Origin of the sequence: Microcystis sp. MC19 (assembly GCF_003019735.1) — a bacterium.
Taxonomy (GTDB): domain Bacteria; phylum Cyanobacteriota; class Cyanobacteriia; order Cyanobacteriales; family Microcystaceae; genus Microcystis.
Window position 1 is genome coordinate 1,604,823 of the sequence record NZ_CP020664.1, and the last position, 115,343, is coordinate 1,720,165.

The window sequence follows — 115,343 nt, forward strand, 5'->3', positions numbered from 1 at the left end:
CGGCAGACCCGCTGCGGCGTACCCCTTGGGTCAGATGGGTCAGATAACAGAATTCGGCATAATTATTATCGGGGGTTTGACAGCGATCATAGGCAAAGCCCGTCACCAGTAAACTTTTTTCTAGTTCACTCGTCCGGGAGACATGGATGGCACGACGGTTCAGGGTGGCCCCCAAACCCCTGGCAGCCCGAAATAGTTCCTTTCTAAAGGGATTATAGATGACTCCCACTGCTGCTTTCCCTGCGATCAGTAGTCCGATGGAGACGACGGCTACGGGATAACCATGGGCATAGTTGGTGGTTCCATCGAGAGGATCGATCGCCCAGAGATACTCGCTATCGGTCCTTTGCAGTTTTCCCGATTCTTCCGCTAAAATCCCATGTTCGGGAAAGTGACGGCCAATAATTTTGAGAATTTCTGTTTCTGCTCGACGATCTATTTCCGTCACTAAATCGCCCGATCGCCCTTTCTCTTCTATTTTCTCGATTTTACCCCAATTATCCTCGATAATTGTTCCTGCCGCTAGGGCGGCTTCACTGGCAATGTCTAGGTATTTTTCTAATTGGCTGCTAGTATCTGGCACGATTAATCCCGAATCTATTCTTCATCTAAGGGTAAACCAAAACGCACTTTCCCACGGGCAAAAAAGCGACCGAATTGCAATTCATAGACTTCATCTTCGTCTTGGGTGGCTACTTCCATATCGCTACGGGCATAACTGACACAAAGTAAAGCATAACCTCTGGCTTTTAATTCCGGCGATAGTCCAATCGCTTCTGGTTGATCGATATCTCCCGATAATACCCTGACCGCGCAGCTGGTACAAGCTCCATTGCGACAGGAAAAGGGTAATTGATGACCCTGTTTTTCCAGACTGTGCAGTATATATTTATCCTCTGGAACGGTGGTGACAAATTTTTCGCCCGTCTGACGATTGTGAACGGTGATTTGATAATATTTAGTCATAGTTTAGTTAGTCGTAAATTATAGATGCAATTCTAGGTAGTTCTGGCTCTTCGTTACTTGCTATGGTTCGATAGGGGGGCATAAATCGACTCAATCCTTATCTGGCAAGAGATTTAATTGATTAGTTCGCTCTAGAGCGAAAACAGTTGACAAAAATAGCAGCAATGTCTGTCTCTATAAGGGTTTCATTCCTTATAATCCCGTCCATTGCATAACAAAAACCGAAGAGCCGTAGTTCTGAATCTAGGGCTATTTTAGTCTGCTATCTTGATTATATCATCAATAATTGCTCAAATAGTCATCATTTTGACAAATGCTTCTTGATAACTGTTAACTTTTTTGTGGTCACTTGCCAATTTTTATGGCTCTTGAAAATTGATCTCTTTTAATCTAACTGCACCGTTGATAATTGAGATTTCCTGAGAGCCAATTTGCACGATCGCATCTAATCCCTTACCGATAATTTTAACTGCTGGGGGGCGACTTTTCTGCACGGTCATCACCAGAAAAAATTCCTCACTACCCGTGGCTAAAATGCGCTCACCTGTATTAGTTTTCTCAACTTTTAAAGTCACGGGAGTGATAAAAGTTCCCTGCATAGTTGCCCGATTTTGAGTGATAGTAAAACTATTTTTTCCGAGAGTTACATTTCCCTGGGTATTCATCACCCAAGTTTTATTAATAAATTCTGGTTGCTCGACTTCACCTAATAATTTATCCATCAAGACGAATAATCCGGGGGAACCAGAGGATAGACTGTAATCGACGGCGAAAGAACGAACTAGAGCCACTTCTGCCGGTTTATTAGCTCCCTTAACCCTAATTTTATCAGTTTTTAACGTAATTATTCCCGAACCATCGGGACTAGATTGAAAAGATATCGGTTTTGCCTGTCGCCAAGGCGGTGTTTTCGGGAAAGTAACTGTATTTTCCGAGTTCCAGTCGCCTTCTGACCCCTCAAAACTCGCCCAATGTCCTCCTAATCCCCAAATTCTCACACTAGCGACATCGGGAAAAGACCATCCCCTCACAAAAGGTTGCTGTTTAAGATAGATACTAGCGACAAAATCCTCTTCATTTTGCCAGCGATTACGAAAAGCATAAAATCCCTTTTGTTGATCAACTAAAACCCTGGAAAGTTGGCGTTCGGGATTTTCTGGAGTAAGATTAGATGGATAAGCAGCGAGAAGAAAAGGGGCAATATGGGGATAATGGGGGTGAAAAAGTTGTTTTTCTTGACCTTGTAATCGCCATTTTATTGCTGGTAGCCATGATTTATCGGTAATTCCCAATCCGATAGTTAATAAAGATACTCCTACAAACATCTGATGTCTGCCATAAGCAGGAATCAATAATTGACCATTTTTAGGGACAATTCTGGTTAAATAATGGGGGATTAATTGGGCTGCCGAGGAACCAGTTACTAAGTCTAATCCGAGACTATTTCGATACCCTTGCAGAAAAGGAAAAACAGCGAGAACCATGGGTTCGGTGGTGTATAAATCTCCCTCCGTGCCAAATCCTCGATCGCCGATAGCTGTGGTAAAATAGCGTTCGATGTGACGTTTGGCCATTTCCACCTGTGCAGGGGGATAATAGAGAGGATCGGGCGGTAAATCTTCCTTGAGAATCGCTAAACTGGCTAATCCTGCCGCACCTCTGGCCCGCGCATTCCAGTTACTAACTGTGTCTCCATTCCAGTCATTTTTGGGTGAATCGCCTTTGAGAAGTTTTTTACTTTCACTGAATAACCAGCCAGTAATTTCCTGTTGGCGCTTTTCTCCCCAAAAATCATAACAAAGATCGTAGGCGAGAGCGACTCCGGCGACAATCGGAGATTGTTCTAAGATTCTCCTGCCCCGATTTTTACGGGTTTTTTCGAGAATTTCCCAGGCGGTTTCTGCTGATTTTCTATCTTGATTTAAAATTGCTAAAAAACAATGGCCTGTGGCATGATAACCCCCATTAGGAACATAACCATCGTAATAAATTTTTTCTTGTAAACTGTTGTTTAATTGGGCGATAATAGTCTGACCGATGGGAGTTTTCGCTTTTTCTCTGAGATTAGTTAATTCTGACTTGCGAAAGATTAAACGGGGATGTTCTCGCGCTTGTAGGGGGTGGTAATTAGGGACGGGATTAGGCCATAAAGGCGAAATTGTGCCATTAACTTGGCTATGTCGTCTTCTTCCCCCTAAAGTGCCTTGATAACTGCCGATAAGTTGGTCTTGGTAGGGGACAATTTCGATATTATAAATAGCTTCCCTGACTTCCGCTTGCCAAGGGTGACTTTGAATCATCATTTTCACCTGTAATCGCCAAGCATTGTCTAATTTAATCGTTTTTACTGTACCTTGGTGATCCACTTCTTGATTGAATTTCGGTGCGTATCCCCACACCGATGGCTGACAAACAGCGCGATCGCAGCTTAGATCTAGGGTAAGATCTTGATAAACGGGTTGATCTTGCCACAGTTTCCAAACGCCATGTTTCAGGGTTAAACGAAGGTTGCCGGTTAATAATTGCGGATCGATGGTTTCTTGACTAGGTGCGCTTGTACCACCTAGCAAAAGTAAGGGAATCGCCGCTAAAAAAGGAGATATTTTCATAGTAAACAAGCAAGGGGAAATATCAGGTATTCTAGGAAGAATAATTTCCAAATAAATTGGTAAAATTGGCTGATTTCGCTTTTATCTTCTAAATTCACTCCGCGACTACGCCACCAAAGAAGAACAAGTAGGAGCAGATGGGCGACAATGGCCAGAGGAGAATTAATTCCCCTTATCCCCAAGAGTCCGACGGCAATCATACCCGCATAACAAAGGGAAATTGTCAAGAGGGAAATTATTAAGATTTTTTGAGGACCAAGCAGCAGGGTAAAAGTGGTAATTTGGTAAATGCGATCGCCTTCTAGGTCGGGAACATCCTTAAAAATAGCGATCGCAACGGTGAAAACGAGAACAAAAGCTGTTAAAACCCAGATCGAGGGATAGATAGACTGATTTTGATTAATAACTGTGTTGTAGTGGCGAAAAAGACCTAAATTGACGATGACACCCCGGACGGTAAAAATACAGAAGGCGGACCAGAGGGGAAAGCGTTTCAAACGCACTGGAGGCAAGGAATAGGCAGTACCGATGATTAAACTAATCCCCACGGTGATTAACAGCCAAAAACCACCGATAAAAGCCAGTATAATCGCTAAAATACCGCTAAAACCCACGATTAACCCGCCTGTCAACCGAGAAAATTCGCCCTTGGCGAGGGGAAGATGAGGTTTATTGATTTTATCGATGTCGATGTCTTCCAACTGATTTAAACCGACGATATAGACATTACCTGCGAGACAAGCGACCCAAGTGAGCAATAAAACCGACCAATGGCTAAAAAAATCGCTAATATTGCCTAAAGCAATTAAATACAGACTTAAAACACTCAAAGAAGTGCCGATAATCGTATGGGGACGAGAAAATTTCCAGAGACTCCCTAACCGGTGGAGAAAGTTAGGCTGGGGATGGTTAACTGGAAGAAAAGGAGCTTGATTCATCGGACCTCTGGTAAAAATCAAAAATTGTCGTGGTGGCTGAGGATTCGGTCGTCGGTCGTCAGGAGGATTAGGAATGAACAATAATCGATTAAATGGTCTATTTAGCTATTTTATGCCACTTAATCCTGATTTTTGAGGGTTTAAAAACCTCAAAAATCAATTATGCCAGAGGTCGATTAAAAAAAATCAATCCTAGGGCAAGTAATCTGTTAAAATGATAATCCAGACTGAAAACCTGTGGAGAGGTGGCAGAGTGGTTGAATGCGGCAGACTCGAAATCTGCTTTAGGGTCATACCTAACGTGGGTTCAAATCCCACCCTCTCCGTGGAACTGATAATTTATAGCCTTGCCGTGGCTGGTTTTGGCCCGGTGACTAAATTTAGACAAGAAAAATCCACCCTAATTGTTAAGAGCAAAAGCTTTTCTAATCTCCCTTAACTTCTTCACTTTTTCATGGCTAGGGTCAAACCATCACCAATAGGAATAATACTGATATTAACCCGTTCATCCTGCTGAATTTTGGCATTAAGTGAACGGATAATTTTGGTGCGATTATCGGTGCTATCGGCCGCCGCTACCCGTCCCGACCAAAAAACATTATCGATAGCGATAATTCCGCCGCTTCTAACCAATTGTAACGCCCGTTCGTAGTAGGGATCATAATTACTTTTATCGGCATCGATAAAGACAAAATCAAAACTATTACTTTCTCCTGCGGCGATTAATTGATCTAAAGTATCCAGGGCCGGGGCAATTCTTAAATCGATTTTAGCGGCGACACCGGCCTGCTGCCAATAACGGCGGGCTATACTGGTATATTCTGCGCTCAGATCACAAGCGATGAGCTTGCCTTCTGGGGGTAAAGCTAAGGCCACCACTAAAGCACTATAACCGGTAAAAACCCCGATTTCTAGGGTTTTTTTCGCCCCGATCGCCTGTACCAAAAAAGCCATAAATTGACCTTGTTCGGGGGCAATCTGCATGACTGCCAGGGGTTGAGAGGCAGTTTCTTGACGTAATTGAGCTAGAATAGGAGACTCTCGCAGACAGATAGATTGATAGTAGGCATAAAATTGTTGATCGAGTCCAAGAGTTTGATTAGCCATAAAAAAATTGCTAGTGGATAGAGTTATCGAGTAAAATTTTCGGTAATCTGAAGCTAGAGAGAGCGTATTGGTTGACCAAAAAGGAAGACTTGGCAGGGAGCAAATCATGATCAAACCCGACTCAGACCATCTCTTTAACGAGGATCTCGAACAGCTGTTAGAGAGTTTAGAAGACAAAGACAGCGACGGTGACGAGGCTCTAGAGGAACTCAGCTTTTTATGGGAGCAGAGTTCCCCTCCAGCGTCCGGGGCCTCTCTTCGGCAAACCCTGTCTTCCTGGACCTGGGAACAGGAATTAGAAGAACTTTTTGGCGGTAGTATCAATGGGGAAGAAGCCCCCAGTAATGATCTTTATTCTACCCGCGGGGCTGCTCCCAAGTTAGAACCGGAAGATGGGGATGATCTAGCATCTCTGCTGCTGGAAAATGTGGCGGTTCAGGAATCAGAAGCAGTTATAACCATCGGCCACCCCAATTTTTACGACAGCCTCGAAGACTTAGAAGCTTTTCTGGAAAAACCGACTCTACCGGCCCAATCACCACTGCCAGACATCTTTGAATCTTTAGAAGTCCTCCTCTGGGAATCCACAGAAGGGGACCATCCACAAGGGTTAGAATCCCTGGAAATTGCCCCAGAAAGCCTCCTAGAGGATGAATTCAGGGATTTAGAAAAACTCCTCGCAGAAACTGATCAGGTGATGGCAGCAAATCCGGCCGCCAGTTTCGGTTCACCGGTCGGGTCAAATAACCTGCGTCCCCTTGTCAGTAAAGCTTTTGAACAGACGATGCGGGTGCCGATCAAACAGTTGGATAACCTCAGCAATCTGATCGGGGAACTGGTGGTTAAACGCAATCGCCTGGAAGAGGAACAGGATCGCCTGCGTCTCTTTTTAGATAATTTGCTCAACCAAGTCCAAAATCTCAGCGATGTGGGCAGTCGGATGCAGGATCTCTATGAAAGAACCCTCCTAGAAGGGGCTTTACTGGCCAGTCGCAATGCTGGCGATACCATCGGTTACGGTAGAGTTAAGGGAGAAAATCAGGGCAGTTCGGCTATGACAGGCCAACTAGATGCCCTAGAGATCGACCGCTTTACCGATTTCCATTTATTATCCCAAGAGATGATCGAATTGATCGTGCGAGTGCGAGAATCGGCCTCTGATATTCAATTTGTCGTCGATGAAACCGATCAGGTGACGCGCAGTCTGCGACAGGCCACCACCCAACTACAGGAAGGGATGACCAAATCGCGCATGGTTCCCTTTAGTCAAACCGCCGATCGCCTACCCCGGGCAATTCGCGATATTTCCCTGAAACTGGATAAACAAGCCAAATTAAAAGTGGAGGGGGGTGATGTGCTCATCGATAAGATGATCCTCGAACATCTCAATAGTCCCATGACCCATCTGGTCAACAATGCGATCACCCACGGCATTGAATCACCCCAAGAACGCATGGCCAAAGGGAAACCGGCCCTCGGTACCATCTCCGTCCGGGCATTCCTACAGGGCAATCAAACCGTGATCACCGTTAGTGATGATGGGGCCGGTATTGATGCTAATCTGGTTAAACTTAAGGCGATCGAAAAAGGCCTGATCAGCGATCCGGAAGCTCAAAACCTCAGTCCCCAAGAAGTCTATGAACTGCTCTTTCACCCCGGTTTTAGTACCAAAGATCAGGCCGATGATTTTGCCGGTCGTGGGGTGGGTTTAGATGTGGTGCGGACAAGTTTAATCGATGTGCGCGGGACTGTTACTATTGACTCGCTACTGGACAAAGGAACCACTTTTACCATCCGTTTACCCCTCACCCTGAGTATCTGTAAGGCCCTGTGTTGTGTTAGTAATCATGCGCGCATCGGTTTCTCCATGGACGGAGTGGAGGATATGAAGGATTTCCGGGCCAGGGAGATACAAATCGATCGGGAGGGACGTCGCTGCGTTTTCTGGCAAAATACTTTACTACCCTTCCAACCCTTAAGCGAATTGCTTTCCTACAATCGGCAACTAAGTCGCGGTAGTTTTTACACTGGCAAACAGGAGGAAGACTCTTTTTCGATCGTGATCCTGCGCGGTGGTAATAATCTCCTCGCGGTACAGGTGGATCAAGTGATCGGTGAACTGGAAATCGTCATCAAACAGATCGAAGGACCGATTCCGAAAACGGCTGGGATTGCTGGGGCGACGGTTTTGGGCGATGGTACGGTGATGCCGATCGGCGATGTGTTGGAGTTAATCGACATCGCCAGGGGTCGTCTGCGTACCGATAACGGTGGTCCTTGGCGCCAACCTCTCCCCCCCGTAGCGGTGAAAACTAGGCAAAAATCGGGGGCTATGGTTCTGATTGTCGATGATTCGATTACTGTCCGGGAATTGCTCTCTTTAAGCTTTAGTAAAGCTGGTTATCGTGTGGAACAGGCCCGGGATGGTCAAGAAGCTTGGGAAAAATTACGCGGCGGTTTGCCCTGTGATATCGTTTTCTGCGATATCGAGATGCCCCGCATGAATGGCCTAGAATTACTCTATAATTTGCAAAAAGACCCCCAATTAGCCTCGATTCCCGTCGCTTTATTGACTTCCCGAGGAGCGGAACGTCATCGTCAGGTGGCGGCGACATTAGGGGCTAGTGGTTATTTTACCAAGCCCTACACGGAAAGAGATTTACTCTCGGCAGCTGAAAGAATGATTGCGGGGGAAGTGTTACTAGCTAATAGTATTAAAGCGACTCCTAACCCGTCTTGATCCCCCGATACAACGATTATTGACAGTTTCTCTGCGATATCGAAATGCCTCGCCTGAATGGGTTAGAATTGCTCTCTCGTCTGCAAGAGGATGAACAACTTCAGGGAATACCGGTGGCGATGATTACCTCGTGCGGGGCGCAAAAAATGCAGCATCTCGCCGCCGCTCAAGGGGCAAAAGGTTATTTTGTCAAGCCCTATATTGAGGATGTTTTACTGTCGGCAGCCCAACGTTTAATCGCTGGTGAGGTGTTAATCCAAAAACAAAGTCCCGCGGATTAAGTTCAGTTGGAGTTAAGTTTTATCGAGGAGAATTTCCACTAAGGTTTTTACCGTTGTCTCTAACTGTTCGACGCGCTGCTCTAAACTAAGAGAAAGACCGGGAGGTTTTAAACCATGAATCGCTTGCAAAAATGCCTCCCATCCCTTTGAGCATTTAATATTGTAGGCTTCTTTATAGGCTTTATAGGCATTATTATAGTTACCGTAAAGGGAGATAATATCATCTTTAGTTAAATTTCCTTCAGGCAAAGACTTATGGGCAATATTCAAATTTTGCTCGCTTAAACTATTTAAAACTTCTTGCAAGCGGACAGTCAAAGTGGCCGTAATTCCGTAAACTTGGGCGGCATTTTTTAGATCCTGCTGGTGCAAATCTTCTAGGTTAGCAATTAATTTACTGATTCTAGACATGATTGATTTTACTCCTTAACTGATTTATTTATCTAGCAAAGATTTGTTGATATTTGACTGACCACTCCCCATTTGTGGCCGGTCAGGATCGGAGGGCAAGTTATTATCTATCGAACCAAAATCTTCCCAGTTATCATCGAGAAATAGAGATTTCACTAAAGTCCATAAAATAGTTAGCTTTCCATATACAGACTTGGTACTACGGACATTATGGGCCGCCACTTTTACTTCCATTTCAATCTGCTTTAATTCAGCAATAACTTTCTCTCGCTCCGCCGTAATTTTGGCTTTTTCTTCAGTTAAATTCCGCATTTCTGAAATTAAAGAATCTAATTCTTTTTGCAGGTCAACATTAGTGGCAGATATTTCAACAATTTGGTCTTTTAAATGACTGTTATCATCTCTATATTGCTGATTCCATCGTTTATATTGTCCTTGAGAGCTTCGCAGGGACTTAATTACAGCAACAGCTTCTTGTAACTCCCGATTATCTGGATAATTTCTGGCTAGTTTATAGAGAGAATCTACTCGATCGTCGATATCCATTTTTATCTACCTCTTTGCCTAGATAATCTTATGATACCCAAGCTTACCGATAAAATTAACCCGAAGAACCAGCCTTTTGGAAAATCATTAAATGTTGTTGGGGCAAAGTCTCGATAATTTCTGCTGGCACTAAACCGACAGCAGCCATTTCTTTTTCTACCTGTCTGCGGGTCATTTTATGAAGGGCTTTGATGGGAATCAGGGGATTTTCACGACGGTATTCTACTAATACCACCCTACCATCGGGTTTTAAGGATTTGAGCAGATTCTCCATCATCTCGCGGGGAGAGGAAAACTCGTGATAAGCATCGACCATTAAAGCTAAATCGATCGCATTTATAGGCAATTGGGGATCGGTTTCTGTGGCGAGAATTGTGGTGATATTCTTCACTTGATTTTCCTCGGCTAAAAAATCAATTGCCCCTAACATTTCCGGTTGCACATCAACGGCGAAAACTTGTTCTACTAAATTCGCCAGAGGAAAACTAAAATAACCTGTCCCTGCGCCGATATCTGCTACTAGATCTGTGGGTTTTAGATGTAGTGCAGTGATCAGATCATCGGGTTTTTCTGTGAAACGGCGACTAGGACGTTCTAACCATAACATTTCTTGGTGTCCCATAACCTTAGCGATTTCCCGTCCTAGATAAAATTTACCGATACCATCGCGACTATGAAGCGATCGAATCTGATAATATTGCTGCGGCGCTAAAACTGAAGCATCGTAGGTAAGATTTAATAATCCGAAACCACAAAAAACCACTATTAGAAACGAGACAATTAAGAAAAATTTTTGCTTAAACAGCATCGGGATTAAAAACGGTGGGCTAGAAAAAATAAATTCCCCGTCTGGGACAGGGAAAAAATCTATCTTGGTCAACAAAACAATTAGTCTAAAAATCCCATTAAAGTTTCGGGATCATCGATTTCATTGGAAGCAACGGGACGATTACCCATGACTGTATAAGTTTCGCTAATGTGCAGATGACTGAGAGCAATCGGACGATTGCCAGAAATCGCTAGAGTGCTGCTAACTTCCATACCACTAGAGCCGACAGGACGCAATCCACCGACGGAAGAATAGGTACTAACCACTTTCAGATGGCTAACTTCCACGGGACGGCCTCCGGGTAACATTTCATCTTCCGTGAAGTGAAGATGGCTAGTACCAACAGGACGATTTTCGGGTAAGCGATGTTCAGGTTGATAGAATTTTAAGGCTTTGGAAGCCGATTCAGCGTTGTTTTTCACCGAAAGGGCGACCACTTCTTTATCTTTGGCGGTTTTAGCCGTAGTAGCTTTACCGCGTGAGCTGCTGGTCTTTTCTTCTGTGGTTGCTGGGGTTTGAGTCCCGTTCGTTTCTAGATTTTCCACCGTCATAACCTGATACTCCTTTCCGTTAATAGCTTCGGGGAAACGATAAGATTTAAGTTTAGGGTATTCTCGAAGACTTTTAATCTTTTTTTAAAATCCTCTCTAATATTAAGATACATCTTTCTTTCCCAAAACCCTATAAGTGTTGGTAATTTGATTGATAATTTATTTTGCCTGTTCTCTACACCTAGCCGCTAATGTCCGCTTTTCAACTACAAGCACCCTTTCAACCCACCGGGGATCAACCGGCAGCGATCGAACAATTGGTAGATTTCCTGCAAAACCGGCAGCGTTTCCAAACCCTCTTGGGGGCAACTGGCACCGGCAAAACCTTCACCATTGCCGCTGTGATCGAGAAAATCGGCAGGCCTACCCTTGTCCTCGCCCATAATAAGACCCTGGCCGCCCAATTATGTAACGAATTGCGGCAATTTTTCCCTAATAACGCCGTGGAGTACTTTATCAGCTATTACGACTACTATCAACCGGAGGCTTATATTCCCGTCAGCGATACCTACATCGAAAAGAGTTCTTCGATTAATGATGAGATCGATATGCTGCGCCATTCGGCCACGCGATCGCTGTTTGAACGCAGGGATGTGATCGTCGTCGCTTCCATTAGTTGTATTTATGGTTTGGGAATGCCGGCGGAATACCTAAAAGCGGCGATTTCCTTAACAGTTGGTCAAGAGTTCGACCAAAGGCAATTATTACGGGCCTTGGTGTCAGTGCAGTACAATCGCAATGATTTGGAGTTAACTCGCGGTCGTTTTCGTCTGAAGGGCGATATTTTGGAAATTGTCCCCGCTTACGAGGATCGGGTGATTAAAATTGATTTTTTTGGCGATGAGATTGAAAGTATTCGTTATCTCGATCCCCTGACGGGGGAAGTTTTGCAAAAATTAGAGCGAATTAGTATTTATCCGGCCCGTCACTTTGTTACCCCGGAGGAGCGTTTAGAGGTGGCCTGTCGGGATATTAAAACCGAGTTAGATAACCGTTTATTGGAGTTAGAAAAAGCGGGCAAATTACTGGAAGCGCAACGGTTGGATCAGCGGACTCGTTATGATTTAGAAATGTTGCAGGAAGTGGGTTATTGTAATGGCGTGGAAAATTATTCGCGGCATTTAGCGGGTAGATTAGCGGGGGAACCGCCGGAATGTTTGGTGGATTATTTTCCTCAAGATTGGTTATTAGTTGTGGATGAATCCCATGTCAGTGTGCCGCAGATTCGCGGGATGTATAATGGCGATCAATCACGAAAAAAAGTTTTGATCGATCACGGGTTTCGTTTACCGAGTGCGGCGGATAATCGTCCTTTGAAGTCGGAAGAATTCTGGCAGAAAGTTAATCAATGTATTTTTGTTTCGGCCACCCCGGGAGATTGGGAATTAGCACAGTCAGAAAATCGCATTGTTGAACAAATTATCCGACCGACGGGAGTTTTAGACCCAGAGATTTTTGTGCGACCAACCGAGGGACAAGTGGATGATTTATTAGGGGAAATTAAGGAGCGAGTGCGTTTAAATGAACGGGTTTTGATTACCACTTTAACTAAACGCATGGCGGAAGATTTAACCGAATACTTGCAAGAAAGGGGAATTAAAGTTAGATATCTACATTCGGAAATTCAATCAATTCAACGGATTGAAATTATCCAAGACCTGCGAGAAGGGGTCTTTGACGTGCTGATCGGGGTGAATTTGCTTCGCGAGGGGTTAGACCTGCCGGAAGTGTCTTTAGTGGCGATTTTAGACGCAGATAAGGAAGGATTTTTAAGGGCTACCCGCTCTTTAATTCAAACTATTGGCCGGGCTGCTCGTCATATTCGGGGTCAGGCAATTCTTTACGGAGATAATCTCACCGATAGTATGATTAATGCGATCGAAGAAACCAAGAGACGGCGCACTATTCAACAGGAACATAACCAAAAACATGGGATTATTCCGCAACCGATTGTTAAAAGGTCGAGTAATTCAATTTTGGCTTTTCTGGATATTTCCCGTCGCCTAAATTCCCAACAATTAGAGGAGGTTTGTGAGAATATAGAAGAAATTTCTTTAGAACAAATTCCTGAATTAATTCAACAACTAGAAGCGCAAATGAAAGAAGCGGCGAAAAATCTAGAATTCGAGTCAGCAGCTAAATATCGTGATCGGATTAAGCAATTACGAGATAAGTTATTAAATCATGTTAGTTGACAATCCCGTTGCCTAAAGGTGTGGGGATTCTTCTCTCTTTCTGGCGAAATAGTTCCCATACATGGGCAAAGTCTCAGTGGTTCTTACGACCGTAATCAAGGAATTAAAGCTTTGCATTTAGTGACGGCTTGGGCGGGGGGCTCTCCCAGCTTTGGTGGGTAAAATGTATTCTAAGATACATTTCTCAAGAGCGAGGGGGTGGAACGAACCACAAAGACACAAAGGACACAAAGATCGATCGATCCTATGTCAATTAAACTTATCACACAGACCCTAGAAGAGCCGGCGGGGGATCAGAAATTAGTTTTAGTGAGACTTAGACGTTTTCGTTCAGCAAAAAAGGCTCAAACTATTACGGGACAAGGGGTTAATATATCTGGGTTTCAGCGATTTGGCTTCTCGAAGTAAATCCCAAGCAGGGATTCGGGTTAAGGCTTTTCTCGATTTGTTTTTTGTCTAAGTCCCACTATGGCGGCAGCGAGGAGAAAATGCCTACTTGGTTAGGTGAGGATTATTGCTATCATTCTCAAGGGGGAAAAGACTTAACAGATTTGTATGAATAGGTGATTGCAGGGAGTCAATGAGAACAAGTTTGTTACAGTATGCTAAAACTAATAATTAGGGTTTGCGGCAAAAAGTTTGTTGGTGGGGTTAGGAGTCAGAAGTCAGGAGTCAGGAGTCAGGAGTCGGGAGTTTCAGGCTTTGTTGCCCTCTCTTTTTTGTACCAACTTATGTACTATTATAAGGATAAGGCAAGGTTTTTGAAGGTCCCAATCCGATTTTCGCAGCATGAACATCGGATTTTAACAGGTCAAAAGCCTTATTTTAAAAGGGTTTTACCATTATTCAGCAAACCCTACTTAATATCATCTTCGCAATCACTCGTGGACTGGAGACAACAACTAATTATTTTTACCCGTTATCCGGAATTGGGGAAAGTAAAAACCCGTATGATTCCAGCTTTGGCAGCCAAGGGAGCCGAAGAATTACACCGCAAACTGGCCGAATATACTCTCAGTAAATTAGCGGGTTTGAGGAATTTTCTCTCTCTGATCATTTACTACCATGGCGGCAGCGAGGAAAAAATGCGTACTTGGTTAGGTGTGCATTATTCCTATCATTCTCAACGGGGAAAAGACTTAGGAGAAAAGATGCAAAACGCTTTTGCCGATGGTTTTGCTCAAGGGATGACAGCGATCGCTATGATTGGCACAGATTGCCCAGAAATCGGGGAAAAAGAGATTTTAGCAGCCTTTGAGGCCCTAAAAACCCACGATATGGTTTTAGGGCCGGCGTTAGATGGAGGATACTACCTAATTGCTTTAAAACAGGTCTTTCCAGAGCTTTTTGACGGTATTCCCTGGGGGACGGGGGAAGTCTTGGCAAAAACCCAGACAATCGCCGCTAAACTAGCTTTAAAGACCGCTTATCTGCCTAAATTAGCCGATATTGATCGCCCGGAAGACCTGCCTATCTTAAAAAAGTACCTGCCAGAATTAAGGTTGAACGATGACGGGGGTTCCCATGCGGACTAAATCAAACAACACTTTCACATCCTGATTCCGCATCCGCACACAACCATGGGAAGCGGCGCGACCGAGGGAATTTTCCGCGGGGGTGCCGTGAAAACCGATGGAATTTTTGCCGTCACTCCAAAAACCGATCCATCTTTCCCCTAGGGGACTATTGGGACCGGGGGTGCTGACTTTTCCCGTCCAGGGACTTTTCCAGACGGGATTGCGAACTAATTCCCGCACTTCAAATTTACCTGTGGGGGTTTCCCAGCCTTTTTTGCCGACGGCGACGGTAAATTGGGCTAAAACTTTACTATCTTGATAAACGTAAACTTTTCTCTCTTTCAGTTTTAGGATCAGATGGGTAGCGAGAGTTTGATTGGCTGCGGTATTCGGGGTGACGGTGCTGATTTGGTTAGCTTGGGCCGGATATACGGGTAAACAAGTTAATCCTAATCCGATGATTAAGAGGGTCAAATTTCGTTTGAACGCCATTATTCCCACACTCCTCAATTGCGATAGCGATAATTTTTAAGGATAGCAAATAGGGAACTTTTTGGAAGCTCAAGCCGCTTACACTGTGCCAGTTTTAGCTTCGTACTGCCGACAACCTTCACAGGGACCTGGGGGATTAACCGCACAACGCAAGTGGGGGGAATACGCATTAAAACGACAACTAAGATCACCTATAAATGCCGGTTTATTTTCTGTCCCTAGAGGGATTGACAAAAAACCACTGGCCCTCACCGTGCTGTATTCGTGACGATGGCGAATCCCTCTCAAACGGTTACTTAATCTCTGTTGGAATCGGTTAATTAACCAGAGACTAACCAGAGAGGGAAAGAGGGCGAGGATAAAAACAAAGGTTATCCTGATCACGATTTCAGTTTAGGCGATCGCCAGTGATGCTAACTTATTATTAAGGCCGGCCCTAAAAATTAGGCCATAACCAAGGAAGACTTCAGGGGTTCTTCCTTTTTGCTTTCATAAACTGCCCCAGTACCGGGGAATCCTCTGGTTAGTTCCCGGACTTTAATCTCACCTGCTTGCAGGGATTTGGTCAAAATTTCCATGGCAACCACGGGTTTACCGGCACCACAGAAGAATAAATCGGCGGCGAAATAGCCGTGTTCAGGCCAGGTGTGGATCGCGATATGAGATTCAGCTAAAGTCGCCGTCGCGGTAACTCCGTGGGGACTGAACTGGTGGACACACAAATCGATCAGCGTTGCTTCTCCTGCCGTAATTCCATCGAGGATAGCGCGACGAATGCGCTCGGGATCGTTGAGGAGGTCAGCAGGTACTTGCCAAGCATCGACAATCAAATGGGTTCCCAGTTTGGTCATTTTTTTTTCAATACTCCCTATCGAAAAACCTTCACAGAATTACCAGTGTAACACAATTTTTCTAACTTGTGCAAAAAAGATCCAGTTTTTCTCGGTTACTTTTTCTAAAAAACTGAGACAGTGTGGGGTGTGGGGTGTGGGGTGTTGGGAAAAGCGCAAGGGCCTAATTTTATCTGGGAGGGGGGACAGGATTAGTGGGGACGGTGGGACTGGGAGAAGCGGCAGGAATGGGGGGATTTTCGGGTTTACGGACTTGGGGGACGGGTAACAGATAGAAAAGTAGGGCGCAAGCGACAAGACTGCCTAATCCTGCCAAAAAAGGCACTGTTCGACTGGCCACCGATTCATTCACCTTATGGTAGCGACGGGAAACTGGCTGTAATTTTAGGGTTAGGTCAGGTAAAGTGCGAGTATCGGCAAAAAATTGGTCAATCGCTTCTATTAAATCGAATAACTGCACGGTACTGATTTCTATCTTGACCGGACTTTCTGGGATGTTCAAGTCCGTTGATGGATACCAGACCAGACGATGGAGATTCTGGTCAATCTTTTCTAAGTACACATGATCTGGTTCCTGGACGGGGTCTTGGGGATGACGAACACCACTTAAAAATTCTTGGGCATACTGACTGACCGCTTGGACTAAATTTTCCAAGAAAACCCGACCACCTTGCAGGACTTTATTAGCCCCGATTAACCGACATTCTACGTTAGTCAAAATTGAGAGTAAAGGTCGGCTATCCCCGGGTTTAGCTGGGGCGAAATCATCGCCGAAACCATCGAGAATCAGGGTACAATTGGGCAGGCTATACTGTCTTCTCATCTTTACACGATCTCCCCATCAAATAAACTAATCCAAAGCCGCTGCATTCCCGTCGTACCAGTACAAAATAATAACCGATCGAGGAGGGATAAAGCCAGTTCATTTAAAGCATTTTCATCCGCTAGATAAACCGATACTTTGGCCCGACGGGGGTTCATGCGACTGCGAAAATTGGAGCGAAATCGTTCTAGGTATTCTGATAAAAGAAAATTATTATCCACGGGTAAACCCTTTGATTCCATCTGTTGCCGCGCTAACAGTAATTGTCGGATGGATATAGCCAGGGGTTTGGCCCGATAACTGGCAATGATAACTAAAGCTTTTGCTTGGTCAAGGGTGAGACGGTCGAGAGTGTAAGAAATTCGCCACGGATTGGTACAGCGCAGGCGCCAGAAAATAATCCGGTTTTTAACAATTTTATCGAGTCCTAGTTCTTTACAGAGGGCTAACAGGGCCTCCCCGGCGCCGACTTCTAAGGATTCCAACGCTAATAGCATTAAATCGATATGCTGTTGGATATGTAGGGCGCATTGCTGACTGGCAATCGGAAAATCTGGTAAAACGCTTAAAATAACTGGTTTTTCTGGGGCTGATGCTGTAGATTCGGGCGTTAGGCTAGTAGGGGTCATGATATAGGATAACTAGAACACAAGGGCGATCGAGTCAGGATATTGTAAATTGTATAGATAGCTGTCCCCCATTTTACGAGACACGGAAACCGAATGGATCTGAAATCACTGATTCGCGATATTCCCGACTTTCCCAAACCGGGTATTGTCTTCCGCGATATTACTACCCTACTCAATCATCCCCAAGGATTACGTTACACCATCGATACCCTAACGGCAAAGTGTCGCGATTACGGTTTATCCCCCGATTACATTGTCGGTATGGAATCGCGGGGTTTTCTCTTTGGTGTTCCTTTAGCATACCAATTAGAAGCGGGATTTATTCCTGTCCGGAAACCGGGTAAATTACCCGCCGCCGTCCATAGTATCGAGTATGATTTGGAATACGGAAGCGATAGCCTGGAAATTCATCAGGACGCGGTGGCGGCCCATCACAAAGTCTTAATTGTCGATGATTTAATCGCGACGGGAGGGACGGCGAAAGCGACGGCCGATTTATTAGAAAAAATTGGTTGTGAGGTGTTAGGATTTGCCTTTATCATCGAGTTAATCGACCTCGGTGGTCGGGAAAAATTACCCGATTTACCGATTATTACCCTCATCGATTATTAGGTTTTTTCTAAGTACCCAAGCAGAATTAATTACACATTTTGCTAACACTCTGGCAAGAGTGCCTATCTCAAAAATGGCAATTAATTCTGCACCACTATTTATCTCCTGTCTCCTGAATTGGAGTCCCCACTAGGAAATTAACTTGGCACGATTACTTATGACGGCGACTGATGATAATTATAAGGATGCAACCGCTCGATCGAGTGCTAATGGGTTACAATCTCTCCTAACTAGCGAAACTTTTTTATATATTGTCAAGCGTGTTCTCCAGGGTTTATTAACTCTGTTGTTGGCCTCGGCGTTGAGTTTCGCTATTATCCAATTAACCCCCGGTGGTTTTCTAGCTTTGCTTGACCTTAATCCCAAGATTAGTCAGGAAACTAAAGAACAATATATTGCCCTTTTTGGTTTAAAAGACCCGCCGATTGTCCAGTATTTTAAGTGGTTGTGGCAAGTGATAACTCAGTTTAATTTTGGTCTGAGTTTTACCTATTTTCGTCCCGTGTCTTCCCTATTATTAGAGAGAATTCCAGCGACGTTGTTAATGTCTTTGACTTCCATCATTTTAACCTGGGCGATTGCGATTCCCTTGGGCATTGTCAGCGCCGTCAAACAAAACCAATTTATCGATAAATTTTTCCGAGTTATCAGTTATCTTGGTCAAGGTTTCCCCAGTTTTATCACTGCCCTTTTACTGCTAATTCTCGCCCAAAATGTCTCGCCGCTTTTACCAGTGGGTGATATGACCAGTATTAACTATTCGGAATATTCCCCTATCGGTAAAGTTTTGGATATTGGTTGGCACATGATTTTACCAACTATTGCCCTAACAGTTACCAGTTTTGCTGGATTACAAAGATTGATGCGGGGACAATTATTAGATGTTCTGCGACAGGATTATATTCAAACTGCGAGGGCGAAAGGTTTACCGGAAAATAAAGTTATCTATGTCCACGCTTTACGCAATGCTATTAATCCCCTGATAACTCTTTTGGGCTTTGAATTTTCTAGTTTGCTAAGTGGGGCATTTATCGCCGAATTTTTCTTTAACTGGCCCGGATTAGGTCGTTTAATTCTGCAAGCTGTGACGGCTAAAGATTTATATTTAGTTATGGGCAGTTTAATGATGGGGGCTACTATGTTGATTATCGGTAATCTCCTGGCTGATTTACTTCTCAAAGCTGTAGATCCTAGGATTAAATTGGAGGATTTAAAGTAGGGTGATAGGGAAATTTTATCAGTTATCAGTAATCAGTTATCAGTTATCAGTGGGGAGATGGGGAGACCACTGCGTGCGCGTTGCGGGGGGAGACCACTTCGTGCGCGTTGCGGGGGGAGATGGGGTAAATTTCAACTAAAACCCTAAAACACCAAAACCCAACCCCTAACCCCCAACCCCTTTTTTCCTTTTCACTTTTTACTCAAGTAGGGAGGCACAATTATTTGTAGGATGGGTTAGCGGTAGCGTAACCCATGCAGGCGTTGGGTTTCATGCTTCAACCCAACCTACGTTCATCTTATATTTAATTCCACCCACCCACTTAACCAACTATGTTAGCAACTACACATTATTTACTCAGGTCAAAACAAGACGGACAATACCTAGTAGCGCGTCTGAGAAAAGGTGAAAGCGAAACTCCAGCTAGTTATCTGCTTCTGTTTAAAGAATCCTATGATGCTTTAAGTTATATCAATACCCATGCTCAGGATTTAGCCAATAATTTTTCTGTGGAAACTCTCTCAGGAACACAATTAAAGGGACTAATGCAGCGATGGGGATTTGCAGGAATTGGTTTAGTTAGTGAACCTTTGGAACCGCAAGTGCAGTTTTTAGCCTACGAAAAAGGATTTAATCTCTAAACTATGAAAACGCTGTTAATCACTGGAGTTAGTGGGTTTTTAGGTTGGCATATTTACCAAAAAACTCGCTCATCTTGGGCAAGTTTTGGTACATATTTTAATCACAATGTCAATAGTAATGACCCGAATTTAATTAGGGTTTGCTGAATAATGGTAAAAACCTTACAGGAAAGGGCTTTTAGCTTGATTGAGAGCTTCCCAAATGCACTTAAATCTGCTAGAATCTCTTAAAACCCTTGCATCACCCTTGCATCACCCTTGCATCTTCTCTAATTAGTGCTAATGTACCGTAAAAGCGAGTTACCCTCAACCCCACCAGAAAACTTCGAGCTGCCCTTTGAGGGGAAATTATCCCAAGACAATCGTTGGGTAATTATGGCCAACCTCATTCCCTGGTCAGAATTTGAAGCGGAATACGCATCACTTTTTTCAGAAGAAATGGGCACACCCGCCAAAACATTCAGGACAGCACTCGGAGCATTAATTATTAAAGAAAAATTAGGAACAAGCGATAGAGAAACGGTAGAACAAATCAAAGAAAATCCTTATTTACAATACTTCTTGGGGTTTTCATCCTACAGCAATGAACCCCGGTTTGAAGCGTCAATGTTGGTTCACTTTCGAGAAAGAATCACTCTGGAACTAATTAATAAAGTGAATCGCTTTATGGTCAAAAATTCGAGAGAAATAAAAGAAGAAGAAAACACCGAAAAAAAGTTAGAGAGCGAAACCCAAAGTCAACCAGAAAATCGAGGTAAATTAATTTTAGATGCCAGTTGTGCGCCCGCAGATATTAGTTATCCTACGGATTTAAACCTGTTAAATCAAGGAAGAAAACAAACCGAAAAAATTATTGATATTCTCTATGAAACTTTAAAAGGAAAACTTGTTCAAAAACCGAGAACCTATCGTCTCCTAGCCAGAAAAAGTTATTTAGAAGTAGCAAAAAAAAGAAAACCTACCGTCAAACAAAGACGAAAAGCTCTGAAAAGACAACTGCAATATCTAAAAAGAAATCTCGACCATATTGAACAACTTTTAGCAGAAGGAGCCTCGCTACAAAGCTTGAAAAAAAGAGACTATAAACTGTTATTAGTAGTCACAGAAGTTTATCGCCAACAACTCTGGATGTACCAAAATAACAAACAGAGTATTGAAGACAGAATTGTCAGCTTAACTCAACCCCATATCCGTCCGATAGTCAGAGGAAAAGCTGGAAAACCCGTAGAATTTGGGGCTAAATTCTCAGCAAGCTGTATAGATGGTTACATATTTTTAGACCGGATTAGTTGGGATAACTTTAATGAATCGGGAGATTTAAAAGCACAAATAGAAGCTTATTATGACTATACAGGATACTATCCAGAATCAGTTCATGTGGACAAAATTTATCGAACCAGAGAAAACCGAGCTTGGTGTAAAGAAAGGGGAATCAGAATCAGTGGTCCCCCATTAGGAAGACCAGCCAAAAATGTTAGTAAAGAACAAAAGAAACAAGCTACCGATGATGAGAGGATTCGGAATTGTATAGAGGGCAAATTTGGACAGGGGAAAAGAAGATTTAGCTTAGGTAAAGTGATGGCTAAACTTCCTCATACTTCCTTTTCAGCGATTGCTATTACTTTTTTAGTCATGAATCTTTCTAACCTGTTGAGGCAGGTTTTTTGGGCTTTTTTATGTCTGAAATGGAAAAACAGCACTTTTTCTCGGTCAATGATTAGGATAAGTTATAACTTAAAAATTAATCAACAACTAAAGCTTATGCTTGTAGCTAAGTGAAATCATTGATTAAGAGACCTGTACTTTTCAATGACTTTTTCAGCAGACCCTAATTAAAGTTAACTTAACAGACTTAGCCGCAGTTAAAGAAATTTTTCAACGGATTAAACCCGACGCAGTAATTCATGGGGCTGCCCAATCAAAACCGAATCTCTGTCAAGAATTTCCCCAAGCATCCGAGGCAATTAATCTGACAGCTTCTCTAGAAATTGCCCGATTGTGTAGTCAATATCACATACCGCTAGTTTTTACCTCTACCGATTTAGTTTTTGATGGTAAAAATGCCCCCTATTCCGAACATGGTCCCGTTTCTCCCGTCAGTGTCTATGGTGAGCAAAAAGTAGCGGCGGAAAAGGGTATTTTAGCAATATATCCTCGGGCAGCCATTTGTCGAATGCCTTTGATGTTTGGTTCCCCTTCTCCCAGCGCTAATAGTTTTTTGCAACCCTTTTTAAAAACCCTGCAAGAGGGAAAAGAATTATCTCTATTTACCGATGAATATCGTACAGCTGTTGGGGTTAATAGTGCGGTGGATGGGTTACTTTTAGCCCTAGAAAAAGTGCAAGGGATTATTCATCTGGGAGGTAAAGAAAGAGTTTCTCGTTATCAATTTGGTTTACTAATGGCGGCAGTTTTTAATATTCCCAGAGAACAAATAAAACCCTGTTTACAGTCCGATGTTCCCATGAGTGCGCCCCGTCCCCAGGATGTTTCTCTTGATAGTTCTCTTGCTTTTTCTTTAGGTTATCAACCATTAAGTATTAAAACCGAATTAGAGGCAATTAGAGATGAAATTATCTGAACAAAAGCGGACTATATTAATTATCTTGCTCCTTTTTTTTACCGCTATTCTCATGGCCAATTATTTTGAGGTAGGAATGACAGGAGTGTTAGCTTTTTTCGTTGCCTATCTTTCTAAAGGATTGCGAAAAGTTAAGTAAAAAAATTAATTGTTTCAATCAACAATCTCGAATTCTATTGACTGCTCTTGGTCAAAATTATAGGTAAAATGATCGACAATATTAGTATCGCTCAATTCAAGATTATAAAAATTGATCGCTGGTTGATCAAAAAGTGGGCCAGCGTGCCAAGTTCCCACCTCTAATTTAATAAAACAGTCCCCGGGGATGCGAAAAACCTTTAATTTTTCCAAATCCGGTTGAGGATGAGGACTAGGGGGGGCCACTCCTAAAAACCACTCTTGTCCCCCCAAAGAACCAAGACATTGGGTACATTGACTATGGCGAGTAATTCGATTAAATTTACGTCCGCGAGTCTGTAAACGCATAATATAAAAGCGTGGCACACCGTTTTTTAAATGTAGTTGTGCATCGCTTTCATCAAACAGTTTCCCGTCATGGCTAGGGGTTATTAATTGACCGTAGGGACGGAAACTTTCGGCGGTAATTAGTTGCGCTGACAGGGGACGAACGGTAATCGAATTACTCATAAAAATTACTGCTGACTAACAGTTATAGCTGTACCATCTCGGAGAGAAAGAATATTATTAATAGCAATTCTTTCCCCGGCATTTACTCCAGAGATAACCTGATAAGCTTGCCCTTGAATCGTTCCGACTTGAATGGGTTTTTGTCTAACCACTAAACGCTCCTTGGCATTTTCTTGACCTTCTTTAGCCTTTTCTTTCTCGGCCACAAAAACAAAATTTTGCGCTCCGATGCTAGTCACTGCCGTGGTGGGAACTAATACCCCCGGTTTTTGATCCCAAATTAACCGCGTCCGCACATATTGGTTATTGCGAAGACTGCCATCATTAGTAAAGGCAAATTTGACTAAAACCGATTGGGTAGCTTGGGAAACGGTGGGGGAAATAAAAGTTACTTGACCGCGAACCCCCGGGCTGCCATCGGGATTAATAATTTCCACGGGCAAACCGACGCGCAGACGCGGTTGTAATTCCACGGGAATCTGCACATTTAGTTCCAAAGTTTTATTATTAGTCAACGAGGTTAATTCTTCACCCAGGGAGATAATATCGCCGACTTTTCTTTGATTAAAATCGCCGACAAAACCATCAATCGGGGCGGTAATGGTGTTAAAAACTAAATTCTGACGCGTCGCCCCTAATTGCCCCTCAGCGCTGGCTACTGCCGCTTGACGACTGTTCACTGTTGCCGCCGCCGCCGCCACCTGTTGCCGTGAGGCTAATTCGTTTTGAATGGCGATATTTAATGCTTCTTGGTTTGCCTGTAGGGTAGCCCTAGCCGCCGTCACCTGTTGACGGGCCGCATCACGATTTTTAGACCGGGCCTCTACTTCCGCCCTGGCGGCCTGAATGTCGCGGCGGCGATCATCTAAGTCCTGTTGGGGCTGTGCGCCTTGTTTAACCAGAAATTCGGCTCTTGTTAGGTTTTTTTCCGCTAAATCTAAATTAGCTCTCGCTCTCTGCAAATCGGCTTCGGCGGCGCTCAAGGTGGCGATCTGACTTTTAACATTAGCTTCCGCATTGGCCACATTTGCCCGATTCTGGGCAATTTGGGCTTTATTTGCCCTCGCTTGCGCTTGTCTTTGCCTTAAATCTGCTTCAGACCCGTTGAGGTTCGCTTTGGCCGAATTTACCTGGCCGATACTGGCGTTTACCTGTTGCTGTTGTTGTTCGGGATCCAATTCGGCGATTTTTTGTCCCTGAGTTACCTGATCGCCAGATTTAACGAAAATAGTCCGAATCCGACCGGTAATCTGAGGGGAGACGCTAACACGCTCTTGGGCGATCAAAGTACCCACAAATTCGCTACTTTGCACTAATTTGTCGGTGCCGAGGGTTTGCAGTTTGACGGGAACAGCCGCCGGTCCAGTGGCCTGGGGGGTTTGGGGGGCGCAACCAGCGACAATTAGGGAAACGGCGATCGACGAACCGATCGCTCTCGATACGTTAACGGATCGTTTAATCATTGTTAAATTTACGGGTTTTTAGCGGAAAAAGTGCTAGGAAATCGGAAAAGGAAGAGGAAGATGAGGAGAGAAGCTTTTCCTTAAATTTTACTCTACAGAATTGATCGCCGTGATTATTAAACCTCTGGCATAATTAATTTTTGAGGGTTCAAAAACGGCAAAAATAAGGATTAAATTGCCTAAAATCCTTAAATAGACTATTTAATTGATTATTGTTCATTCTTAATTCTCCTGGCTACTGACTACTGACTACTGACTCCTAACCCTAACAACAATTGTTGATTTTTACCAGAGGTCTATTGTTTGCTTTGCCCTAAGCTAACAATATTACAGGTGACTAATCTTTGGGCGAGGGTGGAGTATTCTAGGCGACCACCGGCGATCTGATATTCGTCCCGGGGCGCCGGTAGATGACCAACGGGAGCATTGAGGGTATAGTTAAGATTTTCTTTAAAGATAATCCAATCACCACCTTTACGCCAACCGATGCGATCGCCAAAAGTTTGAAAATTTTCGATCGCCACTAAGCGCCCCGGTCGATTACCCGTCTCGATAAAAATGCGAAATTGGGTACTGAAACTAAAACGACCCCCGGAAGCTTCTTTCCAGAGTTGATCCATCTTTTGCAGATCCCAACAGGCCAATTTTTGCAGGTCTTCCATGGTAAACCAGCCCTGTAATTCCCGTCCAGTTGCTTTCAGCATTAAATTACGGGTTTCATCGTTAGCTTGTCGCCAATTTTGTTGAGCGAGGAAATTTTTCAGCCGAGTGTAATTAATGCCCGTGGTCGGTGATACCATTTCCCCAGAGGTGGTAGTCTGGGCAACGATCGCCGGCAAGGGATTGAGAAATAAAGCGATCGCAAGAGTGATCTGACAGAAGGAAAAATTAATTCTCATAAACCCTATTTATTAACCTGATGCAAAGAAATCCTAGAATAGCATAGACGAAATTTGCCGTTTTTACCGCCTCCTTAACTCCTATGGCTTTCACTTGGACTCGACACCACATTTTGGGATTGCAAGACTGGCAACCGGAAGAATACCAAACCCTGCTACAAACGGCCTCTAGTTTTCGTGAAGTTCTTTCCCGACGCACCAAGAAAGTGCCGGCCCTACAGGGACAAGTGGTGACAAATCTTTTTTTTGAACCCTCCACCCGCACCCGTAGTAGTTTTGAACTAGCGGCGAAACGTCTCTCGGCCGATGTTCTTAATTTTGCCCCGGGTAGTTCCAGTTTGACTAAGGGGGAAACGATTCTCGATACCGCTTTAACCTATGTGGCCATGGGTACGGATATCTTTGTCATCCGACATCAACAGTCGGGAGTTCCCGATTTAATTGCCGCAGAAATGGATCGTTTGCAGTCGGGGGTCAGTATTCTTAATGCTGGGGACGGTCAACACGAACACCCCTCTCAGGGACTTTTAGACCTGTTTACGATCTGTTGTCTGTTAGATGAAGAAAATCCCCGTTTAGAATTGTTAGAGGGCAAAAAAATCGCTATTGTCGGGGATATACTCCATTCTCGTGTGGCGCGTTCCAATATCTGGAGTTTAACCACGGCAGGGGCGGAAGTACATTTGTCCGCACCCCCCACCCTACTGCCGAAATATTTTGGGGAACTGTGCGATCGCCTATTTCTCCACTGGGATTTAGAACCAGCTTTAGAAAAGGCCGATTTTGTCATGACCCTGCGACTGCAAAAAGAACGCATGACTGCCAATCTTTTGCCCAGTTTACGGGAATATCATCAAAGTTTTGGCATTACTCGTCCTCGTTTGCAATCCTGTCAACCGGGGGTGAAGGTGCTTCATCCGGGGCCTGTGAATCGGGGAGTGGAAATTAGTTCCGATTTAATGGACGATCCCGATTTTAGTCTGATTTCCCAACAAGTTACCAGTGGTGTCGCTGTCAGAATGGCTTTGTTATACCTCATTGGTAATCTTCGCGGCGACCGGTAAAAGCTTCTCAGGGATTTGCTCTTTTAGTCTGGTTTCATTGAAACAATCCTAAAGTTTCTATCAAGGTAAATATCATACTTTCTTCCTCCCTCACACACAGCATCTTCTGCTTCAAATAGGTTAGTCTCAACATCAAATTTCATCGCTTTAGGATTCCTACAACCCTGTTTTAGCAGAGCATCGGTCAACCGTGATTTCTCTTCCGGGGTCAAAGCTCGATAATCACTACTATTAGCTTGACCTGCATAGATTGACATTCCTATAATGCTAAGGGATAGTAAGCTTATGATCGATTTGGTCTTCATTTTTTCAACTTCCTGAATACAATAAAAACATCATTCCAAGGGTTTTAAACCCAAATTTTCGGTAATTAGTTCGGCACGATTACCAGTCAACTTTATTTTAGGAAAAGCATACCTATTTTGCAATAAGTATAAATACTCAAGCTATCCCTAGGGCTTTTCTAGGAACTGCGACCGATACCGGATTCCGTTCTTTTTAAACTATCCCTTTTTTGCCTCTTCCAGGTCATGATAATGCTGATAAGCGCCGATTTCGGGGTTAAAAGGGGCGATTTCTTCATTTACAGTTAATCCCAAACCTTCTAACATTGCTTGTAGGACAGAATCGGGGACCAGACGGAGATAATCGGGATTAATTTCTAAGGCTACATGACGATTACCGAGATGATAGGCAGCTTTGAGGAGTAAATCGGTTGAAGGAGCGGTAATAGTGATAACTGGTTCTGGTTTAGCAATAATTTGAATAATTTCGCCGTTTTCCCCCCGCAGGAAATCGCGATCCTGTAGAATGGTACCCCGGGGTAAACGAAAACAGAGGGAAAAACCTTCGGGACTGTCGAGACGATAACGGCTGCGGGTGCGTTCTTCGGCCGTGAGTAGAAGGCTAAAAAGTACCGTTTCTGGGGGAGGTGGACTAGCGGTATGACGGGGGGGTAAGCGCTCGGTAAAAGTTAACATGGTAGTGGTCAATGGAAAAAAACATTCTTAATTGTAGCCCCGACTCCAGCTTGACCCGAAAAACTGAGGAACTTTTTCTATTTATTTTCCCGTTGCAGACGAATCATCTCATTTTGCACCCGTCGTCTCAAGTTATCATCACTACTAATCCGGTTAGTGATTGCGTTAAATTGAGCGGCAGTTAGACCGCTATCTTGGACAATCTTTTTTGAGTTATTACAATAATCTACGGCAATTCTTTGGGCATTAGCTGGAAGATTATTAAAGCTTTCCCGTTGGTTACAGGTAATTGCCGGGGGACTTTTCCCTAAAATTCGCGAAATTTCCTGATAAGCTTGTTTTCTTTGGATTTCGATCAACAAAACTGCGGTCGCATAACGTTTGATTTGGTCAGCCGTAAAATCTTGAGTATAAGCGGAGGACTGGAAACTAACCACCTCCGTCGTCCAAGAAAATTCGGGAATCAGACCGCCAAGAATGGCGATTACTGCCAAAAAAGTCACGATAAAAGAACGTCTTAAGCTTTGACCTAGATCGGCTAGGGGATAGCAGTAAATCACCATGCGAGTTTGTCGCTGAATAGATAATGATAGCAAACTTTCCAGTTAAATCCTGCTTTTTTGAATATTTTTAACGATCATAAGTTCCAATTCTAGCGAATATCTCCTGGGCCTGAACCTTAATTTTTGGTCAGAAATTGCTTTGGTAAACTTTTTTAACGTTTCTAGGGGCAAAATTAGTCAAAAATCTTTGAGAGAACCGATGAACGATTTTTGGGAAGTTAGGATGCCTATCGCTTTTAGAGAATATTTATCGGCAATTTAGCCAGCTAATCTCTTTTTATTAGCTTATATCGCTGTAAATCTCTCGCTTATTCCCTTTTGTCACTCGCCTTGGCGGGGAATCGGGAGGAAATCTAGATAAATTAAAGGTTTCAGCGATTCCGATCGAGACAATTCCCGCTTAGAATAATGCAGTGGAATATATAGCCAATGGGGATTTGAGGCATTATTTATTGCTCTCGATTCTGGCGAGTCCTCAACAGGAGAACCATAAACTACTGACAACCACCCTAAACTCAGAAAAACCGCAAAACAAGGAGTTAGCGCATGAATAAAGGTGAATTAATCGATCAAATCGCTCTCAAAGCCTCTGTCACCAAAAAACAAGCAGATGCTGTTCTCACTGCCGCCATCGAAACCATTATCGAAGCGGTTTCTGAGGGGGACAAAGTAACCCTAGTAGGATTCGGTTCCTTCGAGGCCCGGGAGCGTCAGGCCAGGGAAGGACGCAACCCAAAAACCGGCGATAAGATGGAGATTCCGGCCACTCGCGTCCCGGCTTTCTCGGCGGGTAAACTGTTTAAAGACAGAGTGGCCCCGGATAAGGAATAATTACTGTTAAGCTTGGATCGCTGTAAGTCTTTTGCCTAGACCTAAACATGGTGGTAATCTTGACTGGGCGGCCGCCATTGCCGGCTGTCCGGTTTCCTCTATTCTCGATTTTTCTGCCAGTATCAACCCCCTCGGTCCGCCGGAAAGCACCCTAACCGCTATTAAAAGCCATTTAACCAGTCTGACTCGTTATCCTGACCCCGAGTATTGGCAGTTGCGTTCCGCCCTCGGTCAATGGCACAATATCGGGCCAGATTGGATTCTCCCTGGCAATGGTGCGGCCGAGTTATTAACTTGGGCCGGTCGGGAATTAGCCTCATTTGATAGTGTTTATGTACTAACACCTGCTTTTAACGATTACGAACGGGCCTTAAAAAGTTTTGGCGGGAAAATCTGCCAACATTCCCTCGATTTAACCAGTTTAAAGCCGGTTAATCCCGAAAAACAAGGCTTATTACTCAATAATCCCCACAATCCTACGGGGAAACTCTGGACGGTGGCGGCCATTCGTCCCTATCTATCGCAATTTGGTTTGGTGGTAGTGGATGAAGCTTTTATGGATTTTTTACCCCCCCAACAACAGGAGAGTTTAATATCTCTGTTGCCGGAATATCCCAATCTCGTGATTTTGCGTTCCCTAACTAAATTTTACAGTCTCCCCGGTTTACGTCTAGGATACGTCCTCGCCCATCCCGATCGCCTGTTACAATGGCAAAAATGGCGCGATCCTTGGTCGGTGAATAATTTGGCTGTGGTTGCCGCTATTGCGGCAATTGAAGATAGGGATTTTCAACAACAAACCTGGGATTGGTTAACGGCAGCCCGCCAGGATTTATGGCAGGGATTAGCTAATTTTTCGCAATTACAGCCCCAAACCAGTGCCGCTAACTTCCTCTTAGTACAATCTCAATCTTCCTGTTTACCCCTACAGGAAGCTTTATTAAAATATCATCGAATTTTTATCCGCGATTGTCTCAGTTTCCCCGAATTGGGCAGCAATTATTTTCGGGTTGCTGTCCGTTTACCGGCAGAAAATCAACGATTATTATCGGCTTTAGAAAGTGTTTTAAGTAGGTAGGCGTTAAAAGTTATCAGATCCCCCCACCTATCGGCACCCCCCTTATCAAGCTATCCCTTATAGGGATCTTTCTTAACAATTTTTTCAGTAAGCACTCCAACCCTTATCCTGACTTGATTTCAGTTTTTTCCTTGTCAGTAAGGGTGTCAACAAGGAATATTACAGATTGTTAACCGAGTCTTGAAAGCCTTGTGCTACAAAGGTTTGAAATGTTAAGAAAGATGTGACTAAAGGACAGCAAGGGGGGCAGGGGGCTCTCCCAGCTTTGATGGGTAAAATGTATTCTAAGATACATTTCTCAAGAGCGAGGGGGTGGAACGAACCACAAAGACACAAAGGACACAAAGATCGATCGATCCTATGTCAATTAAACTTATCACACAGAACCTAGAAGAGCCGGCAGGGGGGATCGAACCTAAAATTCATTTTTAATTTAATTATAACCAGCTACTTAAATAGAACTCTTGCAAATTAATTATATGTTATAATAATGGGTTAACTAATTTTCCCCAAAAAATTAGTTAATCAGTACATTCGTCCTGAATGAAAACTTGAAGTTTAACTTTTAACTCAAAACTCTTTAGAGCTGCTTTAATTTGGTTATCAAAACCTCTTTATTTAAGCAGCACAAACTATCTCAATTTTTATAATTGAGAATAAATTCTCCTTGACTTGATTAATCTTTAGGCAACTTTTAAGAAGCTGCTATACCTATCCCTAACTCACAGTTATAAATAGCCGCCAACAAGTTAACTCTTAAACTATATCTTCGACGACGATTCCGATATTTACAGGATAAGATTTTAAAGGTTTTGAGTTTCCTATTTATATGTTCAATGATAATCCTTTCTTTGGCTAAAGCCTTGTTATACTCTTTTTCTAACTCTGTTAATTTTCTATTTTTCGGTTTCTTTTTCGGTGTATAACTATTACTATGGTATGCAGCTATTCCCTGATAACCACTGTCTTCTATGCTGGTAGTTAAAGGATGAAAACGAACTCGACTTTTTTTAAATAAACTAAAATCATGACCTCTGCCTTTCCCACAAAAGACACAGATAATTTCCTCGGTATTTTGATCAGCTACTAATTGGGATTTTAAAGTATGATAACCTCTTTTACCCGAAAAAAAATCTTTCTGTTTCTTTTGGGGGCGTTCAATGGGAGTTTCCGTTACATCCATTACCGTTATGACCGGTATCTCTGCTTGATTGAGTAAAGCTTTTTTTCCTTTTAAACGGAAGTTTCCCGATTGTAAAAGCATTTTTTCCGTCTTATTTACAATCCGACATATAGTTGATTCTGATAGTTCCCAGCTTGTACCAATGTGAAAATATGTTCTATATTCTCGCCAATATTCTAACGTTACTAAAACTTGTTCTTCTATAGATAGTTTAGGTTTCGGTCCCCTTTTAGATGGTGAATTAGAGTCGGCTTCAACACTTTTTACTGATTCTACCATCTTTCTATATGTTTGTTTATACACACCGAAACGGCGTTTGAATTGTTCATCTGATAAGTTTTGATAATCCATAATTTTGCTAATAAACATAGCAAAATTATAGATGATTTCCTGACCTAAGATCACATTTTATTCTTTTTTCCACTTCAATCTAAGAATTGAGAAAAAAGCAAAACCTTATATTGTACCATAAAAAAATTATGCAAGAGGTCTAAAGTTTATCTCAAGTGGAGGAGGCATTTCGCTGTTATAAGTCAATTGATTTAAAGGTACGTCCTATCTATCATTATAAGGATGATAGAGTCAAAGCTCATATCTTTTTATGTATGTTGGCTTATTATGTGGAATGGCATTTAAAACAGTCTTTGGCTCCTTTGTTATTTGAGGATGAAGAAATTGATGATAGTTCTCTGAATGTGATTAAGGCGAGTCGCAGTGAATCGGTGCAATCTAAGGAGAGAAAAAAACGGAATCAAGAGAACTTTCCTGTGCATAGTTTTCGGACTTTGTTGGAAGACCTGGGGACAATTTGCTTGAATACAGTGGAATGTACGATTAGAGAGGGAAGTTATCGTTTTTCTAAGATAACTCGACCGACCCAACTGCAACAAAAAGCGTTAGATTTATTGGGAGTTTCCCTGATTTGTACCCAGTAACGGGGCGCTGTAAATTCTCTTAATCCCTTCTACAGCACAGCTTATGGCTTTTTGTCAACGGGGAAGTCCAGTAATAAAAATAATCTTCAGAATTCAGAGTTTAGAATTGAGAATACTGACGACATCGGCAATAATTAGACAAAAGGATTGATTTCAGGGATATCATTGATCGAGGGTAAGTCTATTGGGTCCGATCGCTCTTGTCTAAGATAATAGGGACAATGAAGCTGACAATCGGGACGATGGGGAAAATCAACTAAATCATTTTGGTATGCTGATAGATAGCGATCGAGAGCCTTCAATAAACGGCGTAAATCCCGCCCTGTCCGTTGGTGTAGTTTGCGATTATAGTTAAAAGTAATTTGTTCGGGGCTGCGGGGTAACTGCACAAACCAATAGGTCATCGATAAACTATCAAGAGGATAAGCAGAAGTTTCTGCCAACACATACAGATAAAGTCTCGTCTGCCAATTTTTGGCTAGTTTGTCGGCATCGATCGGCTTTAAGTAGGTTTTCCAGTCAAAAATTACCGCTCGATCACTCTCTAATAAAATTAAATCATAGATAACCGTTAATAAATAATTACCCACAGTTAAACTGCGACAATGTTCCGCTTCTCGATTGTCTTCTCCCGGATTTTGGGCAATGGCCGGGGCAGCCTTTAATAGGGCTGTTAAACAATGTTCTAACTGTTCATTTTCCCCTAATAAAGACGCAATCGGCAGCCCTAATTCCCGCTGCTGTAATAATAGGTGAAACTGACTGCCCCATTCTTGCCCCTGTAATTGTCCGGGGTCAGCCGGTGTGTTAAGTTGCTCTAGATAGACTTTTTGAAATCTGGGTGGACAAGTTTCCAATAGGTTTAAATGACCTTGGGCAAAACGGTAGATCTTAGGCATAATAGGGTTATCGTGAATAAAACAGCAGTTAGCCGATGATTTTGATCTGACAGACGGTAAACCGTATTATATAGTTTTCCCGATCAATGTTAATTTCTGTTATGGAAGTCTTGAAAGATTGGGGATTGTTTGCACAAAATAGTCGCAGCCATCCTTTGCGGTGAATGTCATGAATTCTTCACTTTTGTCGATTCTTCCTGCTGTTGACGGTGTTTTGTTTAATTTTGCTGAATCTGATCTATTTTGGGAAAATTTGGCAGTGGCTTTTGGCAAAAGCAGTGGCAAAGTCGAGATTTTAGTCAACGTCCTGAGATTGAGGTATTTAGAGTGTAGGCTGCGTGTTTGCGGCTATCAATTCCGTCAAAAAAACAAAATTAACCATCTGCCCTAAAGCACCACCTCTATTATTAAATCGGTGCGTTACGCTATCGCGCTTCACAGCCTAGTGGACTGTTTCAGCTAAAATAGGGCAATAGCTCGAACAAGCAGAGGACATCAATCATGGGAAGAGGTCGGTGAGATAAAGTCAATCTAACAGGGGAACAAAGAGAAAACCTCGAACAAATCAGTCGTAATGGCTATGCACCGGCTAAAAAAATTCTCTGCGCTCGGATTTTGCTGATGTGTGACGAGGGAGAACAGGCGAAAAGAAAATGGACAGATGAAGAAATAGCCGAAGCTTTAGAGGTCCATAGAAATACAGTGGGACGTATTCGTCAAAGATTTCTTCAAAAAGGCGAAAAACCAGCATTAGAACGGAAATTGAGAAAAACTCCCCCCACTCCGGCAAAAGTTGATGGAGCCGCCGCCGCCCAAATCATTGCCCTGTGCTGTTCGGAGCCACCATCTGGCCGAGCCGAGTGGACAATCCGACTATTAACCTCGGAACTCAAACAAAGACAAATTATCACCGAGATTTCCAGTCCAACGGTGTGGCGTACTCTAAAAAAAACCAATTACGCCCTTGGAAAACCCAAAGATACTGTATTCCGGAACAGGATTTAGCCCGATTTGTTGCCCAGATGGAAGTTGTCCTTGACCTGTATGGCACTCAGCCATCGGAAGAAGAACCGTTAATCGCGATGGATGAGGCATCAAAGCAACTACTTGGAGAAGTTTACCCCCCGATACCCATGCAACCTGGACAAGATAAAAAAGAAGACTATCACTATAGTCGTGAAGGGGTTCAAGCCTTGTTCATGTTTTTTGACCCCCATCGAGGATGGAGACGGGTGAGTAACCGAGATAGTCGAACCCGAATAGATTGGGCAGAAGAAATTCGTCAATTATTGGGTGGTGATTCGGTAGTAGTGATGGCGGCTTAATCCTTTGCTTTGCTGTGCATTGTAGTCATGGATAAAATACCAAAGGGTTCCCCAACGTGATTCTCCATTTTTTTAGAGAAAGATAGACTCTCTCTCACCAGCTGAGAAATCCTTTGTCGAAAGGTATTATTTAATCTTTCAATATGATTAGTTTGACCAGTTTCTTTTCCGACGGGTCGATGACGTTTACTAGGAATTACTGTCTTATAGGACTCCCAAAAGTCTGTGTAAGCAACCGCGCATTGTCGGTAAACACCTGGTAAACTGGCCTCAAAGTTTTTTAGCTGATTGACGACTCCTATCTCCGCGCATAGCAACCAATAATTTCCCTTGTTTTTCTATCAATTGCCAGCCAAATATAAAACTTTATCGTCTTAGAAAAAACCAAAGACCACATCTCATCACATTCTCTAACCAATTTACCTTTTGGTTTGTCCGAAACCTTTATTTGACGGGGGACAGCCGCCAGTTTATTCTTGACATAGTTTTGTAACCATGACCAACTTACCCCTGTTACTCTAGCAATTCCTCGCAAGGAAATTCGTTCGAGCAAGAGTTTATGGTTCTTCGTTACTTCGTATGGTTCGATCAGGGGGCAGAAATCGGCTAAATCCTTATCTGGCAAGGGACTTAATTGATTAGCTCGTTCTAGATTGAAAACAATTGGCAAAAATCGCAGCCATGTCTTTCTATATAAGGGTTTCACCCCTTATAACTCCCGTCCATTGCATAACACAAACCGAAGAACCGAGTTTATCAATTAATTGTTTGGTTTCGTCAGAGACGGTTTTATTAGTGGGATTGATCACAAACTGACGACCACACTCTTTACATTGACGTTTGGGTTTTCCATTATGAATAGAACCATTCTTAATCCTATGGTGAGAACCACAATTAGGGTTTGCTGAATAAGTACGGGCGAAGCATTCGGATAGAAAATCTACCTTTTCACCGATAGGTTATTGTCCGAATGCTTCGCCCCTACAGGACGCGGGCCGATGAAGACGCAAGGTTTTGAAGCACGATTCTCTCAAAATCTTGCACCTGTGGGAGCGAGAAAAGCCACAAAACCCTTACCTTGCCTACATTTGACCTTTATTCAGCAAGCCCTAACTGCTGAAAAGCCTTAGTGTTGAGATTATCCAGTCTTGGCATTTCTGCATTTATTGTCCGAGTAGGCTTCTTAGTCTCAAAAATGACCCCCACTGGACTTTTAACATCCTGGTTATTATGAATCACCAGATCAATGCGCTCTTTTGTATTGATAAAATAGCGATCGGTATAATAGGTATTTTTTTTTAAATCTATCAGCAAATTTTTATTAAACTCTTCGGACTTTTTGCTGTCACATTGCTCCAACAAGCGCGTCAAATTAGCTTGAAAAACCTGAATTGTTTCAGCCTCAGGCTTGATTTTCAAGTACACCCGATTTAAGGCTTGTTTGAGTTCTCGCTTATTGACAATCATAAAAGTTTACCTCTAGGGAAACTACCGATTAATTTTAATTATAGCATTGCCAAATGATCGGTTAAAATAGAAGGATAAAAGTTGCAATCGAGGTCAATCTGTAGAAGCCAAGAATTTCTAACAGCAATGGGGAAAAAATCCCCCGTCACAGCCTAGCTTGACGGGGGGAGTATGTCACTGTTGTAATGCTTTTAAGAAGCGTCCCATAGTGGCAAATAAACCGGACTTTTTGGCTTTATTAACAGGATTAGAACTATCATTAGGATTATTACTAGAAGCTTTCAGAATCAGATTTTCTAAAGCTTCGCCCATGGGTTTAGTGGATTGTTCGGAAATTAACTCGTAACCGTCTTCTTTTTCCAGCCAAACTTGCCACAAGGAAGGATAGGAACGATACACGATCGCTGATTCCAAGGGACGAAAATAATAACAACTTTCTAGGGTACTTAAAAATCTTTCTCGCAATTGTCGGGCTGCGTAACCGATACCCACCACCGATACATCTTCCAATTGGGGAATTAGAAGAACTACGGGGCGATCTTCGGCCAAGTTACAGAGTTTTTCTACGGAATTAATCTCCACCGAGGAGGGACAAACAACTAAAAAAGCTTCATCTTCGGGCTTAATTTTGTTTTCGATGGGAATAAAACGACTACCTAAATCTCCCAGTTGAAAAACTGTTTCTCCCCAATCCCGTCGAGCTAACATGGCGGCCCCGGTATCGGGAAAAATTACCCTTAAACCAGAACCATAACTGTCAAAAATAGAGGTAAAATCAAGGGCTAAAGCTTGCGCTTGCAGGGCAATTTCTGGGATAACTAATTCCACTTGTACGCATCTAGCTCCCGATTCTAGAGCCAGTTGGGTGGCGGCTTTCGCTTGCAGGATCGTTTCTTCTAGGGAATTGGGTAGGGTCATTTCAGTTATCAGTGAGCAGTGAGCAGTTATCAGTGAGCAGTGAGCAGTTATCAGTGACTACCTCTGCGTCGGTGGCTTAAAATCAGAAAGATTTTAATTTTTATAAAAGGCAGGGTTGATTCATGAATGAACCCTACGTCCTGTAGGGGCGAAGCATTCGGGCAATAACCTATCGGTGAAACCGTAGATTTTCTATCCGAATGCTTCGCCCGTACTTTTTGCCGCAAACCCTACTTAAGTTTATATGAAGTGTGAGGAGATTTGGCATCATCCCCAGCATTAAGATAAATCCTATAAGATATTTTTAGTTTTTAAGAAGAAAGTCGGTAATCGGGGAAAAGGTGAGGAGAGAAAGCTTAGGAAAGCTGATAGGGGCCGTGACGTTGGGCATAATAATCGAGAATTGCCGCAACCAGAGTGCGATCGCTTTCCTGAAAAGTCTCAGTATAGTTAATTTCGAGACTACCGATCTGACTTTGATGATAATCGAATTGTTGGAACTGCTGGGCAGTTAGATGGGTTTCCACACCCTGAACCTGTTGTAAATGGCTGGCTAACTCCCGATAGATAGCCAAGGGCATTTGGGGATAAATAATGGTTTGTTTTTGTTGAATAGCAATCGATCGCACGGGTTTTATTCTCCTGATTCGGAAACATTATAGCTGATCGAGGCTTGCGGTGCGGTGGCTGGTTCGGGGACACCATCCCCTAAACGACGGGTAATAGTTTGACCGTATTGTTCTAAGACAATATAGGGATTGTCGGGATTAGTATTGATCGCTTTAACTAAAATTAAACCATTAGAGAGGCTAGAACCGGGGATAACTCGACGTTCCGTGGCTTCTCCGGGGGCTTTCACGATCGCCATGGCAGTGGTAGGTAACTGGACGATGCCCGATACTTGCACTGCTTCCGCTTCTGTCGGTTGCGGTGGTGGTGGCGGCCCTTTAACTATCGGTGGTTCGGGGTTGGGAGGATTGCCCCTGGGTGCGGCTGCGGGGGTGGAACGATTGCCCGTGGCTGCGGCTGCGGGGGTGGAACGATTGCCCATTGCTGCGGGTGCGGTGGCCGCCGGAGTCCCAGCTGGGGGTTTTTCCGCCACTGTAATTGTAATATTTGGTTGTAGGGGAAAGGGGGCAAAGGGATCGCTGCGACCGCGATTAATTTCTGCCCGTTTTTGGTCGGGATCGGTAGCGGGAATCAATCCCGCTGCTACCCTTGGGGGGGTTGGTTTGGTGGCTGGTTTCATGGCACCCCTAAAGGTGGCAGGTGGGGCAGCTGGGGGACTAGGAGGGGGGGTGGGGGTTTCTTGGCTGGGTGGTGGGGATTGATTAGCTTGGTTGGAAGCTGGACATCCCACCAACAATAAGGCAACACTCCCCACCGATAGGAGTAGCGGCAATTTTTTCATGGGGAAACAAAGACAAAATGGCCCGGTCGGGCAACCTTGGATACTAACATAACATTTGTTCCCCAGAAATCTAGGCCGATGATAGGGGGAAAGTCAGGAACTTGACCCCCCCAGTCCAGTTTTAATACTGACTACCGGATTTGCGATGACCGATGGCGGTGACACCGTTACCATCCAAAACTTGACCCCGCTCGACGGTGGCATAGACTAACCAGCGATCGCCACAGAGTTGTCGCTCTTTGACCGTACACTCTAGATAGGCGAGACTTTCGCTTAAAATCAGACAGCCATTTTCCCCGACTTGGGTTTCTAATCCCATAAAGACATCGCCGCCGGATTTGATGCAATTGGAAAAATGGCGGCGTAAATTGCGCCCTTCCTTAAGAATATTCAAGGTAAAAGTGGTTCCGGAGTTAATTAGGCGATCGGCGGCTTGTTCGTCAGCAACGGCGATAATTAGCCCCGGGGGGTTAAAACTGGCTTGGGATACCCAAGAGGTCAAGAAACCAGCATGAGCCTCGCCCTGACGACTGGTGAGAACACAGAGGGAACCGACGATCCGACCAACGGCCTGGGCAGTGCGATCAATCTGTGTTTCGGTCATTCCCTGTTGGGGAACCCGAAATTTTTTGGTTTTTTTCAAGGTGTGGGCGAAGGTTTCTCCGGCTAAATAACCTGCCTGTAAACTGCTTTCTGTGGGGTTAAAACGCACGCGCAAGGATTCAAAACCGAGGCGATAATTGGCATCTTTGAGTTTAGTTTCAATTAAATCTACCGCTTCCCCACTCCAACCATAGGAACCAAAAACCCCAGCTAATTTAGTTTTTGCTGCCGTGGAAAGAACGATTCCTAAAGCGGTTTGGATCTGGGTGGGAGCGTGACCGGCTAAGGTGGGAGAACCGATAATAAATCCGTCACAATTTTCGATCGCTTGACTAATTTCGGCGGGGGTGGCAAACTCACAATTTATTGATTCTACGGCCAGATCATTTTCTAGTAATCCTCGTTCGATCGAGCGGGCCAGGGTGGCAGTATTTCCGTAGGCAGAAGCATATAATAAAGCCACTTGTAGGGGTCGAGTTTTTTGTTCTTGACACCAATAACGATAATCGTGGGCAAGACGACTAAGACTATAACGAATTATCGGACCATGGGCAGGTGCATAATATTGGGCAGGAAATTCTTTAATTTTGTCGAGGGCCGTTTCTACTGGTTTTGATTGCACGGCATGGAGACAATCAAAATAATAACGACGATCTGCGTCTAATTCTTTCCAATTTTTATCCCAAAGCTCATCACTGCACAGATGCACACTAAAGAATTTATCGCTGTATAAAATTTGGGTTTTTTGGTCAAAAGTGCAGATTCCATCAGACCAGCGTGGGGTAGGGACATTAATAAAACTGAGTTGATGACCCTGCCCTAAATCAAGGATTTCATCGGTTCGTATGCCCACAATTTGGGCATCAGGCAAGGCATTTTTCAGGGTATTGACGGCAGCTTTAGAACAGAGGATGGTGATTTGATGGGTTGCGGCTAATAATGCCTTTAAAGTGACGATACGGTTGGGATTAACGTGACTGAGAATTAGATAATCGAGACGATGTAAGGGGACATATTGACGAATTTCTTCTAAATAAATTTCGGTGAAGGATTCTCCGGGAGGATCGATTAATGCGGTTTTATCGCCAGAGATAAGATAGGAATTAGCGGTGGTTCCCCGTTGACGACCATATTCTATTTCAAATTTTAATCTGTCCCAAGTACGAGAGCGAAAAACCCAAGTTTGATCGGCAATTTCTGCGGTTTGAACATCGCGGGAGCGATTATTGATAGCAGGATTGGGAATTAAGGTAGTAGTGGTCATAGTTGTTAATTTGGTTATTAGTTGTACTGATAACTGATAACTGATAACTGATAACTGATAACTGATAACTGATAACTGATAACTGATAACTGATAACTGATAACTGATAACTGATAACTGATAACTGATAACTGATAAAAAAAAAAAAAAAAAAAAAAAAAAAAAAAAAAAAAAAATAACTGATAACTGATAACTGATAACTGATAACTGATAACTGATAACTGATAACTGATAACTGATAACTGATAACTGATAACTGATAACTGATAACTGATAACTGATAACTGATAACTGATAACTGATAACTGATAACTGATAACTGATAACTGATAACTGATAACTGATAACTGATAACTGATAACTGATAACTGATAACTGATAACTGATAACTGATAACTGATAACTGATAACTGATAACTGATAAATGATAACTGATAACTGATAACTGATAACTGATAACTGATAACTGATAACTGATAACTGATAACTGATAACTGATAACTGATAACTGATAACTGATAACTGATAACTGATAACTGATAACTGATAACTGATAACTGATAACTGATAACTGATAACTGATAACTGATAACTGATTAAGTTTTGCTGTTTATTTCAGTTAAGTCTTTAACTAAATGTTGACGATAACGTTCCGAAACTTTTTGTTCGGGATCGATACCTTCAAAGGTGGGAGGAAGCCAAACTCTTAATACCATTAATGTGCCGAGAACTATTAGAAAAGCACAGGCAGCTAATACTTGTGTCCAATTAGTTTCTAGGACTCCTCTGACAATTAATTCTCGCAAAACCGAGACGATAGAAACTTCCACAGCAACACCGATAGAAACTCGTTTTTCTTGCAAATAAATAATTAACAGTCGGAACAATTCTACTAGAATTAAGAGGAATAAAATATCGGCGGTAATAATCCGAAATTGAATCGGTGGCAGTAGAGACATAAACATTTCTCTGACTTCTAACACCATGAAGCTAAATAAACCGATACAGAGAGAAATGACAATTAAATCTTGAATCATTTCTAAGACTTGCACTACTCGCACCATCATTGGGGACGGGGTTTTAATTGGTTCGTACATTTTATTGCTCCTAAGATTGATAGAATTTGGTGTTAGGAAAGTGGGGAAGTAGGGTGATGGGAAGAATAAATAAAAATAATCTCCTGCCTCCTGATAACTGATAACTGATAACTGATAACTGATAACTGATAACTGATAACTGATAACTGATAACTGATAACTGATAACTGATAACTGATAACTGATAACTGATAACTGATAACTGATAACTGATAACTGATAACTGATAACTGATAACTGATAACTGATAACTGATAACTGATAACTGATAACTGATAACTGATAACTGATAACTGATAACTGATAACTGTTAATAATGATTGCCAACTTTGCGATGATGGACAGCAGTTAAGACATCTAAACGAGCAACTCGTCCGCTATTAACGGTACAATAAACTACCCAATGATCACCGCAATCTAAACGACTGGCGACTTGACATTCTATGTAAGCCAAGGCATCGGCTAAAATTGGTGATCCGTTAATTGGTGATCCGTTATTAGCAGTATAGGTTTTAATGCCTTCAAAACGATTGGCACCGGGAGAGAAACGCTTGAGGAAATGTTACATTAATTTCTGATAATTATCCTCAGCCAAAACATTTAAAACAAAGGTATCGCTAGGCTGTAAAAAGGATACCATTGCCCGATCTTTGGCCACTGCAATCGCCACACCTAAAGGATTTAAACTTGCTTGTGTCACCCAAGAGGCAATCATGGCACTAGATAAATCGGCTTTTTGGGAAGTAATTAGGTATAATCCGGTGCTAATACGACCTAGAGCCTTTTCTAAGTCGTTGTTAATCGACTTAATTTGTTTAATCGTTTTTTCTCGGCTTAACCATTGGCCGAGGTCGGTTCCTGCTTCATCGGCAATCAAATCGAGGGATTGATTGGAATTGTCTTTAACTAAAAGAGGAGGAAAAGCTTCGATCGCCCCGATTTCCTGTAATTTATTTCTTAAGGGAAAAATTGGTTCATCTTCCCCACCTCCTGACTCAAATAATCCCACTGCTTGTTTGCCATTAATTGAAGCAATAATCGTGCTTAAAATCGTCTGGTTAATCGGGGAAGATTGGGGAGGCATTCCGATGATAACTCCCTTAGATTGATTGATCAATTCTCTGACTTCGTGGGGATCAGCATTATTCATATCGACTAATTCTGTCACCACATCATTTTTATTCAAACCCTGACTAATCATAGTAGCTAAATGTTCACTTTGTCCGTAATCTTGGGTAAAAAATACAGCTACTAAAGTATCAGCAGAAGTTTGTTCTTGACTCCAAGTTTGATAGCGTCCCACCCAATCAGAAATATGGTGTTTTAATAGGGGGCCGTGACCAGTGGCAATGAGATTAATTTCAAATTTCTCGATTCTTTTAATTGCCCCTAAAACCGAACGAGCATTCGGTCGCATCAGACAGTCATAATAGGTGTGAAAATCGGCTTCTAGCAGCTCTTTTTCTTGATCGTAGGTTTGATCATCACAAAAGTGCATTCCGAAGGCATCACAGGTAAAAAGGGTGGCAGTTTTAGCATCAAAAGTGAAGATAGTATCAGGCCAATGAAGATTAGGGGCCGCAACAAATTCTAAAACATGGCCATTACCTAAATCTAAAGTATCACCACTTTTAACTATTAACTGTTTAAAGGGTCTGTGTACCATGTTTTCGAGGAATTGCATAGCAACTTTTGCCCCCACCACGGTAACTTCTGGGACTAATTCTAAAACTTCTTTGACTAAACCACTGTGGTCGGGTTCGGTGTGACTGATAATTAAATAATCAAGATGATTGATGTGGATTAGTTTAGTTAATTCCTCCAGATAAAGGCGATCGAATTTGCGGTGAGATGTATCAATGAGAGCGGTTTTTTCCCCTTGAATAACAAAAGAGTTATAAGTGGTACCGTTTTCTAAACCAAATTCGATATCAAAACGATCGCGGTCCCAATCCAAACAGCGCAAGGTAAAAGTATTTTCGGCAATTTCTTGGATTTGTGTGGTTAAACGGCTGGTTTTAGCAGGTTTTGGGGTGATTAAAGCAACCATAATTTCTATCTCCCACAGGATTTGATTCGGAACTGCATTTGCTTAATTCCTATGGTGACTTGCTTTCAGGGATTTGTAAAATACCAATTACTCAAGTCAATGATTAGCTAGATTTATATAACCTTTTCTCTATGGTTGCGGATATTAATTTGAGTGCCGGCCCTGCCGAATCAAGCTCTGAATACTGATTGTGCATTGTATCCACCGGTTGGCTTAGTCCTCGGTTTCACTTACTGCACTTTTGCCTATTTGTCAAGCTTTTTACACAATTCTTAATATTTCCCTCGTTTTTGCTCTCTCGCTCTCTTGGGGTGTTTTGTTTTCGATGTCAGTCTATGAGTGAACCTGTAACCCTTAACACAAGTCCAGAAAACGGGTTTCTTCAAGAAACCCGTTTTGGCTCTTCGTTACTTGTTATGGTTCGATAGGGGGGCATAAATCGACTAAGTCCTTATCTGGCAAAAGATTTAACTGATTAGCTCGCTCTAGATCAAAAACAATTGACAAAAATCGTCCAATGTCTTTCTCTATAAGGGTTCCATCTCTTATAACCCCCGTCCATTACATAACACAAACCGAAGAACCCCCGTTTTCTCTGTGTGGCTAGGTCAATTTATCAGTGTGAAATCAGCCGCTATCAGGGTAGGAACAGTCAACAAATTGGCAAATTCAGAGCCACTTCCTAAGCCAGCAGCACTACCATTTTGATTGTAGTAAATACTGCCACTACTGGTAAGTAGTCGTGCAAAATTAATTTCCTAGTGAAGATAGGCAAGAGGCAAAAGGCAATAGGCAAGAGCGGGGTTAGATATGTGTAATTAATTTTGCTTAGGTACTTACTGTAAACGATAAAGGCGCTGCTAATAGCGACTAAATCATCATCATCGACGCTGGCAAATTCTGCTGGTTGACTGAAGCCATTGCCAATGACACTTTGTAAGGCGGTAAATATGGCTTTACTTAATACTATTTTATCACTACTTGGGGTGAAATCGCTGATGGCATCGATTCCTAAATTACTACTGTTGAAGATAAAGTTATCGCTACCATTACCACCAGTGAGTAAATCATCGCCAGAACCACCAATTAAACTATCGTTTCCGTCTTGACCGGTTAATTGATCGTTGCCACCACCACCAGTTAGAGTATTATTAAGGCTATTCCCAGTTAGTCGGTCATTACCGCTATCGCTAATAATATTTTCGATGGTGTTATTGGCCGAAAAAGTCAATTTTAGATTATTGGTGACGACGGTTTGGACAGTAGTAATCCCTAAGTTAACTCTTACTGCGGTATTTGTCCCAGTAAAGTCGAGGGTATCGATACCACCGGTGGTAGTTTCTTGGATGGTATCGCTTCCTAATGGGGTTGAAGCATTGAAACAGTAAATATCGTTACCATTAGCACCAGCGAGGATATTGTTACCGCTATTTCCAGTGATTTTATTGTCACCAGCGTTACCCGTACCGTTAATATTATTAGTGCCAATTAGTCTGAGGTTTTCGACATTATTGGGTAGGGTGCGAGTGAGACTGCTTTGCCAAGTATCAGTAATGATAACTTCTCCTATTCCTCCTTCGGGATTAATGGTAGCATTAACCGCATTTGACAGGGTTACTGTAAAGGCTTCATCGGCTTCGTTGAGGTTATCATTGAGGATGGGAATGCTAATAGTAGCGGTGGCAGTATTCGCCGCAATGGTGAGGGTTCCTGTCTGGCTAGTGTAATCTACATTAGCGGTAGCATCAATGGGTGCAGTGGTATAGTTGACGCTAATTGGTTGAGAATTGGGGTTATCAACTGTGACGGTGAGGATGGCATTACTATTTTGACCTTCCACCACGGTGATGTCGTTGATGGAGAGTTGCGAGGTGAAAGTGCTATCGTCATTGGTAATCGTCCCCGTGGCTGCGGTGGTAGTCCCTACTGTATAACCTGTCCCAGAAGCAAGAGTTAAAGCAACAGTTTCATCACTTTCTACTGTTGTATCAGCAGTGGGGTCAACGGTTACAGTCGCAGTGGATGAACCAGCAGCAAAGGTGACACTGGTGGGAATAGAAGCGTAATCGGTTCCATTAGTAGCTGTCCCCCCAACTGTATAGTTAGCGGTTAAGGCGCTGGTAGTAGAACCGTTACGGGTGAAGGTATAGACTAAGTTAGTTGTCCCATCTTCAGTAACACTACTGGGAGAGACAGCAAGAGTGATGGTGGGAAGGGTGGTGGAGGGTTGACCGATGATTCCATCACCGTTAAAGTCTTGTTGGAAGTTGGTTTCTTGGCTGAAAGCTTGGGTTGAGTTTAATCCCCACCCTCCAGTGGAAGATTGCCAATTCCAATTGCTATCTAAATTCCATATATATAGAAGGTTTTGTGATGTATTCCTCAGGAGGACTTGGTTAATTCCATTAACGGTTTCTGCGGCTAATATTTGCCAACCAGGGTAGGTATTTGTGGCAATATGAGTGGCACCATTTTTGATGGCGATGGGGTTATTATTGCCAATTTGTGCGTAAAGTTTATTAGTCGCGTCTTGGACTAATTTGGTGTTACCGAAAGCTTCGATTGGGGTGACACTGGTAGCGGGGACATTAGTAATTGTCCCCGTCACTGCGGTGGTAGTCCCTACTGTATAACCTGTCCCAGAAGCAAGAGTTAAAATAACAGTTTCATCACTTTCTACTGTTGTATCAGCAGTGGGGTCAACTGTTACAGTCGCAGTGGATGAACCAGCAAGGAAATTCACTGTCCCGGTTGTACTGGTAAAACTGGCTGCACCGGTTTGAGTGTAATCTGTGCTAAATGTCGCTGTTCCCCCAACTGTATAGTTAGCGGTTAAGGCGCTGGTAGTAGAACCGGTACGAGTGAAGGTATAAATCAGATTTGTTGTCCCATCTTCAGTAACACTACTGGGAGAAACTGCAAGAGTAATACTGGGAAGAGTCGGACTAGAAACATAGCTAAAATAACTAGCAGTTAGACTTAATGCTGTTTGATCAGTGATATAAGCAATCAGTTCATCTGGTTCGGTTCCGGGTTTGTTGATGTAGAGATTAGTAATGGAACTAGAAACTGTTAAGAGATAGTCACTGCTTGAACCCCGTAGCTGAATTGTGTCATCAGTGGGGTTAAAGTCATAGATTATCGCGTAGTCGCTAGTACCTTGAGTAGTTGAAAAACCGTCATCATAGAAGACCCTTGTCGTATCTCCAAGGATAAAGAGATCGTTTTCTGTTCCCCCTCTTAGCGCATCCGATTCTCCTATACCGCTATTTGTTCCTTGTAGGGTGTCATTCCCATTACCCCCTCTCAGATCATCATAACCAGCACCCCCATTGAGGACATCATTCCCATCATCTCCATAAATTTCGTCATTACCAGCATTACCTGAAATAGTATCATTGCCCCTTCCACCAGAGAGTCTATCTCCTTCTATCCCGCCAAAGATAACATCATTATACTCAGTTCCCTTAAATGGAGAAGTCTGGCCAAAACTCTCAATCGAAGTAAAGGTATCAGTTTCCGTGCCGACAGTAATCGTCCCACTCGCGGTAGCGGTGTCGTAGGTCATGGTTAAACCACTACTAGCATAGCTGTAGTCAGCCTCATATATATCACTACCAGCACCACCATTGATCGTGTCATTACCTGCATCATTGGTAAATTTATCATTCCCTAAATCACCATTGAGGACATCATTCCCATTACCACCAAAAAGGCTATCCTTCCCATCCCCACCATTGAGGACATCATTCCCGTCCTCTCCATAAATTTGGTCATCACCAGCATTACCTGAAATAGTATCGTTACCACTTCCACCTTTGAGTTGACCATAACCAAAACCATTAAATAACTGTTCACTTTCCGTACCGCCAAAAATGACATCATTATACTCAGTTCCCTTAAACCCACCAAAACTCTCAATCGAAGTAAAGGTATCAGTTTCCGTACCGACAGTAATCGTCCCACTCCCGGTAGCGGTATTGTAGGTCATGGTTAAACCACTACTAGCACTACTGTAGTCAGCCTCATAGTGATCAATCCCACTACCACCATTTATCGTGTCATTACCGTCCTCATTGGTAAAGTCATCATTCCCTAAATCACCATTGAGGCTATCATTCCCACTACCACCATAAAGTTGATCATTATCAGCACCACCATTGAGGACATCATTTCCATCCTCCCCATAAATGTAGTCACTACCAGCATTACCTGAAATAGTATCGTTACCACCTCCACCTGCGAGTCCACCATAATCATATTCACTTGCTGTACCGCCAAAAATGACATCATTATACTCAGTGCCATTAAACCCACCAAAACTCTCAATCGAAGTAAAGGTATCAGTTTCCGTACCGACAGTAATCGTCCCACTCCCGGTAGTGGTATTGTAGGTCATGGTTAAACCACTACTAGCACTACTGTAGTCAACCTCATAGCGATCAGTCCCACTACCACCATTTATCGTGTCATTACCTGCATCGTTGGTGAAGTAATCATATCCATCCCCACCGTCAAGAGAGTCATTACCATTACCCCCATAAATCTTATCGTCTCCCCCCAAACCACTTAAAGTATCATTGCCATCTAACCCATAAATCCTATCATCCCCAGATGTTCCCGTAATATTATCATTCCCTGGCGTTCCTGTAAAATCTGCCTGTTCTACTTGAATACTTTCCCCATTTACTATAATTGTTGTCTGGTCATTCTCTGCTCGTAAAGCGTCCAAGATTGCCACATCCAGACTGTTACCTTGAACCAACTCCGCAAAAATTGCCCCCTCATCTCCGGCGCTATCCACCTGATTAATTTGAGCATCCACATAATGCCCAATCTCTTCTAAAATTACGTTAATTATCGTTGCTGACGAAGCTGTATTTAAAAAAGATGCTGATAGATAAATCTTATTCTTACTACTGGAATATGCACCATTCGCCGTTCCTAAAACCTCATCACTAAGTACCTCAATTGGGGGAATTTGACTAAAATTTCGGCTTTGCCACTGTTGTCGTAATTGCGTCGCCTTAACCACATCATAACTTGTGCCAAAAGCGATGGCCAAATTCGCCCAAAAACCATCAGATTGAGCGAAATTAAACAAAACATCGTAAACAGCAGGAAGAATCGGCAAAAGAGAAGAAGTCATGACATTAACTGTAAAGGTTTATTGCTAACAGTTTTAGCTCAACAATCCCCAATCTTTCAAGACCCCTGTAACAGAAATTAACATTTATTACAAGAAAACGGGTTTCTCAAAGAAACCCGTTTTCTAAATAGGTTCTCAAAGAAACCCGGTTTCTAAATACCAAAGAAACCCGTTTTCTCATGGTTTCTCGCAGAAACCCGTTTTCTAGATATTGATTTTTGCCAAAGACTGCTTAAATTCTGCGAGAGAATTAGCGGTAGCTGCTAATTTTAGTAGCTCTTCTAAGATAGTAGGGTTAGTCATTTTGCCGATTATCTCTTCAATTTCTGAAGAAATCTGTCCAAAACGCACAGTTAAAACTGTTTTTATGGCATCACGGCTTTTTTGTAATGCTCCAATTTCCTTACCAATTTCCTTACCAATTTCCTTACCGATTTCCTTACCGCGTTCTATCCCTCGTAACTCCATATTACTCATTAAAGGCATGGTTCTTTCCTCCTCAAATTGTTTGATTTTACTCTCTAAGCTTGACTGTAATTCAGGGGATAAAGTCATCATATTGTCGATGATTTCAAACAGTTTAATTATCTGTTCTCTCTCGAACTCCTTTTCATATAATCCCCTGATTAACTTCCACTTCCACTGTTCCCGTTGTGGCAGCTTTCCAGTAGTCGCTTTTGTTTTCAGGTGTGCCATGACGATTATAGCAAAGGGATTGCTACTTGTTTCCAATTAGTCACTGATAACTGATAACTCGTAACTGATAACTGATAACTGATAACTGATAACTGATAACTGATAACTGATAAGTTGGTGAACTTCGGGAAAAAAGAAGTATAAAAACGCTTCAAAATACTCGCTTAATGCTTCTTTCCAGTGTTCATCATAATTGGCGGTTGGTTGTTTCATGGCAAGTCGCTACCAATTGGAAAGTTAGGCACTCATCTAAATCTATTATTCCCCATAAATATCATCAATGCCACTTGTCGTCACAAAACTTCCCATGAGAGCAACCTACATCTACATCTTTGTTTTAACATTTATTGCTAAAACTATATAATGCCGTCAGATAAAGGGGGTCGGAACCAACGGAACCGGGGAAGATATCCTTAACTAAAAAAGGAGTTGACATGATTTTTTCCTGAATTAAAGAGTAAAAATTAAACAATTAAGTGGGTGGGTGGAATTAAATATAAGATGAACGTAGGTTGGGTTGAAGCATGAAACCCAACGCCTGCATGGGTTACGCTACCGCTAACCCATCCTACAAATAATTGTGCCTCCCTACTTAAGTCGCCAAAGAAGGCACCATCCAGACGGATTGAGAGCCATCGAGGTCGGTGTCTGGTCCAATTAGCGCCGGGTTGCGGTAGCCCGGCAGGACAGAGACGGCAAAAACCTCCTCCACGCCGCTATTGAACCAAAAAGTTGCCACCAGTTGACAGGTAGCTAGGTTGACAATAGCCAACCCGCACCGCAATTGATTACGCCGCTCATCCAGGGGTAAACCGCCAAAAATCGCCGTTTCCCGCACTTGGGACAACCCGACAAAGGCGTGACCTTCCCAACAGTCTAAACCCCGGGTAAAACCGGGCAACTCGGCGATGATTTCCGTGCTGCCAGTTTGGGGATGCCAACAGTTCAAGGTTCCATAACCGGAATTGAGGAAATAGAGATTACCCTGATAAAGGCGGGGAGAATGGGGCATAGCTAAACCCCGCAGAATCACCTCTCCCCTAGCCACATCAATTAAGCATCCGCCCTGGGCCTTATTCTCTCGCCAGAGGCTTTCCTCGTTGGTTTCCCCCAATGCCGTCACATAAGTGGGAGTGCCGCTATTTTCAGCCATAGCCAAGCCATTGAGGTGGCAGCGGTCTCCGGGGACTAACTCGGTAATAAAGAGCGGTTTCCACTGGGGGAGAAAACTCCAATTTCCTTCGATGGTTGCCAGACAGTTAAATAGGGTATTGACCACCCAAAGGCGATTACTGCCAAAGGCCAAATCATGACCCATAATCGGGCCGGTGAGGTGGGAGGAACGAGCTAAAAAGGCGATATCCTGTTCCCCTTCGGGTTTAATCTGGGGGGCAATCTCTCGATTAGCGGGTAAATGCCAAATTGCCTGACGAGCGCCCACAGCAATTCCGGTAGCGGTTCGGGTTAAACCCATTGCTTGGTCAAAATGGGCGAAACTCACCCGTATTTGTCCTTGATAAGTGCCAATGCTGACCACTCGTCCCGCTTGGTAGGTGGAAATCAACACTGAGAGGTCAAGCTGGTTGAGTAATTCCGGCAGATTGAGGCTGTACTCATAATTTACCGGCACTGCTTGGCGCTGAGATGGACTCGCTGCCGGCGCTTGGGTATCTGAAAACTGGTTAGTCTTGGGCGGCAAGCTGTCCATAGAGTTTTTTTGCATAGATTAACATCGATTGTGATAATTGATTATTGTCTATGGTTTATTCTGGTTTCAGTTGGTATTAATGGGGTCTATTATAAACAAATTAATCAATATTATTTATAAACTTTTCTTAACTTTTTTTGTATCAAATTTACTTGAACGGGAGCATTAAATATTTATGATTGAGTTTGTGTAAAACACTTTTGCAATTATGGAATTGACCAGAGCTAGCTAAGAATTTAGCTTAAGCCTATTCTTTTGGATATAAACTTGATTCTAGAAAAACTATTGGTAATCAGAAAATGCTGACTTCATCGCCTCCCAATCTCTCGCAACTTGCCCTTTTATTTCTCAAAATCGGCCTTATCGGTTTTGGTGGTCCGGCTGCCCATATCGCTTTAATGGAGGAAGAAGTGGTTAAGCGTCGCGGTTGGATGACTAAGGAGCGATTTCTCGATTTGGTGGGGGCCACTAATCTGATTCCTGGTCCTAATTCCACGGAAATGGCCATCCATATCGGTTATATTTTTGGGGGTTTAGCGGGTTTAATAATCACGGGGGTTTGTTTTATTACTCCTGCGGTGTTAATTACGGGTTTTCTAGCTTGGATTTATACTACCTACGGGACTTTACCGGATGTGGCTCCGATTTTTGCGGGGATTAAACCGGTAGTAATTGCGGTGATTTTTCAGGCCCTCTGGCGCTTAGGCAAAAAGGCACTGAAAACCCGTCAATTACTCTTCATCGGATTGGGAGTTATCGGATTATTAATCTTAGGTTTAAATGAAATTATCGCTTTACTGTTAGGGGGAATTATCGGGATGTTTATCCTCAAAAAATTCGCTACTTTCCCCCTGATTGTGGCAGGAATAGGCGGTGCGACGGCGGTTGCTACTCCTAGCAATATCCCACCGACATTAACAGGATTAGGGCTATTTTTTCTCAAGGTGGGTAGTGTTTTATTTGGTAGTGGTTATGTGTTAGTTGCCTTTTTAGAAGGGGATTTAGTGCAGGGGAGAGGATGGTTAACCCAGCAACAATTATTAGATGCTATTGCTGTGGGTCAATTTACCCCAGGTCCGGTATTATCCACAGCCACTTTTATCGGTTATCAAATATTAGGAGTATCGGGGGCAATTGTGGCGACTCTAGCGATTTTCTTTCCTTCTTTTATCTTTGTTTTATTACTTAATCCTCTTATTCCTAAGCTGAGAGAATCGGTTTGGGCGGGTGCTTTTTTAGATGCAATTAATGCTAGTGCCGTGGCTTTAATGGTAGCGGTAATTTTTAATTTAGCTCTAGCTACTTGGTTACAACCCTACGGGAATTTACCTTTTAATTTATTGGCTATCATTCTATCTCTTATTTCTGCTATTCTTTTACTACGTTTTCAGGTTAATTCTACTTGGTTAATTCTTGCTGGTGCGCTTATTGGTTTGCTCTTAAAACAATTAGGTTAGGGGGAAATAAGTAAATGGTTCTAATTAAATATTAAGATATATTTTGCCTTTGATTCCCCCTTGATCCCCCCTTAATAAGGGTTGATCCCCCCTTGATCCCCCCTTAATAAGCTATCCCTTATAGGGATCTTTCTTAACAATTTTTTCAGTAAGCACTCCAACCCTTATCCTGACTTGATTTCAGTTTTTTCCTTGTCAGTAAGGGTGTCAACAAGGAATATTACAGATTGTTAACCGAGTCTTGAAAGCCTTGTGCTACAAAGGTTTGAAATGTTAAGAAAGATGTGACTAAAGGACAGCTTAATAAGGGGGGCGGTGATTCGTTAAACTTTTGCCATTGATGTAGTTGGTTCTCTGAGCTTTTCTACCCAGTTATAAATCTGATCGCGATTTAGTCGATAGCTGAGGGGATGAGCGATTAATCGAGCGCTACTAGCAAATAATTCGGCAATTTCTACTAAACCATTTTCCCGTAAAGTTCGACCGGTGGAAACTAGGTCAACTATCGCTTCTGACATCCCCGTAATCGGGCCTAATTCTACGGAACCATAGAGAGGTATAATCTCGACGGGAATATCTAAACGACGAAAATAATCCTTAGCACAATTGACAAATTTTGAGGCAACTTTACCGTGATGGGGAATATCTAAGGGACTTTGATAGGGACTATCAGCAGGGACAGCTACCGACATCCGACAGTAACCAAATTTTAGGTCAATTAAATTAGCCACATCGGGAGATTTTTCCAATAAAACATCATAACCGGCGATGCCTAATTGTGCCTGACCGTATTCTACATAAACTGGTACATCTGTTGCTCTGACTAATAACGCTTTCGCTTGGTTAGTGGGTTCAGTAATCTGTAATTGGCGATTTTTTGAGTCAAGAAAGGCACTAAAATCTAAGCCAATTTTCTGAAATATTTGGATACTTTCGTTTAGTAAAGCACCCTTCGGTAAGGCAATTGTTAGCATAGAGGGAATTATGAATTGGGAAGTGGGGAGGTGGGGGGAAGTGGAAATTATGAATTATGAATTATGAATTATGAATTATGAAGTGGGGAGTGGGGAATGGGGAGAAGGGAGCAGGGAAAACAAATAAAAATAGTCTCCTGACTCCTATCTCCTATCTCCTGACTCCTGACTCCTGAATTCTGACTCCTGACTCCTGACTCCTAACAGCTAAAATCATAACTGATAACCGAGATGGCAGTAAGTTCTCTAATGACCATATCAGCTAATTGTAAATCTGGATGGGTTTCCGGTTGCCAACTAATTGCGATCGCAGCTGCTGATTTTGCCTGTTTAGCCATTTCCCAATCGGCCCTAGTGTCCCCCACCATCAGGGTTTTGTCCACTGCGGTCCCCAAAGCTTGACAGGTTTCTTGCAATAATAAGGGATCGGGTTTACTTAAACCTCGATCGCAGCCCCGGGCAATTTTAATATAATTTAATAGGCCATTTTCCTTGACAAATTGCTCCACTCGTGCTGTGGTATCGGAGGAAAGAATCGCCAATTGTAAACCGGCCGCGTGCAGATAACGAATTACTTCTAAACATTGGGGATAGAGGGGATTGAAGCGGGGGGGAACCTTTTCATCGGCCGCTTGAAAGGCTACTTTTGCGATCGCCATAGCCGTTAACCAATCCCGGCCGGTGGAAGCAATACAACCGGCAGCGACGATATGATTATCTCTGCGGCTGCCCACTGCCATTAAACCAGCAGGATTGAGACTATTTGCCCCAATACCGAAAGTTTTAGTTAATAAAGACTCTAAACCAGGGATTTGCGATTCAATGGCTTGTATCCGGGCTATAGCTCGATCGTACCAGAAAGCTCGCGAATCCTCTAGCGTACCGTCCTTATCAAAAACAATCCCTTGAATATCTCTAAATTCTCGATTACCACAGCGAATTATCGGCAAATAAACCCCCTTATTTTTATCTATATTGTCAGTCATCATTTTAGCTCTCAGGAGACAGGATTAAGGAGACAGGAGATTATTTCTATTTATTCTCCCCACACCCCAATTCATAATTCATAATTCATAATTTCCACCTCCCCCCACACCCCACACCCCACACCCCAATTCATAATTCATAATTCATAATTCATAATTTCCACCTCCCCCCACTACCCCACACCCCACACCCCACACCCCACACCCCACACCCCAATTCATAATTCATAATTCATAATTCATAATTTCCACCTCCCCCCACTACCCCACTACCCCACACCCCACACCCCAATTCATAATTCATAATTCATAATTCATAATTTCCCCCTCCCCCCACTACCCCACTACCCTACACCCCACTACCCCACACCCCACACCCCACTTTCCTATATTTTTAAAACAGGATTTAGTATTACTCCTCAAAGGCGGCTTTTTGCTGACGGACTAAATCGACACCACGGGAAGTTCCCAGACGGGTGGCCCCGGCCCGGATAAGAGCGATCGCTTGTTCTAGGGTGCGAATTCCGCCGGATGCTTTAATTCCTACCCGGCCTTTGCTAATTTCCTTGAGAAACTTGACATCGCTAACCGTTGCACCCCCAAACCAGCCGGTACTGGTTTTTAGATAACTGACTCCTGCATCCATGCAAATCTCCGCCGCTAAACGTTTCTCGGTGTCCGTCAGTTGCGAGGTTTCCAGAATCGCTTTTATCGTCTGGCCAGTTTCCTGACAAATACTAGCAATTTCTTGGAATAATTCCTCGGATTTCCCATCTTTTAGCCAACCGAGATTAATAACCACATCTAACTCCTTAGCGCCATTATCTACAGCTTCTAAAGCCTCATAACGTTTAACTGCGGAGGTAGTGGCCCCTGCGGGAAAACCAATCACGGTAGAAACTAAAGTTTTTTTGCCGTGGAGTAACTGCACAGCTTGCTTAACGGCGGCGGGATAAACGCAGACGGTGGGAAAACGATATTGATCAGCCTGTTGACAGTAAGCCTCTAATTGTTCACTGGTGGCGGTGGGGATGAGGAGAGAATGGTCGATATATTGTGCTAAATCTAGATCAGAATCGGTGATAGCCATTATCTAAGCCTCAATATAGTCAATCGATCGCTATTTTCTCATTTTATGGAATTCACACAATAAAGTCATCTCTCGCTAACCTAGAAATTCCGAGACTAGCAAAGATCCAGTAACCTAGGAAGAAACCGTCACAAGTGAAGACTAGGAGAAAATAGACCTATGTTAGAAGCGTATCACCGCCACGTTGCCGACCGAGCGAAATTAGGTATCCCTCCCCTTCCCCTCAATGCTCAACAAACGGCGGAATTATGCGAAATGCTCAAAAATCCGTCCGAAGAACTCAAGGGAGAATTGCTGACCCTGCTGCGTGACCGTGTTCCCCCCGGAGTTGATGAAGCGGCCTACGTTAAAGCGGGATTTTTAACAGGAATTGCCAAAGGTGAAATAAAATCTAGCGTTATCTCCCCCCAGGGTGCGGTTAGCTTACTGGGAACCATGGTCGGTGGTTATAACGTTCATTCTCTGATTGAAATACTGAAATCCAGAGATATTAATATCGCCGCCGCCGCTGCCAGTGCTTTAAGTAAAACCCTGCTGGTATTCGACGCATTTAACGAGGTTTTGGAATTATCCGACACCAATCCCTATGCTAAACAGGTTATCGATGCTTGGGCCAATGGCGCTTGGTTTATCGCTAAACCGAAACTTGCTAAAGAAATTACCGTCACCGTCTTCAAAGTCCCGGGAGAAACCAATACAGATGACCTATCTCCCGCTCCCCACGCCACCACCCGGCCCGATATTCCCCTTCATGCTTTGGTAATGTTAGAAACCCGTCAACCGGGGTCTTTAGAAACCATTGCCGAATTGAAAAAATTAGGCCATCCGGTCGCCTATGTGGGGGATGTGGTTGGGACTGGTTCCAGCCGAAAATCGGCAATTAACTCGGTTCTCTGGCATATTGGCGATGATATTTCCTTTGTACCTAATAAACGTGCTGGTGGCTATATTTTAGGCAGTAAAATCGCCCCTATCTTCTTTAATACTGCTGAAGATTCCGGTGCTTTACCGCTTGAATGCGATGTTAGCCAAATGAACACGGGGGATGTGATTAAAATTTATCCCTACGAAGGCAAAATCACCAACGAAGCGGGCGCAACTATTAGCACTTTTAGCCTCAAACCTGAGACAATTCTGGATGAAGTGCGGGCCGGCGGTCGTATTCCCCTCTTAATCGGTCGCAGTCTCACCGATAAAACCCGTCACGCCTTGGGACTTGAGGCTAGTACCCTATTTACCCGTCCCACTATGCCTAATGACACGGGTAAAGGTTACACCCTAGCGCAAAAAATGGTCGGCAAAGCTTGCGGTTTACCCGGGGTGCGGCCGGGTACTTCCTGTGACCCAATTATGACTACGGTAGGGTCTCAGGATACCACCGGCCCGATGACCAGAGACGAGTTAAAAGAGTTAGCCTGTTTAGGTTTTAGCGCCGATTTAGTCATGCAGAGTTTCTGTCACACGGCAGCCTATCCCAAACCGGTTGATATTCAAACTCATCACCAATTACCGGACTTTTTCTCTACCCGGGGTGGGGTGGCTTTACGTCCGGGAGATGGCATTATTCACTCCTGGTTAAATCGGATGTTATTGCCGGATACGGTGGGGACTGGAGGCGATTCTCATACTCGTTTTCCCCTGGGAATTTCCTTTCCTGCGGGGTCGGGTTTAGTGGCATTTGCCGCCGCTTTGGGAGTAATGCCTTTGGATATGCCGGAATCGGTTTTAGTGCGTTTTACGGGGGAATTACAACCAGGTGTAACTCTGCGCGATATTGTTAATGCTATTCCCTACGTCGCCATCCAAGAAGGCAAATTAACCGTGGAAAAACAGAACAAAAAAAATGTTTTTAACGGTCGCATTATGGAGATGGAAGGGCTGCCGGATTTGAAATTAGAACAGGCTTTTGAGTTAACCGATGCCACGGCGGAACGTTCCTGTGCTGGTTGTACGATTAAGTTAAGTACCGAGACAGTGGCGGAATATTTACGCTCTAATGTGGCCCTGTTAAAAAATATGGCGGCCCGGGGTTATAGTGATGCCAAAACTATCCTACGTCGGGTAGCAAAAATGGAACAATGGTTAGCTAATCCTGTTCTGATGGAGGCGGATAAGGATGCCGAATATGCGGATATTATCACCGTCAACTTAAACGAGATTAAAGAACCAATTGTTGCTGCACCCAATGACCCCGATAATATCAAGTTAATGTCGGAATGCGCTGGGGATACAATTGATGAGGTGTTCATCGGTTCTTGTATGACTAATATTGGTCATTATCGCGCCGCCGCTAAGATATTAGAAGGTGCAGGAGTTGCTAAGGCTAAACTGTGGATTTGTCCCCCCACCCGCATGGATGAAAAACAATTGCGCGAGGAGGGAATGTATGGCATTTTTGCCGCTTCTGGGGCCCGTACCGAGATGCCTGGATGTTCCCTTTGTATGGGTAATCAAGCGCGGGTTGAAGACAGAGCGACGGTATTTTCTACCTCGACTCGTAACTTCAATAATCGCATGGGAAAAGATGCGCGAGTCTATCTCGGTTCCGCCGAATTAGCGGCAGTTTGTGCGCTGCTAGGACGCATTCCCACCGTTGAGGAATACCTCGCAATTGTCACCGAGAAAATTAATCCTTTTGCCAGCAATTTATACCGCTATTTGAACTTTAATGAAATCGCTGGTTTTGAGGATGAAGGCCGGGTAATTCCCCTAGAAGATTTACCTAAGATTGAGGATATCTTAGGGATTCCTTCTGGTGTTTTGAGTTAGTATGAAGTTGAGGGTGAGCTATGAAAAGCTCACCTTTTGTTCAGAAAATAAAGAGGTAAAATTTATGGGGATGCCCTGTGAAGTGAATAGTATTTTAAAGTTAAAACCATCTCAAGGTTATCCAGAAAGTTTGGAATTATCTAAACAGTATCAAGGGAGCAAAGAAGATTATAGAATTATTCCTGTTGATGTTCCCATTCCTTTGGTAAATGAACATTGGGTCGCCTACGCAGATGTTATCATTGAAAAATTAGTTTGGGAAAATCGTCAAACAACAGTTTTATTTAGAATTGATAGGATTTATCCAGTCCCTTTTATTGTCAAAGAAACTTGAAATTAGATGAAGGATCAACAACGAATAATTATTGCAAGAATTATTAAGTAGGTAGGCACAATTATTTGTAGGATGGGTTAGCGGTAGCGTAACCCATGCGGGCGTTGGGTTTCATGCTTCAACCCAACCTACGTTCATTTTATATTTAATTCCACCCACCTACTTAAGTATGAATTTGATTATTTTCTCAGAAAATTCAAGCCTTGGGAAAAGCTCATATTTTTGTTATACTTAATAGTAGCGATTGTGACAGGTTTAGGGGATGCAAGTTCATTTTTTACAGGAGAGAATAGTCCTATACCTAGGGAATGGAAATTATTAAAAAGTCCTCAAATAGTTACGATTATATCTATTATTATCTTAGGAATTCCTGTTCTACTCTCTCAAACACAGACTGGACAAGATACTGTTGAACTTTTAGAAACAATTCGCTTAAACATTGTGCCAGCAATCAGTAGTTCTTTAGAAGAATTATCTGTTAATATAAAACAAAAATTTAATCTAAAAGGCAATATCAGAGTATCCTTGTGGATACCAGTGAGACAAAAGTTATTTACTTGGAATCTCCAAATGGTATGTAAAACTAGCAATGTATCTGATAGGGAACTAGAGGCACTTGATAACAGTAGGGTTAAGACCTAAACCACAGAGGAAACTATTATGTCTGAGTCACTAAAACAACAGAGACAAGCACCTAGTTTAAAGTTAATTGAAATATTAGAAGATGGTAGTGCCAAAACTTTTATCTACGAAGATCCCGAAAAAAAGAGCAAATCCAGCTTTATTGCTCGAATAAAGGCTAAAATACAACAAAAATTCCGACCATCAGCTAATTAGTTCTTATGTATTTGCCAGATCATTTGTACACAAGGGGGTTATCTACCCCCTGATTTGTTTTTATAGTCATGACCGATTAGTTTGATACATTCTAGATACATGAAGCTCTTATCCTGTCTAGTATTAATATTCTCAATCTTAATTGAAATCGCTGGTTTTGAGGATGAAGGCCGGGTAATTCCCCTAGAAGATTTACCTAAGATTGAGGATATCTTAGGGATTCCTTCTGGTGTTTTGAGTTAGTTGACCGGTTATGGGTCATTTCGATCGAGGCGAAAGATTTCTTTTGATTTCGATCAAGATGACCCCTCTAACGATCGAATTTTCGACAATTATAGGATTTTTTTCGATATACGGAATGACAACTCGATAAAATAAAAATATGAAATTCGAGTGGGATCGACAAAAGAACCGAGCGAATATCATCAAGCACGATCTAGACTTCGCGGACGCGCAGCGGATATTTGAACATCCCATTCGAGTTTCCCTTGACGAACGAGAAAATTATGGCGAAGATCGATTGATAGGAATCGGTACGCTCGATGGCCGAGTGGTAGTTGTCGTTTTTACAGAACCGAGTAGAGATACAATTCGTATTATTTCACTTCGTAAAGCTTTACCCTATGAACGAAAACGATATGAACAATACCTCCGAGACGAATTGGGAGAAAGTTGACGCTCTTACGGAAGAGGAAATCGACACATCCGATATTCCGCCCTTAACCGAGGAGTTTTTTAGTAAATCGCGGTGGTGGAAACCTGTAGAGAAAGTAAATGTTCTTGTTCAAGTAGATACCGAAACCCTAGCTTGGTTTCAATCACAGGGCGAGGATTGTGAACAAAAAATGTCCGCCGCTTTACGGATTTATGCGGAGGCTCACAAAGTATAGTCAAGTTTAGTTCGGGTACAAGCCACACAATAAAAAAGTTCGCTATCATTTTGAGCGGGATGAAAAGCCACACAATCTCATTTACCAATAAATCGCCTTAAATGAAATGATAAAAGTGAGTACGAAAAATTATGATTATAGATGTACCGACTGGAGATGATTTTAAATCCGCTGGCATTGATTTTTTAAATCTGGCTTGGGATACGCTGATAAGTTTATCTACAAAACTTAAGGATGCGGAATATTTTTATAATGTGTATTATAGCGATGAGAATGAAGAAGTAATCGATCAATTGTCATCTGAGCAATATTGGAAACAAGCACAACGTCCATTGAGTACAGCCCTTTCCCTTATTCAACAAGGAACCGAATTTCTCTTAAAAGGTCATATTGCTACAGTTAGCCCGTATTTACTAATTTCAGGAGATCCGAGTAATTATCCCAGTAAATCTCATGAGCGCAATATCCGTTTTAGTGAATTTAAAACAATTGATGCACAGGATTTAGTCAAAGTTTATAATACCGTATCGACTGATCGATTACCAGATAACTTTCGACAAAGATTTGAAGATTTGAGAAGCAAGCGAAATATAATTATGCACACTGTAGATCCTGAATTATATATAAAAACTAAAGATCTGTTTGTTGAAATTCTAGAAATTTGTCATTATTTGATAGAGCCAAACTCGTGGATAAAAATTCGAGGACAATTCATTCAAAATGAACCTGAATCTGTTCTATATAGCCCTGAAACCAGAGAATTATATAATTTGCTGCCTTTAGAAATAAACCTTGTAATTGATTTATTAACACCTTCAGAAAATAATAAATATTTTAATTTTAATAAAAAAACAAGACGTTATTTATGTCCTAGTTGTTATAGTGGTTTTAGGGAAGATTACGAAGACGAACAGATTCCAAGATTAGCTCAACTAATACCTAATGAACCAACTAGCAACACTATTTATTGCCTTGTATGTAATGAATCTTATGAAGTATTGCGGGAAGATTGCACAGCTGAAGATTGTCTGGGTAATGTCATAGATCCTGATGATGGTACATGTCTTACCTGTGGTTCGGACAATTATTGTTGAAATTGTAATAAATATCTTGTATGTATTAATTTCTTTATTTTTTTAATCGGACAAGAAATTTATGAAAAGTTTTTCGCTCAAGCTGCCATACAAATAATCTTGCAAAAGTATCAAATTTTATTGTTAATTGTTGACACTAATCAGGAGGAATAGTTCAATGAATAAACTAAATTATTATCAAAACATAATCAAGAAAATTCTCACAGAATATGCAGAAATTTTCTCACAAGTACCCGATCAAGACATAGAAGAAATATTGATGTTTGACCATAATAGAAGCCAATATCTTTGGTTTAATATTGGCTGGAAAAATGGCAAACGAATTAAAGCGATTTCCGTTTATCTTCGTCTAAAAAATGACAAAATTTATATTGAAGAAGATTGGACAGAAGCAGGTATCGCCACGGAATTAATGCGCTTAGGAATTCCCAGCAGTGAGATAGTTTTAGCTTTTCAACCTCCCGAAGTGCGTCAGTTTACCGAATTTGCGATCGCCTAAAAATTATTCTTTACTTTCTCGTCAGATGAGGAGTCGCTAAAATCGAGTATTTAAATATACTTGTTTCTAGGTCATTTCTGCCAGTTCATCCTTGACTCGCCGGTTCAAGAGTTAGATATTTTCCGAGCAAAAGTGCTACAATGTAATCTTAAGGGTCAAAACAATCAAGGAGAAGAGCATGGTCAGCAAAATTGATCGCCAAGCATTTTTACAATCCTTAATCGTGCCACCGGGTAAAGAAATTTCTCTACACAAAGACTACGATCCCGGGTTTAAGCCAGACTATATTACCAAAGAAGATGCCACTTTGCTGCTGCAACAGGGAATCGAAAAAATGGCCGAGTTTCAAGATAAACTCTATGCCCAGGATACCTATGCCCTCTTAATTAATCTGCAAGCCATGGATGCGGCGGGTAAAGATGGTACGATCAGACACGTTATGTCGGGCTTAAATCCCCAAGGCTGTCAGGTATTTAGCTTTAAAGTTCCCTCGGCCGAAGAACTAGATCACGATTATCTCTGGCGATATTATAAAGCTTTACCGGAGCGGGGTCGTATCGGTATTTTTAATCGTTCTTACTACGAAGAATTATTAGTTGTGCGCGTCCATCAAAATTTATTGGAACGGCAAAAACTCCCCCCAGAAGACAGAACCAAGAAAGTTTGGCAGCGACGTTTTGAGGAGATTAATAATTTTGAAAAATATCTGGTTAACAATGGGGTTATTGTCCTGAAATTCTTTCTCAATGTTTCTAAAGGAGAACAGAAAAAACGATTTTTAGAAAGAATTGATCGCCCCGAAAAAAACTGGAAGTTTTCCGAAAATGATGTCAAAGAAAGGGCTTTTTGGGGTGATTACATGAAAGCCTACGAGGAGGTATTCAATCATACCAGTACCGAATGGGCCCCTTGGTATATTATCCCGGCTGATCGCAAATGGTTTACCCGTTTAGCTGTGGGGGCGGTTATTTATCACACCCTCGAATCCCTTGGTTTAAAATATCCCACCGTTACCGAAGAACATCACCAAGCTTTACTGAAAGCCAAAGAAATCCTGGAAAATGAGCCAGATTAAAAATGGAAGAAAATCCCGAAAAAGCGATAATTGCCGGAAAATCGATCGTATAATCAATGTCGATTTGAGAGAATTACCCCTATGAATTATCGCATCGATCGCCGCACCTATGCAGAAACCTACGGCCCCACCGTCGGAGATCAAGTTCGCCTGGCAGACACGGAATTATTTATCGAAGTCGAAAAAGATTTCACCACCTACGGCGATGAGGTAAAATTCGGCGGCGGTAAAGTAATTCGCGATGGGATGGGCCAATCCCCCATTTCTAGGGAAGATGGAGCGGTGGATTTAGTGATTACTAATGCCTTAATTCTCGACTGGTGGGGCATCGTTAAAGCTGATGTGGGCATTAAAGACGGCAAAATTTATAAAATCGGTAAAGCGGGCAATCCCCACATTCAAGATAATGTCGATATTATTATCGGTCCTGCTACCGAGGCATTAGCCGGGGAAGGGATGATTTTGACAGCAGGGGGGATTGATGCTCATATTCATTTTATCTGTCCCCAACAAATTGAGACAGCGATTGCGTCGGGGATTACCACGATGATTGGTGGTGGGACTGGACCTGCGACGGGAACTAATGCCACCACCTGCACCCCGGGAGAATGGAACATCTATCGAATGCTAGAGGCCGCCGAAGCTTTCCCGATGAATTTGGGTTTTTTGGGTAAAGGCAATAGCAGTCAGCCGGAAGGACTAGCGGAACAGGTAAAAGCGGGGGTAATTGGCTTAAAACTCCATGAAGATTGGGGAACCACTCCGGCAGCCATTGATACCTGTTTAAGCGTGGCCGATAAGTACGATGTGCAGGTGGCGATTCATACCGATACTCTCAATGAGGCCGGTTTTGTTGAGGCCACTATCGCCGCTTTTAAAAATCGCGTCATTCACACCTACCACACGGAAGGGGCCGGCGGTGGTCATGCTCCCGATATTATCAGGGTTTGCGGGGAAATGAACGTTTTACCCTCCTCTACTAATCCCACCCGTCCCTATACGACGAATACCTTAGAGGAACACCTCGATATGTTGATGGTTTGTCATCATTTAGACCGGAGTATTCCCGAAGATGTGGCTTTTGCTGAATCCCGCATCCGCCGCGAAACTATTGCCGCCGAGGATATTCTCCACGATTTAGGGGCTTTTAGCATCATTTCCTCCGATTCTCAAGCTATGGGACGGGTGGGGGAAGTAATTATCCGCACTTGGCAAACTGCCCACAAAATGCGGGTACAACGAGGCAGACTGACCGGGGAAACGGGAGAGAATGATAATCTGCGGGCAAGACGATATATTGCTAAATATACGATTAATCCTGCTATTACCCATGGTGTCTCCGATTATGTCGGTTCCATCGAGGTGGGCAAATTAGCCGACTTGGTTCTCTGGAAACCGGCATTTTTTGGCGTAAAACCGGAAATTGTCCTGAAAGGCGGTTTAATCGCCTGGGCGCAAATGGGCGATGCTAATGCCAGTATTCCCACACCCCAACCGGTTTATATGCGTCCCATGTTTGCCTCTTTTGGTGGTGTGATCGCCAAAACTTCCTTGACATTTGTTTCTAAATATGCTATGAAAGCGGGCATTCCTGAGAAGTTAAAGCTGAAAAAAACCGCCGTGGCCGTGTCGAATACGCGCAATATCAGTAAGGCTAGTATGAAGCTAAATGACGCTTTACCGCGCATGGAAGTTAATCCCGAAACCTACGAGGTGCGTGCTGACGGGGAATTATTAATCTGTGAACCCGCTACGGTTTTACCTATGGCCCAACGCTATTTCCTATTTTGAATTCGATTTCAGGAAACGGGTTTTTTCAAAAAACCCGTTTTCTTTTTGAATCACAGTTAAGGATTAGTAGGAAAATTTGGGAAAAATAACTTAACCAATCCTGCCATTAGTGCAGTAACAATGGCAACAAAGATGGTTCGATTAGTAAATTCCAAGTTATCTAGTCGTTTATTCACGCCTGTTAATTCTCCTTTAATATTTGCTATGTCAACTCTTAAGTTATTCACTTCTTCAGATAGCTTGTCTATTTTGCTATTAAGTTGTTCAGATAATCTGTCTATTTTGCCATTAAGTTGTTCAGATGACTTGTCTATTTTGTCATTAACTTCTTTGAATTGTCCTACAATAAAGTCTTTTAATTCTTTGAGGTCGTTTTCTGTAAATGTTGCCATTGTGTGACTCTCCTAGTAATTGTTTGTGATACCAATAATTTTACCCCTAAGTTTAACTCCTAACCCTTAATCAGTCAAATTGCATCGAAGTTGCATCACCAGAAGGAATAAAACTGACCCAATAAAAAGGATGTTTTTGCTTCTCACCCTTGAGCATTCCTAGTTGAATTTGTCGTAAAGCTTCACTGCGTCCTTCTCCTTTTTGTAAGCGTCCATAATAGGCGACCATTAAATCTTTAGTTGCGTCATCAGATACTTTCCAAAGGCTAATTAATTGGCTTTCACTTCCCGCAATAACTAAAGCGCAGCGCAATCCATAAATCCCTTCACCTACGCTTCTAGTTTGGTGATTTTTTGATGATAATTAATGCTTTATACTGTATATTAATTAAGTAGCTGGTTATAATTAAATTAAAAATGGATTTTAGGTTTGATCCCCCCTGCCCCCCTTGATAAGGGGGGTGCCGATCCCCCCTTAGTCCCCCCTTTAATCCCCCCTTAATAAGGGGGGCATCTGACAACTTTTAACGCCTACCTACTTATCAAATTTAGCCAAGATTTTCAATCCTTCTTCTGGGTTGCCATTAGCTGCCATTTCCTTAAATCTAGTATAGGCATTAAATTCGGCTAAAGTGTTGGTGGAAAGATATTCAATCAGTTTATTGATACTGATTCCTTTTAGTTCATTCATAGAAAACTCCTGATTCTGGCGGTAATTTCCTGAAGAACTTCTAAGAGCGTTGGAGCAGCGGACGAGATTACATTTTCTTCACTGCTGTCATGTTTGTGATGGGGATAGGTTGGGAGGTTCAGCTTTTTATGATGTGGAGTATTATCATAACGGAAAATTAAGGTATTCATGGTATTCATATACTGATAAGCGTACATATTACGATTAATAATTGTTTCGATATTGACAAACTCTCGAATATGCAGAACTGAATTATCAATGAATTTAATTTCGGCTCGAATAAATCCTTCATAAGTATCGCGTTTTTCACAATCTAGCGTAAAAAATTTTACTACTGAACAGGTTGCGATAATTGTTTGAATCTGTTGAAAATAATCTTCAATTAACAAATTCAATTCCTCTGAGTCTTTCTGCTTTTTCCTGTAGGCATTGTAGCATTCGCAATTCGCCAATCCATTCGTCAAGTTCCAGGGTTTCCTGAAATTCGTCGTTTTCGTAGCGATGCAGAAATTCTGCTGTGGACAGTTGATATTTGTCCTCAAATTCTCGCAGTCGTTGTTCGGTACGCTGGATACCCGCTTCAGTGGAACGTAGGGCTTCAGCGATTGCGCCTTCGATTAGAGGTTTGAGGGAGCCGGAGTGATGAGAGATGAGTTTGAGTTCCTTCATAATAGGAAGTCTTGTAGCTACTTTTGCATTATAGACAATTGCTAAGATATCCAGAGGGCGCAGGTTCCTTGCGCCACTACACTAGACCTCTCCAATAATTGTCAAACTAAGGGCTGAAGTCCTTTTGATCTATGGTCAATTTTTGGGTTCATTTTTTCTCTTTTCTCCTTCAAGGGGTGACAAGGCGACTAAAAGGCTTGCTGGATAAGGCGCATAGCCGTTAGACCCCTAGAAAAATTCGGGTGTTTTCCAGGCTTGAGTCGAATCAAAGAAAAAGCGAGTTCCGAGTATGCGTCCATCGACTTGACCCAAAAAGTCCCATAAGTACCTATCCAAAAATCGCTATGTCTTTCTGGACCGCGTTTTGCTTCTTTGGAGCGACAAATATAATCCCGAGTTCCCGATTTCTTGAGATTTTGACCCCGGGTTGTATTCAAAGAGTAAGCGATAGCGATTAATAAAACTAAGGCGAGAAAGCGAGGCTCGCTCACTTTCGTTTTTTCCAGATTATATCCTCCCGTTTTACAATCTTTGAACATCGCCTCAATCCCGAATCTGGCTCGATATAATTTGAGGGTTAACTCTAAAGATTCTAGATTAGTCAATAAATACCAAGGCTCTTTAGACCCTTTACTTCGATAGCGCCTTTTCCAATAAATTGCCAGATTAAACCCACCGATCTGATGGCTTTTCGTGTGGGTCACTCCTCGAAAGAATTTTCGTTCTCCCCGGTTCGGTTCTAGCTCCGAAAGGGCTTGATAGTTTTCTTCTTCTTTCAATCGCGTGTAGGTACTTTTCTTTTGACGGAAGATAAAAGCTACACCTCTGTCGTCTAGCCACTTCCCTAACTGCACCGACTGAAATTCACGATCTCCCATTACGACGAGCGGATAGGGTTTCAATAACCGCAAGACCGGCTTGATAAATTTTTTCTGTTCGCCCAGATCGCTACTTCCTTTTTTATTCAGTAACACCCAAGATACGGGCAAGGCTCTCCGACCACAAATCACACTGGCAACGAATAAATTTCTTCCTTTCCAATCGGTTCTATCTATGACGACTAATAATCGTCCCGCCTGTTTCAGTTTTTGAAGCCTTCTTCTTTGCTCTCGATTTTTGTTTTTCCCACTAAACTCTAGCTTGACAATCTGTTTGATCAAGGGAAACCACAAGAGTTTCACGTTTAGTTGCGGGAGCTTAAGAAATCTCTGCAAATTCCGTCTTCTACTTTCAAAGGTTATCGGTTGCGGGAAAAGAGCGGCCAGTTTCTCTAGTTGGACTATCCGATGACTTTGTAAGAGCAGGATTACTATCTGTAAGGTCAAATAGCTCGCCTCGCTAAGGTTTGCCTGTAAGCAAGCCTGATAGAATGAAGGTAACATTTTTAATTTTTGAGTGGTTGTCCTAACCACTCTATTTCTTTAGGGGGTCGTTTGGCTAGACTCCCCGCTCTATCTAGCTTGTAGCCCCTCTGTCACCCCTTGAACTTTTCTCCTTCTCTCTCAGATTATACTTTTGACTTTTGACTTTATTTTCCCTTTTTAGCGTCGTTGGCGAGTTGGTTGGCGCGGCTGACGGGATCAAAACGGAGGCTAGGATTCCACTTTTGGGCGGTTTTAAAGCCTTCAATTGCTTCGTTGATTTTGCCTTCCCTAGCTAAGGCTTCGCTATCCGCAACCAGGTTAGGGGCGCCGGCAAGGAGAAGCTCGGTTGTTTGGCAAACCTTCAGCTTTTGCAAATCTCGCGGGCTTTGGATCAGATAACCTTCGAGCCAGTTGCAGCCCCCCACCAGCAAGGTATCCAGATTTGGGATCGGCCAGAGCTTGACGCTGCCATCGCTGCCATCATCTCCTCCCGTGGCGAGGGTTTGTCCATCGCTCGTCCAACTTACACTCCAGACACTGCCTTGTTCGGCATTGAGGCTGGTAATCGGGGTGCCATCTCGCTTCCAGAGCTTGACGCTGCTCCAGGGCTTGACTCTGCCATCATTTCCTCCCGTAGCGAGGGTTTGTCCATCGCTCGTCCAACTTACGCTATTAACACTGCCTTGCTCGGTATTGAAGCGGGTAATCGGGGTGCCATCTCGCTTCCAGAGCTTGACGCTGCCATCATTTCCTCCCGTAGCGAGGGTTTGTCCATCGCTCGTCCAACTTACGCTATTAACACTGCCTTGCTCGGTATTGAAGCGGGTAATCGGGGTGCCATCTCGCTTCCAGAGCTTGACGCTGCCATCACCTCCTCCCGTAGCGAGGGTTTGTCCATCGCTCGTCCAACTTACACTCCAGACACTGGCTTGCTCGGTATTCAGGCGGGTAATCAGGGTGCCATCTCGCTTCCAGAGCTTGACGCTGCCATCATTTCCTCCCGTAGCGAGGGTTTGTCCATCGCTCGTCCAACTTACGCTATTAACACTGACTTGCTCGGTATTGAGGCGGGTAATCGGGGTGCCATCTCGCTTCCAGAGCTTGACGCTGCCATCATTTCCTCCCGTAGCGAGGGTTTGTCCATCGCTCGTCCAACTTACACTCACAACACTGCTTTGCTCGGCATCGAGGCGGGTAATCAGGGTGCCATCTCGCTTCCAGAGCTTGACGCTGCCATCAGATCCTCCTGTGGCGAGGGTTTGTCCATCGCTCGTCCAACTTACGCTATTAACACTGACTTGCTCGGTATTGAGGCGGGTAATCGGGGTGCCATCTCGCTTCCAGAGCTTGACGCTGCCATCAACTGCTCCTGTGGCGAGGGTTTGTCCATCGCTCGTCCAACTTACACTCACAACACTGCTTTGCTCGGCATCGAGGCGGGTAATCAGGGTGCCATCTCGCTTCCAGAGCTTGACGCTGCCATCAGATCCTCCTGTGGCGAGGGTTTGTCCATCGCTCGTCCAACTTACACTCCAGACACCGCCGGTATTGAGGCGGGTAATCGGGGTGCCATCTCGCTTCCAGAGCTTGACGCTGCCATCATCTCCTGCCGTGGCGAGGGTTTGTCCATCGTTCGTCCAACTTACACTCCAGACACTGCCTTGACGGGTGGGGATAGTGCGTTCCTGAATTTGGGTCAAAATCTGCTGCAACGCCCCTACCGGGCTAATGGCAGGGTAGTCAATCAGGGCGAGTTTTTGATTGATTAGCTTGGCTCCCTTGATTTTGGCTTTTTGCCTTACTAGGGTTTGCAATTCCTGTCCGGCTTCCATTGCCTTCAGTAGCCCAGCGGTCTGATTTTTGTCAAACTGCTGCAAGGCAGCACTTCCGCGTTGTTCGATCTGGGTTCCCTGTTGGGCGATCTTTAGGCTAACTTCTGCTGCGACTAAGGTTTTGTTCGCCGTTTCTACATCTGCTTGAGCATTTTTGGCAGCAGTTTCAGCTTGTAGCTTTTGGGTAGTGGCTAATTGTAATTGCTCTTTGGCAGCCGCCGTTGCCTCTTCTGCTTGAATTTTGTCCTGATTTACTTGGTTTAACCGAAGCGTTGCTTTCTGTACTTGTCGGTGTGCTTGCAGGTATTGCTGTTGGGCGGCTCTTTCTTTTGTCTGCGCTTGCAGATACTTTTCTTGTGCTTTTATCGTGTTTAGATTGGCTCTTTTGAGATTATCGTTCGCCTTCTTTTCGTTAATTTTAGTTTGCGCTAAACTGCGATTGAGACTGATTTTATCCTTATTAAGTTGGTCTTTATCTTGTTCAAGTTGTTTTTTCTCTCCCTCCGCTTCTTGTACATCCTGCCGTGCTATTTTCAAATCATCTACCGCCTTTATCGAAATAGGAACGGCAATAGCAGCAATGGCAATAGCTCCCAATGCCCCCAACAAACTAAGCTTATTCCGTCGATTAGCTTTTTTGATGATTCTGCCGGATTCCTCCCTTGTTTCTAATAATGCTTGGTTCGCTGTTTCTAATTCTGTTTCCGCCTGTTCCCTCGCCGCCGTCAAAATCTGATTCGCTTCCGTTTCCGCCGCCAATCGCCTTTCCATATCCCGTTTTTCGACATCCTGGCTATCATCTAAAAAGCGTTCATCTTCTTTACTCAAGCGCTTTCCTTTTGCCCAAGTCTCCGCCTCCCGCAACGCCTGTCCCCGCAACAAAAACGACTCTTTCTGCTCTTCTTGTGCCTCCTGCCAAGCCTTAAACGCCTCCCCATAAAACCCCGGACGCAAATCCGCCAAAGCGCGAGCCACCCACTGCCCATTAAACACCTGCGCGTAGATGGGGTTATAGACTTTCAACCTGCCCTCTCGCTTCACCACCAAACCCGTCAGCCGCAGTTGCAGTTGCTCGTAGCTCTCATCGGCAATGATCCCCCCTTCCTTTCTGGATGAGAGAGGGGGGGGTTCAGCATCCAAAACTTGCTGATAAATCCCTAGCAGTCGCCCCCGTAGCCGTTCGTCACTGCGTAAAATCCTGTCTCGAATCGTTTTCAAATGCGGCGGCACGTCCTGCGCCTCCCAATTATCGATAAGCTGGCTCGTCACCACCTGCGCCACCAAATCTGGGGGCGATAGGCGCAAATCTGCCTCCTGCACTACCAAATTCAAGACCCGCTGCGTCAAAAACGGCTGTCCCCCAGCAATTCTCATTTTAAAAAGTAACAAGTGATACAGACAGAAACAAAGCTTTAAGCAAGCTACAAAATGCGCTCCCGCGAGTGCGACTGCATCGCAGAGAAGTGAGTATATAGAGTATTTATACTCAAAATATTTGAAAGATGGGAGAAATCTAGAACAAAAGTTCTCTACATCAGAAAGAGAACCAAATAAAAATTGATGATTGTTGTCTGTTGAGGTAAAATTATTAAGTTGGAAATATTAATTAATCAAACTGTTCTGCGATGACGAAAAAGGCTGTGACTTTAGAAATTCCTGAATTAATACAATTTTTAGTTCAAGAATTACATGACTTACCCGATGACAGAAAACCAGGAAACAATACCAAATATCAGGTAGAAGATGCAGTTAAGGCGGCTTTTTCGGTTTTTTTTACTCAGTCACCTTCTTTTTTAGAGCATCAACGTTTGATGAAAAGTAGTAAGGGAAAAGATAATGCTTCAAGTTTATTTGGTATCAAAAAAATACCTTGTGATAATCAAATCAGAAACCTGTTAGATCCTATCCCAGCTGCCACAATATTTGGCTCTTTTCAACAAGTCTATCAATGGTTAAAAAAACAGGGAGTTATTAAAAAATTTTTCTACTTAGATGAGGAAATTTTAATAGCTTTAGATGGTACGGAATATTTTTCTTCAAAGAAAATTAGTTGTCCCCATTGTAATTGCCGCAATGCTCGTAATGGAACGACAACTTATTTTCATGGTTGCGTCACGCCAATTGTGGTTTCTCCTGAGCAAAAACAAGTGATTAATTTAGAACCAGAATTTATTAAAAAACAAGATGGGCAGCAAAAACAAGATTGTGAAAATGCGGCTGTTAAAAGATGGTTAGATAAGAATCATCAAAAGAAGTATGGTTATCCTGTAACCCTGTTAGGAGATGACTTATACTCTCGTCAACCTATCTGTGAGTTAGCTCTAAAACAAGGTTATAATTTTATTTTTGTTTGTCTTGAAACTTCTCATAAAACCTTATATGAATGGCTAGAATTTTTAAAAAAAAGTGGAGAAGTTAAAGCCGTAGAAAAGAAACAATGGGATGGAGGAAAGAATCTCATTTATCGTTATCGTTATGTTTCTAGAGTTCCTCTGAGAGAGGTCGAGTCAAGTCTCGAAGTTAATTGGTGTGAAGTCACGGTCATTAATGAAAAAACACAGAAAATTATCTATCAAAATAATTGGATTACCAATCATGAAATTACTGAAAATAATGTTGAAAAAATTGTCAAAGCTGGACGCAGCAGATGGAAAGTTGAGAATGAAGGAAATAACGTTCTTAAAAATCACGGTTATAATTTAGAACATAATTTTGGTCATGGTCAAAGTCATTTATGCGAGTTCTTGTTGTCTTTAAATTTACTAGCTTTTTTATTTCATACCGTTTTAGATTTAGTTAATCATACTTATCAAAAGATTCGTGAGTTATTAGTTACTCGCACCAGTTTTTTTAATGATATTCGTACTTTATTAAAATATTTTTGGTTTAAGAATTGGTCAGAGTTTTTCTTGTTTATTCTTACCGAATATGTCCCGCTCAAAAAAATAAATTCTAGTTAAAAATGTCAATTTTTCGAGAGAAGGAAAGATTATTTTATTCATTGAAAAAACCACAAATTAGGTCAGAATTTCAGCTAAATTTATGAGTTGAGATAAGTTTTTTATGGGCAGATATTTTAAAACTGTCTCTTGAAGCTAATTATGATGATTATCTTGAAAAAAAATGATAATTAGACAGAAGTTCTCTTGTTCACATAGAGAACTTTATCTTCTTTTGTTTTCAAAATGAGAATTGCTGGCTGTCCCCCCGTCCAATACAACACCGCTTGCAGCACCGCCTGCGGATCGTCCACCTTGCCCACCAAACCCTGCATCAACGGTTGAGCTTCCTGGAGTTGAAAGCCACTCATCTCCACCGCCCGACCGATATTAAACGCCGAACTACGCTTACTGACAATCAGATCGGAAGGTGTTGCCACCCCTAAAAACGCAAAAGTCAGCCGCCGATAACGCAGATCTTCCGCCCGCCGCTCAAAGAAAGAGCGAATCAGAATGAAAAAACCATCGGTATCAAACTTGAGACTGAGCAGGTTATCAATTTCTTCGACAAAAATGACGACATCTTGCGAGAGTTCTGCCAGCAATACGCGATCGATAAAATAAGTAAAGCGTTCGACCGCCGAAATCGACTGAGCCGCCAGATCCTTCCACCAACTCGAAAAATCGATTTTCTCTTGTAAATGCAAATCATCGATCAAGCGTTTTATGGTTCCGGCATACCACTGATCCTCGCTCAAACTGGTTCCCCGGGTTTGCGGGTCAATGACCGCACAAGCCACCCCCTCTGCCGCTAACTTCTGCATCACCCGCACCCGCAAACTAGACTTGCCCATCTGCCGCGAGTTAAAGACAAAACAATATTCTCCTGATTTCAGGCGATCGTACAATTCGCGATCGGCCTGTCGCTCTACATACCCACGATATTCGGCAGGTAAGCTCCCGCCTACTTGATAGCTAAAAGGAGTCGAGGAAGTTGGGTTTGTCATCTGATACCAAATTGCTAAAAATATGTCCCAGAAAACGGATTTCTTTAAGAAACCCGTTTTCTAAGAGGTTAGGCGATCGCGTAGCCCGTGTAACCGCGTACATCCGCCGGATGAAAAGCGAGGACAATATCCTGCTGGGGAACACCCGCTGCCACTAGCTCATGGGTTACTCCGTCTTCGGTTTCATCTCGTTGTACCCAGATTTTCTCGTTGATAATATCCAAATGAATTAAACAGCCATGCACGCGAGTTTTGCGATCCCATCCGAGCGTCATCAAAAGATAGCTATCTCGAACTTCATCAAAAATCGGCTTACAAATCAATTCGCCGTGAGAATAAGGGATTTCAGTATAAGGAATCAAAACCGATTTAATAATATGACGATACTGATCTAATTTTTCCATTGCGAAATGACCTCCTTTTCAGCATCAAAAACAATAAACTTGAGATTTTCATCTTCGATTAAAATTTGTCCGATTGGCTCTTCAAAAAATGAATTATAAATCACATCTCTAATCGCCAAATCTAGTTTACAATAAAGTGTTTTTATTTAATTTCCTCCCAAGCGATCGCAAAAATACTGACGATAAAGATCGCAGCGAGGTTTCACATTATTATCAACCCGCACCACTAATCCCATACTGTCCAGTTTAAACGACTCCTCAGACCGCAAACGTACCGGCGCTTCAGAAGTAATAACCAATTTCATGGCTGCCCCCAGTTCAGGATAATCTTCCAAAGTCTTCAAATGTCCCCGCAGATAATCGCTGTAAATTCCCGCTTCTGTGGGAGCCGTCCGCAAAAATTCCGCCAAAGAAAGATCCCCCGCTGCAATGTGATAGAGTGCCGAGCGCACCATGTAGGGATGCCCTCCAATTAACCCCATAAATTGTTCGAGTTCCCCCTCTGTCCAAGTTAATCCGTGCCGTGCTACCAACTCCTGTACCTGTTCAGGCGTAAACTCTCCCAATTCGATGGGCAACCCCACATTAAAAGGCGATTGATTGATATCCCGTTGGGCATAGGACTCTTGAGAATGGACGATGATCAGCCGCAATTTCTGCCACAGTTTTTTAATCTTGGAACTTTCATGCCAGCCGCGCAATAATCCGCATAAATCCGTCTCGATATCTGCGTATTTAAAGATGCGATCAAAGTTATCGATCGCCAACACTAACGGGCGATCGTTCCCCTCTAATAAATACTTCTCAAAATAATCCGTACTGTTATCGTTCGCTCCAAAAATAAGCTAAAACGCACTTAAACCACCTAAAATAGAAATAGTAACTTGAGAAAATTCCTACTTATGCCAGCCAAAGATTTCCTAGACTTAGAAGAAAAGAAAAACTTACAAAAAGCTCTTAAAGAAGAAGAAAGAGCAGAGGTTAGGGAAAGAATTTTAATGTTTCTCTTGCTAAACGACGGAAAAACTCAACGAGAAATAGCTGAGTTTATTGGCTGTTCACTCAAAACAGTCGCCCATTGGTGTGTTCAGGGCGATCCTAACAATATAGAAAGTCTAGAAGATGGGAGAAAAAATGGAAATCATAAAAAAGCCACAGAGGAATATATTAATTTACTATTGAAAATAGTTGATGAAGACCCGAAGGAATTGGGATATGAATTCGGGAGATGGACAGCGGCAAGATTAGCAGAGCATCTAGAAAAGGAAACAGGAATTAAACTGAGTGGCTCGCAAGTGAGAAGAATATTGAGAAGAAAAAAGTATGTGTATATCTGGGCAAAATATAGTCTAGAAGATAAGCAAGACAAGAAATTAAGAAAAGCATTTAAAGAAAAATTAGATGAATATTTAAAGTTAGCGAAAGAAAAGCCAGAGTCAATCCAGGTATGGTTTTGGGACGGGGCTTTCAAGGTGGCGACGCAGGTTCGCCACACAGCCCCTCATGAATGTGGATTTAGTTTGAGAGTAATAAGAAGGAGAGCTTGGACAAAAAAAGGAAAGCGAAAAAAAGTGAATGGGCAAAGAAAAAGAGGAAGGGTGAATGTGATGGGAGCCTTAAGATATAATGATAAAAAAAGAGTCTGTTTTATGATCAAAAAAGGAAATTCAGAAACTTTCCATGAACAATTAAAGAAACTTCATGAAGAGATTCGTCAAGAATGGATAAACTTGGGAAATCTGCCCGAAGATTTTCGAGAAAAGGGGACGAAGATTATCATTATATTAGACAATGCTAGTTATCACAAAAAGAAAGATGTTATTGAGCAGGTGGAAAAAGAGTTGCCCAATATTAGGCTAGAGTTTTTACCAGCTTATAGTCCAGATTACAACCTAATAGAATTAGTGTGGCATTCCGCTAAAGAATACATAGCTAATCGAGAATTTGAAAATAAAGAAGAACTGGAAAAAGTAGTCAATCAGCTTTTAAATGAAGGGGGATTGATTATTAAATGGAGTAGAAAACTTAAAAATAAGGGTAATGCTGTCAATGTAACTTAAATGCGTAAAAGCTTATCATCCCAATACTCTTCAATCTTGACCCTTACTCCCAGTGGTTTACCCACCGACGCACAAAACCACTGCATGAACTTGTCGAGATCGTCAAAGAACTTTTGATTGGTCTGTTCCAGATCGATCGTTACCGCACGATAGCCTAGTTGAGATGCTTGGGCAAGTACCTTCGCCATCAGGGACGATTTGCCCATATTGTGGGGCGATTTAATCCGAATCAGGGAGCCAGGCCTTTGAATTTCCTCATAGCACCGTTCTTCGTAAGGGGAAGTAATATAAAAGCGAGAGTCAATGCTAACTTGTCCTTCTGGAGATTCCAAGCTAATTTCCTGTTGTATCTTGTCTGGAGTAACTGTTGGCTTGAGGGGTTCCGATTGCGTTGGCATCTCAGTGGCTTTTGCGGATTGTTGCGGCTCTGGCAAGACAGTGGGCTGTTTGTCAGTTAACACTGTCGCCATTTCCATTGCCGCCTGCCGAATCCCCTCAGCAATATTTAAAAACGCCTCACCCCGATTACTCCAAGTCGTCACAGGCTTGGCATTTTTTGGCAAAGCTTGCAACTTACCAAAAGGCGCACCACTCCAATCCACCGGCTTCAAAATAATCGGAATCACCCGCGCCTCCCCCGCATCATGCCGTGCGATCGCCCGTTCCATTTCAAGATCATAACAGTAGTCAGAAGCGATAAAGTTTTCACTAATCAACAACAGAATAATCTCGGCTGAATTGAGATTTTCATCAATGGCTTGTCTCCACTCTGTTCCAGCACTAATTTTGCGATCGTGCCATGATTTAATTACTCCCTGTCTTTGTAATGACGCGAGGTGAAGTCCCAAAGTTTCCCGCAGTTTCTCATCCCGGTGAGAGTAAGAAATAAATACATCGAGCGGTGTGGATGATATGTCTGGATTAGGTAAAATCATGGCTCTCAGTTTTAAGATTTCAGAAACCGGTTTTTTTCAACCTATTGATTTCAGAAAACGGGGTTTTTCAAAAAACCCGTTTTCTCGTCTAACTTGTTATACTATACTACTACAACTTAAAACCTCACCATTCCCTAATCTTCCCTACGGGGTTGGAGACAAGCTTTGCACCCTCACTGAAGGAGTAATTTCCCACTTCCACTCGCAACTATAGAATTAGCTATAATAAAATTACCACAGGTATCATCTTCATATTTCTGGAAACTATATGACCTTAAAACAATTAGACCGAATTACTTTTAACTCCAAAATTATGGCAGGTCAAGCCTGTATTCGAGGAATGCGTATTCCTGTTTCTTTAATTCTTAATCTACTTGCTAACGAAAAGCCGATAGAGGAAATATTAGAGGAATACCCTGACCTAGAAAGAGAAGATATTCACCAATGTTTATTATATGCTTCTTGGTTAGCCAGAGAACAAGTTCATTATTTTGAATTAATCGAGCAATGGAGATAGAGTTTCTAGCCGATATGGGGATTTCTCTGCGTACAGTCTCATGGTTAAGAGAACAAGGTTATGATGTCGTTCATCTTCGAGATGAAGGCTTACAAACTTTATCTGATCAGTAAATTCTTGCCAAAGCAAAAAGAGAAAAGCGGATAATTTTAACTGTCGATCTAGATTTTTCTCAACTTCTCGCTATTAGTGGTGATAATTTACCAAGTGTCATCCTATTCCGTTTAGGCAATGAAAACTACAATCTAATTAATCAGCGTTTAACTATAGTTTTACGAGATTGTACAAAAGCATTAAAGACGGGAGCAATTGTGTCAGTGACAGATCGTATTTTTCGGATTAGACTTTTATCAATTTAAGATTTTTGCTTTATAGCGTTCATGGAGTCTTCCCGTTAATTCCATCTTAAATATTGTGTTCCAAAAGCGAACACCTTTATTATTGAGTACAAATTATAACATTGGCAAATAATCTCCCTGTCCTCTGTGTCTCTGTGGTTAATTACACTTCGTTTCTGAATAGTCACCAATAATTATAGGTTCTTTGTTGGGAATTTTGACAATTCCACCTAAGGCGTTAACTACTTCGCGCAGTGTATTTAGCTCTAGATTTTGCTCTTGTTTAAGTTTAGGTACTATTGATTGCTGTACTTCAAGATGCTCTGCCAATTCTGATAAAGATAAACCTAGTTTTTCCTGCAAATACTTAAGCGTAAGTTCCTCCAGATAAATTTGGGAAGCTCTTGCTTTAATAATTGCTTGTCGTTCTCCACAAAGTTTATTAAATTCTTCCGAGAAGTTGGTATATTCTTTCATGACTTTTCTTCCTTAAGTTTTTCCAGATATTTTTGATAACGTTGATCTGCTATAGGAATATTTTCTTTGTACCATCTTTTGTTACCTGACTTGTTCCCCCCAACAAGTAAAATTGCTTGTCGATGAGGATCAAAGGCAAATAAAACACGCCAAGGTTCACCTTTATACTGAATACGAAGCTCTTTCATATTCTTAAAAGAAGCTCCTTCAATGGTATCAACTCGTGGTCTCCCCAGTGCTGGTCCAAGTTTCATCAATACAGTTAAAACAGCAAATACTTCATTTTGAAGTCCCTGTTCTTGTTGATAAAACCAGAACCTAAAATCTGGATCAAATATAATATTCTATTCCATAAATATAATATAGTCTGTACATAAAATAATGTCAAGCTTTCAGTTAAACATTCGGCTCTCTTGCCATCATCATTATAAATTATAACATCGGTGAATAATCTCTGTGTTCTTTGTGTCTCTGTGGTTAATTACCCTCGATAATCTCCGTACCTCGCTCCAACTCGAAAATGCTATGATAAAAGTAACCTATTATCACTAAGGAACCTTTAATCATGACTAACTTAAACAATCATTCAACCTCTAACACATCCGAAGAGCCTGAGTTATCAATGGAAGAACTCGATGCTAAATGGGATGCACTAGAAAATGACCCAGAATTTTTAGCAAAACCTTTTTGGCAAAAAATTGTTGAGATTGGTAAAGTTGTTCCCCAATCAGAATGGCGAAAACACTTACCTACAGACTTTGCGCGTAATTTTGAACATTATATGTACGGCGCACCGAGAGAAGATGAGGAAGAATGAAACAAATTTTCGCAAAACATTTACCTGACCAGATAATTTAGGTTATCATTAACTTATTCTCTTTAATCTAAAAGGAACCTTTAATCATGACTAACTTAAACAATCATTCAACCTCTAACACATCCGAAGAGCCTGAGTTATCAATGGAAGAACTCGATGCTAAATGGGATGCACTAGAAAATGACCCAGAATTTCGCAAAAAACCTTTTTGGCAAAGAATTGTTGAGATTGGTAACGTTGTTCCCCAATCAGAATGGCGAAAACACTTTCCCAGAGACTTTGCGCGTAATTTTGAACACTATATGTACGGCGCACCGAGAGAAGATGAGGAAGAATGAGAACAATTTTCTTAGATACATCCTATTTACAGGCTCTTGCTGATTTTGGCGATAATCTTAATCCATTAGCTACAGCTATGACAGGACGACTCCGTAACTTTAGAGGTGTTACCAGTGAAATGGTTCTGACAGAATTACTCAATGCTTTATGCAGTAGAGGGGAATTTTTGCGTAAATCAGCTATTCGTCTAACTCATGATTTACGCAATGACAGCAAAACCATAATCATTCCCCAAACCAGTGAACAATTTCAGCAAGCTTTTGATTTTTACCAAAGACGATTAGATAAAGGATACAGTTTAACTGATTGTGCTTCCATGCAGATTATGAGACAACTGGAAATCTCTGAAATATTAACCTTTGATAAGCATTTTCAGCAAGAAGGATTTAGCGCATTACTCAGAGAATAGTCACTAAACTTTACTTCACTTTAATTTTTTTCTCGCTTCATATAACCATTGTTCTTCCTCTGTATTAATTTCCCTCCCTTCGGCTAATTTAAGACATTTACGCCAATTTTCCTGAGATAATTTCTTGTCTTCTTTTTCTAAAAGTTGAGCATAAATACAAAAAGCAGCACCGGGATTGCGGATAAATTTCTGATAAGCTGGATTTTCAGCGATACCAATAGCAACTAAAAGATTAGGAACTGCATCTTCACTGCGATTTTGCTTAAATCTGGCCCAGCCTAGATTTTTATAAATACTATATTTTTGTACTGCTAAATTGCGTTTCTCCTCTTCAGTAAATTGGTCTAGTTTTTCATCTTTTTCTGCTAATAATCTCTTAGCTTTTTCCAGTAACTCTACTGCTTCTGCATTCTTATTATCGCGCAGATACCAATAAGCGAGATTATTATAAGCATCTATAAAACCACCTTTTGCCGCAATTAAATAGTGTTTCTTCCCATTAGTCAAATCCTGTAACTCTTCATAAAGTGTTGCCAACTTATAATGAGCATCTAGATTATCTGGATCTAACTCAATCGCTTTTAAATACTTCTCTTCGGCTGAAGCTAAATTAGGAAATTCTTGACTTGCTGGCGGAGGAGATTGTAAACGGTTGCCTTCTTGCTTATAAAACTCAGAAAACCAAGAGAAATTTAGATAAATTCCCAAGAGAATAGCAAAGACTATTACTGTTACAGAAAACTGTATTTCTTCATACCAATGTTCAGCAATCCCAAGCAATTTCATTAACTTAACAAAACCCTTCTGGCGCGTCCGTGTGAGAGCATTTTCAGTTTGTAATAAAGAAATGAAAGTCGAAAAAATAACACCTCCTATTTCTAGCAAACCTGAACCACCACTAAGAAACCGAGTAGCAATCGTTCCGATTAATGTAAAATTAACCCCTAATAAAACCAGTTTAACGATTCTCAATAGCCAATCAAAGCGATTGCAAGGATGCAGAGATTCCCTACTTTCTAAATGCCACCACCAAGCCTGAGCAGAAATAGGTAAAGTCTCCCGATATTCAGCTAAGTCAAGAACTTGAGTAATTTTGTAACTTTTCTGTTTTAATCTATTATCTTGTTCGATTAATTTTGACGACATATCAACGGAAATTTCCGCCTCAGCTTCCATTTGTTTATGAAGAGCATCTCTGGCGGCAATAATTTTTAAAGCCTGTGCTTTTTTCAGAGATTTATTATGAGAAGTATCTAAATAATTTAGAGCATTCTGGTAACGCTCTAAAACCACTTGAAAGGGGGTCGGCGCAGGTGCAGGAGAATTCATATTATACAATCCGCCAATTCAAGTCTGAATTGCATCACTGTCTGATCTACCTTCACAGAATACCTCATTCGGGGTAGGATAGTCAAGACATTTTCGAGGACGATTATTAATTAAGTTTACGGCTCTTTTTATCTGCTCTGGTTTAAGGATTTTCTAATGCGTTCCCTTGGGAAAATTGTCTTAATGGTCTATTATTAGGCTCGTTTAATCCCCTTTCCCAAGAATGATAAGGAGTAGCAAAATAAAAATCTGAGCCTAGTGTCTGGCTCAACTCTTGATGTCCATAAAATTCTTTGACCTTGTCACAAGTAAAGGTTTTTCTTTGGTCAGGGGGAATCTCTGGGAAAAGTTTTTCGGTGACAAGGGTTGATTTCCGATGCGGTTTTGTTTTTGACCAATCCTGCTACTAGAAATTTCGAGGCTTTGTCTATATATGCAACGAGAACTCCTAGATGATTTCCTCCAATCATTGTGTCACTTTCCCAATGAACGATTGCGGTTTTCTGGTCAGCAATTGCTGGTCGCTCGCAGATATCCACAGGACTAGGAATCCGTCCACGTTTACTTTTTCCTCCACGGCTCGGCTGAGCGTTCGACAAAAGCTCACGCCGAAGTCTCACGGCCGAAGCCTTTTGCCTTTTGCCTGTCCTGATATGTAGCTTATACTCAACGGATTTAGTATTAATTCCCGTGATATCGTGCTTTGATGACATCCGAGCCAGAGATCCATTTGCCGTTGAGATAAATTTCCCTCTTGACTAAGTTGGTAGAGCGGGTTTCTTTGTTCTATGTTAAGATGTTGAGGGCTTCGTTTTTAGGTCTGATTTGTTTTTGTATTGATCAGACACTACCTGATGAGCCTTTCTTTGTCAACTTTTGAGGTTGATGCGTTTCATTTTTGAATTGGCGTTATTAACCTGATCCCGTTCCTAACTTTTAGAGGTTATCTAATGATAAGCTATCAGAGATAACCCCCTCTTTTTCGCTTTTTCTAGCTTGGTATGAAACCGTGATCAACTCTGAAGAAAAAAGACCGACTTGGGACGAATATTTTTTAATGATCGCTAAATTAGCCGCCACCAGATCTACCTGTTTAGCTTTTCCCGTCGGTGCGGTAATTGTCAAAGATCGGCAGGTTTTAGCTACGGGGTACAATGGTTCTCCATCGGGAACGGTTCATTGTACTGCCCAGGGTTTTTGTTATCCCGGTTTGGGAACCTGTCGAGAATCCGGAGAAATTCCCTCTCGGGCAATTCATGCCGAAGCTAATGCGATCGCTCAAGCGGCCAAACACGGTATTTCTACCCAAGGCGCTAGTATTTACGTTACTTTAGAACCCTGTATTTCCTGTTTAAAACTAATTATTTCTTCGGGAATTAAAGAAGTTTTTTACGAAGCGGATTTTAATAGTGGGACAAAAGCCATGTTAAGGGATTCTTTTCTGGAAACGGGGATTATTAAATATAAAAAGATTTATTTATCAGAAGCAATGGCTAATCATGCGGCCTTATTCTTATTAAATCCCATTTTGATCGATCTCAGGTAGTTATCCCAAGGATGCTAATTACTAGGAAAAGTCTCTATCTCTAGGGTAGATAAAGTTAGTTGAATTTGGATAAAATAGCGAAAATTTTTTATGGGTGGGTTTCCAGAAAAGGTTCGATATCGATGGGGAACCAATCCCCGTCTAATACTTGTTCGAGAGTGAATATAGACTCTAGGGGAATCGCATTTTTATCGACTATCCGCGCATTAATCAGGGATTTTCTGGCGGTTAAATAGGCTTTTTCCAAAGAATCGCGGGCGTGGTTGGCGAGGGTGGCACTATCTATTTTTTGTTCTAATTGCGCTCGGAAAGCGGCGATCTCCACTATCCAGTGACGGGCATTCTGTTCTTTTTCCGATTCCCAATAGGATAGTTTTAGCAGATGTTCAATTAAAACAGTTAATAAACTCGTTATTGCCTGTCTCTCGCTTTTTCCCATGCACTCCACCTCTTCGATCAGGTTTTCCCAGTCCACCCTGTCAAACTCTTTTCGCTTTAACAGTTCGGCGGTTTTTTCCGTCCAGAGAACAAAATCTTCCTCGTAGAGAGCGGTCATCATAGATTTATCTTCCCGACCGGGAGCGCAGGGTAATGGCTCGATTATAACCCTCGATCGCTATCCTCGATCCGCTTCTAGTGCGGGGAATTTTTGCCAAGTTAGAGATTTATCCTGCAGCACAAGTTGTTCTTTTTGTCAAAAAAACTTTTCCTTTTTAACAAAAGTACACAAACATTTTGATCAACGCTCTGGGCTAAAAAGGGGAGAAAGAGAGAAGGTCACTAATATTGTTTAAGTAGGCAGTGGGGATTGAGAGAGGGTTTCCAGGATGGCTCAACAGCTAAAAACACAAAAAGCACAGAAAAACCCATCATTGCATAGAGTAAAATTATACCAGAATCGCTGTAACTATTGCTATCTCGTCGATAAATAAAAATAATTCTCAATTAATTCTTGAGAAAAAATAAATATTGCCAAATGTAAATTGAAATCTTCTCAAGTATTAATGGTGTATTGATAAAAAATGCTTATATAATACCAAATCCTGTTTAAAAAGTATAAAAGAGCAGAGAGTGGGTAGCAGGGAGAAACAATTGATAACTTGGCAGTTAATCACACTATTAAAAACGGATTTGGTGTGAAACCGCCTTTCCCCTCTCCCGTGCGGTCCTACTATCCCTCGGCCATTAAGCGCAATAATTCGTCAGTGGATAGCTTGCCGCTGGCGTCGGTTCCCTCCAATAAACTATCGGCGAGATCGCGTTTATGGTGGTGCAGATCGACGATTTTTTCCTCGATCGTATCCTTGGCCACTAAGCGATAAATCGTCACCGGACGTTTTTGGCCGATGCGGTGGGCGCGATCGGAGGCCTGATCCTCCACTGCGGGATTCCACCAGGGATCAAGATGGATAACATAATCGGCCGCGGTGAGATTTAATCCTGTCCCCCCAGCTTTTAAACTAATTAAAAATACGTCCCCTTCCCCCGCTTGAAACGCTTTCACCTGTTTCTGCCGATCGCTGGCTGGGGTACTACCATCGAGGTATTGATATTTTATCTGCCGTTGCTCGAGATAACTGCGGACAATCGCTAAATGATCGACAAATTGACTAAATACCAACGCTTTATGCTGATTATCCAATAAATCATCCAGAATTTCCCCGAAACGGGACAATTTCGAGCCGGCTAAATCCAAATCTGGAGCCACTAACTGCGGGTGACAGCAGGCCCGGCGTAATTTCATGATCTCTGCCAGTACCTGGAGATGTTTTGCCCCGGCGGTACTGTCACTCTCGCTTAATTTCTCCAAAGCGCGCCGCCGTAAGGCCTCGTAAAACGCCTTCTCCTCGACGCTTAACTCGATCGGGACTAAAATCTCGGTACGGGGCGGTAATTCCGCCAGAACTTGGTTTTTGGTGCGCCGGAGAAGGAAAGGCCGCACCAGTTTTTTTAACTGTTCGCGAGCGGTTTTATCGCCGTATTTTTCGATCGGGGTGGCGAAACGGCGATCAAAACTTTCCAAGGATCCCAACAATCCGGGGTTAATAAAACGGAAAAGATTCCATAATTCCCCTAAATGATTCTCGATCGGTGTTCCTGTGGTGATTAGTTTAAAATCCCCCCGCAGATTCATCGCCGCTTTCGATCGCTTGGTGGAGAAATTCTTAATCGCTTGGGCCTCATCGAGAACGATTGTCCGCCATTCTACCCCGGCCAACATGGTGGCCACTTCTTCCTGCTGTAATAACCCATAGCTACAGACCAACAGATCAAAAGGTTGCAGTCGATCGAGTAGTGCTTGCCGATCGCCTGTTCCCAATTGGATGATATTTAAGGTAGGTGCGAACCTTTCCGCCTCACTAATCCAGTTCAAACATACTGAAGTAGGAGCGATCGCTAAAGTCGGTCCCTCCGAGGCGCGGGTAAGGATCACTGCCAGGGCCTGTAAAGTTTTCCCTAATCCCATATCATCGGCCAAACAGGCCCCGGCCCCCCACTGGGCCAGCCTAGCTAACCAGCGAAAGCCTTCCAGTTGATAGTCGCGCAATTCTGCCTGTAGAGTTGAGGGGACTTCTGGGGTAAAATCCTGACTCTCCTGAAAGCGTTGTAAATTATCGCGCCAACGTTTATCGGCCTTGAGTTGTCCCACTTCCTCGCTGAGTTCCGAGAGAATCGGGGCAGCGAAGGGATGAAACCGCAAACCGTCGCCGGACTTTTCCGAGAAAGCGCGCATTTCCTGTAACCGTTCCCGAAATGCCTCGGTTAGGGCGAGAAATTGACCATCTCCGAGGGGAATAAACCGCCCCGGCGATCCCTCTAGCAATTTCATCAACTCCTGCATACTCAGGACTGATTTCTCCTCTAGGTGCAGTTCCCCACTGACCGCAAACCAATCCCGTTGACTGTGGATATTTAGGTGTAGGTCCTGTAATCGCACCTGACGCGACACCCGCCATTTTTCCCCTTCCGGCCATTCCACGAGGACACTATCGCTTAATTCCCGCAATTCCAGCAGTAGATCTAGACAATCCTCTGGATTTTCTAGCCGCCATTCCCCATCTTCTTCCTCAAAACTGATCAGGATCGGACAAGAATCGATCGCTGTTTGGGCCAGTTTTTTCTCCAGGGCTAAATCCCTAGTTGTTTGCAGCCGTTCCCCCTCGATCTCGGCGATCACTGTTTCGCCCCCTTTTCCAGGCTGGAAATAGGGACCGGCTGCCCCAAAAGGACGGCTGAGAACCGCCACTTTTAGACCCTCCCCAGCCGGTAAGAGATGAATCCGGGGTTGACTATCGGCCGCCACTGACCGGGCTGCTTTTCCTCCGCCGATATCGGAATGTACTGTCACTATCCCGGAGAGGGAATTGATCGCGGCCAGGACTTTTTCCCGGCCCTTGTCGGGGACTTCTAGGCGGTTGCTTTTGCCGATAATGTCGGCGATGCTTCGGTGTTCTGGCTTGACTTCGATTACCTTAATGCGAGTGGGGGTTTCTTTCCAAATCAGCACTTCTTGGCGATCGCTGAGATCGGGTAGTAAAGAGAGGATTAATTTACCCGATTTTTCCTTTCTTACTCGCAATTCCGGTTCCCCGGCGACGATTTCTACCCGCGTTCCGGGGGAATCTTCCCAAAACACCAGGGGATGACCGATCAGTTCGATAATGGCCCGGCGCTCAAAGTGATACTCGTTCTGGCCATAGTAACTGGATTCCACGAAGATATGGGCGCAAATTTTCAGGTCTTGCGGGGTTAAATAGTCAATTTCCCCAGTTTTTCGCAGACGTTTCAGGGAGACGGGACGGCCACGACTCCAATTACCCCGCGCGTCGAGTTTTTGTTCTTTTGCTTGCAGGAAATAATCCTCGGAATGGATAGTGATAAACCAAGCAAGGCGGACGACGGGGTTAGATTTACCCGGGGTTGGTGTTGGCGCGCACAGATTAGTCAAGGCATTCAGGCACAGTTGCCAAGCTTCTTGGGGTTCGATCGCATCCACCAGGGGGGAAGGGAGATGCCAGTTTATAACCACCTCCGCTTCCGGCGCTCGATCGAGTCGGGACAGTAGGGCCCCGGTTTCCAGGGCTAACCAATGGTAGCCAGCCGCCTTGGCATCTTTGTAGAGGGGCAAGAGTAGGCGGGGCAGATGTTTTTTAGCGATGTCGCTACTCATCCAGTAGAGACAGATACTATAGAGAAGAGTCTCTAGACCCTGGCCCATTTGGTAGGGATTGATCGTCGCGTCGATGATTGCGTCTTTGGCCTGCATATCTCCCTGACGGGCAGCGATGATTTTTTCCAGACGGGCATAGATAGGACTGAAAGGATGATCGTTTTGACGCGTCACCCAATTGGTATAGCTGGCGGCTTCGGCGAGACGTTCGGGGGTTCCTTCTTTGAGGAGGGCGAAAATAAAGGAGAAGCCGCTAATTGAAGAAAAATAGATTTTTTGTTTTCCTTTAGCTTTTTTTAGGGCTTTAAGGGCGAGGGTGTATTCTTGGATCGCTTTGCTGTTTTTCCCCTCTAGAAAGGCAATCCAACCCCGGAGCGCTCCGATTTCTGCTGCTTGGCTTTCCGGGAAGGGGCGATCGAGATACCGACGCACTTTATCGCTTTGTCCTCGGATGATTGCCTGTTCGAGCCACAAATGGCCTTCGGAAACACTGGTCTGGTCTTGACAGAGTTCTTCTAGGAGGGAAAAAGCTCCATCGGCGCGAGTTATTTTTTCAAAAGCCTTGACAAGAATGCTATTTAGTGCTAGGGCTTGAAATTTGGTCGGTTGCGTCCGTAACCAATCCCCATCGAAGGGGTTATCGTAGATGAGAACCAGAAGGTCTTCCAGGCTGATTTTTGAGGAAGAATAGCTGGTTTTCTGATAATCGGCGATTTGTTGTTCGATCGAGTCGAAATCCTGACGATAGATGGCCAGACGGATTTCTCGGATTAATTGCTCTTTTCCCTGAAAAACTAGGCTTTCATCCCAACGAGTTCGGGGTTGCGGCAGTTTGTCCTTGATGATCTCGGCAAAACGCTTGAATTCCCCCTTGCTAACGCTATCACGGCTGGCAATCTCGACGAGGAGGGGATGACAGCGCGGCCCATAGCCTTTGTCCTGGATGATTACTTCCGCTTCTAGGAGGCGATCTAAATGGGATTTCAGGGTTTGGCCGTTAAATCGCCGGTTGTTCTCGTCGCGGTAATGGGCTTGATTTAAACAGTCTAGAAAAGTGCTGCGGGCGATCGGTTCATAGATTAGGGAAAAAAGACGGACGATCACCTGATCGAGTGCCGATAATTGTTGGTAGCGTTCGATGAGTTGGCGGCGGAGTTGCTCGATATCGTTCATATTCGGTTATATTCGCTGATAATCCTAATCTTTTGGCGGTGAGATGGCTGCAATTTATAGACGGGTTTCCAAAAAAGGTTCGATATCGATGGGGAACCAATCCCCGTCTAATACCTGTTGGAGAGTGAATATAGACTCTAGGGGAATCGCATTTTTATCGACGATTCTAGCTCTGATCAGGGTTTTTCTGGCATCGGAGTAGGCTGTCTCGAAAGTATCCCGCAGGTGATTGGTGAGAGTCGGACTATCTACCTTTCTTTCCAATTGAACCCTAAAATTGGCGATTTCTTCGAGCCAATGACGGGCATTCCGTTCTTTTTCCGATTCCCAATAGGATAGTTTCAGGAGATGGATTAATAATTGAGTTAACAAACTCTCTACAGCCCGTCTGTCACTTTTTCCCATGCACTCCACCTCTTCGATCAGGTTTTCCCAGTCCACCAGGTCAAACTCTTTTCGCTTTAACAGTTCGGCGGTTTTTTCTGTCCAGAGAACAAAATCTTCCTCGTAGAGAGCGGTCATCATAGATTTATCTTCCCGACTGGGAGCGCGGGGTAATGGCTCGATTATAACCCTCGATCGCTATCTTCGATCAGCTTCTCGTCCGGGTAATTGTTGCCAAGTTAGAGATTTATCCTGCAGCACAAGTTGTTCTTTTTGTCAAGAAAACTTTTTCTTTTTAACAAAAGTACACAAACATTTTGATCAACGTTATTGGCGATGTTATTTTGGGACTACAGGGGAAAGATAACCTCACTGCTAGAATTTAATTTTCAGACAAATAACCTCAGAGCAGAAATTATGACCTTTACACCAGCTATTGATCCAGATATTGAATACCCCGACAGTGACGGTAAACCCATGGCCGATAATACCGAACAATACGAATGGATCGTTAAAATCAAAGAAAATCTTGAGATTCTCTTTGCTAATTCTCCTCAGGTTTTTATTGCGGGGGATTTGCTCTGGTATCCTGTCCAAGATAAGAAAATTACCGGACCAGTTGCTCCCGATGTTATGGTAGTATTTGGTCGTCCGAAAGGAAGACGGGGTTCCTATAAACAATGGCAAGAAGATAACATTGCTCCTCAAGTGGTCTTTGAAATTCTCTCCCCTTCTAATAGTTTAGAAGAAATGGAGCGAAAACTACTCTTTTATCAACGTTATGGAGTGGAGGAATACTATCTCTATGATCCCGATTCTCATAGTTTTCAAGGATGGTGGAGACGGGAAGGACTATTAAGTTCTATACCTGAGATTAAGGGATGGGTTAGTCCTCGGTTAAATATCCGATTTGAATTGAGAGAAGATGGGTTAGAAATTTATAGTTTAGATGGTCAGAAATTTTTAAGTTCTATCGAGTTATCTCAAAGGTTAGAACAAGAGCGTCTTAAAGCTGAAGAAGCGAGTTTACAATTAGAACAAGAGCGTCTTAAAGCTGAACGTTTAGCTGAATACATCCGTTCTCTAGGAATTGATCCCGATACTTTATGAATATTTCAAGGAGCAGAAATTATGACCTTTACACCAGCTATTGATCCAGATATTGAATACCCCGATAGTGACGGTAAACCGATGGCCGATAATACCGAACAATACGAATGGATCGTTAAAATCAAAGAAAATCTTGAGATTCTCTTTGCTAATTCTCCTAACGTTTTTATTGCGGGGGATTTGCTCTGGTATCCCGTCCAAGATAAGAAAATTACCGGACCAGTTGCTCCCGATGTTATGGTAGTATTTGGTCGTCCGAAAGGAAGAAGGGGTTCCTATAAACAATGGCAAGAAGATAACATTGCTCCTCAAGTGGTTTTTGAAATTCTTTCACCTTCTAATAGTTTAGAAGAAATGGAGCGAAAACTACTCTTTTATCAACGTTATGGAGTGGAAGAATACTATCTCTATGATCCAGATTCTCATAATTTTCAGGGATGGTGGAGACAGGAAGGACTATTAAGTTCTATACCTGAGATTAAGGGATGGGTTAGTCCTCGGTTAAAGATCCGATTTGAATTGACAGAAAAGGAGTTAGAAATTTATAGTTTAGATGGTCAGAAATTTTTAACTTCTCTTGAGTTATCTCAAAAAGCTGAACGTTTAGCTGAATATATCCGTTCTCTAGGAATTGATCCCGATACTTTATGAATATTTCAAGGAGCAGAAATTATGACCTTTACACCAGCTATTGATCCAGATATTGAATACCCCGATAGTGACGGTAAACCCATGGCCGATAATACCGAACAATACGAATGGATCGTTAAAATCAAAGAAAATCTTGAGATTCTCTTTGCCACTTCTCCTAACGTTTTTATTGCTGGGGATCTGCTCTGGTATCCTGTCCAAGATAAGAAAATTACTGGACCAGTTGCTCCCGATGTTATGGTAGTATTTGGTCGTCCGAAAGGAAGACGGGGTTCCTATAAACAATGGCAAGAAGATAACATTGCTCCTCAAGTGGTCTTTGAAATTCTCTCCCCTTCTAATAGTTTAGAAGAAATGGAGCGAAAACTACTCTTTTATCAACGTTATGGAGTGGAAGAATACTATCTCTATGATCCCGATTCTCATAGTTTTCAAGGATGGTGGAGACGGGAAGGACTATTAAGTTCTATACCTGAGATTAAGGGATGGGTTAGTCCTCGGTTAAATATCCGATTTGAATTGAGAGAAGATGGGTTAGAAATTTATAGTTTAGATGGTCAGAAATTTTTAAGTTCTATCGAGTTATCTCAAAGGTTAGAACAAGAGCGTCTTAAAGCTGAAGAAGCGAGTTTACAGTTAGAACAAGAGCGTCTTAAAGCTGAAGAAGCAAGTTTACAATTAGAACAAGAGCGTCTTAAAGCTGAAGAAGCAAGTTTACAATTAGAACAAGAACGTCTTAAAGCTGAACGTTTAGCTGAATATATCCGTTCTCTGGGAATTGATCCCGATACTTTATGAATATTTCAAGGAGCAGAAATTATGACCTTTACACCAGCTATTGATCCAGATATTGAATACCCCGATAGTGACGGTAAACCCATGGCCGATAATACCGAACAATACGAATGGATCGTTAAAATCAAAGAAAATCTTGAGATTCTCTTTGCCACTTCTCCTAACGTTTTTATTGCTGGGGATCTGCTCTGGTATCCTGTCCAAGATAAGAAAATTACTGGACCAGTTGCTCCCGATGTTATGGTAGTATTTGGTCGTCCGAAAGGAAGACGGGGTTCCTATAAACAATGGCAAGAAGATAACATTGCTCCTCAAGTGGTCTTTGAAATTCTCTCCCCTTCTAATAGTTTAGAAGAAATGGAGCGAAAACTACTCTTTTATCAACGTTATGGAGTGGAAGAATACTATCTCTATGATCCCGATTCTCATAGTTTTCAAGGATGGTGGAGACAGGAAGGACTATTAAGTTCTATACCTGAGATTAAGGGATGGATTAGTCCTCGGTTAAAGATCCGATTTGAATTGAGAGAAGATGGGTTAGAAATTTATAGTTTAGATGGTCAGAAATTTTTGACTTCTATCGAGTTATCTCAAAGGTTAGAACAAGAGCGTCTTAAAGCTGAACGTTTAGCTGAATATATCCGTTCTCTGGGAATTGATCCCGATACTTTATAATGACATAATCGATGGGTTGCGGTGAATACTAATTAACTGGTTAACTGCCTAAGTTATCGTCATTGAACCCAGTCTAGGGCTATACTTAACTATGTAATCAGTAAAAAAACAAATCTATGAAAGCTTGGGCAAAATCTCTAGAAAAACCAGCAGTGGAATTTTCTGAAACGCAATTAACCTTATTATCGGGGAAAATTCCCGATGGATTGCGAGGGAGTCTCTATCGCAATGGTCCGGGGAGATTAGAAAGAGGTAAGCAAAAAGTTGGTCATTGGTTTGACGGAGATGGGGCAGTTTTAGCTGTACATTTTCATGATAATGGAGCCAGTGCCACCTATCGTTATGTTCAGACTGCTGGTTATCAGCAAGAAAGCGCCGCTAATCAATATTTATTTCCTAATTATGGCATGAATGCCCCCGGCTTCTTTTGGAATAATTGGGGAAAAGAGGTAAAAAATGCCGCTAATACCTCGGTTTTAGCTTTACCCGATAAATTATTAGCTCTCTGGGAAGGGGGTTTTCCCCATAAATTAGATTTACAATCTTTAGAAACCCTAGGTTTAGATAATTTATCTAGGTTACAAGCAAAGGAAACTTTTTCCGCTCATCCTAAAGTAGATTTGTCCAGAGGAGAGATTTTTAATTTCGGGGTGACAATCAGTGCTAAAGTTAGTTTAAATCTCTATAAGTCTGACTCCACTGGTCAAATTATCCAGAAAAACACTTTTGATTTAGATAGATTGTCGCTGCTGCATGACTTTGTTTTAGCAGGACAGTATCTCGTCTTTTTTGTCCCACCGATAAAAGCGGATAAGTTATCGATACTGTTGGGATTTAAAACTTTTAGTGATGCCATGCAGTGGCAGCCAGAATTAGGAACAAGAATACTAATTTTTGAGAGAGATTCTCTGCAATTAGTCAGTGAAAGTGTTACAGATTCATGGTTTCAATGGCACTTTGCTAATGGTTGTGTAAATGACCAAGGCAATCTTGAAATTGTTTTTGTCCGTTATGATGACTTTAAGACTAATCAATTTTTAAAAGAAGTTGCCACGGGTGAAACCGAAACCTTAGCCATTGGAAAATTGGCAAGTATTACCATTAATCCCCTATCAGCAAAGGTGATTAATCAGGAAATTCTCTCGGATTTAAGCTGTGATTTTCCCGTGGTTTCCCCGCAACTGGTGGGACAAAAATGGCAAAATACTTTTTTAGCTGTCCATCGTCCCGATAGCGATATTCGTCGGGAAATTATCGGACTTCCCGCTTGTTATAATCACTCCACAGGTAAGTTAACTATTGCTTATCTAGAAAATAACTGTTATGGTACTGAACCGATTTTTGTCTGCGATGGTTTATCTCCAGAAACGGGATGGTTAATCGTCGTAGTTTACGACGGCAATAATCACAGCAGCCAAGTGAGAATCTATGATAGTCAGCAGCTAGAAAAAGAACCCCTTTGTTGTCTGCAATTACCCAGTGTTATCCCTCCGGGGTTTCACGGTACTTGGCAAGAAAAATCAGAAAAAGGCGCTATTTAGAAAACGGGTTTCTTTGAGAAACCCGTTTTCTGGACTTGTGAGAGAGAAGCTTTATTCGATTTCTCTACGGTTGAAGATTTAATCAATTGGTTAAATACTTTAACTGCTTAGTTTGTGTTAGTGATCGCATCTTCGCCATGACAAGGGGTAAGATTGCTTCGGAAAGGGAATTTCAGTTAACAGTTAACAGTTAGAAGTGAGGTCTGCCAAAGGGAATTGACAGACCGCAAAACATAGGATAGCATTTGTATAATTCTTATCAAAATACGGAGAAAATATGACTCTAGTTATTTCCCAAGAAGTGATTAAAGCAAGTGGTTTATCAGAGGATGAACTGTTGAAGGAAATTGTTGTTATGTTATTCCAACAAGATAAGATTAGCTTAGGAAAAGCAAGTGAGTTATTAGGTATTAATCAAATCAAGTTTCAACGGATGCTTTCTGAACGAGGAATTTGTATTCACTATGATGTTGCTGAGTTTCAGCAAGATATTAAGCATTTAAAAGAGAAAGGTTGGCTATGATTATTATTAGCGATACTTCTCCTCTCAGCAGTCTTGCTCTTGTTGGTTAAGTAGGGAGGCACAATTATTTGTAGGATGGGTTAGCGGTAGCGTAACCCATGCGGGCGTTGGGTTTCATGCTTCAACCCAACCTACGTTCTATTTAGAAAACCCGTTTTCTTTGAGAAACCCGTTTTCTTTGAGAAACCCGTTTTCTTTGAGAAACCCGTTTTCTGTATAAATGTTAATTTCTGTTACAGGGGTCTTGAAAGATTGGGGATTGTTGAGCTAAAACTGTTAGCAATAAACCTTTACAGTTAATGTCATGACTTCTTCTCTTTTGCCGATTTTTCCTGCTGTTTACGATGTTTTGTTCGATTTTGCTCAATCTGATGGTTTTTGGGCGAATTTGGTCACCGCTTTTGGCACAAGTTATGATGTGGTTAAGGCGACGCAATTACGACAGCAGTGGAAAAGCCGAAATTTTAGTCAAATTCCCCCGATTGAGGTACTCAGTGATGAAGTTTTGGGAACGGCGAATGGTGCCTATTCCAGCAGTAAGAATAAGATTTATCTATCAGCATCTTTTTTAAATACAGCTTCGTCAGCAACGATAATTAACGTAATTTTAGAAGAAATTGGGCATTATGTGGATGCTCAAATTAATCAGGTGGATAGCGCCGGAGATGAGGGGGCAATTTTTGCGGAGTTGGTTCAAGGTAACAGTCTGGATGTGGCAATCTTGGAGGCTTTACGAGCAGAGAATGACCAGACAACAATTATAGTAAATGGGGAAAGTATTCAAGTAGAACAGGCGGATTTTACAGGAACGCCAGGGAATGACGATATTACAGGTACATCAGGAAATGATCGTCTCTACGGGTTAGATGGAAATGATACTTTAAATGGCAATGATGGACAGGATCTCCTAGAAGGTGGAGATGGCGATGATGTGTTGTTGGGAGGAGCAGGAAATGAGCAAGGTTGGACTGGAAACTTTTACGGTGGAATTTATGGGGGTAATGGTAATGATAGCTTAGACGGGGGTTCAGGAGATGATTATCTCGATCCCGGAGACGGGAACGATACTATTAACGGTAGTTCAGGTATTGACACCCTGTTATTAAACTATGGTAGTCAAACGACAACTGTTACTGTCACCTATACAACTACTACAAACGGCACATCTTCAGTTGGTGACACCTTCCAATCTATTGAAATTATTAATCTTACCACTGGTAGTGGCAATGATGTTCTTAACCTCAGTGCTATCAGTGGCAATAATAGTATAATTAATAGCGGTAGTGGTAATGACTCTATCATCTCTGGACTTGGTAATGATCGTTTAAATGGTAGTGATGACAATGATACTTTAAATGGCAATGATGGACAGGATCTCCTAGAAGGTGGAGATGGCGATGATGTGTTGTTGGGAGGAGCAGGAAATGAGCAAGGTTGGACTGGAAACTTTTACGGTGGAATTTATGGGGGTAATGGTAATGATAGCTTAGACGGGGGTTCAGGAGATGATTATCTCGATCCCGGAGACGGGAACGATACTATTAACGGTAGTTCAGGTATTGACACCCTGTTATTAAACTATGGTAGTCAAACGACAACTGTTACTGTCACCTATACAACTACTACAAACGGCACATCTTCAGTTGGTGACACCTTCCAATCTATTGAAATTATTAATCTTACCACTGGTAGTGGCAATGATGTTCTTAACCTCAGTGCTATCAGTGGCAATAATAGTATAATTAATAGCGGTAGTGGTAATGACTCTATCATCTCTGGACTTGGTAATGATCGTTTAAATGGTAGTGATGACAATGATACTTTAAATGGCAATGATGGACAGGATCTCCTAGAAGGTGGAGATGGCGATGATGTGTTGTTGGGAGGAGCAGGAAATGAGCAAGGTTGGACTGGAAACTTTTACGGTGGAATTTATGGGGGTAATGGTAATGATAGCTTAGACGGGGGTTCAGGAGATGATTATCTCGATCCCGGAGACGGGAACGATACTATTAACGGTAGTTCAGGTATTGACACCCTGTTATTAAACTATGGTAGTCAAACGACAACTGTTACTGTCACCTATACAACTACTACAAACGGCACATCTTCAGTTGGTGACACCTTCCAATCTATTGAAATTATTAATCTTACCACTGGTAGTGGCAATGATGTTCTTAACCTCAGTGCTATCAGTGGCAATAATAGTATAATTGATAGCGGTAGTGGTAATGACTCTATCATCTCTGGACTTGGTAATGATCGTTTAAATGGTAGTGATGACAATGATACTTTAAATGGCAATGATGGACAGGATCTCCTAGAAGGTGGAGATGGCGATGATGTGTTGTTGGGAGGAGCAGGAAATGAGCAAGGTTGGACTGGAAACTTTTACGGTGGAATTTATGGGGGTAATGGTAATGATACTCTACAAGGAACCAATAACGGTACAGGAGAATCTGATTATCTACAAGGAGGAACGGGAAACGATCGCTTTATCCTTGCAGATACGACAAAGACCTTCTATGATGACGGTAATAGCACCCTTCCCGGTGATAACGACTACGCGACAATTGCCGACTTTAACACCACTGATGATATAATTCAACTACGGGGTTCAAGTGGTGACTATCTGTTATCGGTTTCTGGTTCTAATACTAAACTCTACATCAACAAACCTGGCAGCGAACCAGATGAACTGATTGCGGTTATCAACAATCAAACAGCATTAAGTCTAACTGCTAGTTATTTTGGCTATGTTTCTAGTCCGACTCTTCCCAGTATTACTCTTGCAGTTTCTCCCGCAAGTGTTACCGAAGACGGGACAGCTAACTTAGTCTATACCTTCACCCGTACCGGAGTAACCACTGATGCTTTAACTGTTAACTATACAGTTAGTGGGACAGCAACCAATGGAACCGATTACGCTTCTATTCCCACCAGTGTCACCTTTGCTGCTGGTTCAGCGACTGCGACGGTAATCGTTGACCCCACTGCTGACACAACTATTGAAAGTAATGAAACTGTTATTTTAACTCTTACTGCGGGTACTGGTTATACAGTTGGGACAACCACCGCAGTTACCGGGACGATTACTAATGTCCCCGCTACCAGTGTCACCCCAATCGAAGCCTTCGGTAACACCAAATTAGTCCAAGACACAACTAATAAACTTTACACCCAAATTGGCAATAATAACCCCATCGCCATCAAAAATGGTGCCACTCATATTGCCACAAATACCTACCCTGGTTGGCAAATCTTAGCCGCAGAAACCGTTAATGGAATTAACCAAGTCCTCTTGAGGAATACATCACAAAACCTTCTATATATATGGAATTTAGATAGCAATTGGAGTTGGCAATCTTCCACTGGAGGGTGGGGATTAAACTCAACCCAAGCTTTCAACCAAGAAACTAATTTCCAACAAGACTTTAACGGTGATGGAATTATCGGTCAACCCACCACCTTTCCCAGTATTACGCTTACTGTCTCTCCGGCAAGCGTGACAGAAGACGGGACAGCTAATCTCATCTATACCTTCACTCGTACTGGTTCTACTACCAGCGCCTTAACCGCTAACTATACAGTTGGGGGAACAGCTACTTTTAGCACAGATTACACTCAAACCGGTGCAGCAACTTTCACCAGTACAACCGGGACAGTGAATTTCCTTGCTGGTTCATCCACTGCTACCGTAACCGTTGACCCCACTGCTGATACAACAGTAGAAAGTGATGAAACTGTTGCTTTAACTCTTGCTTCTGGGACAGGTTATACAGTAGGGACAACTACCGCAGTTACCGGGACGATTACTAATGTCCCCGCTACCAGTGTCACCCCAATCGAAGCCTTCGGTAACACCAAATTAGTCCAAGACACAACTAATAAACTTTACACCCAAATTGGCAATAATAACCCCATCGCCATCAAAAATGGTGCCACTCATATTACCACAAATACCTACCCTGGTTGGCAAATCTTAGCCGCAGAAACCGTTAATGGAATTAACCAAGTCCTCTTGAGGAATACATCACAAAACCTTCTATATATATGGAATTTAGATAGCAATTGGAATTGGCAATCTTCCACTGGAGGGTGGGGATTAAACTCAACCCAAGCTTTCAGCCAAGAAACCAACTTCCAACAAGACTTTAATGGTGATGGAATCATCGGTCAACCCTCCACCACCCTTCCCAGTATTACGCTTACTGTCTCTCCGGCAAGCGTGACAGAAGACGGGACAGCTAATCTCATCTATACCTTCACTCGTACCGGTTCTACTACCAGCGCCTTAACCGTCAACTACAGTATTAGTGGGACAGCAACCAATGGAACCGATTACGCTTCTATTCCCACCAGCGTCACCTTTGCTGCTAATTCAGCGACTGCGACGGTAACCGTTGACCCCACTGCTGATACAACAGTAGAAAGTGATGAAACTGTTGCTTTAACTCTTGCTTCTGGGACAGGTTATACAGTTGGGACAACTACCGCAGTTACCGGGACAATTACGAATAGTCCTGTCACTCCCAGTATCACCCTTGCGGTTGCTCCCAGTAGTGTGACAGAAGATGGGACAACAAATCTAGTTTATACCTTCACTCGTACCGGTTCTACTACCAGCGCCTTAACCGCTAACTATACAGTTGGGGGAACAGCTACTTTTAGCACAGATTACACTCAAACTGGTGCAGCCAGTTATACCAGTACAACAGGGACAGTGAATTTCGCAGCTAATGCTACTACTGCGACCGTAACTGTAAATCCGACTGCTGATACAACAGTTGAACCAGATGAAACTGTCATTTTAACCATCGCTGCGGGGACAGGTTATACGGTAGGTACGACCACCGCAGTTACCGGGACAATTACCAATGATGATACCAATGTCACCTTAGCAGTTTCTCCCGCAAGCGTTACTGAAGACGGGACAGGTAATCTCGTTTATACCTTCACCCGTACCGGAGTAACCAGTAATGCTTTAACAGTCAATTACACCCTCGGAGGAACAGCTACTCTCAATACCGACTACACCCGTACTGGGACTAACAATACTGTCACCTTTGCTGCTGGTTCAGCGACTGCTACCGTAACGGTTGACCCCACTGCTGACACAACTGCTGAACCGGATGAAACCGTCGCTTTAACTCTTACTTCTGGGACCGGTTATAGAGTAGGTACGACCACCGCAGTGACGGGGACGATTAAAGCCGATGAAAGTCTTCCTTATATTACTCTTGAGGTTTCTCCCAGTAGTGTTATCGAAGACGGGAGAACCGAATTATTAATCTACACTTTCACTCGTACAGGTCCGACAACAAATCCTTTAACGGTTAACTACAGTATTGGTGGGACAGCAACTAATGGAACTGATTACAATCCTCTTCCTACAGGTATCATATTTGCGGCGAATTTAGCGACTGCCACCTTAATCGTCCTCCCCACTCCTGACACCATTATTGAACCGGATGAAACCGTCGCTTTAACTCTTACTTCTGAGACCGGTTATACAGTAGGTACGACCACCGCAGTGACGGGAACAATTAAGGATAACGATGTCCCTAGTATTACTCTTGCTGTTGATGATGATGATGATAATACTCCCATCGTTACCACCATTGTTAACGAAGACGGGACAACCAACTTAGTTTATACCTTCACCCGTACTGGACCAACAACTGATGCGTTGACAGTCAATTACACGGTCGGGGGGACTGCTATTCTCAATACCGACTACACTCGCACCGGAACTAACAATACTGTCACCTTCGCTGCTGGTTCTGATACTGCGACAGTAACTGTTGCTCCCAAGGCTGACACCATCGGTGAACTGGATGAAACCGTCATATTAACTGTTGCTTCTGGGACTGGTTATACAGTAGGTACGACGAAAACTGCAACGGGAACAATTAAAGATAATGATAACACTCCCAGTATCACTATTGCTGTCTCTCCTGCAAGTGTTACTGAAGACGGGACAGGTAATCTCGTTTATACCTTCACCCGTACTGGAGTAACCAGTAATGCTTTAACAGTCAATTACACCCTCGGAGGGACTGCTACTCTCAATACCGACTACACTCGCACTGGGACTAATAATACTGTCACCTTCGCTGCTGGTTCTGATACTGCGACAGTAATAATAGACCCGATGACGGATTCTGTTATTGAACTGGATGAAAACGTCGTATTAACTGTTGCTTCTGGGACTGGTTATACAGTAGGTACGACGAAAACTGCAACGGGAACGATTACTAATGACGAGTTTTCCCAAATATCTATAAGCAGCATCATTATCACTGTTGTAGAAGGTAAAGATATTGTCAAAGATCAAAATTATACTAAGGCAATTCTCACCGTCATAGTCGAAACTCCCAGTTTACATCCAATTGCCGTCAACTATACTACTACACCCGTTAACGCTACCGCCGGGTTAGATTACACTAGCACAACCGGAAATCTGGAAATTCGCGCTAATACTTCTGCTGCTACTATTGAAATTCCCATACTCAATGATGACCTCAATGAACCTGATGAAGCCTTTAAAGTAACCTTGTCTAATCCGACTAATGCTATCATTAATCCTGAGGGAGGGCAGGCAGAAGTTATCATTACTGATACTTTGAAAAGCAGTGATAATCGGACTTTACTTGACTACCCGGATATAGAAAACCTCACACTAATTGATACTAGCAATATTAACGGTACAGGTAACAATAGCAACAATATTATTACTGGTAATAGTGGTAATAATACCCTCAATGGGGCAGCCGGAATTGATACTTTGGTAGGTGGTTTAGGTGCAGATATCTTCATCTTCCAATTTGGCCAATCTACCATAGCAGCAAGCGATCAAATTACGGATTTTGCCATCAATAGTGATAAAATTGACTTATTAACTCAAGGCGGACTCGCCATGAATGCGCCTAGTAGTTTCAGTCGCGCTGCTGATAGCACTGTCACCACTTTACAGAATTTAATCAATCAGGTATTTACTGATGCCAATGGAGCCACTACAGGTAATCAAGAATTAGCGGTTAATAGTGCCGCCTTAGTGCAAGTAACAAGCGGTGCGATAGCTGGAACTTACCTCGTTATTAATGATAGCACGGCTGGCTTCCAATCCAGCAATGATTTATTAATAAATATCACTGGATTTACTGGTACTTTACCTGCTTTAGGGAGCATTACAGTGGGTAATTTCTTTGTTTAATTAAGTAGGCGTAGGGTGCGTATTTGCGGCTATCAATTCCGTCAAAAAACCAAAATTAACAAGCCGCCGTAACGCACCACCTCTATTATTAAATTGGTGCGTTACGCTATCGCGCTTCACACCCTACTGACTGCACAATTGCTTGCTCTACTTGATTGAGGTAATCAGATAAAAGTTTAAGCAGCATGATTTAATATTTGTTCTAATTCTTGACGCAAAGCAAGGTAATGACGATAATCGTTTGCCCATTCTATAAATATTATATCATCTGATAATGTTCCCTGATTGTATTGGTTATAAAAATCTTCGGAATCCATTTTATGTTGGTTCTCATAAACGCTAAGTCGCTTGGCAACAGCAATCAAAGCATCTAAAGATGATGTATATTGAATGGTCTGTTTACGCATTTTTCTTTTACCCCAAAATAATGATATTTTGATTATAAACGATCGCACTCAAACAAAAACATAAATCGTAGTGGACTGACACACCTAATTTAGGTGTAGGGTGCGTATTTGCGGCTATCAATTCCGTCAAAAAACCAAAATTAACAAGCCGCCGTAACGCACCACCTCTATCATTAAATTGGTGCGTTACGCTATCGCGCTTCATACCCTACAGGCTTCACTGTGCGTATTTGCGGCTATCAATTCCGTCAAAAAACCAAAATTAACAAGCCGCCGTAACGCACCACCTCTATCATTAAATTGGTGCGTTATGCTATCGCGCTTCACACCCTACTGACTAATCTTTGTGTCTTTGTGGTTATGATTAATCAATCAACTCCCAATACTAATCAATCTATTCCCGTAGAGATAATTGCTTCCCGTAACTTCATCGATTGGTTAGAGTCTCAGCAGATTAGTCTGGCTTTTACTACCTATCAAAGTTCTCGACTGATGTTTTTAGGAGTTAACCCTCAAAGGGGGATGTCCGGATTTGAGCGTATATTTGACCGCGCCATGGGTTTATATGCTACCCCAGAAAGGATTTATCTTAGTTCCCGCTATCAAATCTGGCAACTAGATAATGTGCTATTATCCGAACAACTTTATGATGGTTACGATAAACTTTATATCCCCCGCATTAGTTATACTACTGGGGATTTAGATATTCACGATTTGGCAATAGAAAATCTATCTAAAAGAATTATATTTATCAGTACCATGTTAAATTGTCTGGCAACAGTCAGCGATCGCCATAGTTGCATTCCTCTATGGAAACCGTCGTTTATTTCCGCTTTAGTCAATGAAGATCGTTGTCATCTCAATGGTTTAGCTTTGGTAGATGGGAAGGCGCGTTATGTTACCGCTTGTAGTCAATCAGATGTGGTGGATGGGTGGAGAGACAGAAGACAAACTGGCGGTTGTGTCATTGATATTCAGTCTAATGAAGTGATTGCTACTGGTTTATCTATGCCTCATTCTCCCCGATTTTATCAGGGTAAGTTATGGTTATTAAATGCGGGTACGGGTTACTTTGGTTATATTGATCAAGACAAAGGCATTTTTGAGCCTGTTACTTTTTGTCCTGGTTTTCTGCGTGGTTTAGCATTTGTCGGAAATTATGCCATTGTTGGATTATCTAAAAATCGTGGGGTAGATAAGACTTTTTCGGGGTTAATCTTAGATGATAATTTAATGGCTAAAGAAGCAGATCCTCGCTGTGGTCTGCTAATTATTGACTTGAAAACAGGTGAAGTTGTTCACTGGATACGCTTAGAAGGTGAAGTGACTGAACTTTATGATATACAAGTCTTAGAAGGAGTTAAACGTCCCCAAGCTTTAGGATTTCAAAATGATGACATCAGTAAAATTATTACTCTTGATCCTATTTCTCCTTTAGTTGGAGGAAATCTAGCAAATAATCAGCCTGATACTTCGCCAGCAGATACCCTTTATCAGCAAGCATACACCTTGCAAAAACAGGTTAAGCTTGAAGAAGCGATCGCTCTCTATCAACAATTAATTAATCAATCTCCCCAATATGCAGCCGCTTGGCATCAGTTGGGGGTAATTATGGATAGTTTAGGACAAATTGATCAGGCTATTTTAGCTTATAAACAAGCTTTACTTATTAACCCTAATTATGCAGAAACTCACAATAATTTAGGAATAATAGCAGTTAGCAAGGGAAATTTAGACGAGGCTATTATTTGCTTTAACCAAGCTATTCGTAGCAATCAAAACTATGCTTTTGCTGAGAATAATTTAGGTTTAGTCTTACAAATGCAGGATAAGTTAGGGGATGCTGCGGTAAAGTTTCAAGAAGCAATCAGGAAAAACCCTAATTATCCAGAGGCACACTTTAATTTAGGCAATGTGTTACAACTCCAGGGAAAGACTGAAGAAGCGATCGCTTATTTTCAAACAGCAATTAAACTTAATCCTAAGTATATTAAAGCTTATAATAGTTTAGCTTTAGCGTTAGGAAGACAGAACCAAGTAGAAGCAGCTATGAGCGTATTTAAGCAAGCTTTAGCCATTCAACCCAATTCACCAGAGGCTTTCGCTTGCTTATTTTCCATGAAGTAAATGACTTGTAATTGGGAGACAAGAGAAGCTGATTTAATCCAACTTTGGCAATTAACCGAAAACCAGTTACAAGAGGGAAAATCTACCGCAGTAACTCCCTTTGATAGCTTATATAAACCTTGGTCTGCTAGTCAACAGTTAAAAGTAGCTTGTAACTATGCTCAAGAGGTTAAAAGACAATTAGCCTTAGTGACTAAACCACTCAATTTTAACCATTCACGCACCCGATCTGGACGATTAAAAATAGGTTATTTATGCCATGATTTTCGTAATCATCCTACCAGTCATTTGATGCAAAGTGTCTTTGGTTTACATGATCGCAATAACTTTGAAATAATTGCCTATTCCTATGGTCCTGATGATGGTAGTGAGTATCGTCGTCGCATTGCCAATGATTGCGATCACTTTTATGATATTGCTACTTTATCAATTACGGAATCTGCACAACGGATTTTTGATGATGGGGTGCATATTTTAGTTGATTTGATGGGATATATTGATAAAGCGCGGACGCAAATATTGGCTTTAAAACCGGCACCGATTCAAGTTAATTATTTGGTTTATCCGGGGACAATGGGAGCAGATTTTATCGACTATATTATTGGTGATGCCATAGTTACCCCACCGGAATCTGCTGATAATTTTACTGAAAAATTGGTAATTTTACCAGATAGTTATCAGGCTAATGATTATCAACAAATCATATCATCTAAACCGGTTACTCGTTCCCAGTATGGTCTTCCTGAATCGGGTTTTGTCTTTTGTTGTTTCAACCATACCTATAAAATTGAGCCGCAAATATTCACTGTCTGGATGGAAATTCTGGCCAATGTTCCAGGTAGTGTATTATGGTTATTTTCGAGAGTAGCTGAAGCTGAAGCAAATCTACGTCGGGAAGCAAAAGCGCGAGGAATTGAAGGCGATCGCTTAATTTTTGCCCATCTCGAACCTAAGTCGGAACATTTGGCGCGGCATCAACTAGCTGATTTATTTCTTGATACTTTATACTATAATGCTCATACTACTGGGAGTGATGCTTTATGGGCAGGTTTACCGATTATAACTTGTTTGGAGGAGACTTTTCCTTCCCGTGTTGGTGCTAGTTTACTGACAGCTATTGGCCTACCTGAATTAATTACTAAGAATTTAGAGGAGTATAAAAATTTAGCGATTAATTTAGCAAAATCTCCTGATAAATTGCACGAAATTAAACAGAAACTAGCACAAAATCGTCTGACTTATCCGTTATTTGATACCCTTCGTTTTACCCGCAATTTAGAAAAAGCTTATCGGACAATGTGGGATATTTATGCTGCGGGAAAATCACCAGAGATGATCAGGATAGCCAATTGATCACTGGAATTATCAGGGTAAGCGCATCTTAACAATCCTTGACAAAATGAACTTTATCCCTCCGGGGTTTCACGGTACTTGACCAGAAAAATCAGAAAAAGTATCGGTATTTTTTTGAGGAATTAAAGCTTATTTTCATAGATTAAATTTACTTGACAAAATGACTTATGTGTGTTAATAAATTAAGTCCTAAAATTGAATTACCTTGCTCATTTAACAGGGGACTATAACAAGCGATCGCTCCCTGTTTTGGTACAATTGATAACAAAGCTCCACTAACTCCCGATTTAGTGGGAAACCCTACCTCAAGGGCGAATTGTTGGGAAGCTTCATAGAGTCCACAATTAGTCATAATTTCTAGAATAATTTCGCCAAAAGGAGCAGCTAAAATCAACTTACCTAAATTAGCAAGATCGGCAATTTTTCCAGATAAACAACAGATTTGATTGTAGGTTTCTAGAGCTAAATAACGATGACTGATATAACCATTTTTTTCTAATTCTAAGCTTAAAGCCTGATTGTGGGTATTAGGATAGGAGTGGACAGAATCAAGGACAGAGCGATCAATAAATAATTGACAATTACCCATTTCATTTAACCATAAAAGCAAATTTTTACAGCGAGATTCTGGCGTTTCTCCTGCTAATAAATCCGCTAATGCGATCGCACCACTATTAATCATAGGATTACGGGGAAAACCTCGATCCTCTTGCAGTTGAGTTAAGGAATTAAAAGGATAACTAGAAGCTTGTTTTCCCACGCGACGAAAAACAGCATCTTCCCCTAAATGAGTTAAAAGATATAATAACAAAAAAGGTTTAATCACACTCATCAAAGGAAAAGTTACAGTTTCATCTCCCCAAGACAAAATCTCCCCCTCAAGACAGTGAATCTGGAGAGCGAAAACCTCAGGATTAACTTGCTTCAAAACCGGTATATAATAGGGAGTCTGACCCTTCCTATCCGATAAATGCACTTCCCCGAGCCAAGCTTGTATATCTTCCACCCTTAATCTAGCTAATCGGTTCATTTTTTTAATCCATGTACTCAGTCAAAGAAGCAGAATCTATAATCTTAACTCAAATTCAACCCCAACACCCAACCGAAAAAGTTTCTCTAGGGGCAGCTTTTGGGCGCATTTTAGCCGAAGATATCAGCAGTGATTTAGACTTTCCCTATTGGGATAATTCCGCTATGGATGGCTATGCTGTCCGCTACGAAGATGTCAAAGACACTAACCCAGAAAATCCCGTTACTTTAAAGATTATCGCCGAAATTCCCGCCGGCAAAGTCCCCGAAAAAATTATTCAACCGGGAGAAACAGCGCGAATATTTACCGGAGCGATGTTACCCGCCGGCAGTGATACGATTATTATGCAGGAAAATACTCAAAAACAAGGGGAGCGAGTGGCGATTCTTATCCCTCCCGAAAAAATAGGTCTTTTCGTGCGTCAACGCGGCACATTCTATCGAGCGGGAAATACCCTATTAAAAGCCGGTATTGCCCTTAATTCCCCAGAAATGGCGGTTTTAGCCACGGCACAAGCTACCGAATTGACAGTTTTTTCCCGTCCCCAAGTGGCAATTTTCTCCACGGGAGATGAATTAATTAATCCCGATGAAACCCTACAAAAAGGTCAAATTATTGACTCGAATCGCTATGCTTTAACGGCATTTGTCGCCAGTTTAGGGGCAATTCCCAGGCCTTTAGGTATAATAAAAGATAATCCTGATCTTCTCAGAGAAACTATCAAAAAAGCCATTAATTCTAGTGCTATCGTCCTTTCCACTGGAGGCGTTTCTGTGGGAGATTACGATTATATCGAGGGAATTTTAGGGGAATTAGGGGGAGAAATTCTGATTGGCAGCGTTGCTATTCAACCGGGTAAACCCTTAACCTTTGCTACTTTTCCTAACGGTTGTATTTACTTTGGTATCCCCGGTAATCCCGTCTCTGCTTTAGTTTGCTGTTGGCGCTTCGTGCAAATGGCCATTAAAAAATTATCGGGATTGACAGATTATCAGAACAAATTTCTGCGAGTTGTCACCCGCGATACTCTCAAATCTAAGGGGCAAAGAGAAGTTTATCTCTGGGGAAAAATAGAAATTATCGAGGGAGTTTATCAATTTCAACTTGCTCCCGGACAACACAATTCGGCTAATTTAATTAATTTAGCGGGTACTAATGCTTTAGCCATAATTCCCCAGGGTAAAACTACCATACAAGCGGGAGAAACAGTAGAAGTTATGACTGCACTTACCCTTTGAGAGCCAGTTTCAGATTTTGGCAAGGGTTCTTTTTTTGACTTGATCTCCTTCTCGGCAAGAATCAGGTCGAAGAACAGCAGCTGGGGAATTATACTAGCTAGGGCTAAAAGTCTTGGAGAGCCTGGGTTAAAATTTAATTTTTTAGTATTTCTGTATGGAGGAAGTCCAAGAATACTGACTCCCGAATACCGACTCCTAACCCCCAAACTTTTTCAGCAGACCCTAACTATATATTGGCCTCAAAAACGGGACAATAGCCTTCGGCAACCACTTTAAAACCGTAGAGAGGAGAAGCGGGATTCCAACAGCGCTGACTTTTGTAGTGGACACAGACACGACAGCAATCCATCTCCTCTAAAGCTTTGGTGGTGCGATTGGGAATCTCGCTTAATAATTCCCGTTGGGAGACTCCCCGCAATAATAATTCTTCCCCTTGCCAGCGCGCTTCCACCAGTCCCGTATCGGCGAAATTACTCCACCGGGGATCCCGGGTGATCGGCTCTGGTAAGGTGATAGTGATGATCGAATCCGATTCATTTAATTCTCCCTCATAGTGACTGGGGGCCGGGGGTGTCGGTTGCAAAAAGCGATCGCCAATAGGCAATTCCACCAGGGTTCCCACGGCCGGAGAATGGAGTTGATAACGGCTTTGTAATTCTTCTAAACTGGTCAAATCCGCTAGATATAGGGGCGAGCCATGGACGAACATGATATGCTGCGGTCGCAGGTTATGGATTAGTTGGGTGGTGTTGCGACTATCGCTATGTTCGGCCAGTAGATAGGTTTCTTGGCTAATTAATCCCGAACGCTGTGCCGCTTTTAATCGGGGATTCTCCAGGTTGATATCGTGCAGGTGTTGGGGAGCTAACATTAACCAAGGTTTATCCCCTTGCAGATATTTACTCACCTCCTCTAGGCGATCAATTAGTAAAATTATCGGAGTGGTTCCCCCTAGAGGTGTCGGTTTTTCTGGCAACCTTCGCAACCGGGGACAGATGCGCTCATCCCAAAATAAGGGCTGATGTTTGGCAAAATTCTGGACAGATGCGGGAAATTGTGGTAAAATTTCTAGGTAGGCATCGCAAGCTTTAGCGATCTTGCCCCCAACCCAGATATCAATGTCGCGGCCCGTGAATTGGTGGTGCGATCTCAGTAATTTTAAAATTTCTTGACCCAATCCCAAAGCGGGGACGGGTAGTAAGACATTTTGCCCCTCAGCGATCGCATGATAGATGCGATTCATCAACTGTTTTTCCTGCTGTCGTCGGTGGGGATGGCGCTCTGTGCCGTAACTGCCTTCAATAATCAGTACATCGGGGGATATTCCCCGCAGCAGATCGATCGATAATCCTTCCACCAGTTGAAAATTAGATAGGGAAAAATCGCCGGTATAGAGGACCTTATAGGTGCGTTTGGGGGTTTTGTAGGTGAAGAGAACTACAGCAGCCCCAGGTAGGTGGCCGGCCGGAAAAATCTCGACGGTGAGATCATCGAAGAGAGTGATCGGCGATCGCCATGGCCAACCCTGACAGAAACTGCCGATTTCCTCGACAGAATCGGGCCATTGTAGGGGCAGCAGTTGTACTGTCACCTCGCTGGCATAAACTGGCAATTGGGGATAGGTCTGATGGAGAGCCATTAACCCACGGATGTGATCGCTGTGGGCATGACTACAGAACACCAGATCCACGGGTGGTTTTTTGTTTTGGGTCAGGGGTTGCATATCGGCCAAACCGCAATCTAAAAGTAGGCGATAGGGACCGATTTTCAGGAGGAGACAAACCCCTTCCGACGCGTGACCGACACCAAAAGGTAAACAGGATAAAAGGGATTTTGACCCCCAGACAGCAGTAGAGCGTTGAACCATGGCAACCCTGATTATGATGACTGGTTAGTGAGCCGAACCATTGCCATCGTAGTTATCGCTATCGTAAAAACCGTTGCGGGTGCCGAAAAAGAGACAAGAGACGGTGAATACAGCCGTTAATGCCAACAGGATTAATTTGATGTCCATATAATTAGTGCAACTCCTCAGAGGGTATCTCCCCTCATACTAACCCAACTTTTTCGGTTGTTAGCAGCTAGGTTTTGAATTTGTCCCTGGGCGCTCTACCTCTTTTCATAATCAAACCTCTTGCATAATTAATTTTTGAGGGTTCAAAAACGGCAAAAATAAGGATTAAATTGCATAAAATCTGTAAATAGACCATTTAATTAATTATTATTCATTCTTAATTCTCCTGACTACTGACTACTGACTACTGGCTCCTAACCCCAACAACAATTTTTGATTTTTACAAGAGGTCTATTAAACTTGCCAGTAATTTGTGATGATTTCATCAAAAACCCCTGATAATTGTCGGAAAAATTAGCACCTTTTGTCATACACTCCTTTGCTAAAGTGCGACGTAATGATAGGTGTAAATTCTCTCTTTTAGACATGAGGCAGTGGGGTTTCTTGGTCTATTATTTGGCCTTAAAGCCAACAAGTTATTCATTTTGAATCAGATTAGCTCAATTCAATTATAGTTGAACTTTACTCTGTAAGTCTGTAATTTGAACAAAATGATAAATAATCGCTTTCTTGTCCTAGATAGCCATTTAAATCGCTAAATTGGTTATTTGATCCCCCTTTTACCCTCAGAGGGTATCTCCCCTCATACTAACCCAACTTTTTCTGACAATCTCAACTTGATCGGCTGTATCAGTAAGGGGGAGTTTAGAGCAATAGCAAATAGTTATAGAGGCAAGCATTAAGCAGATCGCACCGCTCGGCAATCTGCTTTTCATTACTATTCCTAGCTTTTAGAGTTTGGAACCACCTCATCTCAAAGCTCAGTGCTATACCACCTTGACAGTGTATTCTAGAGTCGCCGTTTTTATCTTTGAATTTGAATTTAACAGTTAGAATACTAAATCGGCCGAGTAGTAGTTGCTAACATAGGCATCGCTGTTGTTGTAGGAGGAGTTGTAGGCATAGCCATACTCTGACCCTAGACCTGAATAACCTTCGTAGCTAGAAACATTGTAGGTGGTGGTGAAGCTCGCCGTTCCGAGACCGTCGTAATCGTAACCCCAATCGGTGTAGCTAGTCAGATAGATGTTACTCTCTCCAATACCAAAACCTTGGTCATAGCCGTAGTTATAAACGTAATCGATGTAGTAGTAGCCGTTGTTGTAGGTTTCGTTGTAGTTGGAGTAACCGTATTCGTCGGTGTATTTGTACTGACCACTATAGTAACCGAGGGAACTATCACCGAAACCGTAGCCAGTGTAATGGTCGCCGTTACCGTAGTAGTAGGTATAAGAGAAGTAGATGTCGTTGAAGCCAGCCATATATTAAATCCTCACCAGATAATCAGAAAGGAAAGTTATCAGATAAGAGAAGCCGAGCGTTCTTTTCCACTAGCCAGACGCTCCTAACCTCAGAGGAGACAGGGGACTATTTAGGGCTTGCTGAGGTAGCGTAACATAATCGGGCGTTGGGTTTCACTATCGTTCAACCCAACCTACGTTCATCTTATAGCACTTCTTGGAGCTATGAGGTACAATGAAAAGCAAATAGACAAATAATAGAACTCGCCAGCTTCCTATGAGACCCTATTCCGTAGATTTTCGCCAAAAAATTATCGATGTCTGGAAGAAAGAAAAAATTTCTATTCGAGGACTAGCCCAGAGATTTGACGTGGCTAAAAGCTTTATTCAGAAGTTATTGAAGCAACATAAAGAAACAGGGGATATCCGTCCTCGTCCACAAGGGGGAAGTCCGCCAACCAAGTTAAATAGTGAACAACTGATAATTTTAATAGAAATCATCGAATCTAACAATGATGCAACTCTCGAAGAATTATCGGACTTACTATATGAAAAGACACAGGTGAAAGTCAGTAGAGCCACCCTGGGGCGGCTTACGCAAAAACTCAATTACAGTTTCAAAAAAAAACACTACACGCGGCGGAAAAAGAAAGTGACAGGGTGCAGCAAAAAAGAGTGGAATACTGGTCAGAAGTTAGGGAAATTGAGGCATCAAAACTAATTTTCATCGATGAATCGGGGGTAAATTTAGCCCTTTTGAGACTCTATGCTAGAGCCTTAATTGGCCAAAGAGCTCGGGGAAGAAAACCACAAAAAAGAGGGAGAAATATTTCAATAATTAGTGCTATAAGCTTAGAAAAAGTTGTGGCATCAGTCAACATATACGGTGCAGTGGATGCGGTAACATTTGAAGGATTTATTCTGAAGGAAGTGCTGCCAAAAATTAAAGAAGGAGACTGTTTGCTCATGGATAACGCCAAGATTCATCTCGGAGAAATGGTCAGAGAAATAATTGAACAAGAAAAAGCTAGACTCATCTATTTACCTCCTTATTCTCCCGAATTCTCTCCTATTGAAAACTTTTGGTCAAAAGTCAAAGCGATATTAAGAAAACTGAAGGCGAGAACTTACAAAGACTTAATAGAAGGGATTGAATTAGCTATGTTAGAAGTTACTCAAAAAGATATTCGCAATTGGTTTACTCACTGTTGCTACTGTACCTCATGAGTCAGAGAATTGCTATATATTTAATTCCACCCACCTACTTAGTCTCTCAATCTTTTGCAGAAGATGTCGGGTTATCGGCAGAAAAAATTGTCCTATTAGTACAAGATAATGCTGGGTGGCATAGAAGTCAAAAACTTGAAGTTCCCCATGGAATCCTGCTCGATTTTCTACTTTGCTTATTCACCAGAACTACAGCCAGCCGAGAGATTGTGGTCTCTAGTAGATGCACCTCTGGTTAATGAGCATTTTAAAACCCACATTCCGCACCCTCAACTGTCACAGATCAAAAAAGCCATTAAAGTAGTACATAATAACTAAAATTAATTCAAAGGTTAAAAGGGTTAATGAGAATATATAGCATTAAAAGGGGTATGGAGCGAGAAAGAGAAAATTCAAGAGAAAAAAATAATTGTTCAGAAAACAAGAAATAATTGATTACAATAAGTAGTCGTGCAAAATTAATTTCCTAGTGAAGATAGGCAAGAGGCAAGAGCGGGGTTAGATATGTGTAATTAATTTTGCTTAGGTACTTAGAAGTAGTGGAGGAATCTGTTGTGAAATTAAAACCCCAAGAAATAGAAATTCAGAACATAGACCATCTAGGGATAGTGGCAGGAATAATAGACTCAATCGGAATAGTAGAAATAATAAACGAATTGATAGGAGTCGAAAAAGACGAAAAAGTAAATGCAGGTCAAGTAGTAAAAGCCATGATAATCAACGGGTTAGGATTTGTTTCCAAACCCTTATATATGTTTCCCGAATATTTTGAAACAATCGCCTGTGAACATCTAATAGGAACAGGAGTAAAACCAGAATATCTCAACGACGATAAATTGGGGAGAGTCATGGATAAACTATTTATAAAAGGATTAGATACAATATTTTTCATCATCGCAGTAAAAGCCGCCCAAAAATTTGGAGTATCACTATCAACATCACATCTAGACTCATCATCAATCCACGTACATGGGCAGTATAACACTAGCTTACCAGAAGTAATATTTGAGAATCAAAAAATAGGAAATAACCAAGAATTAGAAGAAATAGCAGTAAAATCACCAAAAGAAATAACCATCACTTATGGTTATTCTCGTGACCATCGGCCGGACTTAAAACAGTTCATCATAGAAATGATATGTTCAGGAGATGGAGACATCCCAATATTTTTGAAACTAGCATCAGGAAACCAAGCAGACTCATCATGTTTTGGTCAAATAGCAGTAGAATATCACAAACAATTAGAAGTTAATAGTCTCATGGTTGCTGACTCTGCCTTATATACAGAATCAAACCTGAAAATGATGTCAGATTTACAGTGGTTATGTCGAGTACCATTAAGCATAAAAGCAGCAAAATCATTAATATCAACAATACCAGAATCAGAATTTATTGATAGTACAATACCAGGATATAAATTAGTATCAAAAACCGAAAATTATGCAGGAATAGAACAAAGATGGTTAGTAGTACAAAGTCAAGAAAGAAGAGAATCAGACCTGCGTAAACTAACCCAAAAAATTACCAAAGCCGAATCAAAAGCGGTTCTTGATTTGAAAAAGTTATCACAAGAGAGATTTGCTTGTGAAGCAGATGCTATCAAGGCATTATCAAAATTATCAACCCAGTTCAAATATCACCAAATTAACGAAAGTAAGGTTACTCCAGCCAAATCTAATAAAAAAGATTCTCTAAATGAAATATCCTACCAAATATCAGCTACAGTCTGCCAGGATGAAAGTAAAATTAATACAGAATTGCTGAGTGCAGGATGTTTTATTATTGCTACGAATGTTTTAGATTCACAGGAACTTAGTGATGATTCTATGCTCAGGGAATATAAAGCTCAACAATCATGTGAACGGGGGTTTGGTTTTCTCAAAGACCCATTATTTTTTGCCGATAGTATTTTCCTTAAAAGTCCTGAGAGAATAGAGTCTATGGGAATGATTATGGGTTTATGTCTCTTGGTTTATACATTGGCTCAACGTCAAATTAGAAATGCTCTGAAAGAGTCTAAATCAACAATTAAAAATCAATTAGGTAAAGCAACTAATTCCCCTACTTTACGCTGGATTTTTCAATGCTTTCATTGTATTCATTTGATTACACTTAATCAGGAGGAACATATTTCTAATTGGAATAAGGACAGAGATTTTATCTTGCGTCTTTTACCAGATGATTGTTTACGTTACTATCAATTAGCCACCTAATTATTATCTCTATCAATTTAATTTCTATGAGTGAACATGAGCTAATATCTTTGATTTATAGCTCCACTTTACTATGTCTATAATTTAGTTTTTTACTTTAATTGATTAGTCTAAATTATGATTTATCTCTTGGATTTCTTCTTTTATTTATCTGTTGACTCCTCTAGGTGGTGTTAATTCTTATTGCTCCTTATTGAGAATAGGTTTTGATGCCATTTTTGGTGCTTTACTGTTTCTCAAATGCCTTTTTTCGCTCCTTATGTTTATTTTTATGCTCACTTTGATTTTTTCTCTCCGTAATTTCTCTCTGTGACAGCTTAGGGTGCGGAATGTGGGTTAAAACGATTGAAGAAAGGTCAGAAATTCTGATAACTCGTTGTCAGTATCTCGAAACCATGACTAATGAAATTAAAAGCTTGACTAACTATCATTGGCTAACTTATGACCGATTGTTATCAACTTTTTAAACAGGATTTAGGATAATTAGCACACTTAGGGGGGATTAAATTCATTAATTCCTGAGTTTCAATAGCAAACATTTGCCAAGACTCTACCCATGCCGAAGACCAATATTATTTAGTTAATCCTTGCTCTTTGATAATCTCTCCCGACCGATTAGTAGCTGATCATATCATCTGACATCAACTCCTGCCATTCAGAACCAGGCTGATAGTGGTCAAGCATAGACTCAGTCTGCCTTTCAAGGATACGCCTGCGCCCAATCAATGGTAACTTGAGAAAAGCCAGACCTTGCTCTAGGGATAAAGCTTGTTCTTCGGGGGATAAGACGGATTAGCCTCTTTCACCAGTGGGAAAACCTTCAGTTGGTCAGAAAAATCCCATTCCTATCAAATCTAGATTCTAGAGTACATCCTCTCAAGCTAGGCGGACTGATTGAAGAAACAAAAGAAAACGGAAATTTTGCTGATCTAGGGCTGGCCTTTGCTATAAGTGAGCTATATAGCGCATCCTTGGCTAGTGAGGAAATTCTCAAACGCTAAAGCTGAGAACTTACCGAAAAATTGGGTTTAAGGTTCCCCGCCCGACCGGGCGGCTTTTTCTTCTCAATAGTTGCTTATCAACCACCTCTTGTGATAAAATCAAGACATGATAGTTAGAGAAGCCAAGCTACTAAACGCCACTAAAGAGCAATACCAAGCTCTGGATGAAGCCATCCGTACCGCCCAATTTATTCGTAACAAAGCGGTTAGATACTGGATGGATAATTCGGGGGTAGGAAGAAATGATTTATATGCACTGTGCAAAGTCCTTGCTCAAGAGTTCTCTTTTGCCAAAAAGTTAAACTCTGCCGCTCGTCAAGCCAGTGCAGAAAGAGCTTGGGCTTCTATTTCTAACTTCTATACTCGTTGTCGAAAAGGAGAAAAGAAAAAAGGCTATCCAAAATTCAAAAAGCATTGTCGCTCTGTTGAGTATAAGGTTTCGGGATGGAAACTCTCAGAGGATTGTATGTATATTACTTTCACTGACGGTTTTAATGCCGGTGCTTTTTCTCTTTATTGCGACAAGGAAACAAGAGAAGACCTCTTTCGACTAAAGATTAATC

The 115,343-nt window shown here is 42.3% G+C and carries 99 protein-coding genes, 1 tRNA gene and 15 pseudogenes (2 of these 115 cut by a window edge); 52 read left to right on the plus strand and 63 right to left on the minus strand.

Going from position 1 to position 115,343, the window contains the following annotated elements; genetic code table 11:
- The 4 genes from B5D77_RS08220 to B5D77_RS08240 form a co-directional block, all read right to left on the minus strand.
- Positions 1–583: the 5' portion of an inositol monophosphatase family protein gene (locus B5D77_RS08220; RefSeq protein ID WP_106908625.1), read on the minus strand. 239 nt of this gene lie to the left of the window's left edge; 583 of the gene's 822 nt are visible here — the first part of the coding sequence; it begins with the start codon at positions 581–583; its stop codon lies off the left edge, out of view.
- A gap of 14 nt (positions 584–597) precedes the next feature.
- Positions 598–966 (minus strand): 2Fe-2S iron-sulfur cluster-binding protein, encoded by a 369-nt coding sequence (locus tag B5D77_RS08225; RefSeq protein WP_008197780.1) that lies wholly within the window; start codon positions 964–966, stop codon positions 598–600.
- Between the two features lie 359 nt (positions 967–1,325).
- Positions 1,326–3,575: a hypothetical protein gene (locus B5D77_RS08235; RefSeq protein ID WP_106908626.1), complete on the minus strand. Its 2,250-nt coding sequence runs from the start codon at positions 3,573–3,575 to the stop codon at positions 1,326–1,328.
- Positions 3,572–4,513, minus strand: a complete 942-nt coding sequence (locus B5D77_RS08240; protein WP_008197790.1) for a homogentisate phytyltransferase — start codon at positions 4,511–4,513, stop codon at positions 3,572–3,574. The genes B5D77_RS08235 and B5D77_RS08240 overlap by 4 nt, the downstream gene beginning before the upstream one ends.
- 239 nt (positions 4,514–4,752) lie before the next feature.
- Between B5D77_RS08240 and B5D77_RS08245 the strand changes: the two genes are divergently transcribed.
- Positions 4,753–4,839: transfer RNA gene (locus B5D77_RS08245), tRNA-Ser, on the plus strand.
- 118 nt (positions 4,840–4,957) lie between these two features.
- Here B5D77_RS08245 and B5D77_RS08250 read toward each other — a convergent pair.
- Positions 4,958–5,620: a class I SAM-dependent methyltransferase gene (locus B5D77_RS08250; RefSeq protein WP_106908627.1), complete on the minus strand. Its 663-nt coding sequence runs from the start codon at positions 5,618–5,620 to the stop codon at positions 4,958–4,960.
- 106 nt (positions 5,621–5,726) lie between these two features.
- Here B5D77_RS08250 and B5D77_RS08255 point away from each other — a divergent pair.
- Positions 5,727–8,641: pseudogene (locus tag B5D77_RS08255) on the plus strand (response regulator).
- Between the two features lie 12 nt (positions 8,642–8,653).
- Here the strand turns inward: B5D77_RS08255 and B5D77_RS08260 are convergent.
- The 4 genes from B5D77_RS08260 to B5D77_RS08275 form a co-directional block, all read right to left on the minus strand.
- Positions 8,654–9,052, minus strand: a complete 399-nt coding sequence (locus tag B5D77_RS08260) for a hypothetical protein (RefSeq protein ID WP_106908628.1) — start codon at positions 9,050–9,052, stop codon at positions 8,654–8,656.
- A 24-nt stretch (positions 9,053–9,076) separates the two neighbouring features.
- Positions 9,077–9,598, minus strand: a complete 522-nt coding sequence (locus B5D77_RS08265; RefSeq protein WP_106908629.1) for a hypothetical protein — start codon at positions 9,596–9,598, stop codon at positions 9,077–9,079.
- Between the two features lie 55 nt (positions 9,599–9,653).
- The gene (locus B5D77_RS08270; RefSeq protein WP_106908630.1) at positions 9,654–10,406 is read right to left on the minus strand and encodes a class I SAM-dependent methyltransferase; all 753 of its coding nucleotides are present in this window, start codon (positions 10,404–10,406) and stop codon (positions 9,654–9,656) included.
- Positions 10,407–10,486: 80 nt separating this feature from the next.
- The gene (locus tag B5D77_RS08275; protein WP_008197799.1) at positions 10,487–10,978 is read right to left on the minus strand and encodes a hypothetical protein; all 492 of its coding nucleotides are present in this window, start codon (positions 10,976–10,978) and stop codon (positions 10,487–10,489) included.
- A gap of 191 nt (positions 10,979–11,169) precedes the next feature.
- Here B5D77_RS08275 and uvrB point away from each other — a divergent pair, with 191 nt between their 5' ends.
- The gene (uvrB, locus tag B5D77_RS08280) at positions 11,170–13,173 is read left to right on the plus strand and encodes an excinuclease ABC subunit UvrB (RefSeq protein WP_008197804.1); all 2,004 of its coding nucleotides are present in this window, start codon (positions 11,170–11,172) and stop codon (positions 13,171–13,173) included.
- A gap of 884 nt (positions 13,174–14,057) precedes the next feature.
- Positions 14,058–14,708, plus strand: coding sequence for a TIGR04282 family arsenosugar biosynthesis glycosyltransferase (locus B5D77_RS08295; protein ID WP_039899551.1), 651 nt, complete (start codon positions 14,058–14,060; stop codon positions 14,706–14,708).
- On the opposite strand, the gene B5D77_RS08300 is transcribed toward B5D77_RS08295, so the two are convergent.
- From B5D77_RS08300 to B5D77_RS08325, 5 genes are all read right to left on the minus strand, one after another.
- Positions 14,670–15,182 (minus strand): L,D-transpeptidase, encoded by a 513-nt coding sequence (locus B5D77_RS08300; protein ID WP_008197812.1) that lies wholly within the window; start codon positions 15,180–15,182, stop codon positions 14,670–14,672. The two genes, B5D77_RS08295 and B5D77_RS08300, sit on opposite strands and share 39 nt — an antisense overlap.
- 78 nt (positions 15,183–15,260) lie before the next feature.
- Entirely contained in the window at positions 15,261–15,566 is a 306-nt protein-coding gene (locus B5D77_RS08305) for a DUF6464 family protein (RefSeq protein ID WP_008197814.1), read from the minus strand.
- Between the two features lie 59 nt (positions 15,567–15,625).
- The gene (gene speD / locus B5D77_RS08310; protein WP_008197816.1) at positions 15,626–16,033 is read right to left on the minus strand and encodes an adenosylmethionine decarboxylase; all 408 of its coding nucleotides are present in this window, start codon (positions 16,031–16,033) and stop codon (positions 15,626–15,628) included.
- A 169-nt stretch (positions 16,034–16,202) separates the two neighbouring features.
- On the minus strand, positions 16,203–16,856 hold the full coding sequence (locus B5D77_RS08320) for a DUF4335 domain-containing protein (protein ID WP_008197818.1): 654 nt from the start codon (positions 16,854–16,856) through the stop codon (positions 16,203–16,205).
- Between the two features lie 2 nt (positions 16,857–16,858).
- Positions 16,859–17,485 (minus strand): DUF3038 domain-containing protein, encoded by a 627-nt coding sequence (locus B5D77_RS08325; protein ID WP_008197819.1) that lies wholly within the window; start codon positions 17,483–17,485, stop codon positions 16,859–16,861.
- A 93-nt stretch (positions 17,486–17,578) separates the two neighbouring features.
- Between B5D77_RS08325 and B5D77_RS08330 the strand changes: the two genes are divergently transcribed.
- From B5D77_RS08330 to B5D77_RS26210, 7 genes and pseudogenes are all read left to right on the plus strand, one after another.
- Entirely contained in the window at positions 17,579–18,097 is a 519-nt protein-coding gene (locus B5D77_RS08330; RefSeq protein WP_008197822.1) for an adenine phosphoribosyltransferase, read from the plus strand.
- Between the two features lie 157 nt (positions 18,098–18,254).
- Positions 18,255–19,316 carry an ABC transporter permease gene (locus tag B5D77_RS08335; protein ID WP_106908631.1) on the plus strand — a complete coding sequence of 354 codons (1,062 nt, stop codon included), beginning with the start codon at positions 18,255–18,257 and terminating at the stop codon, positions 19,314–19,316.
- A 332-nt stretch (positions 19,317–19,648) separates the two neighbouring features.
- Entirely contained in the window at positions 19,649–19,957 is a 309-nt protein-coding gene (locus tag B5D77_RS08340; protein WP_002737657.1) for a hypothetical protein, read from the plus strand.
- A gap of 3 nt (positions 19,958–19,960) precedes the next feature.
- Positions 19,961–20,098 (plus strand): annotated as a pseudogene (locus B5D77_RS26545) (NAD(P)-dependent oxidoreductase); the annotation flags it as partial.
- A 141-nt stretch (positions 20,099–20,239) separates the two neighbouring features.
- Positions 20,240–21,736, plus strand: coding sequence for an IS5-like element ISMae6 family transposase (locus B5D77_RS08350; protein ID WP_046660474.1), 1,497 nt, complete (start codon positions 20,240–20,242; stop codon positions 21,734–21,736).
- A gap of 49 nt (positions 21,737–21,785) precedes the next feature.
- Positions 21,786–22,538: pseudogene (locus B5D77_RS08355) on the plus strand (NAD(P)-dependent oxidoreductase); the annotation flags it as partial.
- Positions 22,525–22,677 carry a hypothetical protein gene (locus B5D77_RS26210; protein WP_002759543.1) on the plus strand — a complete coding sequence of 51 codons (153 nt, stop codon included), beginning with the start codon at positions 22,525–22,527 and terminating at the stop codon, positions 22,675–22,677. The pseudogene B5D77_RS08355 and the gene B5D77_RS26210, both read left to right, overlap by 14 nt.
- A gap of 14 nt (positions 22,678–22,691) precedes the next feature.
- Here the strand turns inward: B5D77_RS26210 and B5D77_RS08360 are convergent, their stop codons facing one another.
- The 3 genes from B5D77_RS08360 to B5D77_RS08370 form a co-directional block, all read right to left on the minus strand.
- Complete coding sequence (locus B5D77_RS08360) at positions 22,692–23,186, minus strand: ureidoglycolate lyase (RefSeq protein WP_106908632.1); 495 nt, start codon at positions 23,184–23,186, stop codon at positions 22,692–22,694.
- Between the two features lie 5 nt (positions 23,187–23,191).
- Positions 23,192–24,649 carry an efflux RND transporter periplasmic adaptor subunit gene (locus B5D77_RS08365; protein ID WP_008197838.1) on the minus strand — a complete coding sequence of 486 codons (1,458 nt, stop codon included), beginning with the start codon at positions 24,647–24,649 and terminating at the stop codon, positions 23,192–23,194.
- Between the two features lie 296 nt (positions 24,650–24,945).
- Positions 24,946–25,548 (minus strand): GUN4 domain-containing protein, encoded by a 603-nt coding sequence (locus tag B5D77_RS08370; protein WP_008197840.1) that lies wholly within the window; start codon positions 25,546–25,548, stop codon positions 24,946–24,948.
- A gap of 83 nt (positions 25,549–25,631) precedes the next feature.
- Between B5D77_RS08370 and B5D77_RS08375 the strand changes: the two genes are divergently transcribed.
- Positions 25,632–26,612 (plus strand): aspartate carbamoyltransferase catalytic subunit, encoded by a 981-nt coding sequence (locus tag B5D77_RS08375; protein ID WP_008197842.1) that lies wholly within the window; start codon positions 25,632–25,634, stop codon positions 26,610–26,612.
- 23 nt (positions 26,613–26,635) lie between these two features.
- Here the strand turns inward: B5D77_RS08375 and B5D77_RS08380 are convergent, their stop codons facing one another.
- From B5D77_RS08380 to B5D77_RS08390, 3 genes are all read right to left on the minus strand, one after another.
- Entirely contained in the window at positions 26,636–26,917 is a 282-nt protein-coding gene (locus tag B5D77_RS08380) for a hypothetical protein (RefSeq protein ID WP_061433075.1), read from the minus strand.
- A 198-nt stretch (positions 26,918–27,115) separates the two neighbouring features.
- Positions 27,116–27,592: an urease accessory protein UreE gene (gene ureE / locus B5D77_RS08385; RefSeq protein WP_008197846.1), complete on the minus strand. Its 477-nt coding sequence runs from the start codon at positions 27,590–27,592 to the stop codon at positions 27,116–27,118.
- A 77-nt stretch (positions 27,593–27,669) separates the two neighbouring features.
- Complete coding sequence (locus B5D77_RS08390) at positions 27,670–28,155, minus strand: DUF4168 domain-containing protein (protein ID WP_008197848.1); 486 nt, start codon at positions 28,153–28,155, stop codon at positions 27,670–27,672.
- A gap of 546 nt (positions 28,156–28,701) precedes the next feature.
- Here B5D77_RS08390 and B5D77_RS08395 point away from each other — a divergent pair.
- Together B5D77_RS08395 and cobD are read left to right on the plus strand one after the other, a co-directional pair.
- Positions 28,702–28,986 carry an HU family DNA-binding protein gene (locus tag B5D77_RS08395; protein ID WP_002759570.1) on the plus strand — a complete coding sequence of 95 codons (285 nt, stop codon included), beginning with the start codon at positions 28,702–28,704 and terminating at the stop codon, positions 28,984–28,986.
- 31 nt (positions 28,987–29,017) lie between these two features.
- Positions 29,018–30,064, plus strand: a complete 1,047-nt coding sequence (gene cobD / locus B5D77_RS08400; RefSeq protein WP_008197853.1) for a threonine-phosphate decarboxylase CobD — start codon at positions 29,018–29,020, stop codon at positions 30,062–30,064.
- A 694-nt stretch (positions 30,065–30,758) separates the two neighbouring features.
- Here the strand turns inward: cobD and B5D77_RS08405 are convergent.
- Positions 30,759–31,616, minus strand: coding sequence for an IS5-like element ISMae4 family transposase (locus B5D77_RS08405; RefSeq protein WP_106909955.1), 858 nt, complete (start codon positions 31,614–31,616; stop codon positions 30,759–30,761).
- A gap of 125 nt (positions 31,617–31,741) precedes the next feature.
- On the opposite strand from B5D77_RS08405, the pseudogene B5D77_RS08410 reads away from it, so the two are divergent.
- Positions 31,742–32,182 (plus strand): annotated as a pseudogene (locus B5D77_RS08410) (tail length tape measure protein); the annotation flags it as partial.
- Positions 32,183–32,316: 134 nt separating this feature from the next.
- Here B5D77_RS08410 and B5D77_RS08415 read toward each other — a convergent pair.
- Positions 32,317–33,081 carry a PD-(D/E)XK nuclease family protein gene (locus B5D77_RS08415; RefSeq protein WP_008197866.1) on the minus strand — a complete coding sequence of 255 codons (765 nt, stop codon included), beginning with the start codon at positions 33,079–33,081 and terminating at the stop codon, positions 32,317–32,319.
- Positions 33,082–33,250: 169 nt separating this feature from the next.
- On the opposite strand from B5D77_RS08415, the gene B5D77_RS26215 reads away from it, so the two are divergent.
- Positions 33,251–33,472, plus strand: coding sequence for a hypothetical protein (locus B5D77_RS26215; RefSeq protein WP_051011148.1), 222 nt, complete (start codon positions 33,251–33,253; stop codon positions 33,470–33,472).
- A 110-nt stretch (positions 33,473–33,582) separates the two neighbouring features.
- Positions 33,583–34,382, plus strand: a pseudogene (locus tag B5D77_RS08420) (IS630 family transposase); the annotation flags it as partial.
- Here B5D77_RS08420 and B5D77_RS27090 read toward each other — a convergent pair.
- The 13 genes and pseudogenes from B5D77_RS27090 to B5D77_RS08490 all read right to left on the minus strand — a co-directional run.
- A pseudogene (locus B5D77_RS27090) lies at positions 34,368–34,965 on the minus strand (IS1 family transposase); the annotation flags it as partial. The pseudogenes B5D77_RS08420 and B5D77_RS27090 sit on opposite strands and share 15 nt — an antisense overlap.
- A 135-nt stretch (positions 34,966–35,100) precedes the next feature.
- Positions 35,101–35,362 (minus strand): annotated as a pseudogene (locus tag B5D77_RS28020) (hypothetical protein); the annotation flags it as partial.
- A gap of 148 nt (positions 35,363–35,510) precedes the next feature.
- A pseudogene (locus B5D77_RS08435) lies at positions 35,511–35,873 on the minus strand (class I SAM-dependent DNA methyltransferase); the annotation flags it as partial.
- A 174-nt stretch (positions 35,874–36,047) separates the two neighbouring features.
- The gene (locus B5D77_RS08440) at positions 36,048–36,791 is read right to left on the minus strand and encodes a DUF1995 family protein (protein WP_008197882.1); all 744 of its coding nucleotides are present in this window, start codon (positions 36,789–36,791) and stop codon (positions 36,048–36,050) included.
- Positions 36,792–37,147: 356 nt separating this feature from the next.
- Positions 37,148–37,420 carry a hypothetical protein gene (locus B5D77_RS08445; RefSeq protein ID WP_008197884.1) on the minus strand — a complete coding sequence of 91 codons (273 nt, stop codon included), beginning with the start codon at positions 37,418–37,420 and terminating at the stop codon, positions 37,148–37,150.
- Positions 37,421–37,425: 5 nt separating this feature from the next.
- Positions 37,426–38,202, minus strand: coding sequence for a hypothetical protein (locus tag B5D77_RS08450; RefSeq protein ID WP_008197886.1), 777 nt, complete (start codon positions 38,200–38,202; stop codon positions 37,426–37,428).
- A gap of 121 nt (positions 38,203–38,323) precedes the next feature.
- Positions 38,324–40,069, minus strand: coding sequence for a diflavin flavoprotein (locus B5D77_RS08455; protein ID WP_106908635.1), 1,746 nt, complete (start codon positions 40,067–40,069; stop codon positions 38,324–38,326).
- 596 nt (positions 40,070–40,665) lie between these two features.
- Positions 40,666–41,166 (minus strand): phosphate-starvation-inducible PsiE family protein, encoded by a 501-nt coding sequence (locus tag B5D77_RS08465; protein WP_106909977.1) that lies wholly within the window; start codon positions 41,164–41,166, stop codon positions 40,666–40,668.
- Between the two features lie 310 nt (positions 41,167–41,476).
- A pseudogene (locus B5D77_RS08475) lies at positions 41,477–43,216 on the minus strand (diflavin flavoprotein).
- A 682-nt stretch (positions 43,217–43,898) separates the two neighbouring features.
- On the minus strand, positions 43,899–48,365 hold the full coding sequence (locus B5D77_RS27100; protein WP_106908636.1) for a Calx-beta domain-containing protein: 4,467 nt from the start codon (positions 48,363–48,365) through the stop codon (positions 43,899–43,901).
- Between the two features lie 204 nt (positions 48,366–48,569).
- Complete coding sequence (locus B5D77_RS08485) at positions 48,570–49,061, minus strand: hypothetical protein (RefSeq protein WP_106908637.1); 492 nt, start codon at positions 49,059–49,061, stop codon at positions 48,570–48,572.
- 36 nt (positions 49,062–49,097) lie between these two features.
- Positions 49,098–49,274: a hypothetical protein gene (locus B5D77_RS26220; RefSeq protein ID WP_173915183.1), complete on the minus strand. Its 177-nt coding sequence runs from the start codon at positions 49,272–49,274 to the stop codon at positions 49,098–49,100.
- 379 nt (positions 49,275–49,653) lie between these two features.
- Complete coding sequence (locus tag B5D77_RS08490) at positions 49,654–50,769, minus strand: TIGR03032 family protein (protein WP_106909978.1); 1,116 nt, start codon at positions 50,767–50,769, stop codon at positions 49,654–49,656.
- 299 nt (positions 50,770–51,068) lie between these two features.
- Here B5D77_RS08490 and chrA point away from each other — a divergent pair, with 299 nt between their 5' ends.
- Positions 51,069–52,226, plus strand: coding sequence for a chromate efflux transporter (gene chrA, locus B5D77_RS08495; RefSeq protein ID WP_106908638.1), 1,158 nt, complete (start codon positions 51,069–51,071; stop codon positions 52,224–52,226).
- A 323-nt stretch (positions 52,227–52,549) separates the two neighbouring features.
- Here the strand turns inward: chrA and hisG are convergent, their stop codons facing one another.
- The 3 genes from hisG to deoC all read right to left on the minus strand — a co-directional run bounded on the left by hisG (position 52,550) and on the right by deoC (position 55,276).
- Positions 52,550–53,200: an ATP phosphoribosyltransferase gene (hisG, locus tag B5D77_RS08500; protein ID WP_008197919.1), complete on the minus strand. Its 651-nt coding sequence runs from the start codon at positions 53,198–53,200 to the stop codon at positions 52,550–52,552.
- Between the two features lie 200 nt (positions 53,201–53,400).
- Positions 53,401–54,189, minus strand: coding sequence for an HAD family hydrolase (locus B5D77_RS08505; protein ID WP_106908639.1), 789 nt, complete (start codon positions 54,187–54,189; stop codon positions 53,401–53,403).
- 409 nt (positions 54,190–54,598) lie between these two features.
- Positions 54,599–55,276 (minus strand): deoxyribose-phosphate aldolase, encoded by a 678-nt coding sequence (deoC, locus tag B5D77_RS08510; RefSeq protein ID WP_008197950.1) that lies wholly within the window; start codon positions 55,274–55,276, stop codon positions 54,599–54,601.
- Positions 55,277–55,435: 159 nt separating this feature from the next.
- On the opposite strand from deoC, the gene acnB reads away from it, so the two are divergent.
- From acnB to ureC, 12 genes are all read left to right on the plus strand, one after another.
- Positions 55,436–58,045, plus strand: coding sequence for a bifunctional aconitate hydratase 2/2-methylisocitrate dehydratase (gene acnB, locus B5D77_RS08515; RefSeq protein ID WP_106908640.1), 2,610 nt, complete (start codon positions 55,436–55,438; stop codon positions 58,043–58,045).
- A gap of 13 nt (positions 58,046–58,058) precedes the next feature.
- Positions 58,059–58,379, plus strand: coding sequence for a DUF2584 domain-containing protein (locus B5D77_RS08520; RefSeq protein ID WP_223210942.1), 321 nt, complete (start codon positions 58,059–58,061; stop codon positions 58,377–58,379).
- A gap of 222 nt (positions 58,380–58,601) precedes the next feature.
- Positions 58,602–59,021, plus strand: a complete 420-nt coding sequence (locus B5D77_RS08525; protein WP_253257779.1) for a hypothetical protein — start codon at positions 58,602–58,604, stop codon at positions 59,019–59,021.
- Positions 59,022–59,039: 18 nt separating this feature from the next.
- Complete coding sequence (locus tag B5D77_RS26225) at positions 59,040–59,216, plus strand: hypothetical protein (protein ID WP_002797259.1); 177 nt, start codon at positions 59,040–59,042, stop codon at positions 59,214–59,216.
- Between the two features lie 99 nt (positions 59,217–59,315).
- Positions 59,316–59,459, plus strand: a complete 144-nt coding sequence (locus B5D77_RS26230) for a hypothetical protein (RefSeq protein ID WP_002761373.1) — start codon at positions 59,316–59,318, stop codon at positions 59,457–59,459.
- A 139-nt stretch (positions 59,460–59,598) separates the two neighbouring features.
- Positions 59,599–59,892, plus strand: a complete 294-nt coding sequence (locus tag B5D77_RS08530; protein WP_002735016.1) for a BrnT family toxin — start codon at positions 59,599–59,601, stop codon at positions 59,890–59,892.
- A complete protein-coding gene (locus tag B5D77_RS08535; protein WP_061431511.1) occupies positions 59,840–60,106 on the plus strand; it encodes a BrnA antitoxin family protein in 267 nt (88 codons plus the stop codon). The genes B5D77_RS08530 and B5D77_RS08535 overlap by 53 nt, the downstream gene beginning before the upstream one ends.
- A 131-nt stretch (positions 60,107–60,237) precedes the next feature.
- Complete coding sequence (locus tag B5D77_RS08540) at positions 60,238–61,200, plus strand: hypothetical protein (protein WP_106908641.1); 963 nt, start codon at positions 60,238–60,240, stop codon at positions 61,198–61,200.
- A 57-nt stretch (positions 61,201–61,257) separates the two neighbouring features.
- Positions 61,258–61,353, plus strand: a complete 96-nt coding sequence (locus B5D77_RS27670; RefSeq protein ID WP_256386932.1) for a hypothetical protein — start codon at positions 61,258–61,260, stop codon at positions 61,351–61,353.
- Positions 61,354–61,357: 4 nt separating this feature from the next.
- Positions 61,358–61,699 (plus strand): XisI protein, encoded by a 342-nt coding sequence (locus tag B5D77_RS08550; protein ID WP_106908642.1) that lies wholly within the window; start codon positions 61,358–61,360, stop codon positions 61,697–61,699.
- A gap of 178 nt (positions 61,700–61,877) precedes the next feature.
- Complete coding sequence (locus B5D77_RS08555) at positions 61,878–62,774, plus strand: polyphosphate kinase 2 family protein (RefSeq protein WP_002761380.1); 897 nt, start codon at positions 61,878–61,880, stop codon at positions 62,772–62,774.
- A gap of 81 nt (positions 62,775–62,855) precedes the next feature.
- Positions 62,856–64,565, plus strand: coding sequence for an urease subunit alpha (ureC, locus tag B5D77_RS08560; protein WP_106908643.1), 1,710 nt, complete (start codon positions 62,856–62,858; stop codon positions 64,563–64,565).
- A 56-nt stretch (positions 64,566–64,621) separates the two neighbouring features.
- Here ureC and B5D77_RS08565 read toward each other — a convergent pair whose 3' ends face one another.
- The 7 genes from B5D77_RS08565 to B5D77_RS08600 form a co-directional block, all read right to left on the minus strand.
- Entirely contained in the window at positions 64,622–64,957 is a 336-nt protein-coding gene (locus B5D77_RS08565; protein ID WP_002737579.1) for an LPP leucine zipper domain-containing protein, read from the minus strand.
- Between the two features lie 70 nt (positions 64,958–65,027).
- Entirely contained in the window at positions 65,028–65,270 is a 243-nt protein-coding gene (locus B5D77_RS08570) for a CHAT domain-containing protein (protein ID WP_254053056.1), read from the minus strand.
- Between the two features lie 222 nt (positions 65,271–65,492).
- Entirely contained in the window at positions 65,493–65,648 is a 156-nt protein-coding gene (locus B5D77_RS08580) for a hypothetical protein (protein WP_002754850.1), read from the minus strand.
- Positions 65,645–66,037, minus strand: a complete 393-nt coding sequence (locus tag B5D77_RS08585) for a DUF6516 family protein (RefSeq protein ID WP_002791097.1) — start codon at positions 66,035–66,037, stop codon at positions 65,645–65,647. The genes B5D77_RS08580 and B5D77_RS08585 overlap by 4 nt, the downstream gene beginning before the upstream one ends.
- On the minus strand, positions 66,027–66,317 hold the full coding sequence (locus B5D77_RS08590; RefSeq protein WP_002754848.1) for a hypothetical protein: 291 nt from the start codon (positions 66,315–66,317) through the stop codon (positions 66,027–66,029). The genes B5D77_RS08585 and B5D77_RS08590 overlap by 11 nt, the downstream gene beginning before the upstream one ends.
- Before the next feature lie 188 nt (positions 66,318–66,505).
- Positions 66,506–67,699 (minus strand): IS4 family transposase, encoded by a 1,194-nt coding sequence (locus B5D77_RS08595; protein WP_106908644.1) that lies wholly within the window; start codon positions 67,697–67,699, stop codon positions 66,506–66,508.
- 146 nt (positions 67,700–67,845) lie between these two features.
- Positions 67,846–70,860: a WD40 repeat domain-containing protein gene (locus B5D77_RS08600; protein WP_159036950.1), complete on the minus strand. Its 3,015-nt coding sequence runs from the start codon at positions 70,858–70,860 to the stop codon at positions 67,846–67,848.
- Positions 70,861–71,138: 278 nt separating this feature from the next.
- On the opposite strand from B5D77_RS08600, the pseudogene B5D77_RS08605 reads away from it, so the two are divergent.
- Positions 71,139–72,387, plus strand: a pseudogene (locus B5D77_RS08605) (ISNCY family transposase).
- Between the two features lie 256 nt (positions 72,388–72,643).
- Here B5D77_RS08605 and B5D77_RS08610 read toward each other — a convergent pair.
- The 4 genes from B5D77_RS08610 to B5D77_RS08625 all read right to left on the minus strand — a co-directional run bounded on the left by B5D77_RS08610 (position 72,644) and on the right by B5D77_RS08625 (position 74,705).
- Positions 72,644–73,459 (minus strand): AAA-like domain-containing protein, encoded by an 816-nt coding sequence (locus B5D77_RS08610; RefSeq protein WP_106908646.1) that lies wholly within the window; start codon positions 73,457–73,459, stop codon positions 72,644–72,646.
- A gap of 68 nt (positions 73,460–73,527) precedes the next feature.
- Positions 73,528–73,863: a XisI protein gene (locus B5D77_RS08615; RefSeq protein ID WP_002754817.1), complete on the minus strand. Its 336-nt coding sequence runs from the start codon at positions 73,861–73,863 to the stop codon at positions 73,528–73,530.
- Complete coding sequence (locus B5D77_RS27675; RefSeq protein WP_002761389.1) at positions 73,851–73,982, minus strand: element excision factor XisH family protein; 132 nt, start codon at positions 73,980–73,982, stop codon at positions 73,851–73,853. Before B5D77_RS27675 ends, B5D77_RS08615 begins: the two co-directional genes overlap by 13 nt.
- Positions 73,983–74,009: 27 nt before the next feature.
- Entirely contained in the window at positions 74,010–74,705 is a 696-nt protein-coding gene (locus B5D77_RS08625; protein ID WP_254053085.1) for an AAA-like domain-containing protein, read from the minus strand.
- A gap of 60 nt (positions 74,706–74,765) precedes the next feature.
- Here B5D77_RS08625 and B5D77_RS08630 point away from each other — a divergent pair, with 60 nt between their 5' ends.
- A complete protein-coding gene (locus tag B5D77_RS08630; protein ID WP_106908546.1) occupies positions 74,766–75,923 on the plus strand; it encodes an IS630 family transposase in 1,158 nt (385 codons plus the stop codon).
- Here the strand turns inward: B5D77_RS08630 and B5D77_RS08635 are convergent.
- Complete coding sequence (locus tag B5D77_RS08635; RefSeq protein WP_254053057.1) at positions 75,920–76,858, minus strand: AAA-like domain-containing protein; 939 nt, start codon at positions 76,856–76,858, stop codon at positions 75,920–75,922. The genes B5D77_RS08630 and B5D77_RS08635 overlap by 4 nt on opposite strands.
- Positions 76,859–77,126: 268 nt before the next feature.
- On the opposite strand from B5D77_RS08635, the gene B5D77_RS08640 reads away from it, so the two are divergent.
- The gene (locus tag B5D77_RS08640; RefSeq protein WP_002774376.1) at positions 77,127–77,375 is read left to right on the plus strand and encodes a DUF433 domain-containing protein; all 249 of its coding nucleotides are present in this window, start codon (positions 77,127–77,129) and stop codon (positions 77,373–77,375) included.
- Positions 77,366–77,734 (plus strand): annotated as a pseudogene (locus B5D77_RS08645) (DUF5615 family PIN-like protein). The gene B5D77_RS08640 and the pseudogene B5D77_RS08645 overlap by 10 nt, the downstream one beginning before the upstream one ends.
- Positions 77,735–77,872: 138 nt before the next feature.
- Here the strand turns inward: B5D77_RS08645 and B5D77_RS08650 are convergent.
- A complete protein-coding gene (locus tag B5D77_RS08650; protein ID WP_008202964.1) occupies positions 77,873–78,190 on the minus strand; it encodes an XRE family transcriptional regulator in 318 nt (105 codons plus the stop codon).
- Positions 78,187–78,531 (minus strand): type II toxin-antitoxin system RelE/ParE family toxin, encoded by a 345-nt coding sequence (locus B5D77_RS08655; protein ID WP_043997200.1) that lies wholly within the window; start codon positions 78,529–78,531, stop codon positions 78,187–78,189. Before B5D77_RS08655 ends, B5D77_RS08650 begins: the two co-directional genes overlap by 4 nt.
- Positions 78,532–78,755: 224 nt before the next feature.
- Between B5D77_RS08655 and B5D77_RS08660 the strand changes: the two genes are divergently transcribed.
- The 3 genes from B5D77_RS08660 to B5D77_RS08670 all read left to right on the plus strand — a co-directional run bounded on the left by B5D77_RS08660 (position 78,756) and on the right by B5D77_RS08670 (position 79,755).
- A complete protein-coding gene (locus B5D77_RS08660; RefSeq protein ID WP_002791108.1) occupies positions 78,756–79,007 on the plus strand; it encodes a hypothetical protein in 252 nt (83 codons plus the stop codon).
- 86 nt (positions 79,008–79,093) lie between these two features.
- The gene (locus tag B5D77_RS08665) at positions 79,094–79,345 is read left to right on the plus strand and encodes a hypothetical protein (RefSeq protein WP_106908647.1); all 252 of its coding nucleotides are present in this window, start codon (positions 79,094–79,096) and stop codon (positions 79,343–79,345) included.
- Positions 79,342–79,755, plus strand: a complete 414-nt coding sequence (locus B5D77_RS08670) for a type II toxin-antitoxin system VapC family toxin (protein WP_106908648.1) — start codon at positions 79,342–79,344, stop codon at positions 79,753–79,755. The genes B5D77_RS08665 and B5D77_RS08670 overlap by 4 nt, the downstream gene beginning before the upstream one ends.
- 15 nt (positions 79,756–79,770) lie before the next feature.
- On the opposite strand, the gene B5D77_RS08675 is transcribed toward B5D77_RS08670, so the two are convergent.
- The 3 genes and pseudogenes from B5D77_RS08675 to B5D77_RS28025 all read right to left on the minus strand — a co-directional run.
- Entirely contained in the window at positions 79,771–81,084 is a 1,314-nt protein-coding gene (locus tag B5D77_RS08675) for a tetratricopeptide repeat protein (protein WP_106908649.1), read from the minus strand.
- Positions 81,085–81,102: 18 nt separating this feature from the next.
- A pseudogene (locus tag B5D77_RS08680) lies at positions 81,103–81,668 on the minus strand (IS30 family transposase); the annotation flags it as partial.
- A gap of 98 nt (positions 81,669–81,766) precedes the next feature.
- A pseudogene (locus tag B5D77_RS28025) lies at positions 81,767–81,874 on the minus strand (helix-turn-helix domain-containing protein); the annotation flags it as partial.
- 219 nt (positions 81,875–82,093) lie between these two features.
- Between B5D77_RS28025 and B5D77_RS08685 the strand changes: the two are divergent.
- On the plus strand, positions 82,094–82,630 hold the full coding sequence (locus tag B5D77_RS08685; protein ID WP_008202954.1) for a dCMP deaminase family protein: 537 nt from the start codon (positions 82,094–82,096) through the stop codon (positions 82,628–82,630).
- Positions 82,631–82,718: 88 nt separating this feature from the next.
- Here the strand turns inward: B5D77_RS08685 and B5D77_RS08690 are convergent, their stop codons facing one another.
- The 3 genes from B5D77_RS08690 to B5D77_RS08700 all read right to left on the minus strand — a co-directional run bounded on the left by B5D77_RS08690 (position 82,719) and on the right by B5D77_RS08700 (position 88,499).
- Positions 82,719–83,189: a DUF29 domain-containing protein gene (locus B5D77_RS08690; RefSeq protein WP_008202951.1), complete on the minus strand. Its 471-nt coding sequence runs from the start codon at positions 83,187–83,189 to the stop codon at positions 82,719–82,721.
- A 612-nt stretch (positions 83,190–83,801) separates the two neighbouring features.
- Positions 83,802–87,974, minus strand: coding sequence for a DEAD/DEAH box helicase (locus B5D77_RS08695; RefSeq protein ID WP_008202949.1), 4,173 nt, complete (start codon positions 87,972–87,974; stop codon positions 83,802–83,804).
- Positions 87,975–88,028: 54 nt separating this feature from the next.
- A complete protein-coding gene (locus B5D77_RS08700; protein WP_008202947.1) occupies positions 88,029–88,499 on the minus strand; it encodes a DUF29 domain-containing protein in 471 nt (156 codons plus the stop codon).
- Between the two features lie 276 nt (positions 88,500–88,775).
- On the opposite strand from B5D77_RS08700, the gene B5D77_RS08705 reads away from it, so the two are divergent.
- The 8 genes and pseudogenes from B5D77_RS08705 (at position 88,776) to B5D77_RS08735 (ending at position 100,869) form a co-directional block, all read left to right on the plus strand.
- On the plus strand, positions 88,776–89,468 hold the full coding sequence (locus tag B5D77_RS08705; protein ID WP_106909980.1) for a Uma2 family endonuclease: 693 nt from the start codon (positions 88,776–88,778) through the stop codon (positions 89,466–89,468).
- A gap of 21 nt (positions 89,469–89,489) precedes the next feature.
- Complete coding sequence (locus B5D77_RS08710) at positions 89,490–90,119, plus strand: Uma2 family endonuclease (RefSeq protein ID WP_106908650.1); 630 nt, start codon at positions 89,490–89,492, stop codon at positions 90,117–90,119.
- A 21-nt stretch (positions 90,120–90,140) separates the two neighbouring features.
- Positions 90,141–90,917 (plus strand): Uma2 family endonuclease, encoded by a 777-nt coding sequence (locus B5D77_RS08715; protein WP_106908651.1) that lies wholly within the window; start codon positions 90,141–90,143, stop codon positions 90,915–90,917.
- Positions 90,918–90,938: 21 nt separating this feature from the next.
- A complete protein-coding gene (locus B5D77_RS08720) occupies positions 90,939–91,589 on the plus strand; it encodes a Uma2 family endonuclease (RefSeq protein WP_106908652.1) in 651 nt (216 codons plus the stop codon).
- 116 nt (positions 91,590–91,705) lie between these two features.
- Positions 91,706–93,130 carry a carotenoid oxygenase family protein gene (locus B5D77_RS08725; RefSeq protein ID WP_008204789.1) on the plus strand — a complete coding sequence of 475 codons (1,425 nt, stop codon included), beginning with the start codon at positions 91,706–91,708 and terminating at the stop codon, positions 93,128–93,130.
- 45 nt (positions 93,131–93,175) lie between these two features.
- A pseudogene (locus tag B5D77_RS28030) lies at positions 93,176–93,241 on the plus strand (DUF4351 domain-containing protein); the annotation flags it as partial.
- 166 nt (positions 93,242–93,407) lie between these two features.
- Complete coding sequence (locus B5D77_RS08730; RefSeq protein ID WP_002739258.1) at positions 93,408–93,653, plus strand: UPF0175 family protein; 246 nt, start codon at positions 93,408–93,410, stop codon at positions 93,651–93,653.
- Between the two features lie 304 nt (positions 93,654–93,957).
- Positions 93,958–100,869: a Calx-beta domain-containing protein gene (locus B5D77_RS08735; protein ID WP_106908653.1), complete on the plus strand. Its 6,912-nt coding sequence runs from the start codon at positions 93,958–93,960 to the stop codon at positions 100,867–100,869.
- 176 nt (positions 100,870–101,045) lie between these two features.
- Here the strand turns inward: B5D77_RS08735 and tumA are convergent, their stop codons facing one another.
- On the minus strand, positions 101,046–101,276 hold the full coding sequence (gene tumA / locus B5D77_RS08740) for an antitoxin TumA (RefSeq protein WP_002771674.1): 231 nt from the start codon (positions 101,274–101,276) through the stop codon (positions 101,046–101,048).
- A gap of 360 nt (positions 101,277–101,636) precedes the next feature.
- On the opposite strand from tumA, the pseudogene B5D77_RS28035 reads away from it, so the two are divergent.
- A pseudogene (locus B5D77_RS28035) lies at positions 101,637–104,756 on the plus strand (TIGR03032 family protein).
- Between the two features lie 148 nt (positions 104,757–104,904).
- Here B5D77_RS28035 and B5D77_RS08755 read toward each other — a convergent pair.
- Entirely contained in the window at positions 104,905–105,786 is an 882-nt protein-coding gene (locus tag B5D77_RS08755) for a glutaminase (RefSeq protein ID WP_008202921.1), read from the minus strand.
- 11 nt (positions 105,787–105,797) lie between these two features.
- Between B5D77_RS08755 and glp the strand changes: the two genes are divergently transcribed.
- The gene (gene glp / locus B5D77_RS08760) at positions 105,798–107,024 is read left to right on the plus strand and encodes a gephyrin-like molybdotransferase Glp (RefSeq protein WP_008202919.1); all 1,227 of its coding nucleotides are present in this window, start codon (positions 105,798–105,800) and stop codon (positions 107,022–107,024) included.
- Between the two features lie 226 nt (positions 107,025–107,250).
- Here glp and B5D77_RS08765 read toward each other — a convergent pair whose 3' ends face one another.
- The 3 genes from B5D77_RS08765 to B5D77_RS08770 form a co-directional block, all read right to left on the minus strand.
- Positions 107,251–108,891, minus strand: coding sequence for an MBL fold metallo-hydrolase (locus B5D77_RS08765; RefSeq protein ID WP_008202917.1), 1,641 nt, complete (start codon positions 108,889–108,891; stop codon positions 107,251–107,253).
- 24 nt (positions 108,892–108,915) lie between these two features.
- Positions 108,916–109,038, minus strand: coding sequence for a hypothetical protein (locus tag B5D77_RS27680; RefSeq protein ID WP_002737208.1), 123 nt, complete (start codon positions 109,036–109,038; stop codon positions 108,916–108,918).
- Positions 109,039–109,928: 890 nt separating this feature from the next.
- On the minus strand, positions 109,929–110,360 hold the full coding sequence (locus tag B5D77_RS08770) for a hypothetical protein (protein WP_106908655.1): 432 nt from the start codon (positions 110,358–110,360) through the stop codon (positions 109,929–109,931).
- A gap of 256 nt (positions 110,361–110,616) precedes the next feature.
- On the opposite strand from B5D77_RS08770, the gene B5D77_RS08775 reads away from it, so the two are divergent.
- The 4 genes from B5D77_RS08775 to B5D77_RS08800 all read left to right on the plus strand — a co-directional run.
- Positions 110,617–111,566, plus strand: a protein-coding gene (locus B5D77_RS08775) for an IS630-like element ISMae26 family transposase (protein WP_106908656.1) whose coding sequence is annotated in 2 segments (ribosomal slippage) — positions 110,617–110,959 and positions 110,959–111,566 — 951 coding nt in all. Because the reading frame shifts where the segments join, the coding sequence is not laid out codon by codon here.
- Between the two features lie 554 nt (positions 111,567–112,120).
- Positions 112,121–113,779: an IS1634 family transposase gene (locus B5D77_RS08785; protein ID WP_104395285.1), complete on the plus strand. Its 1,659-nt coding sequence runs from the start codon at positions 112,121–112,123 to the stop codon at positions 113,777–113,779.
- 329 nt (positions 113,780–114,108) lie between these two features.
- Positions 114,109–114,246 carry a hypothetical protein gene (locus tag B5D77_RS25810; RefSeq protein ID WP_159036951.1) on the plus strand — a complete coding sequence of 46 codons (138 nt, stop codon included), beginning with the start codon at positions 114,109–114,111 and terminating at the stop codon, positions 114,244–114,246.
- A gap of 640 nt (positions 114,247–114,886) precedes the next feature.
- Positions 114,887–115,343: the start of an RNA-guided endonuclease TnpB family protein gene (locus tag B5D77_RS08800; protein WP_106908658.1), read on the plus strand. It continues 779 nt past the right edge of the window; the window shows 457 of its 1,236 coding nt (coding positions 1–457); its start codon is at positions 114,887–114,889; its stop codon lies beyond the right edge, outside the window.

Coding starts and splice junctions, on each gene's coding strand:
- hisG (WP_008197919.1), bottom strand. CDS start 53,200: ATGCTAACAATTGCCTTACCGAAGGGTGCTTTACTAAACGAAAGTATC.
- B5D77_RS08330 (WP_008197822.1), top strand. CDS start 17,579: ATGGATCTGAAATCACTGATTCGCGATATTCCCGACTTTCCCAAACCG.
- B5D77_RS08580 (WP_002754850.1), bottom strand. CDS start 65,648: ATGAATGAACTAAAAGGAATCAGTATCAATAAACTGATTGAATATCTT.
- B5D77_RS08735 (WP_106908653.1), top strand. CDS start 93,958: ATGACTTCTTCTCTTTTGCCGATTTTTCCTGCTGTTTACGATGTTTTG.
- B5D77_RS08650 (WP_008202964.1), bottom strand. CDS start 78,190: ATGAAAGAATATACCAACTTCTCGGAAGAATTTAATAAACTTTGTGGA.
- B5D77_RS26230 (WP_002761373.1), top strand. CDS start 59,316: ATGAAGCTCTTATCCTGTCTAGTATTAATATTCTCAATCTTAATTGAA.
- deoC (WP_008197950.1), bottom strand. CDS start 55,276: ATGGCTATCACCGATTCTGATCTAGATTTAGCACAATATATCGACCAT.
- B5D77_RS08615 (WP_002754817.1), bottom strand. CDS start 73,863: ATGGAAAAATTAGATCAGTATCGTCATATTATTAAATCGGTTTTGATT.
- B5D77_RS08675 (WP_106908649.1), bottom strand. CDS start 81,084: ATGAATTCTCCTGCACCTGCGCCGACCCCCTTTCAAGTGGTTTTAGAG.
- B5D77_RS08395 (WP_002759570.1), top strand. CDS start 28,702: ATGAATAAAGGTGAATTAATCGATCAAATCGCTCTCAAAGCCTCTGTC.
- B5D77_RS08530 (WP_002735016.1), top strand. CDS start 59,599: ATGAAATTCGAGTGGGATCGACAAAAGAACCGAGCGAATATCATCAAG.
- B5D77_RS08225 (WP_008197780.1), bottom strand. CDS start 966: ATGACTAAATATTATCAAATCACCGTTCACAATCGTCAGACGGGCGAA.
- ureC (WP_106908643.1), top strand. CDS start 62,856: ATGAATTATCGCATCGATCGCCGCACCTATGCAGAAACCTACGGCCCC.
- tumA (WP_002771674.1), bottom strand. CDS start 101,276: ATGCGTAAACAGACCATTCAATATACATCATCTTTAGATGCTTTGATT.
- B5D77_RS08635 (WP_254053057.1), bottom strand. CDS start 76,858: ATGATTTTACCTAATCCAGACATATCATCCACACCGCTCGATGTATTT.
- B5D77_RS08370 (WP_008197840.1), bottom strand. CDS start 25,548: ATGAGAATTAATTTTTCCTTCTGTCAGATCACTCTTGCGATCGCTTTA.
- B5D77_RS08725 (WP_008204789.1), top strand. CDS start 91,706: ATGAAAGCTTGGGCAAAATCTCTAGAAAAACCAGCAGTGGAATTTTCT.
- B5D77_RS08405 (WP_106909955.1), bottom strand. CDS start 31,616: ATGTTTATTAGCAAAATTATGGATTATCAAAACTTATCAGATGAACAA.
- B5D77_RS25810 (WP_159036951.1), top strand. CDS start 114,109: ATGTGGGTTAAAACGATTGAAGAAAGGTCAGAAATTCTGATAACTCGT.
- B5D77_RS08365 (WP_008197838.1), bottom strand. CDS start 24,649: ATGATTAAACGATCCGTTAACGTATCGAGAGCGATCGGTTCGTCGATC.
- B5D77_RS08440 (WP_008197882.1), bottom strand. CDS start 36,791: ATGACCCTACCCAATTCCCTAGAAGAAACGATCCTGCAAGCGAAAGCC.
- B5D77_RS08260 (WP_106908628.1), bottom strand. CDS start 9,052: ATGTCTAGAATCAGTAAATTAATTGCTAACCTAGAAGATTTGCACCAG.
- B5D77_RS08715 (WP_106908651.1), top strand. CDS start 90,141: ATGACCTTTACACCAGCTATTGATCCAGATATTGAATACCCCGATAGT.
- B5D77_RS08660 (WP_002791108.1), top strand. CDS start 78,756: ATGACTAACTTAAACAATCATTCAACCTCTAACACATCCGAAGAGCCT.
- B5D77_RS08490 (WP_106909978.1), bottom strand. CDS start 50,769: ATGGACAGCTTGCCGCCCAAGACTAACCAGTTTTCAGATACCCAAGCG.
- B5D77_RS08720 (WP_106908652.1), top strand. CDS start 90,939: ATGACCTTTACACCAGCTATTGATCCAGATATTGAATACCCCGATAGT.
- B5D77_RS26225 (WP_002797259.1), top strand. CDS start 59,040: ATGTCTGAGTCACTAAAACAACAGAGACAAGCACCTAGTTTAAAGTTA.
- B5D77_RS08690 (WP_008202951.1), bottom strand. CDS start 83,189: ATGATGACCGCTCTCTACGAGGAAGATTTTGTTCTCTGGACGGAAAAA.
- B5D77_RS08380 (WP_061433075.1), bottom strand. CDS start 26,917: ATGAAGACCAAATCGATCATAAGCTTACTATCCCTTAGCATTATAGGA.
- B5D77_RS08275 (WP_008197799.1), bottom strand. CDS start 10,978: ATGACGGTGGAAAATCTAGAAACGAACGGGACTCAAACCCCAGCAACC.
- B5D77_RS08235 (WP_106908626.1), bottom strand. CDS start 3,575: ATGAAAATATCTCCTTTTTTAGCGGCGATTCCCTTACTTTTGCTAGGT.
- B5D77_RS08535 (WP_061431511.1), top strand. CDS start 59,840: ATGAACGAAAACGATATGAACAATACCTCCGAGACGAATTGGGAGAAA.
- B5D77_RS08465 (WP_106909977.1), bottom strand. CDS start 41,166: ATGTACGAACCAATTAAAACCCCGTCCCCAATGATGGTGCGAGTAGTG.
- B5D77_RS08320 (WP_008197818.1), bottom strand. CDS start 16,856: ATGAGAAGACAGTATAGCCTGCCCAATTGTACCCTGATTCTCGATGGT.
- B5D77_RS08485 (WP_106908637.1), bottom strand. CDS start 49,061: ATGGCACACCTGAAAACAAAAGCGACTACTGGAAAGCTGCCACAACGG.
- B5D77_RS08700 (WP_008202947.1), bottom strand. CDS start 88,499: ATGATGACCGCTCTCTACGAGGAAGATTTTGTTCTCTGGACAGAAAAA.
- chrA (WP_106908638.1), top strand. CDS start 51,069: ATGCTGACTTCATCGCCTCCCAATCTCTCGCAACTTGCCCTTTTATTT.
- B5D77_RS08325 (WP_008197819.1), bottom strand. CDS start 17,485: ATGACCCCTACTAGCCTAACGCCCGAATCTACAGCATCAGCCCCAGAA.
- B5D77_RS08640 (WP_002774376.1), top strand. CDS start 77,127: ATGACCTTAAAACAATTAGACCGAATTACTTTTAACTCCAAAATTATG.
- B5D77_RS26210 (WP_002759543.1), top strand. CDS start 22,525: ATGAAATTATCTGAACAAAAGCGGACTATATTAATTATCTTGCTCCTT.
- B5D77_RS08455 (WP_106908635.1), bottom strand. CDS start 40,069: ATGACCACTACTACCTTAATTCCCAATCCTGCTATCAATAATCGCTCC.
- B5D77_RS08765 (WP_008202917.1), bottom strand. CDS start 108,891: ATGGTTCAACGCTCTACTGCTGTCTGGGGGTCAAAATCCCTTTTATCC.
- B5D77_RS08240 (WP_008197790.1), bottom strand. CDS start 4,513: ATGAATCAAGCTCCTTTTCTTCCAGTTAACCATCCCCAGCCTAACTTT.
- B5D77_RS08610 (WP_106908646.1), bottom strand. CDS start 73,459: ATGACAAACCCAACTTCCTCGACTCCTTTTAGCTATCAAGTAGGCGGG.
- B5D77_RS08350 (WP_046660474.1), top strand. CDS start 20,240: ATGTACCGTAAAAGCGAGTTACCCTCAACCCCACCAGAAAACTTCGAG.
- B5D77_RS26220 (WP_173915183.1), bottom strand. CDS start 49,274: ATGAAACAACCAACCGCCAATTATGATGAACACTGGAAAGAAGCATTA.
- B5D77_RS08250 (WP_106908627.1), bottom strand. CDS start 5,620: ATGGCTAATCAAACTCTTGGACTCGATCAACAATTTTATGCCTACTAT.
- B5D77_RS27100 (WP_106908636.1), bottom strand. CDS start 48,365: ATGACTTCTTCTCTTTTGCCGATTCTTCCTGCTGTTTACGATGTTTTG.
- speD (WP_008197816.1), bottom strand. CDS start 16,033: ATGACCAAACTGGGAACCCATTTGATTGTCGATGCTTGGCAAGTACCT.
- B5D77_RS08540 (WP_106908641.1), top strand. CDS start 60,238: ATGATTATAGATGTACCGACTGGAGATGATTTTAAATCCGCTGGCATT.
- B5D77_RS08550 (WP_106908642.1), top strand. CDS start 61,358: ATGAATAAACTAAATTATTATCAAAACATAATCAAGAAAATTCTCACA.
- B5D77_RS08565 (WP_002737579.1), bottom strand. CDS start 64,957: ATGGCAACATTTACAGAAAACGACCTCAAAGAATTAAAAGACTTTATT.
- B5D77_RS08340 (WP_002737657.1), top strand. CDS start 19,649: ATGTTAGCAACTACACATTATTTACTCAGGTCAAAACAAGACGGACAA.
- B5D77_RS08375 (WP_008197842.1), top strand. CDS start 25,632: ATGGCTTTCACTTGGACTCGACACCACATTTTGGGATTGCAAGACTGG.
- B5D77_RS08300 (WP_008197812.1), bottom strand. CDS start 15,182: ATGGCGTTCAAACGAAATTTGACCCTCTTAATCATCGGATTAGGATTA.
- B5D77_RS08415 (WP_008197866.1), bottom strand. CDS start 33,081: ATGCCTAAGATCTACCGTTTTGCCCAAGGTCATTTAAACCTATTGGAA.
- B5D77_RS08595 (WP_106908644.1), bottom strand. CDS start 67,699: ATGTTACCTTCATTCTATCAGGCTTGCTTACAGGCAAACCTTAGCGAG.
- B5D77_RS08695 (WP_008202949.1), bottom strand. CDS start 87,974: ATGAACGATATCGAGCAACTCCGCCGCCAACTCATCGAACGCTACCAA.
- B5D77_RS08670 (WP_106908648.1), top strand. CDS start 79,342: ATGAGAACAATTTTCTTAGATACATCCTATTTACAGGCTCTTGCTGAT.
- B5D77_RS08505 (WP_106908639.1), bottom strand. CDS start 54,189: ATGATGACTGACAATATAGATAAAAATAAGGGGGTTTATTTGCCGATA.
- B5D77_RS08265 (WP_106908629.1), bottom strand. CDS start 9,598: ATGGATATCGACGATCGAGTAGATTCTCTCTATAAACTAGCCAGAAAT.
- B5D77_RS26215 (WP_051011148.1), top strand. CDS start 33,251: ATGAATTCTTCACTTTTGTCGATTCTTCCTGCTGTTGACGGTGTTTTG.
- B5D77_RS08755 (WP_008202921.1), bottom strand. CDS start 105,786: ATGAACCGATTAGCTAGATTAAGGGTGGAAGATATACAAGCTTGGCTC.
- B5D77_RS08770 (WP_106908655.1), bottom strand. CDS start 110,360: ATGGCTGGCTTCAACGACATCTACTTCTCTTATACCTACTACTACGGT.
- B5D77_RS08450 (WP_008197886.1), bottom strand. CDS start 38,202: ATGAAAAAATTGCCGCTACTCCTATCGGTGGGGAGTGTTGCCTTATTG.
- acnB (WP_106908640.1), top strand. CDS start 55,436: ATGTTAGAAGCGTATCACCGCCACGTTGCCGACCGAGCGAAATTAGGT.
- B5D77_RS08590 (WP_002754848.1), bottom strand. CDS start 66,317: ATGAAGGAACTCAAACTCATCTCTCATCACTCCGGCTCCCTCAAACCT.
- B5D77_RS08335 (WP_106908631.1), top strand. CDS start 18,255: ATGACGGCGACTGATGATAATTATAAGGATGCAACCGCTCGATCGAGT.
- B5D77_RS27680 (WP_002737208.1), bottom strand. CDS start 109,038: ATGGACATCAAATTAATCCTGTTGGCATTAACGGCTGTATTCACCGTC.
- uvrB (WP_008197804.1), top strand. CDS start 11,170: ATGTCCGCTTTTCAACTACAAGCACCCTTTCAACCCACCGGGGATCAA.
- B5D77_RS08555 (WP_002761380.1), top strand. CDS start 61,878: ATGGTCAGCAAAATTGATCGCCAAGCATTTTTACAATCCTTAATCGTG.
- B5D77_RS08730 (WP_002739258.1), top strand. CDS start 93,408: ATGACTCTAGTTATTTCCCAAGAAGTGATTAAAGCAAGTGGTTTATCA.
- B5D77_RS08270 (WP_106908630.1), bottom strand. CDS start 10,406: ATGCTGTTTAAGCAAAAATTTTTCTTAATTGTCTCGTTTCTAATAGTG.
- ureE (WP_008197846.1), bottom strand. CDS start 27,592: ATGTTAACTTTTACCGAGCGCTTACCCCCCCGTCATACCGCTAGTCCA.
- B5D77_RS08630 (WP_106908546.1), top strand. CDS start 74,766: ATGCCAGCCAAAGATTTCCTAGACTTAGAAGAAAAGAAAAACTTACAA.
- glp (WP_008202919.1), top strand. CDS start 105,798: ATGTACTCAGTCAAAGAAGCAGAATCTATAATCTTAACTCAAATTCAA.
- B5D77_RS08390 (WP_008197848.1), bottom strand. CDS start 28,155: ATGGTGATTTACTGCTATCCCCTAGCCGATCTAGGTCAAAGCTTAAGA.
- B5D77_RS08360 (WP_106908632.1), bottom strand. CDS start 23,186: ATGAGTAATTCGATTACCGTTCGTCCCCTGTCAGCGCAACTAATTACC.
- B5D77_RS08705 (WP_106909980.1), top strand. CDS start 88,776: ATGACCTTTACACCAGCTATTGATCCAGATATTGAATACCCCGACAGT.
- B5D77_RS08710 (WP_106908650.1), top strand. CDS start 89,490: ATGACCTTTACACCAGCTATTGATCCAGATATTGAATACCCCGATAGT.
- B5D77_RS08665 (WP_106908647.1), top strand. CDS start 79,094: ATGACTAACTTAAACAATCATTCAACCTCTAACACATCCGAAGAGCCT.